General features: G+C 60.0%; 101 protein-coding genes and 1 tRNA gene (1 of these 102 cut by a window edge). 61 read left to right on the top strand and 41 right to left on the bottom strand.

Annotated features, from left to right (window positions below):
- The coding region (locus tag NF685_RS10005; protein ID WP_252849523.1) for a hypothetical protein at positions 1 to 971 on the bottom strand (971 nt) is incomplete at its 3' end.
- An 884-nt stretch (positions 972 to 1,855) separates the two neighbouring features.
- Between NF685_RS10005 and NF685_RS10010 the strand changes: the two genes are divergently transcribed.
- The 3 genes from NF685_RS10010 to NF685_RS10020 all read left to right on the top strand — a co-directional run bounded on the left by NF685_RS10010 (position 1,856) and on the right by NF685_RS10020 (position 5,954).
- On the top strand, positions 1,856 to 3,382 hold the full coding sequence (locus NF685_RS10010) for a glycoside hydrolase family 32 protein (RefSeq protein WP_264813687.1): 1,527 nt from the start codon (positions 1,856 to 1,858) through the stop codon (positions 3,380 to 3,382).
- A gap of 350 nt (positions 3,383 to 3,732) precedes the next feature.
- Entirely contained in the window at positions 3,733 to 4,047 is a 315-nt protein-coding gene (locus NF685_RS10015; protein ID WP_252849525.1) for a DMT family transporter, read from the top strand.
- Positions 4,048 to 5,564: 1,517 nt separating this feature from the next.
- Complete coding sequence (locus tag NF685_RS10020; RefSeq protein WP_252849526.1) at positions 5,565 to 5,954, top strand: GlcG/HbpS family heme-binding protein; 390 nt, start codon at positions 5,565 to 5,567, stop codon at positions 5,952 to 5,954.
- A gap of 228 nt (positions 5,955 to 6,182) precedes the next feature.
- Here NF685_RS10020 and NF685_RS10025 read toward each other — a convergent pair whose 3' ends face one another.
- From NF685_RS10025 to NF685_RS10035, 3 genes are all read right to left on the bottom strand, one after another.
- On the bottom strand, positions 6,183 to 8,000 hold the full coding sequence (locus tag NF685_RS10025) for a Hint domain-containing protein (protein ID WP_252849527.1): 1,818 nt from the start codon (positions 7,998 to 8,000) through the stop codon (positions 6,183 to 6,185).
- Between the two features lie 607 nt (positions 8,001 to 8,607).
- Positions 8,608 to 8,684: transfer RNA gene (locus NF685_RS10030), tRNA-Arg, on the bottom strand.
- A gap of 152 nt (positions 8,685 to 8,836) precedes the next feature.
- Positions 8,837 to 9,850 carry an alpha/beta fold hydrolase gene (locus NF685_RS10035; RefSeq protein ID WP_252849528.1) on the bottom strand — a complete coding sequence of 338 codons (1,014 nt, stop codon included), beginning with the start codon at positions 9,848 to 9,850 and terminating at the stop codon, positions 8,837 to 8,839.
- A gap of 332 nt (positions 9,851 to 10,182) precedes the next feature.
- Between NF685_RS10035 and polA the strand changes: the two genes are divergently transcribed.
- Genes polA through NF685_RS10050 form a run of 3 tightly spaced genes read left to right on the top strand, consistent with a single transcriptional unit; the run spans position 10,183 to position 15,376 of the window.
- A complete protein-coding gene (polA, locus tag NF685_RS10040; RefSeq protein WP_252849529.1) occupies positions 10,183 to 12,957 on the top strand; it encodes a DNA polymerase I in 2,775 nt (924 codons plus the stop codon).
- A gap of 3 nt (positions 12,958 to 12,960) precedes the next feature.
- On the top strand, positions 12,961 to 13,587 hold the full coding sequence (locus NF685_RS10045) for an SCO family protein (protein WP_252849530.1): 627 nt from the start codon (positions 12,961 to 12,963) through the stop codon (positions 13,585 to 13,587).
- 16 nt (positions 13,588 to 13,603) lie between these two features.
- Positions 13,604 to 15,376: an ABC transporter substrate-binding protein gene (locus NF685_RS10050; protein WP_252849531.1), complete on the top strand. Its 1,773-nt coding sequence runs from the start codon at positions 13,604 to 13,606 to the stop codon at positions 15,374 to 15,376.
- Between the two features lie 82 nt (positions 15,377 to 15,458).
- Here the strand turns inward: NF685_RS10050 and NF685_RS10055 are convergent, their stop codons facing one another.
- Positions 15,459 to 16,685, bottom strand: a complete 1,227-nt coding sequence (locus NF685_RS10055) for an acyltransferase family protein (RefSeq protein ID WP_252849532.1) — start codon at positions 16,683 to 16,685, stop codon at positions 15,459 to 15,461.
- A 109-nt stretch (positions 16,686 to 16,794) separates the two neighbouring features.
- On the bottom strand, positions 16,795 to 17,250 hold the full coding sequence (locus NF685_RS10060; RefSeq protein WP_252849533.1) for a superinfection immunity protein: 456 nt from the start codon (positions 17,248 to 17,250) through the stop codon (positions 16,795 to 16,797).
- Positions 17,251 to 17,404: 154 nt separating this feature from the next.
- On the opposite strand from NF685_RS10060, the gene NF685_RS10065 reads away from it, so the two are divergent.
- Together NF685_RS10065 and NF685_RS10070 are read left to right on the top strand one after the other, a co-directional pair.
- Positions 17,405 to 17,548, top strand: a complete 144-nt coding sequence (locus NF685_RS10065) for a hypothetical protein (RefSeq protein ID WP_252849534.1) — start codon at positions 17,405 to 17,407, stop codon at positions 17,546 to 17,548.
- Between the two features lie 305 nt (positions 17,549 to 17,853).
- Complete coding sequence (locus NF685_RS10070; protein WP_252849535.1) at positions 17,854 to 18,375, top strand: ClbS/DfsB family four-helix bundle protein; 522 nt, start codon at positions 17,854 to 17,856, stop codon at positions 18,373 to 18,375.
- Positions 18,376 to 18,693: 318 nt separating this feature from the next.
- On the opposite strand, the gene purD is transcribed toward NF685_RS10070, so the two are convergent.
- Positions 18,694 to 19,950, bottom strand: a complete 1,257-nt coding sequence (gene purD, locus NF685_RS10075; RefSeq protein WP_252849536.1) for a phosphoribosylamine--glycine ligase — start codon at positions 19,948 to 19,950, stop codon at positions 18,694 to 18,696.
- Positions 19,951 to 20,008: 58 nt separating this feature from the next.
- On the opposite strand from purD, the gene xseA reads away from it, so the two are divergent.
- Both xseA and NF685_RS10085 read left to right on the top strand, forming a co-directional pair.
- Positions 20,009 to 21,460 carry an exodeoxyribonuclease VII large subunit gene (gene xseA, locus NF685_RS10080; protein WP_252849537.1) on the top strand — a complete coding sequence of 484 codons (1,452 nt, stop codon included), beginning with the start codon at positions 20,009 to 20,011 and terminating at the stop codon, positions 21,458 to 21,460.
- Complete coding sequence (locus NF685_RS10085) at positions 21,457 to 21,828, top strand: hypothetical protein (protein WP_252849538.1); 372 nt, start codon at positions 21,457 to 21,459, stop codon at positions 21,826 to 21,828. Before xseA ends, NF685_RS10085 begins: the two co-directional genes overlap by 4 nt.
- Positions 21,829 to 21,894: 66 nt before the next feature.
- Here the strand turns inward: NF685_RS10085 and NF685_RS10090 are convergent, their stop codons facing one another.
- Positions 21,895 to 22,887, bottom strand: a complete 993-nt coding sequence (locus NF685_RS10090; protein ID WP_252849539.1) for an alpha/beta hydrolase family protein — start codon at positions 22,885 to 22,887, stop codon at positions 21,895 to 21,897.
- Positions 22,888 to 23,054: 167 nt separating this feature from the next.
- On the opposite strand from NF685_RS10090, the gene NF685_RS10095 reads away from it, so the two are divergent.
- The gene (locus NF685_RS10095; protein WP_252849540.1) at positions 23,055 to 23,972 is read left to right on the top strand and encodes a LytTR family DNA-binding domain-containing protein; all 918 of its coding nucleotides are present in this window, start codon (positions 23,055 to 23,057) and stop codon (positions 23,970 to 23,972) included.
- A 167-nt stretch (positions 23,973 to 24,139) separates the two neighbouring features.
- On the opposite strand, the gene NF685_RS10100 is transcribed toward NF685_RS10095, so the two are convergent.
- Positions 24,140 to 27,034 carry an Rne/Rng family ribonuclease gene (locus tag NF685_RS10100; protein WP_252849541.1) on the bottom strand — a complete coding sequence of 965 codons (2,895 nt, stop codon included), beginning with the start codon at positions 27,032 to 27,034 and terminating at the stop codon, positions 24,140 to 24,142.
- A gap of 508 nt (positions 27,035 to 27,542) precedes the next feature.
- Here NF685_RS10100 and NF685_RS10105 point away from each other — a divergent pair.
- Together NF685_RS10105 and NF685_RS10110 are read left to right on the top strand one after the other, a co-directional pair.
- A complete protein-coding gene (locus tag NF685_RS10105) occupies positions 27,543 to 28,451 on the top strand; it encodes an N-acetylmuramoyl-L-alanine amidase family protein (protein WP_222546933.1) in 909 nt (302 codons plus the stop codon).
- Positions 28,452 to 28,690: 239 nt separating this feature from the next.
- The gene (locus NF685_RS10110) at positions 28,691 to 30,262 is read left to right on the top strand and encodes a 2-isopropylmalate synthase (RefSeq protein ID WP_222546934.1); all 1,572 of its coding nucleotides are present in this window, start codon (positions 28,691 to 28,693) and stop codon (positions 30,260 to 30,262) included.
- Positions 30,263 to 30,502: 240 nt separating this feature from the next.
- On the opposite strand, the gene NF685_RS10115 is transcribed toward NF685_RS10110, so the two are convergent.
- A complete protein-coding gene (locus NF685_RS10115) occupies positions 30,503 to 30,979 on the bottom strand; it encodes a hypothetical protein (protein WP_252849542.1) in 477 nt (158 codons plus the stop codon).
- Between the two features lie 33 nt (positions 30,980 to 31,012).
- A complete protein-coding gene (locus tag NF685_RS10120) occupies positions 31,013 to 31,282 on the bottom strand; it encodes a hypothetical protein (protein ID WP_252849543.1) in 270 nt (89 codons plus the stop codon).
- A gap of 395 nt (positions 31,283 to 31,677) precedes the next feature.
- Between NF685_RS10120 and NF685_RS10125 the strand changes: the two genes are divergently transcribed.
- The 6 genes from NF685_RS10125 (at position 31,678) to NF685_RS10150 (ending at position 37,893) form a co-directional block, all read left to right on the top strand.
- The gene (locus NF685_RS10125; protein ID WP_127100289.1) at positions 31,678 to 32,724 is read left to right on the top strand and encodes a rod shape-determining protein; all 1,047 of its coding nucleotides are present in this window, start codon (positions 31,678 to 31,680) and stop codon (positions 32,722 to 32,724) included.
- A gap of 21 nt (positions 32,725 to 32,745) precedes the next feature.
- A complete protein-coding gene (gene mreC / locus NF685_RS10130; protein WP_222546935.1) occupies positions 32,746 to 33,690 on the top strand; it encodes a rod shape-determining protein MreC in 945 nt (314 codons plus the stop codon).
- Between the two features lie 2 nt (positions 33,691 to 33,692).
- A complete protein-coding gene (locus tag NF685_RS10135) occupies positions 33,693 to 34,259 on the top strand; it encodes a PGPGW domain-containing protein (protein ID WP_222546936.1) in 567 nt (188 codons plus the stop codon).
- Positions 34,260 to 34,382: 123 nt separating this feature from the next.
- Positions 34,383 to 36,287 (top strand): penicillin-binding protein 2, encoded by a 1,905-nt coding sequence (mrdA, locus tag NF685_RS10140; protein ID WP_222546937.1) that lies wholly within the window; start codon positions 34,383 to 34,385, stop codon positions 36,285 to 36,287.
- Complete coding sequence (rodA, locus tag NF685_RS10145; RefSeq protein WP_252849544.1) at positions 36,287 to 37,441, top strand: rod shape-determining protein RodA; 1,155 nt, start codon at positions 36,287 to 36,289, stop codon at positions 37,439 to 37,441. The genes mrdA and rodA overlap by 1 nt, the downstream gene beginning before the upstream one ends.
- Before the next feature lie 29 nt (positions 37,442 to 37,470).
- Complete coding sequence (locus NF685_RS10150; protein ID WP_222546939.1) at positions 37,471 to 37,893, top strand: DUF3293 domain-containing protein; 423 nt, start codon at positions 37,471 to 37,473, stop codon at positions 37,891 to 37,893.
- Here the strand turns inward: NF685_RS10150 and NF685_RS10155 are convergent.
- The 3 genes from NF685_RS10155 to NF685_RS10165 are packed head-to-tail and all read right to left on the bottom strand — an operon-like array spanning position 37,877 to position 40,517.
- A complete protein-coding gene (locus NF685_RS10155; RefSeq protein WP_222546940.1) occupies positions 37,877 to 38,743 on the bottom strand; it encodes a LysR substrate-binding domain-containing protein in 867 nt (288 codons plus the stop codon). The two genes, NF685_RS10150 and NF685_RS10155, sit on opposite strands and share 17 nt — an antisense overlap.
- Positions 38,740 to 39,114 (bottom strand): YidH family protein, encoded by a 375-nt coding sequence (locus NF685_RS10160; RefSeq protein WP_222546941.1) that lies wholly within the window; start codon positions 39,112 to 39,114, stop codon positions 38,740 to 38,742. The genes NF685_RS10155 and NF685_RS10160 overlap by 4 nt, the downstream gene beginning before the upstream one ends.
- Before the next feature lie 11 nt (positions 39,115 to 39,125).
- A complete protein-coding gene (locus tag NF685_RS10165) occupies positions 39,126 to 40,517 on the bottom strand; it encodes an FAD/NAD(P)-binding protein (RefSeq protein WP_252849545.1) in 1,392 nt (463 codons plus the stop codon).
- Between the two features lie 344 nt (positions 40,518 to 40,861).
- Between NF685_RS10165 and NF685_RS10170 the strand changes: the two genes are divergently transcribed.
- The gene (locus tag NF685_RS10170) at positions 40,862 to 41,242 is read left to right on the top strand and encodes a hypothetical protein (protein ID WP_222546943.1); all 381 of its coding nucleotides are present in this window, start codon (positions 40,862 to 40,864) and stop codon (positions 41,240 to 41,242) included.
- A 16-nt stretch (positions 41,243 to 41,258) separates the two neighbouring features.
- Here the strand turns inward: NF685_RS10170 and glyS are convergent, their stop codons facing one another.
- The 5 genes from glyS to NF685_RS10195 all read right to left on the bottom strand — a co-directional run bounded on the left by glyS (position 41,259) and on the right by NF685_RS10195 (position 46,220).
- The gene (gene glyS, locus NF685_RS10175; protein ID WP_222546944.1) at positions 41,259 to 43,328 is read right to left on the bottom strand and encodes a glycine--tRNA ligase subunit beta; all 2,070 of its coding nucleotides are present in this window, start codon (positions 43,326 to 43,328) and stop codon (positions 41,259 to 41,261) included.
- The gene (locus NF685_RS10180) at positions 43,328 to 44,215 is read right to left on the bottom strand and encodes a glycine--tRNA ligase subunit alpha (protein ID WP_222546945.1); all 888 of its coding nucleotides are present in this window, start codon (positions 44,213 to 44,215) and stop codon (positions 43,328 to 43,330) included. Before NF685_RS10180 ends, glyS begins: the two co-directional genes overlap by 1 nt.
- A gap of 439 nt (positions 44,216 to 44,654) precedes the next feature.
- Positions 44,655 to 45,140, bottom strand: a complete 486-nt coding sequence (locus NF685_RS10185) for a pesticin C-terminus-like muramidase (protein ID WP_222546946.1) — start codon at positions 45,138 to 45,140, stop codon at positions 44,655 to 44,657.
- A 234-nt stretch (positions 45,141 to 45,374) separates the two neighbouring features.
- Positions 45,375 to 45,968, bottom strand: coding sequence for a LysR substrate-binding domain-containing protein (locus NF685_RS10190; protein ID WP_261390460.1), 594 nt, complete (start codon positions 45,966 to 45,968; stop codon positions 45,375 to 45,377).
- A 12-nt stretch (positions 45,969 to 45,980) separates the two neighbouring features.
- On the bottom strand, positions 45,981 to 46,220 hold the full coding sequence (locus NF685_RS10195) for a LysR family transcriptional regulator (RefSeq protein WP_252849547.1): 240 nt from the start codon (positions 46,218 to 46,220) through the stop codon (positions 45,981 to 45,983).
- Between the two features lie 194 nt (positions 46,221 to 46,414).
- On the opposite strand from NF685_RS10195, the gene NF685_RS10200 reads away from it, so the two are divergent.
- The 6 genes from NF685_RS10200 to NF685_RS10225 all read left to right on the top strand — a co-directional run bounded on the left by NF685_RS10200 (position 46,415) and on the right by NF685_RS10225 (position 52,830).
- A complete protein-coding gene (locus tag NF685_RS10200; protein WP_222546947.1) occupies positions 46,415 to 47,200 on the top strand; it encodes a DUF2076 domain-containing protein in 786 nt (261 codons plus the stop codon).
- Positions 47,201 to 47,268: 68 nt separating this feature from the next.
- A complete protein-coding gene (locus NF685_RS10205) occupies positions 47,269 to 47,484 on the top strand; it encodes a hypothetical protein (protein ID WP_222546948.1) in 216 nt (71 codons plus the stop codon).
- Positions 47,451 to 48,236: a 5'/3'-nucleotidase SurE gene (gene surE, locus NF685_RS10210; protein WP_222546949.1), complete on the top strand. Its 786-nt coding sequence runs from the start codon at positions 47,451 to 47,453 to the stop codon at positions 48,234 to 48,236. The genes NF685_RS10205 and surE overlap by 34 nt, the downstream gene beginning before the upstream one ends.
- Before the next feature lie 220 nt (positions 48,237 to 48,456).
- Complete coding sequence (locus NF685_RS10215) at positions 48,457 to 49,974, top strand: FAD-dependent oxidoreductase (RefSeq protein WP_222546950.1); 1,518 nt, start codon at positions 48,457 to 48,459, stop codon at positions 49,972 to 49,974.
- 86 nt (positions 49,975 to 50,060) lie between these two features.
- Positions 50,061 to 51,890: an aspartate--tRNA ligase gene (gene aspS / locus NF685_RS10220; RefSeq protein WP_222546951.1), complete on the top strand. Its 1,830-nt coding sequence runs from the start codon at positions 50,061 to 50,063 to the stop codon at positions 51,888 to 51,890.
- Between the two features lie 46 nt (positions 51,891 to 51,936).
- Positions 51,937 to 52,830 carry an EipB family protein gene (locus NF685_RS10225; protein ID WP_222546952.1) on the top strand — a complete coding sequence of 298 codons (894 nt, stop codon included), beginning with the start codon at positions 51,937 to 51,939 and terminating at the stop codon, positions 52,828 to 52,830.
- 104 nt (positions 52,831 to 52,934) lie between these two features.
- Here NF685_RS10225 and xth read toward each other — a convergent pair whose 3' ends face one another.
- Both xth and erpA read right to left on the bottom strand, forming a co-directional pair.
- Positions 52,935 to 53,702, bottom strand: a complete 768-nt coding sequence (gene xth, locus NF685_RS10230; RefSeq protein ID WP_222546953.1) for an exodeoxyribonuclease III — start codon at positions 53,700 to 53,702, stop codon at positions 52,935 to 52,937.
- The gene (gene erpA / locus NF685_RS10235; protein WP_222546954.1) at positions 53,699 to 54,070 is read right to left on the bottom strand and encodes an iron-sulfur cluster insertion protein ErpA; all 372 of its coding nucleotides are present in this window, start codon (positions 54,068 to 54,070) and stop codon (positions 53,699 to 53,701) included. Before erpA ends, xth begins: the two co-directional genes overlap by 4 nt.
- A gap of 58 nt (positions 54,071 to 54,128) precedes the next feature.
- Between erpA and NF685_RS10240 the strand changes: the two genes are divergently transcribed.
- The 9 genes from NF685_RS10240 (at position 54,129) to dld (ending at position 64,501) form a co-directional block, all read left to right on the top strand.
- On the top strand, positions 54,129 to 55,298 hold the full coding sequence (locus NF685_RS10240; RefSeq protein WP_252849548.1) for a deoxyguanosinetriphosphate triphosphohydrolase: 1,170 nt from the start codon (positions 54,129 to 54,131) through the stop codon (positions 55,296 to 55,298).
- Positions 55,299 to 55,337: 39 nt separating this feature from the next.
- A complete protein-coding gene (gene argS, locus NF685_RS10245) occupies positions 55,338 to 57,143 on the top strand; it encodes an arginine--tRNA ligase (protein WP_222546956.1) in 1,806 nt (601 codons plus the stop codon).
- A complete protein-coding gene (locus tag NF685_RS10250; RefSeq protein ID WP_252849549.1) occupies positions 57,140 to 58,348 on the top strand; it encodes an SPOR domain-containing protein in 1,209 nt (402 codons plus the stop codon). Before argS ends, NF685_RS10250 begins: the two co-directional genes overlap by 4 nt.
- Positions 58,349 to 58,353: 5 nt before the next feature.
- Positions 58,354 to 59,181, top strand: a complete 828-nt coding sequence (locus NF685_RS10255; protein WP_222546958.1) for a segregation and condensation protein A — start codon at positions 58,354 to 58,356, stop codon at positions 59,179 to 59,181.
- 101 nt (positions 59,182 to 59,282) lie between these two features.
- Positions 59,283 to 59,876, top strand: a complete 594-nt coding sequence (gene scpB / locus NF685_RS10260) for an SMC-Scp complex subunit ScpB (RefSeq protein ID WP_222548725.1) — start codon at positions 59,283 to 59,285, stop codon at positions 59,874 to 59,876.
- Positions 59,877 to 59,922: 46 nt separating this feature from the next.
- Positions 59,923 to 60,609 carry a Sec-independent protein translocase protein TatB gene (tatB, locus tag NF685_RS10265; RefSeq protein WP_306414241.1) on the top strand — a complete coding sequence of 229 codons (687 nt, stop codon included), beginning with the start codon at positions 59,923 to 59,925 and terminating at the stop codon, positions 60,607 to 60,609.
- A complete protein-coding gene (gene tatC, locus NF685_RS10270) occupies positions 60,606 to 61,385 on the top strand; it encodes a twin-arginine translocase subunit TatC (protein ID WP_406586336.1) in 780 nt (259 codons plus the stop codon). Before tatB ends, tatC begins: the two co-directional genes overlap by 4 nt.
- Before the next feature lie 21 nt (positions 61,386 to 61,406).
- Positions 61,407 to 62,669, top strand: a complete 1,263-nt coding sequence (serS, locus tag NF685_RS10275) for a serine--tRNA ligase (protein WP_222546961.1) — start codon at positions 61,407 to 61,409, stop codon at positions 62,667 to 62,669.
- A 110-nt stretch (positions 62,670 to 62,779) separates the two neighbouring features.
- Entirely contained in the window at positions 62,780 to 64,501 is a 1,722-nt protein-coding gene (gene dld, locus NF685_RS10280; protein WP_222546962.1) for a D-lactate dehydrogenase, read from the top strand.
- Positions 64,502 to 64,763: 262 nt separating this feature from the next.
- Here the strand turns inward: dld and NF685_RS10285 are convergent, their stop codons facing one another.
- Both NF685_RS10285 and NF685_RS10290 read right to left on the bottom strand, forming a co-directional pair.
- Positions 64,764 to 65,093: a hypothetical protein gene (locus tag NF685_RS10285; RefSeq protein ID WP_222546963.1), complete on the bottom strand. Its 330-nt coding sequence runs from the start codon at positions 65,091 to 65,093 to the stop codon at positions 64,764 to 64,766.
- Positions 65,094 to 65,171: 78 nt separating this feature from the next.
- Positions 65,172 to 67,679 carry a helicase-related protein gene (locus tag NF685_RS10290; protein WP_252849550.1) on the bottom strand — a complete coding sequence of 836 codons (2,508 nt, stop codon included), beginning with the start codon at positions 67,677 to 67,679 and terminating at the stop codon, positions 65,172 to 65,174.
- 232 nt (positions 67,680 to 67,911) lie between these two features.
- Here NF685_RS10290 and NF685_RS10295 point away from each other — a divergent pair, with 232 nt between their 5' ends.
- The 3 genes from NF685_RS10295 to gorA all read left to right on the top strand — a co-directional run bounded on the left by NF685_RS10295 (position 67,912) and on the right by gorA (position 71,992).
- The gene (locus NF685_RS10295) at positions 67,912 to 69,486 is read left to right on the top strand and encodes a S10 family peptidase (protein ID WP_222548726.1); all 1,575 of its coding nucleotides are present in this window, start codon (positions 67,912 to 67,914) and stop codon (positions 69,484 to 69,486) included.
- A gap of 116 nt (positions 69,487 to 69,602) precedes the next feature.
- On the top strand, positions 69,603 to 70,487 hold the full coding sequence (locus tag NF685_RS10300) for a ferredoxin--NADP reductase (RefSeq protein ID WP_222546965.1): 885 nt from the start codon (positions 69,603 to 69,605) through the stop codon (positions 70,485 to 70,487).
- Between the two features lie 116 nt (positions 70,488 to 70,603).
- The gene (gorA, locus tag NF685_RS10305) at positions 70,604 to 71,992 is read left to right on the top strand and encodes a glutathione-disulfide reductase (RefSeq protein ID WP_222546966.1); all 1,389 of its coding nucleotides are present in this window, start codon (positions 70,604 to 70,606) and stop codon (positions 71,990 to 71,992) included.
- Positions 71,993 to 72,034: 42 nt separating this feature from the next.
- Here gorA and NF685_RS10310 read toward each other — a convergent pair whose 3' ends face one another.
- Together NF685_RS10310 and NF685_RS10315 are read right to left on the bottom strand one after the other, a co-directional pair.
- A complete protein-coding gene (locus NF685_RS10310; protein ID WP_222548727.1) occupies positions 72,035 to 72,865 on the bottom strand; it encodes an alpha/beta fold hydrolase in 831 nt (276 codons plus the stop codon).
- A gap of 385 nt (positions 72,866 to 73,250) precedes the next feature.
- Positions 73,251 to 73,640 carry a hypothetical protein gene (locus NF685_RS10315; protein ID WP_252849551.1) on the bottom strand — a complete coding sequence of 130 codons (390 nt, stop codon included), beginning with the start codon at positions 73,638 to 73,640 and terminating at the stop codon, positions 73,251 to 73,253.
- A gap of 152 nt (positions 73,641 to 73,792) precedes the next feature.
- Here NF685_RS10315 and alkB point away from each other — a divergent pair, with 152 nt between their 5' ends.
- The 8 genes from alkB (at position 73,793) to NF685_RS10355 (ending at position 83,573) form a co-directional block, all read left to right on the top strand.
- The gene (gene alkB / locus NF685_RS10320) at positions 73,793 to 74,437 is read left to right on the top strand and encodes a DNA oxidative demethylase AlkB (protein ID WP_252849576.1); all 645 of its coding nucleotides are present in this window, start codon (positions 73,793 to 73,795) and stop codon (positions 74,435 to 74,437) included.
- Between the two features lie 69 nt (positions 74,438 to 74,506).
- Positions 74,507 to 75,901 (top strand): class II 3-deoxy-7-phosphoheptulonate synthase, encoded by a 1,395-nt coding sequence (locus tag NF685_RS10325; RefSeq protein ID WP_222546967.1) that lies wholly within the window; start codon positions 74,507 to 74,509, stop codon positions 75,899 to 75,901.
- Positions 75,898 to 77,103, top strand: a complete 1,206-nt coding sequence (locus NF685_RS10330; RefSeq protein WP_252849552.1) for a nicotinate phosphoribosyltransferase — start codon at positions 75,898 to 75,900, stop codon at positions 77,101 to 77,103. The genes NF685_RS10325 and NF685_RS10330 overlap by 4 nt, the downstream gene beginning before the upstream one ends.
- Entirely contained in the window at positions 77,100 to 77,474 is a 375-nt protein-coding gene (locus NF685_RS10335) for a hypothetical protein (RefSeq protein ID WP_222546968.1), read from the top strand. The genes NF685_RS10330 and NF685_RS10335 overlap by 4 nt, the downstream gene beginning before the upstream one ends.
- Positions 77,474 to 78,253, top strand: coding sequence for a transcriptional initiation protein Tat (locus NF685_RS10340; protein ID WP_222546969.1), 780 nt, complete (start codon positions 77,474 to 77,476; stop codon positions 78,251 to 78,253). The genes NF685_RS10335 and NF685_RS10340 overlap by 1 nt, the downstream gene beginning before the upstream one ends.
- Before the next feature lie 71 nt (positions 78,254 to 78,324).
- Positions 78,325 to 79,674 carry a glutamate--tRNA ligase gene (gene gltX / locus NF685_RS10345; RefSeq protein WP_222546970.1) on the top strand — a complete coding sequence of 450 codons (1,350 nt, stop codon included), beginning with the start codon at positions 78,325 to 78,327 and terminating at the stop codon, positions 79,672 to 79,674.
- Between the two features lie 17 nt (positions 79,675 to 79,691).
- Entirely contained in the window at positions 79,692 to 80,654 is a 963-nt protein-coding gene (locus tag NF685_RS10350; protein WP_222546971.1) for an ion channel, read from the top strand.
- 369 nt (positions 80,655 to 81,023) lie between these two features.
- A complete protein-coding gene (locus NF685_RS10355) occupies positions 81,024 to 83,573 on the top strand; it encodes a TonB-dependent receptor (protein ID WP_222546972.1) in 2,550 nt (849 codons plus the stop codon).
- Between the two features lie 60 nt (positions 83,574 to 83,633).
- Here the strand turns inward: NF685_RS10355 and NF685_RS10360 are convergent, their stop codons facing one another.
- The 3 genes from NF685_RS10360 to NF685_RS10370 all read right to left on the bottom strand — a co-directional run bounded on the left by NF685_RS10360 (position 83,634) and on the right by NF685_RS10370 (position 86,152).
- The gene (locus NF685_RS10360) at positions 83,634 to 84,533 is read right to left on the bottom strand and encodes a CDP-alcohol phosphatidyltransferase family protein (RefSeq protein ID WP_222546973.1); all 900 of its coding nucleotides are present in this window, start codon (positions 84,531 to 84,533) and stop codon (positions 83,634 to 83,636) included.
- A 94-nt stretch (positions 84,534 to 84,627) separates the two neighbouring features.
- The gene (locus NF685_RS10365; protein WP_261390274.1) at positions 84,628 to 85,374 is read right to left on the bottom strand and encodes a phosphatidylserine decarboxylase; all 747 of its coding nucleotides are present in this window, start codon (positions 85,372 to 85,374) and stop codon (positions 84,628 to 84,630) included.
- Positions 85,337 to 86,152 (bottom strand): class I SAM-dependent methyltransferase, encoded by an 816-nt coding sequence (locus NF685_RS10370; RefSeq protein WP_222546975.1) that lies wholly within the window; start codon positions 86,150 to 86,152, stop codon positions 85,337 to 85,339. The genes NF685_RS10365 and NF685_RS10370 overlap by 38 nt, the downstream gene beginning before the upstream one ends.
- Positions 86,153 to 86,379: 227 nt before the next feature.
- Between NF685_RS10370 and gloB the strand changes: the two genes are divergently transcribed.
- Both gloB and NF685_RS10380 read left to right on the top strand, forming a co-directional pair.
- Positions 86,380 to 87,099: a hydroxyacylglutathione hydrolase gene (gloB, locus tag NF685_RS10375; RefSeq protein WP_252849553.1), complete on the top strand. Its 720-nt coding sequence runs from the start codon at positions 86,380 to 86,382 to the stop codon at positions 87,097 to 87,099.
- A gap of 13 nt (positions 87,100 to 87,112) precedes the next feature.
- Positions 87,113 to 87,727 carry an HAD family hydrolase gene (locus tag NF685_RS10380; protein ID WP_222546977.1) on the top strand — a complete coding sequence of 205 codons (615 nt, stop codon included), beginning with the start codon at positions 87,113 to 87,115 and terminating at the stop codon, positions 87,725 to 87,727.
- On the opposite strand, the gene NF685_RS10385 is transcribed toward NF685_RS10380, so the two are convergent.
- From NF685_RS10385 to NF685_RS10425, 9 genes are all read right to left on the bottom strand, one after another.
- The gene (locus NF685_RS10385) at positions 87,708 to 87,839 is read right to left on the bottom strand and encodes a DUF2474 family protein (protein ID WP_222546978.1); all 132 of its coding nucleotides are present in this window, start codon (positions 87,837 to 87,839) and stop codon (positions 87,708 to 87,710) included. The two genes, NF685_RS10380 and NF685_RS10385, sit on opposite strands and share 20 nt — an antisense overlap.
- A gap of 11 nt (positions 87,840 to 87,850) precedes the next feature.
- On the bottom strand, positions 87,851 to 88,873 hold the full coding sequence (cydB, locus tag NF685_RS10390; protein WP_222546979.1) for a cytochrome d ubiquinol oxidase subunit II: 1,023 nt from the start codon (positions 88,871 to 88,873) through the stop codon (positions 87,851 to 87,853).
- Positions 88,874 to 88,882: 9 nt separating this feature from the next.
- Positions 88,883 to 90,292 (bottom strand): cytochrome ubiquinol oxidase subunit I, encoded by a 1,410-nt coding sequence (locus NF685_RS10395; protein ID WP_222546980.1) that lies wholly within the window; start codon positions 90,290 to 90,292, stop codon positions 88,883 to 88,885.
- Between the two features lie 85 nt (positions 90,293 to 90,377).
- Positions 90,378 to 91,418, bottom strand: a complete 1,041-nt coding sequence (locus NF685_RS10400) for a DUF2125 domain-containing protein (RefSeq protein WP_222546981.1) — start codon at positions 91,416 to 91,418, stop codon at positions 90,378 to 90,380.
- 329 nt (positions 91,419 to 91,747) lie between these two features.
- Positions 91,748 to 92,491, bottom strand: coding sequence for a lysophospholipid acyltransferase family protein (locus NF685_RS10405; protein ID WP_252849554.1), 744 nt, complete (start codon positions 92,489 to 92,491; stop codon positions 91,748 to 91,750).
- A gap of 185 nt (positions 92,492 to 92,676) precedes the next feature.
- Positions 92,677 to 93,267 carry a YdcF family protein gene (locus NF685_RS10410; RefSeq protein ID WP_222546983.1) on the bottom strand — a complete coding sequence of 197 codons (591 nt, stop codon included), beginning with the start codon at positions 93,265 to 93,267 and terminating at the stop codon, positions 92,677 to 92,679.
- Positions 93,264 to 94,172 carry a cell division protein FtsX gene (locus tag NF685_RS10415; RefSeq protein ID WP_222546984.1) on the bottom strand — a complete coding sequence of 303 codons (909 nt, stop codon included), beginning with the start codon at positions 94,170 to 94,172 and terminating at the stop codon, positions 93,264 to 93,266. The genes NF685_RS10410 and NF685_RS10415 overlap by 4 nt, the downstream gene beginning before the upstream one ends.
- Positions 94,169 to 94,930, bottom strand: a complete 762-nt coding sequence (locus tag NF685_RS10420) for a cell division ATP-binding protein FtsE (RefSeq protein ID WP_222546985.1) — start codon at positions 94,928 to 94,930, stop codon at positions 94,169 to 94,171. The genes NF685_RS10415 and NF685_RS10420 overlap by 4 nt, the downstream gene beginning before the upstream one ends.
- Positions 94,931 to 94,949: 19 nt before the next feature.
- Entirely contained in the window at positions 94,950 to 95,360 is a 411-nt protein-coding gene (locus NF685_RS10425; protein WP_252849555.1) for a hypothetical protein, read from the bottom strand.
- 187 nt (positions 95,361 to 95,547) lie between these two features.
- On the opposite strand from NF685_RS10425, the gene NF685_RS10430 reads away from it, so the two are divergent.
- The 5 genes from NF685_RS10430 to NF685_RS10450 are packed head-to-tail and all read left to right on the top strand — an operon-like array spanning position 95,548 to position 101,767.
- On the top strand, positions 95,548 to 97,419 hold the full coding sequence (locus tag NF685_RS10430; protein ID WP_222546986.1) for an ATP-binding protein: 1,872 nt from the start codon (positions 95,548 to 95,550) through the stop codon (positions 97,417 to 97,419).
- Positions 97,416 to 99,356, top strand: a complete 1,941-nt coding sequence (locus tag NF685_RS10435) for a response regulator (protein ID WP_252849556.1) — start codon at positions 97,416 to 97,418, stop codon at positions 99,354 to 99,356. Before NF685_RS10430 ends, NF685_RS10435 begins: the two co-directional genes overlap by 4 nt.
- Before the next feature lie 55 nt (positions 99,357 to 99,411).
- Entirely contained in the window at positions 99,412 to 99,993 is a 582-nt protein-coding gene (hslV, locus tag NF685_RS10440; RefSeq protein WP_222546987.1) for an ATP-dependent protease subunit HslV, read from the top strand.
- A complete protein-coding gene (hslU, locus tag NF685_RS10445; RefSeq protein ID WP_222548732.1) occupies positions 99,993 to 101,309 on the top strand; it encodes an ATP-dependent protease ATPase subunit HslU in 1,317 nt (438 codons plus the stop codon). The genes hslV and hslU overlap by 1 nt, the downstream gene beginning before the upstream one ends.
- On the top strand, positions 101,306 to 101,767 hold the full coding sequence (locus tag NF685_RS10450) for a SufE family protein (protein ID WP_252849557.1): 462 nt from the start codon (positions 101,306 to 101,308) through the stop codon (positions 101,765 to 101,767). The genes hslU and NF685_RS10450 overlap by 4 nt, the downstream gene beginning before the upstream one ends.
- Positions 101,768 to 101,881: 114 nt before the next feature.
- On the opposite strand, the gene NF685_RS10455 is transcribed toward NF685_RS10450, so the two are convergent.
- Both NF685_RS10455 and NF685_RS10460 read right to left on the bottom strand, forming a co-directional pair.
- Positions 101,882 to 102,139, bottom strand: a complete 258-nt coding sequence (locus NF685_RS10455) for a hypothetical protein (protein WP_222548771.1) — start codon at positions 102,137 to 102,139, stop codon at positions 101,882 to 101,884.
- 139 nt (positions 102,140 to 102,278) lie between these two features.
- The gene (locus NF685_RS10460) at positions 102,279 to 104,696 is read right to left on the bottom strand and encodes a glucose/quinate/shikimate family membrane-bound PQQ-dependent dehydrogenase (protein WP_222546988.1); all 2,418 of its coding nucleotides are present in this window, start codon (positions 104,694 to 104,696) and stop codon (positions 102,279 to 102,281) included.
- A 287-nt stretch (positions 104,697 to 104,983) separates the two neighbouring features.
- Between NF685_RS10460 and rpmI the strand changes: the two genes are divergently transcribed.
- The 5 genes from rpmI to lpxB all read left to right on the top strand — a co-directional run bounded on the left by rpmI (position 104,984) and on the right by lpxB (position 110,471).
- On the top strand, positions 104,984 to 105,187 hold the full coding sequence (gene rpmI, locus NF685_RS10465; protein WP_222546989.1) for a 50S ribosomal protein L35: 204 nt from the start codon (positions 104,984 to 104,986) through the stop codon (positions 105,185 to 105,187).
- A 12-nt stretch (positions 105,188 to 105,199) separates the two neighbouring features.
- Positions 105,200 to 105,586, top strand: coding sequence for a 50S ribosomal protein L20 (gene rplT / locus NF685_RS10470; RefSeq protein WP_147094196.1), 387 nt, complete (start codon positions 105,200 to 105,202; stop codon positions 105,584 to 105,586).
- 117 nt (positions 105,587 to 105,703) lie between these two features.
- Complete coding sequence (gene pheS / locus NF685_RS10475) at positions 105,704 to 106,774, top strand: phenylalanine--tRNA ligase subunit alpha (protein ID WP_222548734.1); 1,071 nt, start codon at positions 105,704 to 105,706, stop codon at positions 106,772 to 106,774.
- Between the two features lie 4 nt (positions 106,775 to 106,778).
- Positions 106,779 to 109,241: a phenylalanine--tRNA ligase subunit beta gene (pheT, locus tag NF685_RS10480; RefSeq protein WP_222546990.1), complete on the top strand. Its 2,463-nt coding sequence runs from the start codon at positions 106,779 to 106,781 to the stop codon at positions 109,239 to 109,241.
- A 6-nt stretch (positions 109,242 to 109,247) separates the two neighbouring features.
- On the top strand, positions 109,248 to 110,471 hold the full coding sequence (gene lpxB, locus NF685_RS10485; protein ID WP_252849558.1) for a lipid-A-disaccharide synthase: 1,224 nt from the start codon (positions 109,248 to 109,250) through the stop codon (positions 110,469 to 110,471).
- A gap of 80 nt (positions 110,472 to 110,551) precedes the next feature.
- Here lpxB and hisI read toward each other — a convergent pair whose 3' ends face one another.
- Both hisI and ygfZ read right to left on the bottom strand, forming a co-directional pair.
- The gene (gene hisI / locus NF685_RS10490) at positions 110,552 to 110,971 is read right to left on the bottom strand and encodes a phosphoribosyl-AMP cyclohydrolase (RefSeq protein WP_252849559.1); all 420 of its coding nucleotides are present in this window, start codon (positions 110,969 to 110,971) and stop codon (positions 110,552 to 110,554) included.
- Positions 110,968 to 111,816: a CAF17-like 4Fe-4S cluster assembly/insertion protein YgfZ gene (gene ygfZ / locus NF685_RS10495; protein WP_252849561.1), complete on the bottom strand. Its 849-nt coding sequence runs from the start codon at positions 111,814 to 111,816 to the stop codon at positions 110,968 to 110,970. Before ygfZ ends, hisI begins: the two co-directional genes overlap by 4 nt.
- A gap of 151 nt (positions 111,817 to 111,967) precedes the next feature.
- On the opposite strand from ygfZ, the gene NF685_RS10500 reads away from it, so the two are divergent.
- The 3 genes in view from NF685_RS10500 to NF685_RS10510 are tightly spaced (each overlapping or abutting the next) and all read left to right on the top strand, a layout consistent with a single transcriptional unit that may run on beyond the window.
- Positions 111,968 to 114,274 (top strand): cache domain-containing protein, encoded by a 2,307-nt coding sequence (locus NF685_RS10500; protein WP_252849562.1) that lies wholly within the window; start codon positions 111,968 to 111,970, stop codon positions 114,272 to 114,274.
- On the top strand, positions 114,271 to 115,077 hold the full coding sequence (locus tag NF685_RS10505) for an MlaE family ABC transporter permease (RefSeq protein ID WP_252849563.1): 807 nt from the start codon (positions 114,271 to 114,273) through the stop codon (positions 115,075 to 115,077). Before NF685_RS10500 ends, NF685_RS10505 begins: the two co-directional genes overlap by 4 nt.
- Positions 115,074 to 115,102, top strand: partial view of a P-loop NTPase family protein gene (locus tag NF685_RS10510; RefSeq protein ID WP_222546994.1) — the 5' portion only. It continues 673 nt past the right edge of the window; only the first 29 of its 702 coding nucleotides appear in the window; it begins with the start codon at positions 115,074 to 115,076; its stop codon lies beyond the right edge, outside the window. The genes NF685_RS10505 and NF685_RS10510 overlap by 4 nt, the downstream gene beginning before the upstream one ends.

The raw sequence follows: 115,102 nt of genomic DNA on the forward strand, positions 1-115,102 counted from the left end.
GCCAGCGTGATCTCCTCGACCGCCACGGGGCCGCGCGCGGTTTCGATCAGCGTGCCAGTCAGGTAACAGGGCGGAGCGCCCAGATAGGTGATCCCAGCATCGCCAGAAGCGCCGTTGAAAAACTGCTGCACCGAAAAACCATTGGGATCGTAGCCAAGGCCAATATCGATGGACAGCGTATGAACATTGCCTGATGAGTCGTAAGTTGAGATGGTTATCTGTCCAGTCTGCGCATTATAGCTGCACCAGTCCGGATAGCCATAAGAACCCAGATCAAGTTTATCGCCGCCACCGAAACCGCGGATTTTCAGACCTGACACGTTGGAAGCCATGCCGTAGTTGATAGCGATGTAGTTATTGCCACCGCTGCAATTGATCGTGACGTTCGATATCGACCCGTTGCCGTTTTTGTCACCGAAGGTGACCTGGGAGTTGGTCATATTGATCGTCTGACCGGAGATATTCATGAACGACGTGCTCCAGTAGCAATACTGGTGCCCTCCCCAGTCGGTGGGTATTGTCACGTTGTTCATTGTAATGACACCGTTTCCTGAGATGGTGCTGGTGCCCTTGTAGTTAAATAAAGAGCAATTCTCTATGATTATTTGGCCGTAATTTGTTGTTTGTCCGGCGATATTGAAGAAATTACTGTTAACCGCGGTCGCAAGTGTCGGGTCAGCAAAGCCCTGCGTACCATTGCCCTTGAGCACGAGTGTACCGGTGGTGCCAATATTGGCGCCGGTATAGTTGGCGCTCCCATAGCTTCCTACAGAAGCGCTCCATCCCCCGGTCGCATTGGATGCATCGACAATAAGGGTTCCTTGGATACTAAATCCGGTGTTGGGGAAAAGGCCACCAGCATTGATCTGTCCGCCGAGGAAATTCGACCCGACAGTAATGGTGTAGGTCGCGCCCCACGGCGTGGATCCATTGGCCGACTGGTTCCAAAAGTTGAGAGTAGCGTCACCCATTATCCTCTTCCTTCAATATTGGAAACAAGATCCGCAATTAGATATGGTTGGCTTGCTGCATGGATTTGCAGTTATTTGCCGAACTTGTTTGTTATTGGAGAACTGCTTTTTCCGGTCGGCTCTTATAGACACGGAGGCTCGCGGCTGTGTGTCATTCAGGCGACACATTAAGAAATAAATTGATAGCGCATGGAGCGAATCGTATTCACCTATGTTCTGGAAATCCGGTGATTACAGGATCATGACTTATCTGTTACATCACTATTATTGTGGAACATGGAGATGAAGGTAGTCGGTATCGGGTATATGTAAGGTATTTAACCGGATCGGTCTGGCAATGTTTGTATGTTGCTTGTCATGCTCTTTTCGTGAGGAGAGGGACGAGCCGTGAGGACCTGCCTTGTCCGACGATCTGACGCCGATCGGCAAGAAAGAGATTGGCGGTAATGGACGTCGGAAATCGGAAAATGCCGCGACTTGCTATTCATTGGGTAGAACCGGTCGCGTGTTTGTCTGGGTTTGTGCAAAGAGACTTGAATGAAAATGGACTGACGGGCGATCCATGGCCTGGTCTGTGTTGCGGGGAGGGCTCGATGCTGTTGAAGAGCCTTGGCGGGTACGGATAGTGAAATCGTGCGGTGTTGACGACGCTCTTTCATGCGTCCTCGGCATCTGACGGCCCGTTGCCGTTACCGGTTTGAGGCAGATAATCGTGCTGCCTGTACCAGTTATGTGCGCATTGTCTGGCACGGAAACTCGTCATGCAATGCATGTAGTCTTAACGAATGATTGACAAATTGGCATTTTGCCACTAAATAAATTAAGCGATCTGCACCTAAGCGGACGATTTTTTCAAAAACAATTTCAATTTTTCCGGGAAAAATATGACTGACAGGAAAAAAGAATGTGCACTTTCCAAGAAGAGTGTGCTGTATCGGCCCTCAGTTCATTTCACCCCACCGACAGGGTTCATGAACGATCCCAACGGGCTCGTTTTCGATGGGACGCAATATCATCTTTATTATCAGCATAACCCCGATGCCGCATATTCGGCCAATATCTGTTGGGGGCACGCGACCAGTACCGATCTGCTGAGCTGGAAAGATCAGCCGATTGCCGTGCCCAATACGATCGACGGGCAGGCTTTTTCAGGCTGTGCTGTGCTCGACCGCAATAACAGCTCGGGGCTGTTTCCCAATGGTTGCGGCACGAATATCGCCGCCTTGTACACCCGCTCGCTACCCACGCGACAAAGCCAGTATCTGGCGATCAGCACCAATAACGGACAGAGCTTCGAGGAATATGCGCGCAATCCTGTGCTCGATATCGGTGAGGTGAATTTTCGCGATCCGCAGGTCGTCTATCATGCGCCGACGCGCAAATGGGTCATGGCCGTTGCCGAGGTGGATCATCATCGCATCGGGTTTTATGGCTCGACCGATCTGAAGCATTGGACCCATCTCAGTCACTTCGGCCCGGCAGGTCTGCCGACAGTCAATTACGAGTGTCCGAACCTGATTCAGATCAGGGATGAATCAGGCGCGCTGCGCTGGGTGCTGTTCGTTTCGATCAATCCCGGTAGCCCGATGGGCGGGAGTGTCACACAGTATTTCATCGGCGATTTCGACGGTACGGCATTCACGCCCTGCGACGGTATTCTGCGCATGACCGATTTCGCGAAGGATGCCTATGCGCTCCAGGTCTGGAGCAATATGCCGGACGACGAGGCCGTGAATATCGCCTGGATGGGAAACTGGCAGTATTGTCAGGAGCTGCCCTCTGGAGAATGGCGCGGTGCCATGTCTCTGCCGCGCAGCATGTCCATCCGTCAGGATCCGAACGGCTATCCCCGTCTGGTTCAGATCCCGCGTGGGGTCGAGGCCCTGCGCCATCCGGTTCTGTGCGAAACAGCCTGTCATCTGGCCGCTGCATCGCGACGGGAAATTGCTTTGCCCATCGGCAAGGCCGTGGAAGTCGTGATTCGTCTGACCGTCGATGAAGACCGACAGACCGATCCGTCGCATTCCGGTCCGGTCATCAATCGCTTCGAACTGGCCTTTGCCAATGAGGAAGGCGAGAAGCTTTCCGTAGGGTACGATGCGCCCTCAACCCAGATCTGGCTCGACCGCAGCAAGTTGCATGGTTTCGATCATCCGTTCTTCACCGGCCGTTTTGCTGCACCGATCAACACGGCGTTCTATCCGAATGCCCGGACGCTCGACCTGCGTCTGTTCCTCGACGGATGCGCGTTCGAGCTCTACGCCAACGAGCATCTCGAAACTGCTACGGCGCTCGTCTATCCGGAAAAGCCGCTCGACAGGCTGCGCCTGACGGCTGATGGAACGGGTTTCACCATCGATAGCCTCGAAATCTACACGCTCGACAAAACCATGTGCCGCCAGACGCTCTGAAGGCGGCTCGCCCTGAACGCTCCGCACCCTGAGCGAAGGGTTGAGACAGATCGACCTGTGTCGAATACGTCGGCTTGTCATGCGGGGTTTTGACAGGAGAACGATGAAAGCGGTCTGCTCCAAGGGGCAGGCCGTTTTTATCGATTGAGGCTGTGTGGTGACGTTCGCTGTCAGAATCTTCCTGTCGGAACCATTCTGTCAGGATCGCTCTGACAGGGGGAAGCAGTTCTCCATCCATTGCGACTGTGGTCGCGATCGGCTAGCATGCCACATGCAGAGACGACGTTCCTGCCTCCATGCGAGCTTCAAGACCGGGACGGCCCGGCGGAACCCGCTTCTGGAGGTGCGTCATGGCATGGATTGCCCTGTTTCTTGCTGGACTGTGTGAAATAATCTGGGCGGCTGCCATGAAGCAGTCAGCAGGTTTTACCAGATTCTGGCCAAGCCTTGTGACGCTTGTCGGTATGGTTGTGAGCGTCGGCCTTTTGGGGTGGGCCATGAAAGTCCTGCCTCTTGGTACTGCCTATATGATCTGGACAGGAATTGGCGCGATCGGCGCATTTGTTGCCGGTATTATCCTGTTCGGAGAGGTGCTTAGCCTGACACGCTGTGCGGCAGCTGCGTTGATTCTGTCGGGTCTGATGCTGATGAAATGGTCAAGCTGAACGCTGCAAGATGTCAGCGGTTTTTCTGCTCGATGACCGTCAACGCGTTTCAACGGGCGTTTTTAAGGCACCGCCCAGTGAGAGTCACAAGCGTGCTCATGAGCCATCCCCCCAAGGCGCCGATAAGAACGGCGAGATAGGGCTGGAAACTGAGGAAATATCCCGGTGCGGTGAAGGGTTCGATAATTCTGTAAGAAGAAATGCCTAAAAGGGCGATGACACACGGATGCAGCGATGTTGTGTTCATTTCCGTCCCACTCCATTCATCCCGGATGATCCGATGAAGGTGCTCAGCATGCCGTATTGGCTTGTCGGTGCAATTAAAAAACGCAACATCGTGTCACGTCCTCCCATCCTGCATCCGGAGCTGCGACAATGCAGCACAGGAACAACGCTGGAATGACAGTCAAAAGGCGTTCGTGATGTTCATGTCATGCTCTTTCGGCGTCCGGCTTGTCAGAGCTCTTGGTTGAATCCGGTAGATGGCTGTTACAGTCTCTTTCCATTCGTTCCTCGTCCAGCGCGAAAAGGACTGTCAGAAGGTATTGCCATAAAAGAACCTGCTGGATGACCTGAGTACATGCGACGCCGATTTTTGAGTTCTGCCTTGTTCTCGGTATTGTTTTTCTGGCCGCTTGCCGTGGCGCGTGCCCAGAGCAACGCAGGAAGCAGCGCAGGCTACGGTAGCACGGTCTATAATGGACAGGTTTATACGGCCTCGCCCGGTTACGGCGGAAGTGAGGCCGTAACCGCCCGGGGCAGAGAGAATGAGCATCGTTGCAGACGCCCGCCTCCACCGCCGGATGGAGATGACGGGCGCGGCCCTCCCGGCAGAGGAGCGCCTCCTCCGCCACCAGAGGGTGACGATAAACGTGGCCCCCCTCCGGGAAACGAGGGCAGGGCAGATCATCGCCCACCGCGTGGGTGCCCCCCACCTCCGCCACCGCCTGATGGTGGAAGATGGGAGCGGTGAGGGCAGCGCACCGAAACGTAGAAGATGCGCCTCCGGGCCGTCATGAACGCTTTGCTGAGAGTGGGGTCGAGAGGGTGCTTTGCCCGAACCGCCAGGTTGTGCCGTGCCTCTCGAAACATCGTACATGGCTGGCTATGGTCTGTATGATGCTCATCGTATCGGGGTGCGCACAACGCCCAAAGCCCGATATCGACGACGGCGCCGCCAGTGGCACTGCCTCTACGGACGACTCTACGGCAAGTCGAGCTGCGTCCCCATCTCATGGGAGCGGCCGACCGGGTGGAGGATTATGGACCGAGTTGGCACGAACGGCATTGCAGACGGGTATGGGATTTATTCACCACTAAACGTGACAAGGCGTTAATCCACCGGGCCATATCGACAAACAGCCCGCTCCCGGTTCGCGCAGGACAGGAAACGTTTACGATGATGGGAAAGGTCGAAGTACGGGAAAGCGTCGTCACAATCATCTCGATGGCGTGACCGGACAAGGCTGTTTTTATCCCTATAGTCCGGGCTGTCACGATGGAAAGAAAGACGCCCGATGCAGCTTGCCGTAGCTCTAGATTATATCGATCGCGCTCTGATGCTTGCAAAACAGCGCGGTGAAAAAGTGGCTGTTGCCGTAGTCGATGCCGGCGGTCATCTCGTAGCGTTCAAGAAAGATGACGGAACCCAGCTTGGAAGCATCGATCTGGCAATATTGAAGGCGCGCACGGCTGTCCTGTTTCAACGGCCAACCGAGGACATGGAAAATGCTCTTCATGCTGGCAAGACCATGATCGCAAGCCTGCCTAACGTTCTTCCCGCAGGAGGTGGCGTTCCGCTCATCGTGAACGGTATGGCAATCGGGGCAATCGGGCTGAGTGGCGGCGAGGGAGAGACGGATGCCCGTCTGGCCGAGAGCGCCGTGAGCAAGGCGACCTCCCGCTGATCTTTTTTTCAGGCGACGGAGCAGCAGTCCGGGCCAGGGCGCGGTCCGAACCAGATCGCCCACGCTATCGCACATGATGCGGTTTGTACGTGCGCGGCCGTGGAGGGGGCGCGCTGCATCATGTGATGTCCATGCCCGCGTCCCGGCGTAATCGATCTCAGCATGGTCGATCGAAGACAGAATGATTGACGGCATCGCAGGCGATGCCGTCGGGTTTCGAATGGGCGATCAGGCTGCAGCGTCCGAAATACCGGAATCCGCATTGTTATCCTGTTGCGCCGGTTCGTTCAGAACCTCAATGCTCAGGGTCGAGACGCCGTCAGCGATGGTGGGCAGGGACAGAGTGCCCTGACCGTTGGTCCAGCGGCATGCTTCCCCACGATCGGCATACCAGCCCTGAAGGGGGCGTTCCTGCAGATGGCTTTCGACAGGAACGGACTGCGTGTTGCTTTCCAGTGCAATGTGCCCGACCAGCACACCGAGTGCACGCCGGTCATCAACGAAGGGACCGTAGAGATCGCATGGGCGAACCGCCTCGCTCATGAGCGTAACGCGTCGGGTATCGGCGGGCAGGCGGAAAACATAGCGCCCTTTATTGCGGCTCTCTGCCTGAAGGACCGTGCCATCGGCGAGGCGCAGGCAAAGACCCGACTGACCGAGCTGGGCGAGGGGTGACGGCACAATGCCCGCGCGCTCTGCAATGCGATGAAAAATCGGCTCCACAAATTGGCGTGCCGTGTTGATCGGAGCCGCAGGAACGATCAGGCGCTGGGCGTGACGGAGTGCATCCGTGGTATCGATTGTCATATCTTGCAGTCTTGGCAAATAGCTCTCGGTTTCGACGCCATCTGCAATAATGATTTCATGGTTCTCAAGGTATACATGGTAGTAGTCATACCTGTGTTTTGTTCTATCGTAATAAATGCTTTTACCATTGATGAGTATGCGTGCGGGAATCAAGTTCCCATCAAGGTGTAGGCAGTGCTCGCTTGTAATAAACATGTCTTTATTGGGTCGGTTTTTACCTAGCGCGCCTTTTTTGATGCAAACGGCGTAGCCAGCTTCATCATCGGGGAGTTCTGACCTTACTTCTTGGAAACCACCAACAATTTTCTGTACGGAGGCAGTATGGTGACGGCCATTTCTGACGACACAGACTAGGTCGCCAGTGTTCAGATGCTGAACCGCACATGTACCGGCAGGCGTCTCAATCAATGTATCAGCCAGAAAACAAGGAGCCGCATATTTGTAGGAAATACCGGTGCTGGTTGCTCCGAAAGGACCTGAGATTGTTGTGAAACCTGCCTGATCATATCCCAGACCAATATCGATATAAACAATCTTAGTCATGTTCGTGTCACTAATTCGAAGTATTCCTGTTTCAGGATCGTAGGAATACCCTTCGAGGCTGATGTCCTGGATGTCAATTTGGGAATTTGCGCCGAGTCCGCGTATTTTCATGTTAACGGCGCTAGTTGTTTTTGGTATTCCAATATAATTTCTGCCTGTTGAGCTGAGATTTATTGTAACATTACTATATGTTCCATAGATATTTATATCAGAGTTATTCAGATTTATCGTTTGGTTCGATATATTCCCGAATGTCCAGTATCCTTTGATATTATTGACGATACGGACATTCGTGAGATTGAGTGTGCCTCCGCCGGTCAGGTCGTTGGTCGCGGCTGCGAAAAGCCCGATATCCTGAAAGCTGAGTACGCCCTGATTGTTGATATCATTGGGAATTCTCATGTAATCCGCAACGGCGTAGGAACCTGTCCCTTTGATGGAGACAACGCCGGACGGATAGATTGTCGGCATGCACAGATTGCCGTTTGCGCCATTGCCGAAATACGACAGCCCAGTTCCGACAGTCACATTGAGTGTTCCGCGCACGTAAAGCGGATCATTAGCCGCAGCAGGATAGGTATCCGCGCAGATCACACCATTGGCTTTGTCATTGATGGTGACATTTTTGACTTCGCCAACAGCCGTGGTGCAATCGACCCAGCGTTTCGTCGAGGTGATGGTGTAATCGGTCGCCATATCTACGAATCCTTGTTTGCCTTTTGCAGACAATAAGTCACCAAACAGGAAACTCAGGCAATGAATTTATGATAACAATATTGAAAGTTATATTTCTGATATAGAAATACACATTTCTATATAAATACGTCGTTATAGGACCAAAATGCTCCCTATGGATTTTTAACGATAATTGTATGACATGAAATGTTATATTGTCATAGATCCGGAAATAATCTGTCACTATGGTGTGTTGTATTTCGGATTCGAACCGATATTGTGGCGCAATTATGAACCATAAAAGGCGAGCGTGAGGCAGTTCGCTGCTGCGAAGAGGCCGGTCAGGAATATATCGAAGGGTGTGTTGCGGCTATTCCGGCCTATACGGATCGCCCCTGAGATGGGCCGATAACCAGACCGACTGTATGCACCATGGACATCGATGGACGTGCAGCTTGCGGCATTCATGCCGCTATTCAGGTCAGCAGGCCGGCACAATCCGACAGGGGATTACCTACGGATAAGACGCTTTTCATTGGTTGACGGTGTCGTGTTGCACGATTGACCGAGCGTATTCTATCGGTGCGGAAGCACACGCAGGCAAAGGCGGTTTTCAAAGGGGAGTAAATGGCGGACCCGAAAGGATTCGAACCTTCGACCTTCGCCTTCGGAGGGCGACGCTCTATCCAGCTGAGCTACGGGTCCCGCTGGATCGCTTCATAGCCAGATTTGCAAAAGCGCGCCAGTCCCAATTTACGGGCCGATCCTTCTCCTGTGGCGCGATGACAGCGGCTGACAGGCTATAGGAGGCGAGGTAGCCCTGTTGAGCTGGAGGTGTGCTTCCGACCGGGGCGTGATCAGGGGGTGTCATGGCCCGGATCGCCAGCCATCCAGACGGCTGCTGCCACGTCGCCCCCGGATGGCAGAAGGCTGTCAGGATGCAGGATCCATGAGGCAATGTCGTCCGTTGCATTGCGTCCGTTGCGGTCACGCAGCAGTAGATGATGCCCGCCGGTAATCAGGTCCTTGCGTACGCTGGACGGCAGTCGATGCCAGAACAGCGCCATGGGGGCCGCGGGGATCATCTGATCCCGATCGCCGTACAGAACAAGCATCGGCTTGTGCACGCGCGCCGCTGCGGCGGACGCTGCAGCCATGAGATCGACCAGCCCGCGTAATGTATCCAGTCGATAGCCGTGCAGGGTGAGGGGGTCGAAATAAAGGCGTCTCAGCGCGGCAAGATTGTTCGTCGCTATGTGCTCACCCGGGACATGCGCACCAGTGAACAACCAATCGGGTGCGAGTGTGTCGAGCCCGTTCAGTATGAGGCGTGAGAGCGGGTCGAAACGCCATATGGCCGGTGAGACGAGAATGACGCCGCGTATGGGGTCGTCCTGCGGGTCAGACGCCAAAAGCGTGGCGACAGCCCCGCCCATGCTCTCTCCCATGACATAAAGAGGAAGATCCGGATGGTGCGCATGAACGAACTGCGCCTCCTCGCGGGCATCACGCACCAGACGGTCGGTGCTGCTCCATTGTCCGCGGCTCGCTGTCTCACCGAAACCTCTTGCATCGGGCGCGATGACTTCAATCCCGGCGTCACGCAGTTGCGGCGCCGGAAACTCCCACGCATCGCGGCTGTCTCCAAAGCCATGCAGTGCCAGAACGATGGCACGCGTCTGCCCTTTCGCAGGCCATCGTCGCATGGGAGCGATCGCACCGTCGGAGAGTGTCATGTGAAGCGTTGCGGGTATGAGGGCCGCTTCCTGCCCGCGTGGCTGCGGCGCACGGCGTGCAGGAGGCGTGGCGCAGGCCACGAGGTTCAGCGCGAAAAGGACCAGACCAGCAAGACGCATTGCGCCCATCGTCATGCCATCGCGCTTTCGCGCCGTGTTGAAAGGCGGTGTTTTCGGAAAGACCCCTTCAAGGTAAAACAGGCGGCTGCGTATCCCCGGTCCGGAATGAGGGTTTGCCCGGCTGCGGTTTTTCCGGTCACCTTCCCGCGGGCGAGCGTTTTGCAGGCGATCGTTTGCCGGGTGACAGTTTGAATGCAGGCGGAACTCTCGTATCATTGCGGGAGTATTGCGTCCCTGGGGCGCGCTGGCCAGTAGGGGCGCATATATGCCCCGCCGGGACGGTCCATAGCGGGTCGCCCGAAATAGGAGATGCGCAGCTTGAAGTTCTCATTCCCCAGGGTTGCAGCATGAGCACCAAGACCCATCTCGTTCTCGTCGATGGCTCGGGCTTCATTTTCCGCGCCTTTCATGCCTTGCCCCCCATGAGCAGCCCCGAAGGCGTGCCGGTCAACGCGGTGTTCGGCTTTACCAATATGCTGCAACGCCTGTTGCGCGATCACGTTGGCACCCATCTGGCCGTTGTGTTCGATGCCGGGCGCCAGACTTTTCGCAACGAAATCTATCCGCAGTACAAGGCACACCGCCCCGAGGCGCCCGAGGATCTGCGACCACAGTTTCCGCTCATTCGCGATGCGACGCGGGCATTCAACGTTCCCATGATCGAGCTGGCGGGTTTTGAGGCCGATGACATCATCGCCTCCTATGCCGAGATCATCGAGAAGGAAGGGGGCAAGTGCACGATCGTCTCATCGGACAAGGATCTGATGCAGCTTGTGAGCGATCGCGTGGCGCTTCTCGACCCGATCAAGCAGAAACCGATCAAGCTGGCAGAGGTCGAAGCCAAGTTCGGCGTGCCGCCCGATCGCGTGATCGACGTGCAGGCGCTGATGGGAGACCCGACCGATAACGTGCCGGGCGTGCCGGGCATCGGCCCGAAAGGCGCGGCCCAGCTCGTGCAGGAATTCGGTACGCTGGAAGCCATTCTGGCGGCAGCGCCTGACATGAAGAAATCCAAGCGCCAGCAATCGCTGATCGATCATGCCGAGGCAGCGCGTATCTCGCTCAAGCTGGTGACACTTGCCCGCGATGTGCCGCTGCCCGAACCTGTCGAAGCTCTGGGATGCCGGGAGCCCGATGCGCCGGTGCTGCGTGATTTTCTGGAGAAAATGGGGTTTCACTCGGTCATCCAGCGCATGGGGCTGGGCGCGTTGGCAGGCAAGCGCAACGCCGGCGAGCTCAGGACGGGTGCTGAGAAAACGGGCACTGAAGAAACCGGCGATATCGAGAGCGGAAGCGACAGGCCCTATGGGCCATATGAGACAATCCAGTCTCTCGAAACGCTGAATGAGTGGATCGAACGGGCGCGCAAGGCCGGCTGTTTTGCCTTCGATACAGAAACGGACTCGCTCAATGCCCGTCAGGCAACGCTGATCGGTCTGTCACTGGCGGTAGCGCCCGGCCAGGCGGCCTATGTGCCCCTGCGCCATGAGGGCACGCTGGAGCACCCGGCAGGAGGGCAACTTGAGGTTGCCGTCGTGCTTGAGGCACTGCGCCCCATTCTTGCCGATGACTCGGTTCTCAAGATTTTCCAGAACGCCAAATACGATCTTCTGGTGCTGTCTCATGCGGGCATCGACCGGATTGCACCCATCGACGACACCATGCTGATTTCGTATGCGCAATCGGCCGGCGAGCACGGTCAGGGCATGGATGAGCTGTCCCGCCTGCATCTGGGCCATGAGCCGATTTCCTATGACTCCGTGACAGGCACGGGGCGCAATCGCGTTCCATTCGCTCAGGTGCCCATCGCGCGTGCCACCGAATACGCAGCCGAAGATGCCGACGTCACTTTGCGCCTGTGGCACATTCTCAAACCCTCTCTGCGTACGCGTCACGCACTTGCGCTGTATGAAGAGATGGAGCGACCGCTGGTCGCCATTCTCAAGGATATGGAACAGGCAGGGGTCAAGCTCGACGCGGCCGAACTGCGTCGCATGTCTGCCGATTTCGGCTCGCGCATGGCCGAGATGGAGATCGAGATTCATGCTTTGGCCGGGCGTGGTTTCAATCTGGGCTCGCCAAAGCAGCTCGGCGAAATCCTGTTCGATGAGATGAACCTGCCCGGCGGCAAACGTACGAAGGCTGGCGCATGGGGAACAGATTCATCGGTGCTTCAGGAGCTCGCCGATGCCGGACATGAACTGCCGGCGCGCATTCTGGCCTGGCGTCAGCTGGCCAAGCTGAAATCGACCTACGCCGATGCGCTGGTGCAGCAGATGGATCCGAAAACCCATCGTGTGCATACCTCGTTCCAGATGGCCATCACCACGACGGGGCGTCTGTCCTCCAACGATCCCAACCTGCAGAACATTCCGATCCGCACCGAAGAGGGCGGTCGTATCCGTCGCGCCTTTATTGCCGAAGAAGGCTATATGCTGGTCTCGGCCGATTACTCCCAGATCGAACTGCGTCTTCTGGCAGAAGTGGCCGATATCGGGCCGCTGAAGGAGGCATTCAGGCTGGGGCAGGATATTCACGCACGCACGGCGGCAGAAGTGTTCAATCTGCCGCTCGAAGGTATGGATCCGCTGACCCGTCGTCGCGCCAAGGCGATCAATTTCGGTATCATCTATGGCATTTCGGCTTTCGGGCTGGCGCGCCAGCTTGGCATCCCAGCCGGTGAGGCACGGCGCTATATCGATGCCTATTTCGCCCGTTATCCCGGTATTCGCGATTACATGGATCGCACAAAGGATGACGCCAAGCGCGATGGCTATGTCACGACCCCGCTCGGACGTCGCTGCTATGTGCCGGGTATCAACGAAAAGAACGGAGCGCGACGCGGCTATGCCGAACGTCAGGCAATCAATGCACCGTTGCAGGGTGGCGCTGCCGATATCATCAAGCGTGCCATGGTTCGTCTGGGGCGGCGCTTGCCACAGAGCGGGCTGGACGCCAGAATGCTGTTGCAGGTGCATGACGAATTGCTGTTCGAGGTCAGAGCCGATCAGGCCGAGGCTCTGGCGGCGTTCGTGCGCACCGAAATGGAACAGGCCGCCACGCTCAGTGTGCCACTGGTGGTCGAAACAGGCATTGGCATGAATTGGGCGGAAGCACATTAAGCAATGAACAAGAACCGTACCCCCCGCAAAACCTGGACAGCCCCGCGTATCGCGATCGTCGTGCTTGTCCTTGCCCTGGCACTCAGCTGGAGCGCCTATCGCCTGTCGGAAAAATTCGGCAGCATGGTCTCGACGCAGGGAAATGAAATCGGGGGAAGCTATCGTCTCGTCGCGCTCGGTGAAGGCAATGTCACAGAGGGCGACTTCAAGGGTAACTGGGTGCTGGTCTGGTTTTTCGACACGCATTGCCCCAAGGGACTTTGCGGCCCTGTGCTGAAAACCATGAGCGACACAAAAATCGCTCTGGCGCGTGAAGGGATCAGGGTTGCGCCTCTGGCCATCACGCTGGACCCGCTGCACGATGAATCGGACGATCTCAAGAAATATGCCCTGCCTCTGGGCGATCATGTCGTCCCGCTTACCGGGTCACCCAACATGATCGAACGCGTTGCCAAGGAATTTCATGCCCCCAACGAGCTGGTACATGCAGATGACGGCACGTCCTATCATCTCCCGGCACCGCGCATCGTGATCATGGACCCGCAGGGGCGCTATGCAGGCACGGTCGATGCAACAGCAGGAACCGAGGCGCTGGTGACGCGCATCCATCAGCTCGCCCATCGCGGCTGAACATGGGGGCGGCGGCTTGAACGGACGTCAGCCGCCGCGTATGCGGCTTTTGCCTGTGCCCGCATTTCCAAGCACGCTGCATGGTGCCGCTCTTGCCTTGTATCTGCTGGCTTTCCCCGTTTGCACGCATGCCGCGCCGGAGACGATGCCGGGTGACGGGATCTCGGGTAACAGGGGGCAAAGCCAGATACGGGCGCAGGGCGTGACGCAGGGCAGTCCGCATCGCGGGGGCACGCTACACCTGACGGCTGATGCCCCGGGGGGCACGCTGGACCCTCAGATCAACTACACCAGCGAATATATCCAGCTTTTCGTGAATATGTACGACGGGCTCGTAACCTATCGTCAGGCCGATGGCGCAGCCGGGCTCGAAGTCGTGCCCGATCTTGCGGAAAGCCTGCCGGAGGTGAGCCCTGACGGTCTTGTCTGGGTGTTCCGGCTGCGCGAGGGCGTGCGTTTCTCGAACGGAGCGCCAGTCACGGTCGAGGATGTCGCGGCCTCGCTCAGGCGCATCTATCGCGTGGGCAGTCCCACCGCATTGTCGTTTTACGGCAATATCGTCGGCGCTAAGGCCTGCCTCACCGACCCCACCCATTGCCGTCTGGAAGGCGTAACGACCGACCCGGCGGCAAGGCGCATCACGATCAGACTTGAAGCACCTGATGGTGAATTCCTGCAAAAACTCGCGTTTCCTCATGCCGTGATTCTGCCGAAAGATGCCCCGGTAACGGAATCCGCCCTGACCCCATTGCCCGGTACCGGGCCCTATCGCATTACGCAGTACGACCCGTCTCACCGTATGGAAATCGGTCGTAATCCATGGTTTCGCGTGTGGAATCCGGATGCGCAGAGCGAAGGCTATGTCGATCGTATCATCTACGATTTCGGCCTGTCTGACGAAGCCGAAGTGACTGCGGTCGAGCAGGGGCACTATGACTCCATGCTCGATGCCAAGCCGCAGGACAGGCTGGGCGAGCTTGGCAGCCAATATACCGATCAGGTTCATCTCCAACCGCTGCTCGGGCTCTACTACCTGGCCCTGAATGTGCATGAGCCGCCGTTCGACTCCCTTGAGGTCAGGCAGGCAATCAACCACGCGGTCGATCGGCATGCGATGGCCATTCTCTACGGTGGCTCGGCCATTGCCGAGCCGCTCTGCCAGATCGTCCCGCACGGCATTGAAGGGGCCGATATTCCCTGTCGCTTTGGAAAAACCTCCGACACCGGACAATGGCAGGGGCCCGATCTCGACAGGGCGCGGGCGCTGATACGCCAGAGCGGTCACATGGGGCAGCGTGTCACGCTGGTTGTGCCCAATCAGGCGATAGGCCTCGCCATGGGCGTGTATCTGCGCAACATGCTTCAGTCATTGGGTTTCGAAGCCAGCGTGCGCCCCATGACGCCTGCTACCGCCGAAGGTTATGCCCGCAATTCGGACAACCATGTGCAGATCAGTCTGTCCTACTGGTATGCGGATTATCCATCGCCTTCGACCTTTCTCGACGCGCTTTTGGGATGCGATAACGCCCGACCCCATTCTGACGGATCGACCAATGCAAGCGGGTTCTGTCACCCGGCCCTCCAGACGCTCATGGTTCAGGCAGAGCATTCTCTCGATGCAGGCCGAACGCAGGAACTCTGGAAGCAGGCCGGAATGATGGCCATGGACCAAAGCGCCGTCATTCCGCTTATCCAGATGCGCTATGTCGATTTCGTTTCGAAACGACTGGGCAATTATCACTACTCTCTGCTGAACCACATGCTCCTGTCGCAGGTCTGGGTGCAGTAGGTACGCCCACGGTCTCCGACAGGTCGCGTGGTGCCAGTATCGTGTTGTGTATCGTGTCGGGGTGCCGTGTTGCGGTGTCGCGTCAGGGTGCCGTTTGAGCGGATCGGCTATTCTTCTGTGAACGGCACAGCCATCCGCACAGCCGTTTATCGAGGGGTGCTGAAAAACGCTGCTGGATTGTTCGACCGAGGAAGAAAACGGCCAGAAGAACCGGCGGGTAGACGAGCCATGCCCAGGCGATACGCAGCCCAGTGGTCCGTAGAAGGGCGACGGCTGGCATGACGATGAACATGTGACTGAGATAGATCTCGTAGCTGCCCCGTCCCCACGCGCGCAGCCAGTGCGTATGCCCTGCGGTATATGACGCAGCCCAGCCCTGTGCGAAAGCCCAGACAGAGAGCGCGATCGTGACGTTGAAAAACAGCGGTGTCGCAAGGCCAAAGAGAGACCAGCATAGTCGTCCCTGAAGCAGGTAAAGCGCCATTCCGCCCAGGCCGGTCAGTCCGACAAGGGCAACGAACCTTGAGCCCGGGGCGTGGCGGGCCATCAAAAGGGCCGCAACAACGCCCGTGGCGATGGCGCTCATACCCGGCCCGTAGGCTTTTTCCTGCCATATCTCGGAAGCATTCTGCAGCTGCCATTCAAAAACGGGGGCTGCGAGGGCCAAAAGTCCGGCACAGATTGCCAGGGAGAGTCGCGTGCGCCCCAGACTCAAGCAGATCAGGGGAAAGCCGAGGTAGAAAAGTTCTTCCACCGAGAGAGACCAGAGCACGTCCCAGTAAGCAGGCAGGTAGCCTGTCTGGCCCTCATAGACGTTGAGATGCATGAACAGGGCGGAAAATGCCGCACCAGCCAGACTTTGACCGGGATTTTCGGGTCTGAAGGTCGGGACGTGAAGCAGGCCGAGCGTGCAGGCGATGAGGATCAGGGCCAGAAGACAGGGCAGAATGCGTGCGGCCCGTCGGCCTGAAAAAGCGCGTAGATCGAGAGCTGAAGGTTGCTGGTACCGTCTGATCGTATGATCGGTAATCAGAAAGCCGGAGATGACGAAAAACATCGTGACCCCCTTGATACCGCCCCAGTTGAGCATTTTCAGAACCGGATAGGGGAAGAGACCGACGAGACTGGTTTCTGTCAGAGGAAAACGCAGGGCGAGGTGATGAATAACCACGAGGATGATGGCAGTGCCGCGCAGGCAGTCTATACCTGCATTACGTGAATGGGGAGAACGCCCGGAAGGGACATCCTGATCTGGATCGGTCATGAAATGGTGAGGCTTTGCATCGGACAGGGTTTCGACTGTGCTCATGCATCATGGCGCCATCGTGTCGCTTTTGCGCTTTATTGCGGACGGGAGTGATAAAATGCCTCAGTTTTCCGCCTTCCTCCCGGGCGTGCGCGAAGCAAAGCCGGACATGTCAGAAAGATCGGGGTGTCGGGGCGATAAGCGCATTCATATGGGCGCGCATTTCCTCGCGGGTCATAATACCTTGCTCATGAAGACGCTCGAGCTTATCGACCGCCGCAAGATGCGCCTCGGGGGAGAGCGCATGCGAAGATGGATTTGCGTCCGAAAAGGCTGCCTGTGGCGCGAAGGGTCGGTAAGGCCCAATGGGTGGTGCGTGTTCTTCCGCAGGCCAGATGGCCCAGATGAACAGGGCGAGCCAGCCTATGAATGTCCATCCGGTCAGTACGGTAAGAAGCAGAATGAGCCATCGGTCACGGTGATGGCGACCGAGGGCGACAAGAGCGGGGGCCATGTAAACAAGCAGCCCGAACAAGGCTGCCGCGATCATGATTATGGTCATCATGCTGACGACGACACCCGGTATCACCGTATCTGGCAGAACGTCCGTCATCGTTGGCATGTCCATGAGTTTATCCCGCTTTCAAGGCTCTACGCACAGAGTATCAGGATGTAGGGGATATCGGGAATTTCATACTTTACCCTCTCCCTTACCGTCATTCCCATGAATCGTTCGATCCAAGCGACATGCACGATCCGATGATATGTCCATAGAGCGCTAAATGGATTTCGATGCCGCTCCGTTCGTCTCGTCGGCCATTCGCGGTCCGACCGTTCTTCCACTGCCCATCTGTGCGCTCGGTCACGGGAGACGTTTCGCCACAACGATCATCGCAGCGTTGCATGGGGCAGTTTCGCTGTCATGACGGCATTAATGATTGGGCTTGGTCTGCGCCGCGTCACGTCTGCGGCATTCTTCGCCTTGTTGAATTGAGGAGGAGACGCCCCGCTGATCTATTACGGTATCGAGGTCCAGCGCATATGAAGATCTGCAAACCGAGTGTTCGCACCGCGTATTCAAGGAGCGTTCAGCCGCACGGGCAATTCACCAGTGATCGGTACGGGATTGTTCGCTTCGGGTTGGAAGCGGAAGCGCGCATGTTTTGTGGTGTCATTCCCGAAACCCGCTGTCGCAGGTTGCAGGATTTTCGCGAGAGGGGGGGGGGGGAGTATGGCTGTTCCGACGAACAAGGACGAATTGCTCAAAGCGATAGAGTCTAATTTCGAAAAGCTCTTCGAGGACCTGCGTGAAGTGCCGCTATCGGCGGTCGATGACACCAGTCTGGACGGCCACGCGAAAGGGACGCGGATGAGCGTTGGCAATCTCGTCGCCTATCTGATCGGGTGGAACGAGTTGGTCCTCAAATGGCTGGAACGAGACGCGACCGGCTTGCCGATCGAATTTCCTGAAACAGGCTTCAGGTGGAACGAGTTGGGTCGTCTCGCGCGAAAGTTCTATCGCGATTGCGAGGATATCCCTTATCCCCAGCTCACCGAGCGCCTCGCAGATGCGAAGACGAGAATTGTGTCGTTGATCGAAGAGCGCAGCAACGACGAACTGTATGGCCGCCCCTGGTATGAGAAATGGACGATGGGGCGTATGATTCAGTTCAACACGGCATCGCCTTACGCCAATGCGCGCAGGCGTTTGCGGAAATGGCTGAAAGCGGAGAGCAGGCCGCGGAGACCGTAAAACCCCTATCGCATTCGCAGTGTCTTGTTGTCCAAGTCGCGCCGTGTCGTAAAAAACGGAATTTCTGCGACAGATACAATAGAAGATACAATAATTGCATTAATTGAATTTCTTGCGTTGCAGGCGATTGAAGACGGGTAAAATCCCGGTCTCTTCAGTGCACGGGCCTGTTTTGCTGTGTTCTGTTTCTGCTGAACGGGTGGGGTACTATCGTCGATCGGCGCTGGATGGCGTGTCTTTTTCTCTCCGTCAGCGGAACAGGCTTCATGCCCGCTCCGCCGTCAGAAAGTGCGCAGGCTCTAGCCCCGACAGGTTCAGTCAGACCCCGATATCGCGTCGGTAGATTCCGTCGTCCCAGTCGATGGCTGCGACACCCTGATAGGCGCGTGCACGTGCTTCTTCAGGCGTGGCGCCTGTCGCGCATACGGTCAGCACACGGCCGCCAGATGCAACGAGTTTTCCATCCTGCATGGCGGTGCCAGCCTGAAATACCTGCACACCGGGGACTGCATCTGCCCGCTCGATGCCGCGTATCGCTCCGCCCTTGACCGGCGTGCAGGGATAACCGCGTGCCGCCAGAACGACCGAGATCGACGCATCGTCGGTAAAGCGTATGGCGGCATCGTCGAGGCGGCCTTCAGCAAGCGCCTTGAGTACGGGCAGCAGATCGGAATCCAGACGGATCAGCAGGGCCTGCGCCTCGGGATCGCCGAAGCGCACGTTATATTCGATCAGCTTCGGGCCTTCTGCGGTGAGCATCAGTCCTGCAAAAATAATGCCTCTGAACGGCGTGCCCCGTCGGACCATTTCGGCCAGCATGGGGCGCACCATGATATCGAGCGCTTTCTCCTGCGCTGCCCGGTCGAAGCGAGGGGGAGGGGAGATTGCACCCATACCGCCTGTATTCGGACCCGTATCGCCTTCGCCGATGCGCTTGTGGTCGCGGGCCGCTCCGATCAGTACGGCCTCGTCATCCGAGCAGAATGCGAAAAGCGAGACTTCCTCACCGACGAGGCATTCCTCGATCACGATGCTCGCTCCGGCGGCGCCGAAGCTGCGATCGGTCAGAATGTCGATAATGGCGGCTTCGGCTTCTTCCAGCGTCTGGGCCACGATCACGCCTTTGCCGGCTGCCAGACCGTCAGCTTTGATGACGATCGGTGCGCCGCGTCGACGTACGAAAGCGAGCGCTGGTTCGGCTTCCTCGAAACGTTCCCAGCGTGCGGTGGGAATACCCGCCGCGTCGGCAACATCCTTGGTGAAGCTCTTGCTCCCCTCGAGGGCGCTGGCAGCCTGGCTCGGTCCTGCACAGGCAATGCCGGCCTCGGCGCAGAGATCGGCCAGCCCGGCGACGAGAGGGGCTTCGGGCCCCGGCACGACGAGATCGATTTTCTGCTCTTTTGCAAAGCGCACAAGAGTTGTGACATCGTCAGCAGCGAGCGGCACGAGCGTGCCCAGTTCGGCCATGCCTGGATTGCCGGGGGCGATGAACAGGGCTTCCAGCTCGGGAGAGCGTGAAAGGCAGGCCGCAAGAGCATGTTCGCGTCCGCCTGATCCGACAAGTAACACCCGCATCGTCATTCTTCCTGTTCTGACTGGTCGTAGCCCGCGTTCCGTAGCATAGACTGGGCTCATGAGCGAAAACGATCAGAGCACAGGCGGGAATGTTCCCGAATATTCGGTCAGCGAAATTTCGGGGGCGATCAAGCGTACCCTTGAAGGCAGTTTCAACCGTGTGCGCGTTCGTGGCGAGATTACCGAACTCAAGCGCTATCCATCCGGCCATGTCTATCTGTCGCTGAAAGACCAGGGCGGCAAGATTTCGGGTGTGATCTGGCGCGGATCGGTGTCGCGTCTTGGCATGGTGCCGGAAAACGGGGTTGAAGTTATCGCGACCGGGCGTGTCTCGGCCTATGGCGACCGGTCGAGTTACCAGCTTGTGATCGACCAGATGAGCTTCGCGGGAGAGGGCGCGCTTCTCGCCAAGATCGAGAAGCTGCGTCAGAAACTGCTCGCTGAGGGGCTGTTCGATGGCGAGCGCAAGAAGCCTCTGCCGTTTCTTCCTCGGTTGATCGGACTCGTGACGTCGAGCCGCGGGGCGGTGCTGCACGATATCATCACCACCCTTTCGCGCCGATTTCCGCGCCCCGTCATCGTCTGGCCGGTTGCGGTGCAGGGCGAGGGGGCTGCCGCCCAGATTGCGGCTGCAATCGACGGGTTTTCCAGCCCTGGCCTGCCGGCTGCATTACGGCCCGATCTGCTGATCGTGGCGCGCGGCGGTGGCTCGCTTGAAGATCTGATGGCGTTCAACGACGAATCGGTTCTGCGCGCTGTCGCCGCCTGTCCCATTCCGCTCATTTCTGCGGTCGGACACGAGACCGACACGACCCTGATCGATTTCGTGTCGGACCAGCGTGCGCCCACGCCGACAGCTGCGGCTGAAATGGCCGTGCCCCTGCGTTCGGAGCTGATTGCCGATCTGGCGCATCGAGGTGCACGCCTTGCCGGTGCCCTGTCGCGCCAGTTGCAGCTTGCCGGTGCGAAATTCGACCAGTTGGTGGCGCGTCTTCCCGACCTGCCGGGACTGCTGGAAACTGCGCGTTTCAGGCTCGATGAGCGCGGGCAGCGCCTTGAACTGGCCCTGCCGATGGTCGCTTCCAAGGCGCGGCAGCGTCTTATGACTCTCGAGGGGCGGGTGCCTTCTGCTGCGCATTTCATGGGGCAGAAACAGGCGCGTCTCGATCTGGCCAGCGCGACCTTGGCATCGGGCATAAGGTACAGGATGGAGCGGGAACGTGCCGGATTTGCCCATGCGCGCCTCGGAACCGAGACCTTGACCGCGCGTCTTGGCCTCGATCGCGCCCGTCTTGCCGGTATTGTGGGCAGACTGGAGGCCGTTTCGCCCGAGGCCGTCTTGGCGCGCGGCTATGCTCTGGTGCAGGATGGGCGGGGTAAACCGGTGACGTCAGCCTCCGGGCGACCGCGCGGCGGAGCGATCACGCTTCGCTTTGCAGATGGTACGCGCCATGGACGGCTCGACCCTCTGGGAACGGACAGGAAAGAACAGGGGGATCTCGGAATATGAAGCGTTTTCAGGTCATGACAGCATGGATCGGGCTGCTTGCATTGTCGTCGCTGGCGGCGTGCAGCGAGGCTCCAGCGCCTCGGCCGGGTCAGGCACAGGCCCATGCCCGTATTCCGCCGCAGGATTTCGCTCCGGGCATGACGGGTGAAACGCCGCTTCCTGCAAATGAGGCCCAGCTTACCAACGATCCCTCTGCGCCCGTCAACACACCGCTTTGCGGCGCCGTGCAGCGTGAGACGAACCGCATGGGCGGGCAGGTGTTCAGCGACGGTCTGGCATCCGGCAGCTCATGCCCGCAGAATGCCTGTTTCAATCCCCTGACAGGCACCTATATCGCAGCGACCGGCGCGCCGAGCGTCTGTCGCTGAGAGGCGGTCGCGCAGGTTTGCGCGCTATGCCTCGAACGCAAGGTCGATATTGCCGAGCTCGGTTTATCATCGGCCTGAAGCACCCTGCCTGGGCAAGGTGCGATCGAAAAAGGCCACGAGTGCGGCATTGAAGCCTGTGTGAAAGGCCGTGCGGTCGAAACCGTTATGACTTGTGCAGATCGCCGCCATTGAAGCCTCGGGGCGACACGGCGCCAGAAAGTCGAAATGATCGGCATGCGCGACCATGAAACCCTGCGGCGGCGTAGGCAGGTTGTCGCGCACCGGTTCTACCGAGCCGGGTGAGGGCAAGATCCTGTCGTCACCGGCCTGCCAGATCTGGACGGGCAGCGTCACGTCCTGCAGGGCAGATCGGGTCATTGTAAAGCCGAGTGCCGGCGCAGCGAGGGAGAGAGCAGCGATACGGCTATCCTTTACGGGCGCAGAACCCGAGGGGATCGACGCGTGGGCTTTCGCGATCAATGCGCAGGTGAAGCTTTTGGGGTGCTGGGTACACCAGGGCCCAATCCGGCTGAGATCGGGTTGGGCGCCGGCTGCAAGAAGCACCGTGAGCCCTCCTGCCGAAAACCCGAATGCCCCTATGCGATGCCGATCTATGCGGTCAGCCTGCGGCCATGTGTCGAGCATATAGTCCAGAGCCGCGCTTAAAGCGCGGGTGCGTCCGGTAATGTCGGTCGCATGTGACATATCGCGCCAGTTATCGCCGGGCTCGGTCAGTGACACGACGATATATCCCGCTTGGGCGAGTGCTGCAGCTGTATCGAGATGGCTCGTCCATGATCCTCCCGTCCCATGGGAAATGACAACGAGACCACCATGGCTGTGCACGACCGGGCCGTTTGCCACGCAATCCTGTGCATAGGGCCCCAGATCCTGATGGGTTGCGGCCCCGGTGCTCGGATACCAGATGCCGAGTTCGAGCCCTTGCTGTGTGATGATATGCTGGCATCCGATCCTGGATGTTTCTGCCTGACAAAGGCGAGGAAAAATCAGGACAAGGGCCAGCATTATGGGCAGGGTGATGCGAGACAGACAGGTCATGGTTACTTGAGCTCCTGACGGGGAAGCGTTCAGAAATCCCGCCATAGCCCGTTCCGCCAGCGTATTTTCGTGAATGGGCGAACGGTCGGCACGGTGAGCCTTCAGTGAGCGAATGGGCGAAAGGGCAAGGAGATGCGCAACGATTGTCATGATCGCCGGACGGGATCATGGGAAAGCCGTTCATGAGACTGGATGGAAAAACCGGGAATTTCCGTGGCCAGTCCCGGTTCATCCTGTTGCGTGCCTTCGCTGTCGCATCGGGCATCGGTCTGTTTTTCGGACTTGTTGGGCCCTATGGCAGCTATCTCAACGGAGGCCTGCCGTTTCGTACGCTTTACTGGATCACGTGTAGTCTGGCGGGCTTTGCCCTCTACGCAGGGCCGATCATTTTCATGCGCAGGGCAGGGCTGATCGGGCAAGGTGTCCGGTTCTGGTGCGTCATCGCCGGGATGGCGGCGCTCATTGGAATTCTGCAGAGCTGGGTCGCACGTCAACTGACGGAAATCATGTGGCCCGAAAAGGTGGACAGACTGCCGGGTTGGGGATTGTGGTACGTTCAGGTTCTTCTCATCGCGCTTCCGGCTGTCATGCTGACGGTGTTGTGGCTTCGCCACCGGGAGCGCCAGTCTGCGCCGGCGTTGCTCCCGCTATCACGGGAGACACAAGCCCCCGGTCAGTCGTCGAATGCTCTTGCCGAGGCGTTGTTGTCGCCTCATCCGCGGCCCGACAGTATTCTCGCGCTGCAGATGGAGGACCATTATATACGCTGCCATCGGCAGGGCGGCTCGATCCTCGTTCATGGCACGTTACGCGATGCCATGGCACGGCAGTCGTCATGCGACGGTCTGCAGGTGCATCGTTCATGGCGGGTCGCGCGCCGGGCGCTTAAACGCTGGGAAGGCACGCCGCGTGCGCTGCGTCTGCATCTGACGAATGGGATTGTCGTGCCGGTCGCCCGTGCACAGGTCGCTCGACTGCGCGAAGCAGGATGGCTCGACACGAAGGACGATACGGCATCGGCTACGTCCGGCTGTACGGCCTCAAAAGGAAGAAGCCAGGTCATACCCAGCGTTTTGGCAGACTGATCGATTTTGCGAGACGATGCGGAGCTGTGCGATTGAGCGCATTATCAACGCGCCGCTGCTGAGCTTCGTTGACCACCGTTGTCTGACGGATGATGCGGTATCCCCATAACAAAAACGGGGCGGTATGGACCGCCCCGTTTCCGGTTCCTGTCAAAGGTCAGAAGCGCTTAGCGCTTCCACCAGCCCGTACGCGGCTTGGCTGGGGCAACCTCATCGACATTGATGGGCTGAACCACAGGCGCGGTGTCCTCGGCCTTGGACTTGGCGCGACGGCTCTTGGCCTTTGTCGGTGCCTTGACCTCGGTCGCCACGGGGGCCTCAACCACGTTTTCGGCTACGGCAGCTGCTTTGCGCGGCGTGCGGCCACGACGCGGCTTGGGCGCCTCGACGGGTTCCGACGTCACTTCGGCGGTCAGGGGCGCGCCTTCGTTCACCGATGCAGCAGCCGGTACCTTGCGCGGGCGACCGCGACGACGCGGAGCCGGCTTGTCCTGGTCGGCTTCAGGGACTGCAACAGGCTCCGCTACAGGCGCGGCATCGCCCGGTTCTGCCGCAGTAGGAGCGGACTCGGCCTGCTCTGCCGCGGCAGGGCGACGACGCGGACGACCGCGTCCCCTGCGTGTCGCATTCTCACGCCCGCCCTCAGACTGGATCGCAGTCGTTTCGGTCGGTGCCTCGACAGGAGTTGCAACGGTCTGCGTCTCCTCAGCAGGCTGAGAGCCGGAAGCGAGGCTTGGCTTGGGCTCGTCATTGCGTGACGAGGGGGTTCCAAGACGGGACTCTGCCTGCTCGATCATGTCGAAAATATCGAACGAGGCGCCTCCGAACGGATTGGCCGGTGTCGGGCCGTTCCAGCGGTTGTCCTGCTGGTTGCGACGGCGGTCTTCCGATCCGCGTTCGCTCTGGGTGCGTTCACCCGCCGGGCGATCTTCGTTCTTCCGATTATCGGAAGAACGCGTTTCGCGTGGCGTTTCACCCTGGTTGCGTTCATCGCGCGAAACGCGACGTGTCCGCATGCGGCGGCGACCCGGAACGATCAGGGCTTCGCTTTCGCCGCCTGTCTGCTCCTCATGAGTGGCTGCCTCGGCCGGGGCTTCATGTGCCGCAGAATGTCCTGCGTCCTCGGCTTCTTCGCCGTTGCCTGCCTCGGCAGTCTGCTGCGTGTCACGGTTCTCGTCGAAGCGGCGACCGTTGCGACGGCGACGGCGGCGGCGGCGGCGGCCTCCTTCTTCGCTCCGTCCTTCCTCGCGATTGCCCTCTTCGCGGGTTTCCTCGGCCGTCACCGGCTCAAGGTCGGTCTCTTCCTCAACGACCGAAACCGGGGTGACGGCGTGCCCGGCTTCTCCTTCATGCCGCTCGGTCTGCACAGCACGAGGCTCGGCCGGAACCTGCGGACGTACGCGCTCGATGCGCAGATCGGCGGGGGTCAGGCTGTCATCGGGCTGGAACAAGACGTGCATGCGATGGCGCTGCTCGATCTCACCAAGCCAGTCGCGCTTGTTGTTCAGGATATAAAGCGCGATGCCCGAGGTGATATGAACAGTGATCTCGGCAGCTTTCTGCTTCAGGCCTTCTTCGTCCAGGGCGCGAAGCACATGCAGGGCAGCACTCTCGACACCGCGCACATGGCCTGTTCCCTGACAATGCGGGCAGGGAACGAGAACGGCTTCCGAAATGGAGGGGCGCAGACGCTGGCGCGACATTTCGAGCAGACCGAAATGCGAGATCTGGCCGATCTGGATACGCGCGCGGTCGGAACGCAGCGCATCCTTGAGGCGCTTTTCGACCATCGCATTATGCTTGCGGCTTTCCATGTCGATGAAGTCGATCACGACAAGACCGGCAAGATCGCGCAGACGCAGCTGACGGGCGACTTCTTCGGCGGCTTCGAGGTTCGTGCGTACCGCCGTATCTTCGATGTTGCGCTGGCCCGTCGAACGTCCCGAGTTCACATCGATCGATACGAGCGCCTCGGTCTGGTTGATCACCAGATAACCGCCAGATTTCAGCTGGGCCGTTGGCGAGAAGATCGCATCCAGATGACCTTCGACGTGATAGCGACCGAACAGGCTCTGGCTATGGTCGCGCCACAGCTTCACCTTGTTGGCGTTATGCGGCATCAGAAGGCGCATGAACTCGCGCGCATTCTTCCAGGCCGGTTCGCCATCGATGATGATTTCTTCGATATCCTTGCTGAACAGGTCGCGAATGGCGCGCTTGATCAGATTGGCTTCTTCATAGATCAGCGTCGGCGCAACCGAAGACAGCGTGTGGTTGCGGATATCGTCCCAGAGCTGAAGCAGATATTCGCAGTCGCGCGTGATTTCCGGTCCCGGACGCTGGGCACCGGCTGTGCGTACGATCATGGCCATGCCGCGCGGCAGGTCGAGTTCTGCAATGATGTCGCGCAGGCGCTTGCGATCGCTGTCGGATGTGATCTTGCGCGACACGCCACCACCACGCAGGGCGTTGGGCATCAGTACGCAGTAGCGACCGGCCAGAGAGATATAGGTGGTGAGGGCCGCGCCCTTGTTGCCACGTTCTTCCTTGACCACCTGCACGAGGATGATCTGGCGACGGCGGATCACTTCCTGGATCTTGTAATTGCGCAGGAAGCGCGCGGTGCGGCGGGCCGCAGCGCCCTCATCGCCCGTATCGTGCTCACCGCCGACCGTTTCCGGACGGGCTTCGAACTCGGTCTGTTCGGTGCTCTCGGTGTCTTCGGCAGGCTCGCTGGCTTCGCTCTCGGTCTCGACACGCTCTTCGGCGCGGAGGTCCTCGTCCTGCAGGGCCAGCAGCTTTTCGCGGTCGGCAACCGGAATCTGGAAGTAGTCAGGGTGGATTTCGCTGAACGCGAGGAAGCCGTGGCGATTGCCGCCGTAATCGACGAAGGCGGCCTGAAGGCTCGGCTCGACGCGAATTACCTTGGCAAGATAGATATTGCCCTTGATCTGCTTCTTCGATGATGTTTCGACATCATAATCTTCGAGACGATCACCATCCATAACCACAACGCGGGTTTCTTCCGCGTGGGTGGTGTCGATCAGCATACGCTTGTTCATAAAACGGGAAACTCCGGTCGGCCTTTGTCGCAGCGCGTTCCGGGCCCTGTGCAGTCACAGTGGCCGATTTTGCGCGCGTGGCAGAATGTCGAGGTATAGGGGGAAAACAGGTGCCGTCTTGCCAGTTTTCGTGAAACATCGTCGGATGCAGGTCATTGCCCGATCCGGTAGTTTTCCACAAAACGAGACTGGCAGACTTCATGCGGCCCCTGCGAGTTGTCATCTGCGTCTCAGGCTGAGAACCGGCCTCCCGTTTTCAACTCCGCGGCCTGGGCCGACAGCTGGGGGAGGGTTTCAGATCCTTGGCGACGCATGAAGTTCGGAGAAAGCGGGAGCGGCACATGACAGGGCAAAGCCTTGCGTCCGGCGCCGGATCGACCGTTTTCTGATCCTTCTCCCGCAGGATGACTGAAATTGCGTTCTTATGCAAGACTTGCGCCCCTGCCATGTTGACACCGCAATCGGCTGTCAGATGATACTCTGCCGCGCATACCAGATGAGGCCGCTCATGTTCGCCCCCAAACCGACACGCCGCCAGCTCAACGCCCTGATCGGCGGTACGATCGGTGGTGCGTTTGCGACCGGTGTATTGGGGATAGGCCCGGTCGATGCGTCGGAGCGGAAAACCACGAGCCATGCCAAAGGGCATCATGCCAAGTCACACGGTCTGACGAATAAGGGCAAAGCCCCTGCAATAACGGGCCGGGCTTCGCCCCCCAGACCGGTCATCATGCTCGACCCCGGCCACGGGGGTAAAGATCCCGGTGCGATAGGAATAAGCGGCACTTACGAAAAGCATATTGCCGAGGCCGCTGCCAAAGAGCTGTGCAGACAGATCAGGGCCAAAGGTCAGTACGATGTGGTAATGACGCGCGCAGACGATCATTTCATCCCGCTCGAAGGGCGCGTCGATCTGGCGCATCGTCACAAGGCGCAGCTGTTTATTTCCATGCATGCCGATGCCCTGCACGACCCCGATGTACGCGGCGCAAGTGTCTATACCCTGTCGAACGGCGCTTCTGACGCGCAGACAGCCTCTCTGGCGCAAACGGAGAACAGTGCGGATCGCTTCGCCGGGCCGGCTTTTCATGGCATGTCGTCGGAAGTGCAGGATATTCTTGCAAGTCTCGTCAATGAGGAAACACGGCGCGGTTCGGCACATATGGCAGCCAGCGTGGTTTCGGCCTTTCAGCCCCGTATCGGCCTTCTGCGCCATCCTGCCCGTCACGCGGCTTTTGTCGTGCTGAAATCGGCCGACATACCCTCCGTCCTCGTCGAGATGGGATTCATGTCCAATCGTCATGATGAAGCTGCCCTGCGTCAGGGAGCCTATCGGCAACAGGTCGCAACGGCCATGACGACGGCAATCGATCGCTATTTTGCAGGTCAAAGAACGAATCTTGCGCGTTCAGGCTAGAAAACAGCTGTTCTGCGCTAGGCAAGATCGTGGGTTCTGGGATAGAGAAGGGGCCATGGACATTCAGTCGCCCTTTTCTGGCATAGGATCCCGTGCAGCCGCACGCGCCGATCTGTGCCCGGGCCTCCTCCTTCGTACGCTTCGACTTATCTGCCCCTGAGCGCATATCGCGGCCAGACGAACTGGCGCGTTCAGGGGGTTACGATCTTGTTGTTCAAAGCTACGAAAAAGAGACTGTCATGACCATTATTCATCCTTCCTTCGGCACTGTTGCAGACGATCGCGTCATTATTTTCGACACGACCCTGCGCGACGGCGAGCAATCGCCCGGCTTCTCGATGAATCTGGAAGAGAAGATCCGCATGGCCAAGGCGCTTGAAGAGCTGGGCGTCGACGTAATTGAAGCCGGTTTTCCCGTGGCGTCGCCGGGCGATTTCGAGAGCGTGCAGAAAATAGCCGAAACTGTGCGCGAGGCGGTGGTTTGCGGTCTGGCCCGAAGCGGCGGCAAACGCGATATCGAGGCGGCGGGTGAAGCCATCGCAAAAGCACCGCGCCGACGCATTCACAACTTCATCTCCACCTCGCCGCTGCATATGAAGTACAAGCTGCGCATGGAGCCGGAGACGGTGCTGGAACTGATTGCCGAGGGCAACAGGACCTCACGCCATTTCACCGACGATGTCCAGTGGTCGGCAGAAGACGGTTCGCGCACCGAGCCTGATTTTCTGTGTCGCTGTGTTGAAGTGGCTATCCGCAACGGCGCGACTACGATCAATATTCCCGATACGGTCGGTTTCACGACACCCGACGAATTGCAGGCGATTTTCACCATGCTGCGCGAGCGCGTGCCGGGTGCGGAAAGGGTGATTTTCTCGACGCATAACCATAACGATCTGGGTCTGGGCGTCGCCAATACGCTGGCCGCTATCGCCGGTGGCGCCCGTCAGATCGAATGCACGATCAACGGAATCGGCGAGCGTGCAGGCAATGCCGCGCTTGAGGAAATTGTCATGGCCATTCGCACGCGCCGCGACAAGATCCCGTTCACCAATCGTATCGACACGCCGCGCCTGCTGGGTATCTCGCGCCTGCTGGCCAATATCACGGGTTTCGACGTCCAGCCCAACAAGGCGATCGTCGGGCGCAATGCCTTCGCTCATGAGAGCGGCATCCATCAGGATGGTATCCTGAAAAACGCTGCAACCTATGAAATCATGACGCCCGAGAGCGTGGGGTGGAGCAAGACGTCTCTGGTTCTGGGCAAGCATTCGGGACGCGCAGCGTTCCGCGACAAGCTGAAGGCGTTGGGTTACGAACTGGCCGACGAGAAAATCCAGGATGCGTTCGAGCGTTTCAAGGTTCTGGCCGATCAGAAAAAGACCGTATTCGACGATGACATCCGCGCTCTGGTCGACGACGAAACACGCGATCATGACCGTATCCGCTTTGTCTCGCTCGATATTCGTGCCGGTTCGAAGCGTCCGGCAGAGGCCGAGCTGGAATTGCTGGTCGATGGTGATGTGCGCAGTGCCAAAGTGACGGGTAACGGTCCGGTCGATGCTGCCTTCACGGCGATCGGCGCCATTTTTCCGCATGAGGCCGAGCTGGAGCTGTTCTCTGTCGGTGCGGTCACAGAAGGGACGGATGCCCAGGCAAAAACCACGGTGCGCCTGCAGGAGGGCGGAAAGATGGTCGATGGGCAGGGGGCCGATGCCGATACGGTCGTCTCGGCCGTACGCGCCTATGTGCACGCATTGAACAAGCTCACGGTCAAGCGCGCACGGAGCGAGCCGGAAGCGCTGGTGCTCTGAACACCGGCCTCCTCCCGCGAAGGCCTTTCGGAGAAAGACTTTCGCGGGAAGGGCAAATGGGTAGATGCGGAATTTCCCTCTGCTGCTTTCGTCTGTTGCGAGAGGAGCGAGCGGGGCAAATCAGGAAAATGGTATCAAAAAAGGGCTCCCGTTTTTTCGGGAGGCCTTTTTCGTGTCGGCAGAATAAAGAGGCGCTAGCCGGCGCATGACGCCTGCCTCTTTGCTCCGGGTCAGCGTGGCTCAGTAGCCCTGATTATAGGCGGGGTAGCCCTGCTGGACAGGATAGCCGTTCTGCCCGTTAGCATATTGACCGTTGGGGTACTGTCCGTTCGGATATTGGCCATTCGGGTACTGACCATTGGTGTAGGCGGGTTGCGCATAGCCCTGCTGCGGCGGGGCCTGATTATAATACCCGCCCTGATTGGCATAACCGCTCTGGGCGTAGGTTCCGCCGGGGCGGTTCGGTGTAGTGGCTGCGCCACCCGCAGCGCCGACAAGACCACCGGCAAGCGCACCGATGGCGGCGCCGCGTCCGCCTCCGGCCAGAGCCCCAATCGCCGCACCGGCGCCACCGCCGATAAGCGCGCCCGAACCCGCCCGAGCCCCGGGGTCATAAGGGCTGCCGCAGCCACTCAGCAGAGCGCATAGTCCGGCAAGGCCCAGTGCGGTGGCGGGCCTTCCGAAAGAGCGGGTACGTGGCGTGGTACGAAAGGTCATGACTGGGTCTCGGTCAAAATGGTTGGTGAGGGATCAATAGCCCGAACGCGGGCGGTTCGGCGTGGTTGCGGCACCGCCGGCTGCACCGAGTGCACCGCCTGCGAGTGCACCGATGGCTGCACCGCGTCCGCCGCCGGCAAGGGCGCCGATGGCGGCACCGCCACCTGCGCCGATCAGGGCGCCTGAACCGGCACGTGCGCCGGGATCATAGGGATTACCGCAAGCGCTCAGGCCCAGCATGCCGACGCAGGCCGAAAGTGCAGCGAGATTGCGCGGGCGGAAGAAGGAGTTACGCTTGGTCATGATGTCTGTCATCCTGATGAATTATTTTACACCGTTAGAACGAAGTGGCTTTTTTCCAGTTTCTTAAGACCACTCAGTCGTGATCGGCTTGATCGGGACAGTCGTGCCGGGGCGCGTTCGAAGAATGGCGCATAAATGGCAGGCTGAGGACGCAGTGTAACCAAAAGTAACGCACTTAATACCGAGAACGTGTCAGGGAATTTTGGTCATTAAACCGCAATTTTCCCTGATCGGGTCTTGCTCACCAATCGCTGCACCGGTAAGGCCTGCGCCAGAATATTCCGCGTCTCACCCCAACACTGTTCTCAGCGCGATGACCTCCAGCGAGGCATCTGTTCACAGGGTGAAGGCAGGATGCGGGACGCGCGCACAATCTCTTCGGCCAGGAGGCTTGAATGTTCTCACGTCTGCTGGGTCTCATGTCGGCAGACATGGCTATCGACCTCGGCACCGCCAATACACTTGTTTATGTCAAGGGACGCGGCATCGTCCTCGACGAACCTTCCGTCGTTGCCATCGCCGAAGTGCGTGGCAAGAAGCAGGTTCTTGCGGTGGGTGAAGAAGCCAAGCTGATGGTCGGGCGTACGCCTGGCAACATTACGGCTATTCGTCCGCTGCGCGACGGTGTCATCGCCGATTTCGAAGTCGCGGAAGAGATGATCAAGCATTTCATCCGCAAGGTGCATAACCGCCGCGCCTTCGCCAGCCCGCAGATCATCGTGTGCGTGCCTTCCGGTTCGACGGCGGTCGAACGTCGTGCGATCCAGGAAAGCGCAGAAAGTGCCGGTGCGCGCAAGGTCATGCTGATCGAGGAGCCCATGGCAGCCGCAATCGGGGCGGGTCTTCCGGTGACCGAACCGTCGGGCAGCATGATTGTTGATATCGGCGGCGGTACGACGGAAGTGGCTGTGATCTCTCTTGGCGGTATCGTCTATGCACGTTCGGTGCGTGTCGGTGGCGACAAGATGGATGACGCCATCATTTCCTACATCCGCAAGACCTTCAATCTGCTGATCGGCGAGAGCTCTGCCGAACGTCTGAAGATCGATATCGGCTCGGCCTGCCTGCCGGACGATCCGCGCGATCCTGGGCCGGTCAAGGAAGTCAAGGGACGCGATCTGATCAATGGCGTGCCGCGTGAGGTTCTGGTGAGCCAGGCGCAGGTGGCCGAAAGCCTGGCCGAGCCCGTCATGCAGATCGTGGACGCTGTCACAACCGCGCTCGAAAATACCCCGCCCGAACTCGCTGCCGATATTGTTGACAAGGGGATTGTGCTGACAGGCGGTGGGGCTCTGCTCTATCGTCTGGACGATGTTTTGCGTAACGCAACCGGCCTTCCGGTTACGGTCGGTGAATCGCCGCTGTCCTGCGTTGCGCTCGGCACGGGGCGTGCGCTTGAGGAAATGCGTCGTCTGAGGAATGTCCTCATTTCAATGTACTGATAGTCAGGGGGCATCCCGCCGATGCTGTCGATTCAGGGGCGACACGCACTCGCGAAGCTGATGCTGCCATTTTTTTTCGTGTTGGCGATCGGGCTGATCATGCTCGGTCTCACGCGCAGACCGGCAGTCGACGCCTTGCGCATGAGGCTGGCGGACGGCCTGTCGCCTGCCTACAAATTGCTGGCAGCGCCTGAAAACGGGATCGCCCATATCCGCCAGACCCTTGTAGGACTGACCGATATGGCGGGCGAGAACGCCCGGTTGCGTGCCGAAAACCAGAAACTCCGGCGCTGGTACGATGTGGCTGTGGCAATGGCCAATGAGAACGCCCAGCTCAAGGCCAGCCTGCACTGGATTCCCGATAACGCGCCGAATTTCGTCAGCGGTCATGCCCTGCGTGATGCTGGCGGGTTATACGGTCGCTCGGTTCTTCTTGCCGTTGGAGAAGGGCATAACATTGTGCCGGGCGATGTAGCGCTCGATGCCGCCGGGCTGCTCGGTCGTGTGACGGAAACGGGCGACCGCACGGTGCGCATCCTCATGATCAACGATGAGGCCAGCCGTATTCCGGTCATGCTTACGGCATCGCGTGGCAACGCCATCATGGCGGGAGACGGATCGCCTTACCCAAGACTGATCTATTATGCGCAGGACAATCGCCCGGTCGAGGGCGAGCGTGTCGTCACGGGCGAGCAGCCCGCCCCCGAAGGGCGCGACCATGGTGGTTTTGCCGGTATGCCGGGCGGTCTGATCGTTGGAACCGTGCATTATCTGCGTCCCGGCAGCCCCGTGGTTATTCCCGAGGCTTCGCTGGATCATCCGGATATCATACGCGTCTTCAACTACATGAATGCCGATCACACCGGGCCGGATGCCCCGGGCCGTGTGCGGATCATGCCCTCTATGCCGGTTGCGCCCGAGTTGCCGTTTATCCCGTTCCAGAAACCGATAAGAGGGCAGGGCTGATTATGGCGATCCATCGGCACGCCCCTGATATCCATCCCGGCATTGCACCAAGACAGACCCTGCGTCGACGGATCGATCAGATCATGCGCGCCCTGTTGCCGTCGCTGTTCATCATTCTGTGCGTCGTGCTGCTCTCGGCGGGGCTGGGCATTCCGGGGCAGGGGGAGCTCAGCTTCGGTATTGCGGCGGGAACGGTATTCTTCTGGTCTGCGCACAGACCGCAATCCATGACGCCTTTCATGACGTTTTGTGTAGGGGTGGTATGCGACTTTCTGAACTTCGGCCCCCCAGGCGTCTTTCTTTTCTCGCTTCTCGTCTTTCATGGCGTGGCCCACTTGTGGCGTTACGGATTGAGCCGCATCAGTTTCCTTTTCGCCTGGGCTTTGCTTGGGGGGCTCGCTCTTGTTTTGTCGTTGTTCGGATGGGTCATCGCGTGTATCGGGACGTTAACATTGCTGTCACCGGGACCGAGTCTCTTCCAGACAGCAGTGACAATTGGTATTTACCCAACGTTAAGCGCTCTGTTTACATGGGCGCGTCGCACGGTGGCAGACCCTGAACAAGCCTGAAGGCCCGGTTTTGAACATGATGTTCCGTCGCAACGCAGCGTTACCGACCGGACGTCCGACAGGCGTTTGCACGGCTACGGCCTGTTGCGCACCGATGTCTGACGGCAGGCGCATTGCCACGCGATGAAGTTCAGAAAGACGCCTTCAGCCCGGTCGCGCAGCAAGCGTGAAGAGGTCACACCGTCGCGCGGCGTGTTCACGCGTCGTGCGCTTCTGGTTCTGGCAACCCAGGCCGGCGTGCTGGGCGTGCTGGGCAAGAAGCTTTACGATCTGCAGGTCAACGAAGGCGACCATCTGCGCGATCTGGCGGCACGTAACCGTACCAGCAAGCGCCTTCTCGCCCCGGCGCGCGGGCAGATCGTCGATCGGTTCGGCATTCAGCTTGCGGGCAACAAGGTCAACTGGCGTGCGCTGCTCATGCCCGAAGAGACGACCGATATCCACGCGACGATTGCCCGTTTCGGGCAGATCATCGCGCTCGATGAGCGCGATCAGGCCCGCATCGAGCGCGACCTGCGTCATCTGCGCAAATATGTGCCCGTATCGCTCAAGGATTTCCTGAGCTGGGACGATATGGCGCGTATCGAGCTCAATGCGCCAAGCCTGCCCGGGGTCCTGATCGATGTCGGTACGACACGACTCTATCCCTATGGATCGCAGCTTGCCCATATCGTCGGTTACGTCGCGCCACCCAATGAACGTGACGTTGCATCGACCCCCATGATGGCGCTGCCCGGCATGCGTGCCGGGCGCGCAGGCATCGAGCAGACGCAGGATACCCTGCTGCGCGGCGAACCCGGTTCGGTCGAGATGGAGGTGAACTCCAAGGGCCGCGTCATGGGCGAGATGAACCGTATCGACGGCCAGCAGGGCGACGAGGTTGTGCTCACCATCGATGCCGGATTGCAGCAGATGGTGCTCAACCGCATTGGCGATCAGGCCGCGAGTGTCGTGGTGATGGATTGCCGCAATGGCGAGGTGCTGGCCATGGTCAGCACACCGTCTTTCGATCCGTCGCTGTTCGATTCAGGCGTCAGCCACGCCCAATGGATCGAATGGACCAATAACGTCCGTACGCCGCTCATCAACAAGACCGTAGCCGGCGTCTATCCTCCCGGATCGACATTCAAGCCTGCCGTAGCGCTTGCAGCGTTGCAGTCAGGGCAGATCAGCCCGCAGGACCGGTTCAACTGCCCCGGCTATTACGATATGGGCGGTGTGCGTTTTCATTGCTGGTCGCGCTGGGGGCATGGCAATATCACCATGCAGCAGGCGCTCATGTACAGCTGCGACGTCTATTTCTATCTGGCGGCGCGCAAGATCGGCATGGACCCCATCAAGGCCATGGCCAATGATTTCGGTCTGGGCACGAAGCTCGATATTGAGCTGCCTCATATACGCTCAGGCGTGATTCCGACGCCCGAATGGCGGCAGAAGCACGGCTATCACTGGAACGGGGGCGATACCGTCAATGCCGGTATCGGTCAGGGTTTTGTGCAGGTCACACCGCTCGAACTCGCGACCTATGTGTCGCGCATTGCCTCAGGGCGCAACATAACGCCTCATCTCGTACGCAGGATCGACGAGCACGATTCAGAGCATACGCCGCTCGATGCCGCCCCTGTGCTCGATATTCCCGACGCGCATCTCAACGTCATCCGTGAGGGTATGTTCGATGTCGTCAATGCGCCAAGGGGCACGGCTCCGAAGGCGCGTCTGAGCATCCCCGATGTCGCGATGGCCGGCAAGACAGGTTCGGCGCAGGTGCGTCGCGTATCCCGTGCCCTGCGCGAGAGCGGTCATTTCAATTCGATGAACCTGCCATGGGAGGAACGTCCCCATGCGCTGTTCATCTGCTTTGCGCCGTATGATGCGCCGCGCTACGCCATTTCCGTCGTGATCGAGCATGGCAACGGCGGTGCCGATGCCGCAGCGCCTCTGGCGCGTGACATCATGACCGACACGCTGTTGCGCGATCCGGTCAATCACGATCATGCACCCGGTCAGGCCGTCGCGGACGCCGAATAATGAACTGGCAGAAACGCCTCTGGCGCCCCGAGCCGAGTTTCAGGCTGCTGGGCAAACTGCTTCAGATCAACTGGCTGTATGTGCTGCTGATCTGTGCGTTGGCCGGTGTGGGGTATCTGGCGCTCTATTCCGCAGGCGGTGGTACGGCAAAGCCTTTTGCACGGCCACAGATGGTGCGTTTCGGCTTTGGCCTGGTCATGATGATCGTTGTGGCCCTGACCAGTCCGCGTGTGCTTCGTCTGCTTTCCATCCCGATCTATATCGCTGCCATCACACTTCTGACGCTCGTGCTGCGCATGGGGCATGTCGGTAAAGGCGCCGAACGCTGGATCAATCTGGCCGGTATCCAGTTCCAGCCTTCCGAATTCGCCAAGATCGCTCTCGTCCTGGCCCTGACGAGCTGGTTTCATCGCATCGATATCAAGCGCATGGGCAACCCCCTTCGCCTGATTCCGCCTGCCTTGCTCACCCTGCTGCCGGTTGCTCTTGTGCTCAAGGAGCCCAATCTGGGCACGGCGGTCATTATCGGGCTCATCGGTGCGACCATGTTTTTCGCTGCGGGCATGCGTCTGTGGCAGATTGCGCTGCTCGTGGCGCCGGTACCGTTTCTGGGCAAGTTCGTTTACGCGCATCTGCACGACTACCAGAAAGCCCGTATCGATACCTTTCTTCACCCCGAACACGATCCGCTTGGGGCGGGGTATAATATCATCCAGTCCAAGATTGCCCTGGGTTCGGGTGGTATGTGGGGCGAGGGCTATCTGCGCGGCACACAGGGGCAGCTGAACTTTCTGCCCGAGAAGCAGACCGATTTCATTTTCACCATGATCGGTGAGGAATGGGGTTATGCAGGGGCCGTATCGGTCATCGGTCTGCTCGCTTTGCTGGTCGTCGGGGGCATGCTCATGTCCATGCGCAGCCGCAATCAGTTCGGTCGTCTTCTGGCACTTGGCATTTCGGTCGATTTCTTTCTCTACTGCGCCGTCAACCTGTCCATGGTCATGGGTGTGATCCCGGTCGGTGGTGTGCCTTTGCCGCTCATTTCCTATGGCGGCTCGGCCATGCTGACGATGATGTTCGGCTTCGGGCTGCTGCTTTCTGCCTGGGTGCATCGCAACGAACGCGATGTGGTCGAACGCAAGCCCGATCTTTGAGGCGCATAAGACCGCCGACCGGATCCGGCATGATGGCGTACAGACGCACGGCTTACCGGGTTGCGTCCCATACGCTTCACATAGGACAGCAGCTGAAATCGTGGCCCTTCGCACAGGACGATCTCATTCTGATCGGTGCCTGCAATCCGGGTGGCAAGGCGCAGGATGAAGGCCGCAACCGACGTGCCATGGCCGATTTGCAGCACCGATTGTCCAGCATGACGTCGAAACCGTGCCTTGGAAACGGGGCAGGGCATGCCGTTTTGCAGGGTGTGGGCCGATGGAAGCGCTGGTGCGAGCCGTTTTTCGCGGTTTCCATCCCTGTCGGTAAAGCGCGAGGACTGGGGCGGTTATTCGGTCAGAATGCTCTCGTGCATGTCAGAAGAGGGCAGAAAGCGCGCCTGATCTGGCTATGCGACCCAAAGGCCCTGCCTTTCAGAGAAGGGCGATAAAACCCGCCTCGGCAGGTGAGAGCGTGCGCGTATTGCGTACAAGCGAAAAGCTGCGCTCGGGAAAATCCATGCGAACAGGGTGCAGCAAGCCGTTTTCGATCGGCCCCGCCACCACACTCGCAGAAAGAACGGTTGCAGCGTTCCCCGTGGCAACGGCATTGGCGATAGCTTCGTTCGAAGTCAGTTCCATCATGACGTTCAGACGGTCCGGTGCGATCCCCCAGCTTTCCAGCGTCTGCTCGAAACTTGCCCGCGTACCGGAGCCTCTCTCGCGCAGGATCCACGATCCGGCCGCGATATCGCTGGGCGTCGGTGGGGTATGAATCCAGGGATGATCCGGCGCCACGACAAGCAGAAGACGATCACGGGCGATCTCGCGTAATGCGAGTGTCGTATCGCTCGCCTGTCCCTCGATCAGCCCGAAAGACACCAGGCCTTCGGCAAGCTGGCGACAGATTTCCTCGGTATTGCTGATCGTCACCGTGAGCCTGATGGCCGGATGTACGCGGTGAAAGCGGTTGATACGGGCAGGGAGCCAATAACTGGCGATTGTCTGACTGGCCCAGAGATGCAGCGTGCCTTCGTCAAGTGCGGTCAGGTCCTTCATGCGTTGCCGGGCGGCGTCGGCACGCGCAAGAACGGCACGGGCTTCGAGCAGGAAAATCTTTCCCATAGGCGTGAGGACGATGCGCCGCCCGATACGGTCGAAAAAAGCGAGACCGAATTCCTGTTCCAGCATCATGATGGCATGGCTGACCGCTGACTGCGTCAGACTCAGGGCTTCGGCAGCGCGTGTCATGTGCTCACGTTCGGCCACAGCCGCGAACAGGCGTAGCTGTTCCAGCGTCACGAGGGCAGAGCGCCAAGCAGTGAGAGCAGGATGGCGCCCACCAGCGCGCAAAGAAGCAGACAGAACAGGCCTTCCAGCCCGTTGAGTGTAATATCGCGCGGCTCTTCGGATGAGAGCGCTTCCTTGACCTTGCGAAACCGCCACCAGCTTGCAGGCAGAAGAGCAAGCCCGGCACAGATGGTCGCTACCCCGATCCAAGCCGACGATCCCGGTAGAACAGGCATGGCATCGTGATGTTCGCTGCCGATAAGCCGCAGGAAGATATTGAACTTGGCCAGCATGCACCCGATGGCCACCATGGCCAGAGCCGTGCGGACCCAGGCAAGAAAAGTCCGTTCATTGGCGGCATGATCGGTATAGCGGGCAATCATCGGAGCGTCTTTCAGCAGGAGGGCTGTCTGGTGGGCGGGAGCGTGGCCAGACTGGCGTTAAGACTGGTCGCCAGATCATAGGCCTGCTGGCGTATTTCAGGAATGGCAATCGATTCGAACAACGTCCCCAGACGGGCAGGACCGAGTGTATAGAGCGCGGGCCCGACATTGCCGGACAGGTCTGTCAATCGTCCGTCCTTATGCGTGTTCAGCCCTGCGCCGCCCTCGCCGGGACAGGCAAGGCCCTGCGCCAGCAGATCGTCGAGCAGGTCGGAACCGGCACGCCGATAATCCAGATCGGGCCCTGTACAGTTCAGCACATGATCGGCGCGATAATGCGTTGTCTTGCCCCTGTGAATGGCCGTGACCATCAGTCCATGGGGTTCTGCCTCGATACGCGTCACGCGTCCGGCATCGATGACCAGCGCGCCCGTTCGCAGTTCCCGCTTCAGAAAATCAGCGATCCGGGGGGCGATACGATGACGGGCCACATCCCATCGCCGCCTCAGATGGCGGTTGAACCGTGCGTGGTCCTGTGCGCTCAGGCGGCTCCAAAGATCGTTTGTCACCGGTCGCAGACTGTCTATGGCGTCGCGCCAGGCCACACCGCGTCTCAGCGCCTCGTGGAACTGATGCACATAGTGCCGCAGCCGTGCGTCGCGCTGTTGCGGCACGATGACGGGTGGGAGCGGTGGTGCAGGAGGGAGATGTTTTTCCGGCAGGCTCGCATGACGCGATAAAAGGCGTATCGGCCCTGTATGGCCTTCGAGCCGCGCTTTTATGACCATATCGATAGCGGTCAACCCACTGCCGATCATGAGCAGCGTCGCCTCAGGCGCGAAGGCAGCAATGGCTTTTGCTGCCCCATGGTGCGGTTGCAGGGCGGCATGTTGCCAGACATCATGATGATAACGCGGGTTTTCGAAAACACCGGGGCCAAGGCCGCCAAGTCGGGCAGGGGAGAAATGACCAAGGGCAAGCACCACGGATCGCGCATGGATCGTTTCTCCCGAAGCAAGAGAGAGACGAAACCTGCCTCCCTCTGCTTTGCAGGAAATAACCCTGTCCTGTTTCAGCCTCGCGCCGCTCTCGTGCAGAAGATGATGCAGATATAATCCGTACAGCGCGCGCGGCATGAAAGCATTGGGATCGATGCCCGGATCGATCTGCCTGTGAAGCCATTCGACGAAATGGTCATGGTTCTCCGCCAGACCGCTCATGCCGCTTGCCGGAACATTCAGCAGATGGCCGATGCATCGTGTGCTGTAAGCGATACCCAGAGCAGGTTGGGCTGATGGATCGATCACCAGACAAGTCCGACCGTGTTGCCGCATCAGCGCATGGGCCAGCAAAGTGCCGCTTGCGCCGCCTCCGATGATCGCAATGTCCTCTCGTTCGCTCATTCTATCCTGCTCCGTCCTGTTTCCCGTCTCGGTGGACCAAGTATCGTGGGAGGAGAGGTATCGATCCAATTGATCTTCCTGTTCGGATCGATCGATTTTCTGGATCGGTCATGCAGAGCTTGTTTGCCGTGGGAAGGAGGATCGTGCCGCCAGCGCCTGACAGCTCGATAAGAGATCTTGCTGATTGCAGTACTGCCAATGAGGGGTGCTCCTGTTTCCGACTGGGCTGAGTCAGCCGCGTACTTGATGCGATCCCGGGTGAAATTCACTTGCAGCGCCCATGGCGCCGGGGCGAAGCTCCGGTTTACGGATCGAGATGTGGAAGATGGGGGCAAGGCAGAACGATGCGCTGTGTTGTGCTGAGTGCTGCGATCTGTGGCGTAGCGCTGCTTCTACCGGGGTCGGTCGAGGCGAGGGGCTTTTCCACGATGCTGCCTTTTCATGTCGACGTGCCGTCGGTCGCGTCAAAGGAGCCTGAGGGCAAACACGGCGCCTCACGCTGGGAGCCTGCGCCCGTTCCTCATGCCATGGCCGCGCCGCCCCTGCGTCGCACAACCATCGGAAAACTGGTGGATTTCGGCAAGCAGTTCCTGCCGCTTGGCAATGGTGCGCCGGGCCATGACCCGGTTACGGGCACCCCGATCGGTGCGTTCGGCCCGGCTTATCAGGATGCCAGTCTGGTCGGGCATGGTCGTGCCCCACCGGGTGAAACGGTGGGGCATTGAGCAATCAGGGCGGCGTTCAGCCCTCGATCTGGCCGAACTCGGCGATTTCCGTGAGGGTCTCCCCGATCTTGGCCAGAAGACGCAAACGGTTGAGACGCTGCGCGGGGTCTGGATCGTTGACCGTGACGACTTCGAAAAACCGGTCGAGCACGGGACGAAGGGCGGCTGCCGCAATCATGGCATCGGTAAAACGCTCAGCTTCGAGCGCATCGTGAATGGTGCCATGCGCCCCTTCAAGGGCTTCACCCAGGGCACGTTCCTCATCCTGTGCATAAAGCGATGCATCGGGCTCACCCTTATGGGGGCCGTCCTTGCGGTTCTCGATACGCAGGATATTGGCGGCGCGCTTGCTGGCCGCCAGCAGGTTGCGTCCGTCATCCGTGTCCACCATCTCGGCCAATGCCGAGGTGCGGGTCAGAAGGCGTACGAGGTCGCCATCCAGTCCACCTGCCAGTGTGGCGGCTAGCACATCGTGGCGCTCGCCCTCGGTGCGAAGCTGCACGCGCAGGCGCTCGGCCAGAAAGCCGGGCAGGGCGGCAAGCTCGCCGCCTTCGCGCAAGTCTTCCGGCAGGTTCTGCGCAGCCTGTGCGATCAGGGCTGTCAGATCGAGGCGCAACTGGTTGTCGCGGATGATGCGGATGATCCCTAGCGCCGCACGACGCAGCGCATAGGGATCGCCAGAGCCGCTTGGCGTCTCGCCCATGGCGAAAAAGGCCGTCAGCAGGTCCAGACGGTCTGCCAGAGCCACGGCGACCGAGACAGGCGCGCGCGGCGTGTCGTCATTCAGGCCGCGCGGCATGTAATGCTCTGCCACCGCATCCGCAACCGCATCGCCTTCATGGTCGTGACGGGCGTAATAGCCACCCATGATGCCCTGAAGTTCGGGGAATTCGCCGACCATGCCGGTGGTCAGATCGGCCTTGGCCAGCAGGGCTGCCCGTTCCGCCTGTGTCTGTGCGGCCTCGTCCAGGCCCATGGCCTTTGCGACAATCCCCGCGAGAGACACGATACGCTGCACGCGTGCGCCCTGGCTGCCCAGACGGGCATGGAAAGTCACGGCATCGAGGGCCGCTACACGATCGGCCAGCTTCGTCTTGCGATCGAGATCCCAGAAATGGCGGGCATCGGCAAAACGTGCGCGCAGTACGCGTTCGTTTCCGGCGATGGTAAGGGCACCACCATCGGCGAAATCCATATTGGCGATGAATGCGAAATGCGGCGCCGCCTTGCCGTCTGCCGTGCGCAGGGCGAAATAGCGCTGGTTGATGCGCATCGATACCTGCATCACTTCGGGCGGCAGGTCCATATAGGCGTCATCGATGCGGCCCAGCAGGGCAACGGGCCATTCGGCCAGACCCGAGACTTCCTCGACCAGCTTGTCATCCTGCACCAGCGTCAGACCGGCCCGATCTGCCTGAGACTGAAGTCCTTCGCGGATGTTCGACAGGCGTTGCGCCGGGTCGAGCACAACCTTACGCGCGAACAGCTCATTTTTGAGCTGCTCATAAGAGGTCACCTCGAATTCTCCCGGCGCCATGAAACGGTGGCCTTCGGTCAGCGTGCCGGCGGCCAGACCATGGGCATTATCGGCTTCGGTGGCGAGGCTGAACGGCACCAGCCCACCATCGAGCAGACAGATCACGCGGCGCAGCGGGCGCACCCAGGTGAAATTGCTGCCCTGTCCCCAACGCATGGATTTGGGCCATGGAAAACGCCAGAGCAGACCGGGGATCGTGGCTGCAATCTGCTGGGCAGCGCCGATGGCGGGCAGGGTGCGGTTGAGCACCCAGAAACCGTTTTCGAGTACCAGCGCGTCGCGCTCGGCCCCGTGCTTGCGCAGGAAGCCCGCCAGAGCCTGCTCGGGCGCGCTCTCACGCGGGCCGCGCTCCGACTGCGTCGATTCAGCAATCTGCCCGGCAATCTGCATGGTCACGCCGATACGACGCGCGCCCCAGAAGGCGATGACGTTTTCAGGTGAAAGGGGGGCGAGCGCCTCGCTCACCAGGCGGGCCAGATCCTGCCCCGCCGTTTCCTGCATGCGTGCGGGAATTTCCTCGCAATCGAGAACGAGAAGGAATTCAGCCATTATTTCGACTCCTCGTCGCCAGCAAGCCAGGTTTCGCAGCACAGCTTTGCAAGGTTGCGCACGCGCCCGATATAGGAGGCACGCTCGGACACCGAGATCACACCGCGTGAGTCGAGCAGGTTGAACAGGTGGCTTGCCTTGACGCACTGGTCATAGGCAGGCTGGGCGACACCCGCTTCAGCAAGGCGGACGGACTCTGCCTCGGCATCGCGGAAGTGGCGCATCAGCATATCGGTATCGGCCAGTTCGAAATTATGGCGTGAATAATCCTGCTCGGCGCGCAGGAAGACATCGCCGTATTTCAGGCCGTGACCGTTGAAATCGAGATCGTAGACGTTCTCGACGCCCTGCACATACATGGCCAGACGTTCCAGCCCATAGGTGAGCTCGGTCGAGGGCATGACGGTGGGAATGCCGCCAACCTGCTGAAAATAGGTGAACTGTGTGACTTCCATCCCGTCGCACCAGACCTCCCAGCCCAGCCCCCAGGCCCCGATGGTCGGGTTTTCCCAGTCATCTTCCACAAAGCGGATATCGTGTTTTTCCGGATCGATGCCGATAGCGCGATAGCTGTCCAGCAGCAGGCGCTGGCTGTCTTCCGGCGTCGGTTTGAGCAGCACCTGATACTGGTAATAATGCTGCAACCGGTTCGGGTTCTCGCCATAGCGCCCGTCCGAAGGGCGGCGGCAGGGCTGCACATAGGCGGCCTTCCACGGCTTGCGCCCCAATGCCCGCAGAGTGGTGTGCGGCGAAAGCGTGCCAGCGCCAAGCTCGGTGTCATAGGGCTGGAGCAGGGCGCAACCCTGTGCCGACCAGAACTGATGCAGGCGCAGGATCAGATCCTGAAAGGAAAGGGGGCGTCCGCCGTTTTCGGGCAAGGGGGTCAAGGATCGAAGCTCCGGTCTTGTTCACTTGCCCCGTTCTAACCCGCCAGCGGAAACAAGCCAATCTCAGCGGGGCACAAGACTTCAATGAGACACTTCATCCGATCTTCGCGGCATTCAAATTCAGGCAGGATTGCACCAACCTCGTTGCCAGAAAGTCTCCCGCAGGGAATGCGAAGAGTCATTCTACTGACAATAATTTTACAGCTTGGTCTGTTGTTGTTCATGTCGGATATGAAACGGAGTTTATGCTGCTTTTTTCTTGGCATGAGATAAAGTCATTTGACAAATATCTCTTGAGCATCATCACGATACCGCTCGGGATAAAAGACTCGCTTCTGATCTGTCGGGTCCATATGCAGAATGTAATTTGCGGCCTGATTAAGCGCGTTTTTATGGATCAGGTCAGCTAATTTTCTGCCTTCCGGTGTGCTGAGATAGTCTACACTCGTGCAAATCCAAGGTCGACAAGTACTGTCGCCGCGCCGCGCGACAGGAGTGAGAACGAGCCGGGTCCGTATAGACTGTCATAGGTACTTATGATATGATCGGATTTATATTTATAAACTTTTGCGGACAATAATTCGGCTTCATACAGCGAGAGTTTGAGAGGATGTTTGTCTAGCCACTGCTGCGCTTTCGTGCCCTGCAAACCTTTGGTTCTTGGCGAAGGGGCAAACAGCACATCGGGGATTTTCGCCAGAAGAAAATCTGGAATGCCGATTTTTCTCATTTCCGCTTTGGTGAACTGGCTCAAATCGACGCCATGACCAATGGTGACGCCAGCATGTTGGTTCAGTTCGGTGCCCTGGTGCGTATCGTCAGATGCAGTATCATCCTGAGTTTGTTCAGCTCGAAGCGAGTTCATGTTTGCTAGGATGATTATGGTAATTGGCAGAGCGATTATTTTGAACGTAAATTTCATCATCTTTTATCTTACGTCGCAGAGTGATCGATTAAAACGATTTATATGAAAGTCTTCTAGATAGGATACGCAATAACGCGTGTGAGCTGCATAAAGGTTGGCCGCTTTTGAGCAGGTTTGAGGGCTAGGCAGAACGGAACTGCCTGCCATAGATGCCCGCTAACACCCTTCGAGTTTCTCTTTATCCATCTGGCCCTCACACAATCGGCCTGACACTCTCGGGGCTGCGCTGGGCGGTCATATCCGAACGCCAGATGCGAGGCTGATAAACCCGTCCAGATAGGGCTGCGTTTCGCCTGTGCGATGACCCAGATGGATCGACTTGAGAATACCGTCGCCGATCCGTACTCTCTTAACGCCGCTGGCCTGACGTAGCAGCCAGTCCGGCGTAGCGCTGACGGCGGGGCCAGAGGCCACCAGACGCAGCATGAGATCAGTCGTTTCGACCGTGCGATGTCTGCGTGGCAAGGCATGGGCAGGAATAAGGAATTTTGTGTAGATATCGAGACGCTCACGCGAGACAGGATAGGTGATGAGGGTCTCGGTCTCGAGGTTTTTCGGTACGACATGGTGCTGCTGTGCCAGAGAATGTCCCTCTACCACAGCAAGGACAAGCTCGTAATCGAAGACAGGTGTAAACTCGAGCCCCGGCCGTTCCGTGGGGTCGGGCGTAACAAGGATGTCGATTTCATGCCCCATAAGCGCGCTCAGCCCACCGAACTGGAAGACCGTCGTTACGTCCAGATCCACATCGGGCCATGCAGCAAGGAAGGGGTCGACGACCTGCATCAACCAGTCCTGACAGGGGTGGCACTCTATCCCAATGCGTATCGACCCACGTCGTCAGCGCGCATAATCCTCAAGCACGCCTGCGCCGTGTTCGACCTGCGGCAGAACGCGTTGGGCAAGTCCAAGAAGATACTCTCCTGCCCGCGTGAAACGCAGCTTATGCCCTTCGCGCTCAAGTAGCTTGACGTTGTGACGATCCTCGAAACGGCGAATGGCATGACTGACGGCCGATTGCGTCAGGCTCCCCAGGCGCTGGATCTCCCGCAATATTGCCAGAGGCTGGATGTCGATCACCGTCTATGAACTCCTGTCATGGAGGCAGGGTATAAGCCGGTTTTCGGCGGTGCTCTACAGGGTCTGATAATGGCAGGTCGCAGAAGACATGACTTGTCGAGAAAGTGACGCAGCCAGCGTGCCTCTTGCAACTCTTTCCGCCCCCGACCACATTATAGGACGTTATCATTTTGACCGGATGGAGAGTCATCCCCATGAACCAGCAAGAACGTGATCTTATTTCGCAGTTCATCGCCCGCGTTGGCGGTGCGCCGAATAACGGGTTTGGTGGCTCTCAGGCCCCGGCCAATCTGCCCCCCATCGATCCCGAGGCGGATCGATGGATCGCAGAGAATTTCCAGAAATATCCTGAAGCCCGCTACCGCGTGACGCAGATGGCTGTCGTGCAGGAAGTAGCGCTGGCCGAAGCACAGAACCGTATTCGCCAGCTTGAATTCCAGCTCCAGCAGGCTCAGGCGCAATTGCAGCAGGCGCAGCAGCAGCAACCGCAACGCCCGCAGGGTGGCGGCGGTCTGTTCGGGGGCTTGTTCGGTGGTGGCAACCGTCAGCAGCAGTCAGCACCACCGCCGGGTTGGGGTGGGCAGCCGCAGCAAGGCTATGCGCAGGGTTATGCGCCTCCGCCGCCGCAGGCCACTCTGCCGCCTGGCTATTCCACAAGCATGTTCCCGCAGCGTGGCACGGGCTTTCTGGGTTCTGCCCTGACAACAGCGACGGGCGTTGCAGGCGGTATGCTTGCCGCTAATGCTATCGAGAGCCTCTTCTCGGGTCATCATGGGGCCGATGGCGCTGCTGGCGGTTTCGGCGGTGGCGAGACCATCATCAACAATAATTACGGCGACAACGCCGGCAACGACCCGTTTGCAGGCGGCGGTCAGGATGCCGGTCAGAATTTCGACGCCGGAAACTGGGGTGACAGTGGCGGCGGCGATGGCGGCTGGGGTGGTGATAGCGGCGGCGGATGGGGCGACGATTCCTTCTGATTGCCTTACATCTTCTTGCTCGCTTCAGGCATGCAGGAGGCGACGGGGGACGGTTCGCTGTTTCCCGTTTGCGGGTTCGTCATACCGGCCCGACGCAGCCGACATTCTGGCGCAAACGTGAGACCATCTCGGAAAACCCGGCCATTGCGCCGGGTTTTTTCGTAAGAGCGGCAGGAGGCATCTTGCCCGGTATTGCGCTCCTGCACCGGGGCGGAACGACCCTTTCCTATGATGCGGAGATCGAAACAGAATGGGCACTCGGCTTTTCAGGCGTATTCTTCTGACCAATGACGATGGGTTCGATGCGCCCGGTCTTGCCACGCTTACCGATATCGCAGCCAGCTTGTCGGACGATGTATGGATCGTGGCACCCTCGCGCGATCAGAGCGGCATTTCACATGCATTGAGCCTTCACGATCCACTGCGCATTCATCAGCACGGCCCGAAGAAATTCGCCGTCAACGGCACACCGGGAGACTGCGTGGCAATCGCCGCGCGTCAGATCCTTCGCGATGCACCACCGTCGCTTGTGCTGTCAGGAATCAATCGTGGTGCCAATCTGGGGGTGGAGACTGTATTTTCAGGCACGGTCGGCGCAGCCATGACCGCAATGCTGTTGGGGCTCCCGGCATTCGCACTCAGTCAGGCCTTCAACAAGACGGATCCGGTTCCGTGGGAGACGGCTGCCGCTCTGGCCCCCGATGTGATCAGATCGCTCGCATGTTTCGATCTGCCGCAGGCTGCCTGCCTCAACATCAATTTTCCGGCCTGTCCGATCGAAAGCGCAAAACCGCTTCGTTTCACCAGACAGGGGCGGGGGCTGCTGCGCGACATCTCTGTCGTTACGCGCGAGGATGTGCGTCATCAGCCTTATCACTGGCTGCATTTCCAGCGCGATCACGACAATGACGTGCCGGGCACGGAAACGCATGCCATCTCCGAGAACCATGTCAGCGTGACGCCCCTGTCATTCGGCCGCACGAATGAGATGGTTCTCGACTGGCTTGAGCAGCGCTGTGGCGAGCCCATCGAGTAACGCGCAGGCGCAAGGACCGGAAACTCCCGTTGTTTCGTCTGTCCGGAACGGATGGGCGTGGCCGTTGCGATACCGGAGGGACAATCCGGAGAGTTCAATCCGGGGGATACGATACCGGGTGTGCGTCACTGGGTGAAAGCGCGTTCATCCGCCCAACCCGAACCGTTTCGCAACGTTGCGTCCTGTATCGCTCCGATCTTCTGACCGAACTGGATACGACATGAGCCAAGACATGCTTGACTGGACAGACACGCTCGCTCTGAGCGAACTGCCGGAAGAGGTCATTATTCCGATCACGATCGGTGACAAGCCGCTGGTTCTCTATCGCACGGGCGACGACATCCGGGCATTCGAGGGCAAATGTCCTCACAAGGGTGCACCCATGGAACAGGGCGTGGCCTGCCGTTCGCGTTATGGCGATGTGCAGCTGGTGTGTCCCTGGCACAAGGCGACCTTCTCGGCAGAGAGTGGCAGACTGATCGAGCCACCGGCGCTCGATCCGCTTAAACGCTACCCTGTCGAAGTGCATGACGGTCGTGTTCTGGTGGGCAACCATCCCATGACCGGCATCGCACCCCAGCCCATGCGCGACTATGAGACGGTCGCGATTGTTGGGGCAGGGGCGGCAGCTGTTGCAGCAGCGGTGACACTGCGTGAGGAAGGTTATGCCGGGCGTATCATGCTTATCAGCCCGGAGGATGAAGCACCTTACGATCGCACGGCCCTGAGCAAGATGGTGCTCGGCAGCGGCAAGAAAGATGCGCCGCCGCCGCCGCTACGCCCGGCTGATTGGTACGAAACGCACCGTGTCGAGCGACTGGTCGACCGGGTGGTGAAGCTCGATCTCCAGACACGTCTGATCACTCTGGAAAAGGGAAACCCCTTTACGCCCGATCATATCCTGCTTGCCTCCGGGTCGCGCGCGCGCAGGCTCGATATTCCGGGCGCAGAACTGGACAATGTGCGGGTTCTGCGCAGTGCCAGCGATGCCGAGGCTATCATCGCCTCGGTGGACGACAAGACGAGCGTTGTCGTGATCGGCTCCGGCTTTATCGGCATGGAGGCCGCCTCGGCCCTGCGCAAGCGCGGAGCCGGTGTCACTGTAGTCTCGCAGACGGAACTGCCTTTCCAGAAGCAGCTGGGTGATGTCATTGCCGGCGCGATGCTCGACCTGCATGTGGGAAAGGGGGTCGCCTTCATTCCCCAGCGCAAGGCCAAGGCTATTGAAGGGGAGAAGTCGGTAACAGGCGTGACGCTCGATGACGACAGCACGCTTACGGCCAGTCTGGTACTTGTCGGGATCGGTGCAGAGCCCGTCCTCGATTACCTGCCGGATTACGTGGTGAACAAGCAGGGCGGCCTCGATGTCGATCCCACCATGAAGATCGCCCCCGATATCTATGCCGTGGGCGACATTGCCAGTGTCGAACATAACGGACATCGTTATCGCATCGAGCATTGGCGTACGGCGCAGTGCCAGGCCCGTATTGCCGCGCGCACCATGCTTGGTCTGCCGGGTGGAGAACTCCCGACGCCCTGGTTCTGGACACAGCAATATGACCGCAAGATCGAATATCTCGGCTGGCCCCAGGCTTTCGATCGTGTCGAGATCGAGGGCGATGCCGGGAATTTCGATTTCACGGCCAATTACCTCAAGGGCGATAAAATCGTGGGTATAGCCACGGCAGGACGGCCAAAAGAGATGGGCGAAGCAGTCGTTACCTTTGAGGATGCTTGACAGAGCGGGGGTGGAGCGGCTTCCTGCGCTTCATTCGCGGGGGGAACACCCCCGCACCCCCGTGGTTACGAATCAGGAAGACGCCCATGCACCTTTATCGCACGCATAGCTGTAGCGCCCTGCGCGAAAGCGACGCCGGCCAGACTGTCCGTCTGTCAGGCTGGGTTCACAGCAAGCGCGATCACGGTGGTCTTCTGTTTATCGATCTGCGCGATCAGACCGGCATGACCCAGATCGTCATCCCCTCGGGCACAGAGCTGCTGGAGACGGTCGAGCGTCTGCGCGTCGAGAGCGTGATTACGGTCACGGGCAGAGTTGTGGCGCGTGAGGAAGGCCAGCGTAACCCGCATCTGCCTACCGGTGCCATCGAGGTGCGGGCGCGCGAAATCGACGTGCGGTCCCATGCAGCCGTTCTGCCTTTCCAGGTGGCAGGAACGGAGAACTACCCCGAGGATCTGCGCCTCAAATACCGCTACCTCGATCTGCGTCGCGAAAAAATGGCGGCCAATATCCGCCTGCGTTCTGCGGTCATCGCCTCCATGCGTTCGCGTATGATCGGTCATGGCTTCACCGAGTTCCAGACGCCTATCCTCACGGCATCCTCGCCTGAAGGCGCGCGCGATTTTCTCGTGCCTGCACGTCTTCATCCCGGCAAGTTCTACGCGCTGCCCCAGGCACCGCAGCAGTTCAAGCAGCTGGCCATGGTGGCAGGTTTCGACCGCTACTTCCAGATTGCCCCCTGCTTCCGCGATGAGGCTTCACGCGCCGATCGTAGCCCCGGCGAGTTCTACCAGCTCGATTTCGAAATGGCCTTCGCGACACAGGAAGATGTTTTCGCTGTGCTCGAAGACGTGCTGAGCGGCCTGTTTGCCGAGTTCGGCAAGGGCCGCAAGGTCGACACGGCGCCTTTCCGTCGCATCCCCTATGATGAGGCGATGCGTCTTTACGGCTCCGACAAGCCCGATCTGCGCAACCCGCTGCTGATCAGCACGGTGACAGAAGCCTTTGCCGATTCCGGTTTTGGTCTGTTTGCCCGCATTGCGGCCAATGGCGGCGAAGTGCGCGCCATTCCGGCACCCGGTGCCGGTACGCGTCCGCGTGGTTTCTTCGACAAGCTCAACAGCTGGGCACGTGACGCCGGAGCTGGCGGTCTGGGTTACATCATCTTCGAGGAAGACGGTGGCAAGGGCCCGATTGCCAAGAACCTCGAAGCCGATCGCGTTGAGGCGATCCGTGAGGCTTGCGGCCTGAAGGCAGGCGATGCCGTGTTCTTTGCGGCGGGTGAGGGCGATGCCGTAGCCAAGTTCTCCGGTCAGGTGCGTACGCGCATTGCTCAGGAACTCGACCTGATCGAGCAGGATGCTTTCCGCTTCTGCTGGATCGTCGATTTCCCGATGTTCGAGCGCAATGAGGAAACGGGGCAGATCGACTTCTCGCATAATCCGTTCTCGATGCCTCAGGGCGGGCTCGAAGCACTGAACTCGCAGGATCCGCTGACCATCAAGGCTTATCAGTACGATATTGTCTGTAACGGTATCGAGCTGTCCTCCGGTGCCATTCGTAACCACCTGCCGGAAGTCATGATCCGTGCTTTCGAGATCGCCGGTTATGGTGAAGACGTGGTCGAAGCGCGTTTCGGTGGCATGCTGAACGCTTTCCGCTATGGCGCCCCGCCGCATGGCGGTTCGGCACCGGGTGTGGACCGCATCGTCATGCTGCTGGCCGATGAGCCGAATATCCGTGAGGTCATTCTCTTCCCGCTCAACCAGAGCGGCGAGGATCTGATGATGGAAGCACCGGCTCCGGTCGAGCCGGCCCGTCTGAAAGAACTCTCGCTGGCCATTCTGCCGCCCAAGCCGAAAGCAGCAGTCGTCAAGGATGGCGCACAGCAGGATGAAGCCCAGAAGAACGGCTGAGAAAACGACGATACCCGCAAGAGCTGATACCGGAGGAGCGGGGCGCGTGAAGCGGATAACCGGTACGCGTCTCGTGACGCAGGGCGTCAAGGCGGGTTCTATGACGCAGAGCGTCCGGGCAGTGGGTCTTGCGACTCTGTGTCTGATGGCGTCTCCTGCCCGAGCGGAGCACCGGTCCATTCCGGTGCCAGCGCTGCTGTCGCACAAGGTCAGCTATACGCTGGGTCTTGCGCGTCTCAAGGCAGGATCCTTGGCGGCAGCCAGTGGGCACGCGACCTATCAGCTGCGCGACCTGTGCGATGTCTGGTCGGTCAGTCAGAAGCTGGAGGTGCAGATTACGAGCGGCGACGGCAGCACCTCACTTGTCAGCTATCAATCCGCCACGCTGGAAAACAAGAAGGGGCACTCTTTCCTGTTTCGCACCGTTCAGACACAGGACGGCGAAACGACGAGCGAAACGGCGGGCGAGGCCAGACGACGGCGCGACGGGCGTGTGATCGTTCATTTCACCAAACCCGAGCCCGCGACCCTGACGCTACCCGCGCGGGTGATTTTTCCGATGCAGTTTACCGGCGTGCTGCTCGATGCGGCCCATAGAGGGCTGCTTCATATGCAGAGCGATATTTTCGACGGAGCCTCAACAGACGGGGCAACGCCGAACTACGCCACACTGGGCACCTTGCGTGCCGCAAAGCCGGACATGGACAGCGCTTCTCTTCCCAGTGCCGTCTTTCAGGGACAAAGCGCCGTGCCGGTAACCGTAGCAAGCTTCGGTGGGGGAGAGACATCTCTCTTGCCTGATTCGACCTATAGCGATCGCCTCTGGACCAACGGCGTCGAAGACAGGCTTCTGATCGATTTCGGCGATTATGTTCTGTCGGGTCAGATCGAGACCCTGACTCCTGTTGCGCCGGCGCATTGCGCCTCGGTCTCGCGGTAGTTTTCCGGCGTCTGCTGCGACCCGTGGTAGCGCGTGCTCTCAGTGTCGGCGCAGGACCGGGCGAAGGGGGCGGGCAGCCCCCCACCTGTTGGCCTTGTGTCGGGTCAGGCCAGCGTGACGATCAACGGGATGTGGTCCGAGGGCTGGTCTTTGGCGCGTTCATCCCGGTCGGGGGTTACCGAGATCAGACGCTCAGCCAGTCTGGGCGAGAGCAGGGCGTGGTCGATACGCAGACCGGCATTACGCTGAAACGCGGCATTCTGATAATCGAAAAAAGTATAGTCGCGCCCTGAAGGTCTGAGCGCCCGAAGTGCATCCGTCAGCCCGAGCCAGAGCAGACGACGCCAGCCCGCGCGACTTTCCGGGCGGAGCAGGGCATCGCCCGGACTCAGCGCGCCGGGAGCGAAATCCTCGTCGGTCGGGCAGACATTGAAATCGCCCGTGAACACAAAATCGGCTTCCTCGTCACGCAGGGTTTTTGCACGCTCCGCCAGAGCGGCAAAGAAATCGAGCTTGATGGCGTAGCCTTCCGGCCCGCCGGAATTGCCGTTGGGCAGATAGAGATTGCCAATGGTCATGCCCGCCATGCGGATCTCGACATAGCGCGCGGCTTCATGGGCGAAACCGGGCAGGCGCTCATGAACCACCTCGACAGGCGTGCGTGCCAGCATGGCAACGCCGTTATAGCCTTTCTGCCCCACCACGACGGGATGATATCCGGCCTCGGCAAAGCTCGCCGGAAAGAGATGCGTTTCGCATTTCAGTTCCTGAAGGCAGAGCAGATCGGGTTTGACGCGGTCGAGCCAGTCGAGCACGTGCTTCTCGCGCTGACGTATGGAATTGACGTTCCAGCTTGCGAAAGTGAAGCTCATGCGAGGGAAAAGCTTGTACCGCAGCCGCAGGATGAGGCGGCATTGGGATTGGCGACCGTGAAATGCGCCCCCATCAGCTTGTCCACGAATTGCAGCTGCGCGCCTTCGAGCAGGTCGAGACTGACAGGATCGACCAGAACCGTCGCGCCGTCCTGTTCGATGACGATATCGTCGTCAGCCCGGTCTGTATCGAGCTTGAACTGATACTGAAAGCCATTACAGCCCCCTGCCAGCACAGCCACGCGCAGGGCCAGCCCGTCAGGCTCCTCCTGCTGCGAGATGATCTCGACAATCCGGGCGGCGGCACCGGGCGAGACCGAAAAACGACCCGCGAGGGGCGCATCGGAAGGGGGCGTGGTCTGGCTCATGTTTTCCCATATAATGCGCTACGCCACGCTCTTAAAGCGTGCATTGTGGAGAGTGTGGATGATCAGTCAGGATGTCGCCCCTTATGCCGTGCGTCGCGAAACCGCGCGTGGCCGCCTCCACCCGGAGGAGGATGCACCGACACGCTCGCCCTGGCAGCGCGACCGGGATCGCGTCATCCACTCGGCAGGGTTTCGCACGCTGCAGTACAAGACGCAGGTCTTCATCAATCATGAGGGCGATTTCTTTCGCACGCGCCTGACGCATTCTCTGGAAGTGGCACAGATTGCGCGGTCCATTGCCCGTCAGCTGAGACTGGACGAGGATCTGACGGAGGCGCTCGCTCTGGCGCATGATCTGGGCCATACGCCCTTCGGCCATGCGGGTGAGGATGCGCTGAAAGCCTGCATGCAGGATTATGGCGGGTTCGATCACAATACCCAGTCCCTGCGTCTCGTGACGCTGCTCGAAGGACGCTATCACAATTTCGACGGCCTTAACCTGACGTGGGAGACGCTCGAAGGGCTGGCCAAGCATAATGGTCCGGTCAGGCGGCCCACGCCGTATCTGCTCGAATACGATGCCCAGCATCATCTGGAGTATGAAACCTATGCCTCGGCTGAGGCACAGGTGGCGGCGCTGGCCGACGATATTGCCTATCACGGTCACGATCTGGATGACGGCCTGCGCGCCGGATTGCTGAGCTTTGACGATATTGCCGCTCTGCCTGTCGTCGGACCGGCGCTCGAGCGCGCCATGATTGGAGCGAAGGCGAGCGAACGCTACGATCGTGAGCGACGCATCAGGCATGAGACGATCCGTCAGGTCATCAATGTGCTCGTAACCGATCTGACTGTGCAGACACGGGCCAATATCGAGGCGCTCAAGCCGGAATCGTCCGACGACATCCGTCAGGCCCCGGGGCCGGTCGTGGCATTCAGCGAGCAGGTGGCACTGGAGAACAAGGAAATACGCAAATTCCTGTATGCGCGCATGTATCGTCACTGGAAGGTGAAGCGCATGACACGCAAGGCACGCTTGGCGCTGACCTCTATTTTCGAGATATTGGCCGAAGATCCGAGCCTGCTGCCCGATGGCTGGCGTGAAAAGGCAAAGCAGGGCGATGAGAACGGGCGCAGACGCGTTGTGGCCGATTACATTGCAGGAATGACCGACCGATTTGCGATGGATGAACATCGACGGTTGACGGAACTCTCCATGCTGGGTTGATACAGGCAGCAAGAAACACGTCAGGAACCAAGGCCCTTCATGTCCGATACATCAATGCCCACCACAGACTGCCTTTTTGCCCGCACACAGGCGCAGGTGCGTGAGGCATTGCGCTCGGTCGTGGCCGATCTGCCTGACGAGATTGCGGCTCGCGTCGAGGTCACGCCGGCGCGCGATCCTTCGCATGGGGACATGGCGACGAATGCCGCGCTTCTGGCATCTAAATTCGCCCGTCGTCGCCCCGCCGATATTGCCGCCGATCTCGTTCCCCTGCTTGCGGCGCTGCCCGGCGTGGCCAAAGCTGAATCGGCAGGGCCGGGTTTCGTCAATCTCACCCTCAGCCCCGACGTGCTGCAATCCGTCGCGCGCAGTGTGATCGAGGCCGGACCCCGATTTGGTGAATCGCGTCTGGGTGCGGGCAAGCGCGTGAACGTGGAATATGTTTCGGCCAATCCGACAGGGCCGATGCATGTCGGTCACTGTCGCGGTGCGGTCGTAGGCGATGCTCTGGCCAACCTGCTGGCCAAAACCGGCTATGACGTCACCAAAGAATACTACATCAACGATGCCGGTGCGCAGGTCATTGCGCTCACCTGGGCTGCGTACTGGCGCTATCTTCAGGCAATCGGCACCGAGGTCGATACAGAGGCGTTTGCGGCCCTGACTCCCACAGGTCTGCAATATCAGGGCGATTACCTTATTCCCATCGGTGAGGCGCTTGCCGCAGAGCATGGAAAGGCGCTGGCCAACGAGGCGGGGCAGGCAGCCGATCCGACGGTCTGGTTCGATATCGTACGTGCCGCGACGCTCAAGGCAATGATGCAGGAGATCCGTACCGATCTCGCCGCTCTGGGTATTCATCACGAAGTGTTTTCGTCGGAAGCCGAAACGCTTGCCAGTGGGCGTGTGGATGAAGCGATCAACGCGCTCGATGCCAAGGGCCTGCTTTACGAAGGCGTTCTTGAGCCCCCCAAGGGCAAGACGCCCGAAGACTGGGAGCCGCGCCCTCAGACCCTGTTCCGCTCGACACAATTCGGTGACGATGTGGATCGTGCGCTGCGCAAATCCGATGGCAGCAACACCTATTTCGCCAATGATATCGGTTATCACGCCAAAAAGGCCGAAGCAGCCGACGTGCTGATCGACGTACTGGGCGCCGATCATGGCGGCTATGTCTCGCGTATGCGAGCGGCTGTCAGCGCGCTGACCGATGGCAAGACCGAGTTCGAGGTCGTGATGTGCCAGATCGTGCGCATCATGAAGAGCGGCGAGCCCGTGCGCATGTCCAAACGCGCCGGAACTTTCGTGACCCTGCGCGACCTGCTGGACGAGGTCGGGCGCGATGCTGTGCGCTTTACCATGCTGACCCGCAAGGCCGATGCGCAGATGGATTTCGATCTCGATGCGGTCGTGGCCCAGACGCGCGATAACCCGGTCTTCTATGTGCAGTATGCGCATGCACGCTGCCGTTCTGTCATGCGCAGTGCCGAGACCATGTTCGGCACGGATATCACCAGCGATGCCTCGCTGCTCGGAGCCGATCTGTCTCGCCTTGGCTCGGATGTCGAGCTTGCCGTGCTGCGTCGTCTTTCCACCTTCCCGCGTGTGGTCGAAGGCGCTGCCCAGACGCGCGAGCCGCATCGCATTGCCTATTATTGCGGTGAACTCGCTGCAGATTTCCACGCCTTGTGGAACAAGGGCCGTGAGGATACGACGCTGCGTTTCCTGCACGAGCAGGACCGCCCGGCGAGTCTGGCCAAGCTCGCGCTTGTGGCGTCGGTCGCCAGCGTGCTGCGCTGCGGTCTGGCTATTCTCGGTGTCGAGCCGGTTGAGGAGATGCGATGAACGACGACACGCCAGACTGGCGCGATGATCGGCCCGGGGATGAGGGGAGCTACGAGCGCCCCCGACAGGAAACGGGACGCAGCGCCGATCGACGCGCAAGCGATCCGCGCTTTACCGATACGCGACCGCCTTCCTCTCCCGATGAGAGCTATGGCGCCGCGCATGAAACGGGTGGCTCTGCATCGAGAGCGTCGTCGCCACGCGAGCGCCTGAGCGCCGATTACGACGAGGAACCCGTTTTCCGTCGTCGCAGTGCGGGGGGCGGTCTCTCTGCCCTGCTTGGCTCGGACGTGATGACGCGTCGTCTGGTTTATGGTGCGGCCGGGCTCGGTGCGCTTCTTGTGCTCGGTGTGGGCGGCTGGTCGCTTATGGGCGGGCATACAAGCGGTATCCCGGTTATCGGGCCGCCGCCCGGCCCCGTGCGCGACCGGCCTGCCGATCCGGGTGGCATGCAGATCATGGGCGACGGCACCGATCTCGACGTGACAGGTCAGGGCGAGGCCCATCTGGCACCCGAGCCGGAGCAACCGCGCCCCGAGGCGCTGGCTGCCCGTACTGCGCCCGAGGCACCGCCTGCTGACAAAAATGCTTCTGCGGCTCAGTCCTCGGGTGCGCAGAGCGCGGATTCTGCGTCAACGGCCCAGGTCAACGCGCCTGCCGCGGACGGGGCTGCGGCTTCGGGTCCTGCGGGTCAGAACGCAGCCGGGCAGGATACGTCCACCCAGAATGCTGTCAGCCAGAATGCTCCCATCCAGGGTGCTCCCACTGGCCTGCCAGACACATCGGTGCAGAAACTGCCTGAGAGCGGTGCTGGATCGGCTGACGAAACGCCGCGTAAACCGACCGTGCAGAAATCCTCTGTGACCGACGCCCCCGCAACATCGGCCCCCGTAACGTCCGCTCCGCTTCCGGCTGCACCGGAAAAGCCCGCGGCATCATCTTCGGCCAGACCTGCTTCGGGCGGTCATATGATCCAGCTCGCTGCTCTTGGCAGCGATGCCGATGCGAAGGCGACCTGGAGCAGACTGTCGAAGCAGGCCAGCGACCTGCTGAGCGATCGTACGCCCATGATCGAGCAGAAGACGATCAATGGTCACGTATTCTATCGCCTGCGTGTGGGCGGTTTCGATACGGCGCAGTCTGCGCGTGCATTCTGTGTGCGCCTGCATGCGCGTTCCATTGCCTGCACCCCGGCTGTTTTCTGACCGATATGGGTGAGGGAGGCGCTGTCTTTCTGTCCGATGCGGAGCTGGAGACCGCGCCTCATCTTTCCCTGACCGGGTTCGAGGGGCCGCTCGATCTGCTGCTGGATCTGGCGCGTGCCCAGAAGGTCGATCTGGCGCAGATCTCGATCCTGCAGCTGGTCGAGCAATATCTCGCTTTCGTCGAGGGGGCGCGTCAGATACGGCTCGAACTGGCAGCGGACTGGCTTGTCATGGCAGCGTGGCTGACCTGGCTCAAATCGCGTCTGCTGCTACCCGCTGAAAACGAGCCGGACACCGAGGCGGAAGACGCCGCCGAACTGCTTCAGGGGCGCCTGCAGGAGCTGGAAGCCATCCGGGCGCTTTCCGTCTGGCTGGATCGGCGTCCGCGTCTGGGTGAGGATGTCTTTGCCCGCGGATACGCCGAAGACATGACCAGGATCGACCGTTCCGGTCTGCGTGTGGATATGATGGGGCTGATCGGGGCCTATCTGGCCATGACACGCCGCCGTGGCCGCAAGCGTATCTACGCGCCGCCGCGCCCGCGCTACTGGACGGTGACAGAGGCGGTCTCGGCATTGCAGCGTCTGCTCAATGCCAGCGAGGTTGCCGGCTGGCAGAAGCTGACGGCTTTGTTGCCGGCGCAGTCTTCCACCTCGCCACGAGCACGCGCGGCAGCGATGGCCAGTGCCCTGGTGGCCGGTCTGGAAATGGCCAAGACCGGCGCCGTGGAGCTCAGGCAGGAAACGAGTTTTGCGGAAATCATGCTCAGGGCACCTCAGGATGCCTTTCGGGACACAGCGCAGGACGACAGGCAGGAGGAAGCGGAAAACTGATGTCCGATCATAACGGGCCTGACCCGATATCGCCTGGGCCGAAGTCCGCCGAGACACTGCGGCCAGTTGTGAGTGTGCCTGAGAATTCCGGGCAGCAGACGATGATGCACGATCTGGATGGAGACGGCACCGAGGCCCTGTCCAGGCTGGTCGAAGGTCTGATTTTCGCGAGTGCCGAGCCAGTTCCTGAACATGCACTCAAGCAGTTTCTGGCCTCGCAGGGTGCAGATGAGGCCCGTCTCGGCCCGGTTCTGGCGCGTGTCATCGCGCGTTATGAGGACCACGCGGTGGAACTCGTGGCGGTGGCGCGTGGCTGGCAGTTCCGCACACGTGCGGAAATTGCGCCCGCTCTGACGCGCGTTGTCGAGAAACCACGCCGTCTCAGCCGTTCCGCCATGGAAACATTGGCGATCATCGCCTATCATCAGCCCTGCACGCGTGCCGATATCGAGGGCATACGTGGCGTGTCGCTGAGCCAGACCGTACTCGATGCGCTGATCGAAGATGGACTGATCATGCCCAGAGGGCGCAAGGAAGTACCGGGACGCCCCATTTTATGGGGAACATCGTCACATTTCCTGAGCAGTTTCGGACTGAGCGATCTCAACGCCCTGCCGCGACGCGAGGAGCTTTTGCTCGATCCCGACGCATCGGGACGTAATGAGCGTATCGTCACCCAGAAGGGCATGGGCTAGACCGGAGCGGATCTGTACGATCCGGTTTTTGGAATGAGTGGGGAAGATGTTCGATTTTAGCTGGTCGGAAATTGCGCTGATCGTTGTTGTGGCGCTGGTTTTCATCGGCCCCAAGGACATGCCGACCGCCATTCGCGCCGTCAGCCGGGGTATCAAGGCGGTGCGCCGCATGGCGTCCGAATTTCAGGGCCATGTCGATGACATGATACGCGAAGCCGATCTGGGCGAGGCGCGCGATCATCTGCGCGACCTCAAGCGCTTCGATTTTCGCGACCGTATCGCACGCACGATCGATTCAGATCAGACGATCAGCAAAAGTCTCGATTTCACGCCGCCCCCCTCGCTTTCCTCACCGGCCCACGCAGCGCCTTCCGCCATTCCCGTATCGGGGCCGGGCGTGGCGACGACCGAGCCGCAGACATCTGTGGAGAAACCTGACGAACCGGGTGGTCCCTCCATTCTTCCGCCTTCCACGGCACGCCGTCTGCGCCACGAAGAAACCCTGTGGCACGCGCCTGCAATCATTCCGCCCATGCGCGTGATCCATAGCGGGCGCCGCGTCTCGCTCGATCCGCCCGCCGTGGACGCGCCGCAGACCGTGCCGCCTGTCGCTCAACGCTCTGCCAGTCATTCGGCAGCGCAGCCTGTGACTGAAGCATCGTCCGATCCAGATTCAACCGCCCCGATCCATGCTCATGGGGCGATCCAGCCTGAATGTCCGACAGCGCCATGACGAATAACGATTCTATCGATGACAAGGCCATGCCGCTTCTCGATCACCTGATCGAGCTGCGCAAAAGACTGATCTGGTCTCTGGCGGCGTTCATCGTTGCCTTTCTGGTCTGCTATCATTTTTCGGAACAGATCTATCTGTTTCTCGCCGATCCTCTGGCACGTATCATGCGTCAGCAGGGCGAGGAGCCGCATCTGATCTACACGGCGCTTTCAGAGGCGTTTTTCACCTATGTGCGTGTGGCCTTTTTCGGCGCGGCTTTCCTCTCTTTCCCCATCATCGCCATGCAGGCCTGGATCTTTATCGCTCCCGGTCTGTATCGTAACGAGAAGCGGGCTTTTGCGCCGTTTCTGATCGCAACACCGGTGCTGTTTCTGGTGGGGGCGACGCTCGCCTATTACTTCATCTTTCCCATAGCGTGGCGCTTCTTCCTGTCGTTCCAGACCGCGCCTGCGGGGTCGCATGGCATGCATATCGAATTGCAGGCCAAGGTCTCCGATTATCTGTCTCTGGTGATGAAGCTCATTCTGGCGTTCGGCGTGGCGTTCGAACTGCCCGTCGTTCTGACGCTTCTGGCGCGTGTTGGCATCGTGACTGCAGCGAGCCTGAAGAAATTCAGGCGTTACGCCATTGTCGGTGCATTCGTAATTGCCGCCGTACTCGCCCCGCCCGACGTGATTACCCAGGTGGGTCTCGCCGTGCCCCTGATCTTTCTGTATGAAATCTCGATCGTGACGGCCCGTTTTGCCGAGCCGCGCCCTGCGGCGATCGACTGAACCTGACAGGACACTATTCCAATGCATGACTTGCGCGCCCTTCGCGCCGACCCGGCTGGTTTTGATGCGGCTCTGGCCCGACGTGGCCTGTCGCCAGTGGCCGGCGATCTGGTCAGACGCGATGAGGAACGCCGTGCGGCGCTTCAGGCTCTTCAGGAGCAGCAGGCCCAGCGCAAGGTTCTGGCGAAAGAGATAGGGCAGGGCAAGAAGACCGGGCAGGATACGAGCGCGCTCGAGCAGAAAGCCGTCGAACTCCGCGATCATATCGCAGCTCTCGAGGTCAGCGCCTCGCAGATCGAGGGCGAGATCAGCGCGACACTGGCCAGCCTGCCCAATCGTCTGGATGAGAGCGTGCCCGAAGGGCGCGATGAAGACGCCAATCAGGTCGTTCACCAATGGGGTGATGTACCGGTTTTCGATTTCGAGCCCAGGCAGCATTTCGAACTCGGCGAGCAGCTTGGACTGATGGATTTCCCCACCGCATCCAAGCTGTCCGGTGCGCGCTTCACTGTGCTGCGTGGTGCTCTGGCGCGTCTTGAGCGTGCGCTCGGCCAGTTCATGCTCGACACACATACGCAGGAGTTCGGCTATAGCGAGACCATCGTGCCGCTGCTGGTCAACGATGCAGCCATGTACGGCACGGACAAGCTGCCCAAATTTGCCGAGGATTCGTTTCAGACCACAGATGGACGCTGGTTGATCCCGACAGCTGAAGTGCCTCTGACGGCCAGCGTCGCGGGCGATATTCTCGATGCAAAGACCCTGCCTTTGCGCATGACAGCATTGTCGAGCTGCTTCCGCTCCGAGGCCGGGTCGGCCGGGCGCGATGTGCGTGGCATGTTGCGGCAGCATCAGTTCAGCAAGGTCGAGCTGGTATCGGTCACGACACCGGAGGCCAGTGCAGACGAGCATGAGCGCATGACGCGCTGTGCCGAGACCATTCTCGAACGCCTGAATATTCCGTATCGCCGTATGCTGCTTTGCGCTGGCGATACGGGGTTCGGGGCTGCCAAGACCTTTGATCTGGAAGGCTGGCTGCCCGGACAGAACGCATGGCGCGAAATCTCTTCGTGTTCGAATACACGCGATTTTCAGGCACGCCGCATGAATGCGCGTTACCGCACCGAGAACGGCCCGGCTTTTGTGCATACGCTTAACGGTTCCGGTCTGGCTGTGGGCCGCACCCTGATTGCAGTTATGGAGAACGGACAGACGGCAGACGGGGCGATCGAGATCCCGGCCGTACTGCATCCCTATATGGGCGGTCTGACCCGCATCGGCTGAAAGAAGCGGGCGAAGGTTGCTGGCCTTTGCCCGTTTTTGCGCGCAGGGTCGCCCGATGCCCGGGCCAAAGCGGGTCGACGGGCATGATCGAAGTGACAAGGAAGATCACCATGCCTTTGACGGAACCGACATTACACGCTGATCGGCTGCTCGTATTGCTGCGTCAGATCGTGGGGACGCCCCATGTTCTGGTCGCCCCCCATGCGACTGCACCTTATACGAAGGGGTTTCGCTTCGGATCGGGACCGGTACGCGCTGTCATCCGGCCGCGCACGCTGGTCGAGTTCTGGCGCGCGGCAGAGCTCTGCGTAGCTGCCGGACAGATCATCATCGTTCAGGCGGCCAATACCGGCCTGACCGGCGGTTCGACACCCGATGGTGACGATTACGATCGCCCTGTCATTCTGTTCAACACGCGTCGTCTGCGCGGTATTCATCTTCTGGGTGGCGGAAAGCAGGTTATCTGTCTGCCCGGCACGACCCTGCACAAGCTTGAAACCGTTCTGGCCCGTCATGGACGCGAGCCGCATTCGGTAATCGGATCATCCTGCATAGGGGCATCCGTTCTGGGCGGGATCAGCAACAACTCCGGCGGTGCGCTGGTGCAGCGTGGACCCGCCTATACCGAAATGGCGCTTTACGGACGTGTGACGGCCGAGGGTCGACTCGAGCTGGTCAATCATCTGGGCGTGAAACTCGATAGCGATCCCGTCAAGGCTCTGGGCCGTCTGGAAAGCGGGGCGCTGACAGCGGATGAAATCGAATGGACCGGCGCGAAGGGGCATGACGAGTCGTACAAGACGCATGTACGCGACATCGAGGCCGATACACCTGCGCGCTATAACCAGGATGAGAAACGCTGGTTCGAGGCCTCGGGCAATGCGGGCAAGCTGATCGTTTTCGCCGTTCGCGTGGATACGTTCCCGGCCGAGAAGGATACGCAGGTCTTCTATATCGGGACCAACAGCACTTCCACGCTCGAGAAACTGCGTCGGCATCTCCTGACTGCGCATGAAGAACTGCCGATTGCGGGCGAATACATGCACCGTGAGGCGTTTCAGGTGGCTGAGGCATACGGTCGCGACACGGTGGCCCTGATCCGCTATGCGGGGACAGGCGTCATCCCCCGGTTATTCGCGCTCAAGGCCTGGGCTGACGATTTCTTTTCGAAAAGCCGCTTTCTGCCCTCTCATCTGACCGATCGTATCATGCAGAAACTGGGGCGCCTTCTGCCGCAGCAGATACCCGCCAGAATGCGCGATTTTGAAAAACGCTTCGAGCATCATCTCATGCTGCGCGTTTCCCGTCGTATTGCCGACGATGTGAAGACCCATCTGGCCGGGGCTATCTCGGGCGGAGAGGGAGACTGGTTTGCCTGTACTCCGGATGAAGGCACGCGCGCCTTCCTGCATCGTTTTGCCGCGGCGGGTGCTGCTGTGCGCTATCGCAATGTTCACGGTGACAGGGTGGGGGAGATCGTGGCGCTCGATGTCGCCCTGCGTCGCAATGATGAGAACTGGTTCGAGGTACTGCCAGAGCGCATTGCCTCACGCATAGAAACCACGCTCTATTACGGGCATTTTCTCTGCCACGTCATGCATCAGGATTATGTGCTGAAGCCGGGTGAATCAGCCGAAGCTGTAGAGCATGAAATGCTCGAACTGCTCGATAAGCGGGGCGCCCGTTACCCTGCGGAGCATAATCTCGGTCATCTTTACGAGGCGGGTGAGGCTTTATTGGGCCACTACCGGGATCTGGACCCTTGTAACTGTCTCAATCCCGGTATTGGAAAGTCGACCAAGAAGCGAAACTGGAAAGCAGAGAGTATCTGAGGAGGAGAGACAAAATGGGTGGCCCTGCGCATAGCCTGCGAAAGCGGGTGGCGGAGGGCCCTGGCGCACCTTTACGGTGGGCCGACCCCTGTATATTTGGCATCTGCAGAGAAAACCCGGACCGAGGTCATAGTTTTCGACGAAAATGTGCTTACGGAAAAACCAGACGACATATCTGTATTCCTTCTTCACATGGCGCACGATGCGCACTATTTTGCGTTGGCCGAACTTTACTTCATTCTCCAGAGTAATTTCTGAAGAATTATTTGAAGCGACTTCGGTTGCCGCAAAGAAAAGCTAGCGCGGTTTTTATGACGAATGGAAGAACTTTTTGCGTCGATTCCGGGAAAATCTTCTTCGGGGCCTGCTGGCCACGCCCATGCGAGAAGCCGCTACCGCTCTGCGCCTTGGCGATGAAGACGCGAAAAATCCAGTATTCAAGCCGTTTCCCGGACTTTAGCCGGATTGTCTGAGCCGGGCCTATACCGCCCTTGGCGGTGGTCGTCTTGCCGACGCGACTCCATTTTCTCGGCGTCTGCGGGAAGTGTGCAAGGGAGGCGCGCGCCGCGATCGCAGATAGGGCGGCGCGCAAACAGAAAGGCGCTCCCACCCTACCGGGTTGCAGCGCCTCGGGACTGCGCGTGGCGATACGTCGCAGCGATAGTGGGGATCAGTGCCTGTTGCGGCTGCCCTTTTTAACGCCACCACCGGGTTGGGGGCCGCGTCCGTTCCTCGGGCCTTTCTGCGTCGAAGCCGTACGACCGGTCGGGGCATCGCGATCCGAGCCGCTCGACCTGGTTGGTTCACGCCCAGATGGGCGGCCACCGAAACCGCGTTTGCCCCCGGGACGCTGACCGGGCGCGCCGCGCTTCTGGTGCTCGCGTTCGCGGCTCTGCTGGCGCAATACGGCTTCGATCCAGTCATTCAGTGTCGTGGTGTTGTCCTCGGCAGCCTGTTTGTCCGTATAGGCATCGGCAAAGCGCAGCGAGAGCCAGCGCCACGCCACAAGGCGCTTGTGACGCTTTTCAGCGCGTTCGAGTTCTTCGCGCCCGGCCTGTGAGGGCTGGACCAGTCGGCCCGTGCCGGGGGGCGGTACCCGGCGACCCGCAGCATGGTCGCTGGCCCAGCCGACGAGGCGCGAAATACCGTTATCACGCTCGTCGATAGGGCACATGGCGTAAACCCAGCGCTGGGTGAGCGAGAGCCCCTCGACACCTTCCAGTGCCGAGGCGATTTCGAAAGCCTGATCCATATCAGCCAGACGGTAATTGGGGTCATCGGCACGCAACACGGCGCGCTTGATGCGTACGAGCACGCCATAAAGGCTATCTGTCTCGATTTCTTCGGCCACGGCGCGCACGATATCGGCGTCGGGCTGAACGAGCGGACGCAGCTCGGTAATGGGCTCCGGCGGGGCGGTCAGCATCCTGCGTATGTGCGCCGGTGTGCCGGCCTCGCCCAGCACGGCGACGATACCGTTTTCATGATGCCCGTATCGCCCGGCACGCCCGCCGATCTGCTTGATTTCCTGCGCGGTCAGATCGCGTGTCTGCTTGCCGTCATATTTGCGCAGCGCGCTGAACACCACACGCTTGATGGACAGATTGAGGCCCATGCCGATGGCATCGGTTGCTACAAGGATTTCGGCCTCGCCATTATTGAAGCGTGCAGCTTCGGCACGACGCACTTCGGGGCTGAGGGCACCATAGACCACGGCCACGCGCTTGCCGAGCGTCAGCAGCTCGGCGCGCAGATCCAGCACCTCGCGACGGGAGAAGGCAATGAGCGCATCGCCCGCTTCGAGATCGCGCAGGCGCAAAGGTGCACCCGCCGCGCGAAGCGGCGATTTGCGTTCGAGGCTGATTTCGTCCAGCGGGTCATCGCAGAGTTCGGCAATACGCCTGATGAGCGGAATACAGTCTGGGGCGCCCAGAATGTACAGATGACGCGCTGGCACGCCCATGATTGCGGCAGTCCATGCAGCACCGCGATCGGGGTCCATCAGCATCTGCGCCTCATCGATCAGCGCAACATCGACCGGGTTATGGAAGGGGCACATCTCGACCGTGGCGGCCAGATGGCGCGCACCGGGGAATTCGATGCGTTCCTCGCCCGTGGCCAGAGAGGCCGGTACGCCGCGAGACAGCAGGGATTCGCGGAATTCATGGGCCAGAAGGCGCAAAGGTGCGAGGGCGAGACCGCTCTCGGCGTTGGCCAGAGCATTGAGCGCCGTATAGGATTTGCCCGAATTGGTCGGACCGGTCACCAGTGTGATGCGGCGCTTGAGCGAGCGGGCCGTGCGAAAATGCGCGACATAACGATCGAGCGCTGCCACGCGAGCAATCACGGCATTGCCAACCTTGCGCCCAGCCAGTGCAGGCGTGCCGCGTTCACCCCCGCGCCATTCGGACAGTTGCGAGCGCAGACGACGCAGGATCTCGGGATCGAATTCGAATTTTTCGGTGCCGTCGGGCTGGGGCGTGCGTCGTGTGACCGGCAGGCGGTTTTCTGCAATCCAGCGCAGGGCCTCACGCGGGGTACAGTGCAGGATGGCGGGCACCTGATCGAACCCGACAAGGCTTTCTTCCCACGCCTTGAGGCGCTCGTTCTCGCGCTTGCGTCGTGCCTCGGCACGGGCCTCGATACGCTCTTCCTCTTCGCGTCGCGCTTTTTCGCTGGCGATCAGTTCGGCTTCGAAGCTGGTATCTTCCACGCCGAATGCCGAGGCAATCACCTGAGCCAGACGGTCGATCTGCCCGCCGGACAGGAACGTGCCCGCATCGGTCAGATCGGCCTGAACGGCCTCAAGCACATCGCGCGGCGTGTGGCCCATATCGCGAAAACGCGCGGCCAGCGTGTCATCGAGCGTGGCACGCAGCAATTCCGGCGTGGCGCGCGGGTCATGCACGCGGCTGACCGCATCCAGCATATCCGCCTTGCCGATCCAGAGCTCACCCGCACGTCGGGTCAGATTCATCAGCTGCGCTGCCCACTCCTTGCGTCGCACGTCGCAGATCAGGCGTTCGTATTCCGAGGCGAGAATGGTGTTCGTCCCCGGCACGAGACTTCTTGCGATCAGTTTGAGCAGCCGTGGCTCCTCCTTGGGGGAGGGGGAGAGGCCGGTTTCCTCGATCGCAACGGAGAGCGCGTGATCGGCGGGGGAGAGTGCTGAATCCATAGAAGCGTTTGTGCGTTATGACACGCTTTGCTGCAACGGGAGACTTGCAGCCCGGAACGTTTCGTTTTCCTATACGCGACCGAAACGATACGCCGCGGCGTGTCCTGTGCGACGCGATACTAAGGAGAACCCAGTGCGGTTCAGACAAGCCTCAAGATTTCCTGCTTTCCTCGCCCTCGCTGCCCTGATGGGCGGCACGGCGCTCGCTGCCCCCGATGCACCGCCGCCGCATATGGGGCCACCGCCGCCTCCGCCCGGCCCCAATGGCGGCCCCGATGGCGTCCCCGGTGAGGTGCATGGCCCGGCTTTTCTGATGAAGCCACAGCATGTTCTGAGCGATGGCAGTGTGACCATTCGCGGGCAGGCTGTGCCCTATCAGGCGGAATCCGGCACGCTGATCGTGCATCCCGATGGCTGGGACGACGCCAATCCCGACCCGAAAATGCCTCAGGCCGTCGCCTCCATTTTCTACGTCGCCTATTTCAAGAAGGGCGCGCATCCCGAAAACCGCCCGATCACCTTCGTCTATAATGGCGGGCCCGGTTCTGCGACGGTCTGGCTGCATATGGGTGCGCTCGGCCCCAAGCGTGTCGTGACATCGGACGATGTGCATACCCCCGCAGCCCCATACAGACTGGTCGATAACGATGATTCCCTGCTGGACTCGACCGATCTCGTCTTCATTGATGCACCGGGCACGGGTTTCGGTCGTGTGATCGGCAAGGATCGCGACAAGGCGTTTTACGGTACCGACCCCGATGCAGCCGCCTTCACCGACTTCATCGCGCAGTTTCTTGCCCGTCACGGGCGTTACAATTCGCCCAAATACCTGTTCGGCGAGAGCTATGGCACGACGCGTTCGGCCATTATTGCCAATGCACTGGCCAATGAGAAAGGCATCGACCTCAACGGCGTGATCCTGCTTTCCCAGATCCTGAATTACGGCAATTCCATCGATCGCGCGCAGGGCAACCCGAGTAACGACCAGCCTTATGTGCTTGGCCTGCCGAGCTTTGCCGCGACTGCCTGGTACCACCACAAGCTTCCTGACCAGCCTGCCGATCTCAAGGCCTTCCTGACCGAGGTCGAGCATTTCGCCCTGACCGATTACACCGCCGCCCTGCAGGATGGCACCGGCATCAGCGACGAAAAGCTCAAGGCTACGGCCGAGAAACTGCATCGCTATACCGGGCTGCCTGTCGATTATCTCATCAAGGCCGATCTGCGCGTGAATGGCGGCGAATTTGCCAAGACGCTTCTTGGCGATGAGGGGCAGGATACGGGTCGTCTCGACAGCCGCTTTTCAGGTCCGAGCATCGACCCTCTGGCCCAGCGCCCGGCCTACGATCCGCAATCTGCAGCCATGGAATCGGCCTATGTGGCGGCGTTCAACGATTATGCACGCAAGACGCTGCATTACGGGGCCGATCCGTCCTTCGGCGATGGCTATATGGAATATCGCGTGAGCGCCCATAGCATCGGCAAATGGAGCTTCACCCACAAGCAGCCCGACCAGCGCGGCCCGGCGCGTGGCGAGCCCAACGTGCTGCCCGATCTGGCCATGGCCATGAAAACCAATCCCTCGCTACAGGTCATGCTGAACCAGGGATATTACGATCTCGGCACGCCTTATTTCGAAGGGGTGTATGAAATGCGCCACCTGCCGATCCCGCGTGCGCTCGCGAAAAATATCGAGATCAAGCAATATGCATCGGGTCATATGGTCTATGCGCATCTGCCCGCGCTGAAGGAAATGCACGATAACGTGTCGCAGTTTATTGCAAGGACGCATCCAAAATCGTCGTAATAATTTAAAACAGGCGCAGCTGTGGGGTTTTCAAATGGCGGAAGGATGCTCTAGAAAATTCGCCACTTTGGGCGGTTTCAGACCGCCCACCCCCTGTTCCCTGCGAAAGAGTGCCAATGAACGCGCCTGTCTCTCTGCCGATGCCGACCATTGATGAGCCCCTGTCCGGCCTCTTGCCTGTCGAGGGTCATCCCGGCCAGTACCACCTTGCCCCCCCGAGCAAGGAATACGGGCATCTTCAGGCCTGTGAAGTGCTTAGCGTTCATCACTGGACCGACCGTCTGTTTACATTCACCTGCACGCGCGACCCCGGTCTGCGCTTCGAGAACGGCCAGTTCACGATGATCGGCATCGAGGTCGAGGGCAAGCCGCTTCTGCGCGCCTATTCCATCGCCTCGGCCAATTACGAGGAAGAGCTGGAATTCCTGTCGATTGCGGTGGAAGACGGCCCGCTGACCTCGCGTCTGCGCCATGTGAAGGTGGGTGACACCGTGCTGGTCGGCCGCAAGCCGGTCGGGACTCTGCTGCTCGACAATCTGCGCCCGGGCCGTAACCTCTATTTCCTCTCGACGGGTACGGGTCTTGCGCCCTTCATGAGCCTCATCGAAGATCCGGAATGCTACGAGCGTTACGAGAATGTCGTGCTGAGCCACACCGTGCGTGTGTCGGGCGAGCTGGCCTATATGAACCACATCCGTCACGATCTGCCGAAGCATGAATTCCTTGGCGAATATGTGTCCAAGCAGCTCAAATACTATCCGGCTGTAACGCGTGAAGAATTTGCCGTGACCGATCGTATCACCACGCTGATCGAGAACGGCAAGATCTTCGAGGATCTGGGGCTGCCCAAGCTCGATCCCGAGCATGACCGCGTGATGATCTGCGGTTCGCCCGAGATGCTGGCCGATACAGAAAAGCTCCTGCTCTCCATGGGCTTCGATGAAGGCAACATGAGCAATCAGGGGTCTTATGTCGTCGAGAAGGCTTTTGCGGAACGCTGAGCCCACCCGCCCCGTTCTGAACGGGCGCAAGACAGAGTGCTGACACGCCATGCGCGGCCGGGAGTCTTCCCGGCCGCGTTTTGTTTGATCGGCCATTTTCAACTGGAGAGAGCTTCATGCCCGATTTCGATCTTTTCGTCATAGGTGCCGGGTCTGGCGGTGTGCGCTGCGCACGTATTGCGGCCCAGCACGGGGCGAAGGTGGCTGTTGCCGAAAGCCGCCACTGGGGCGGCACCTGCGTCAATCTCGGCTGTGTGCCAAAAAAGCTGATGGTTTATGCCTCGGAAGGCCCCGAAGCTGCCGAGGATGCACGGGCCTATGGGTGGGATGTCCGGATCGGTGCGCATGACTGGCCGCGTTTCATCGCGGCGAAAGACAGGGAAATCGAGCGTCTCGACGGGATCTACAAGTCCATGCTGGGCAAGGCGGGGGTCGAGCTGTTTGTCGGGCGTGCGAAGCTGATCGACGCCAACACCATCGAGATCGGGCCGGGCCCACTGGACGAACAGGCCGAGCCCCGCCGTGTGACAGCAAAGCGTATCGTCATTGCCACGGGCGGTCGCCCGACACGCCCGCCGATCGAGGGCGCGGAGCATGCAATCATTTCGGATGAGGCATTTCACCTGAAGGAACGCCCGGAGCGTATCTGCATCATCGGGGGCGGGTATATCGGCATCGAATTTGCCGGTATTTTCTCGGGTCTGGGTTCGAAGGTCGATCTGGTTTTTCGTCAGGATCTGCCTTTGCGCGGGTTCGATACGGAATTACGCGAGAAACTGAGTGAGGCTCTGCCGCATCACGGTATTGCGGTTCATGCGGCTCAAAGCCCGGAGCGCATCGAAAAGCTGGGTGAGGGGCATTACCGCGTCATTCTGGGCAATGGTGAGACCATCGAAACCGATTGCGTGTTTTTCGCTACGGGGCGCAAGCCCAATATCGACGGGCTCGGCCTTGAGGCTGCCGGCGTGAAAACAAGGGACGGTGCTGTCTGTGTCGACGGGAACTCAGCCACCAATGTGGCTGGTATCTATGCCATCGGTGACGTGACGGATCGCATCAACCTGACGCCGGTTGCGATTGCAGAGGGTCATACCCTTGCCGAGACGCTTTTTGCCGATCACGCCAGAAGCTGGTCTTACGAAACGACGCCAAAGGCCGTGTTTTTCTCGGAACCCATGGCAAGCGTTGGCCTGACGGAGGAGGAAGCAGCAGCGAAAGCCGATATCGACGTCTTTACGGCCTCATTCCGTCCATTGCGTCAGACCCTGATCGGGCGCGATCGCAAGGCCTTCATGAAGCTCGTTGTCGAGCGCGAAAGCCAGAAGGTTGTGGGCGCCCACATGCTTGGCGATGCCGCTGCCGAGATGATGCAGGGCATTGCGATCGCCGTCACGGCCGGATTGCGCAAGATCGACTTCGACCGCACGATCGGCATTCATCCGACCACTGCAGAAGAATTCGTCACCATGCGCAGCCCGACCCGTCAGGTCGATCGACAGGGCTGAAGCGCTTTACCTCCCCCGGCATCGGCGGGGGAGGCGAGGCGATCAGATGCCGGTGCTGGACAGGAAGGCGAGCAGATCGCGGTTCAGTGCCTGGGCATCGGTGGCAAACAGACCATGGGGCGCGCTGTCATATTCGACATAGCGTGCATGGGGCAGTAATTCGCTGACGCGCTTGCCGGTCAGCTCGTAAGGTACGGTCTTGTCGCCCGTGCCGTGCACGACCAGCGTCGGCAGGGTGAAGGCGGACAGGTCGGGACGGAAATCGGTTCGGCTGAAAGAGTCGATGCAATCGAGTGTGGCGTTCGGGCTCGCCATGATGCCGAGCGTGAAGCTCCAGTCGATCAGTGCCTGACTGACGGGTTTGTGGATCAGGCTGACACCGTAAAAACCCTTCAGGAACTCAGCGAGGAAGTGAAAGCGGTCGCGCCTGATCTGCGCCTTGAACTCGGCAAACACATCGACCGGTACGCCATCGGGATTGCTCTGGTCCTGAAGCAGATAGGGCGCAACAGACGAAATCAGCGCGACGCCTGCAAGGCGTGAGGCGCCGTAACTGCTCAGATAGCGCGCGATCTCACCGCCACCCATGGAAAAGCCCACAAGCGTCAGATCGCTCAGATCGAGATAATCGATCAGCTCTGCCAGATCGGCGGTCAGGGTGTCGTAGTCATAGCCGCCATAAGGATGGCTCGACTGTCCGAAACCGCGGCGGTCATAGGTGATGACACGGTAACCGGCTTCGAGCAGGGCAAGCGTCTGGTATTCCCACATATCGCCTGTCAGGGGCCAGCCATGGATCAGCAGGACGGGGCGGCCCTGTCCCATATCCTTGAAGTGAATGCTGTTGCCATCGCGCAGCTTGAGTGAGGGCATAACGACAATCCTTTCCACAATGCCTTGTTCCGGCGCCTGTTCAGGCGCATCCGGAAATCGGGCGGTGAGCATGAAAGCATCAACCTGAGCGGAAGAAGGGAGTTCCGGCACGCTCGTGCGGCTGTGATGGCAATGCAGGATTACGCCAGGGGAAAGGGCCTGAAAGAGGCGGTCTGCCAGATGCGGGTCGCGTTATGCCGTGAACGCTGGCAAAGACTGGCGCATACCGACCCGGCGGATGCTGCCAGAGAGGCGGGGCGCCATGGAATGCCATGACATCACCGCAAAATCCTGTACGGGCAGGCAGGGAAAGTCAGCTGAAAAAAAACCAGCCGGGCAAGCCGACTGGTTGAGTGACCGGGATCAAAGGGCACCGGGTCAGGGATTACTGGCGCGGCGCGACCCAGCCATTGCCGCTCGCATCGCCAAGCTGGCCGCTCTGTACAGGGCTGGAATTGGAGTAGGCGGAGCCGAATTTGCTGAGATCGGCGCCTGTCACGGCGTCGCGCTGCACGTTATCGGCATGATCCGGATCGGGACCATGCTTGAATTCCGTGCTCGGTGCTTCCTGATAGCCGGGCGGCAGGGAGTGGCGCCCCTTGGCGGTCAGATGTTCGCCCTTGCCGTGATATTCCACGCCCGTATCGTTGCTGTTGTTCTGCGGGGCATGGGCTTCGTTCGGCGCATTCTGCCCCGTAAACTGGGCGAAAGCCGTGCCGGCAGGCAGAACAAACAGAGTGGCGGCCAGAAAGGCGCCGCGACGGAGCTTTGCCATGAAAGCTGTCCCTTGCAGTTTCGTCCCGCTGCGAAAGCCGCACAGGAGCATTGTATGCCATCTCGGAACGAAGCCGATCACTGGCGCTGATAACGGAATCAAGTAATTCGTGCGCATCGAGGCGGCAAGAGCCTATTATACGCTCCATCATGATGGATGACCTGTTTGCCCCCATACGTGCCAATGAAACGCTCGGCCTGGGCGCGGTTTTCTATCCGGGTGCAGCGCTGCATTATCAGCAAACCCTGATGACGCAGCTTCGAACCATCGTTGCAGAAGCGCCCTTACGCAGGCTGATGACCCCGGGCGGCCGGTTTTTCTCGGTCGAGATGACAAATTGTGGCACGCTTGGCTGGCATTCCGATCAGGCGGGCTATCGCTATGAGCCCCGCGATCCGCTCAGTGGGCATCCCTGGCCGGCAATGCCCGATAACTGGGCACGGTTTGCGCGCGATATGGCGGCTCGTGCCGGGTTCGGATCGTTCGACCCGCAGGCCTGTCTGATCAACTGTTATGCACCGGGCGCCCGGATGGGGCTGCATCAGGACAGGGACGAGACCGCACTCGACAGTCCTGTCGTCTCGGTGTCTCTGGGGCTTGAGGCGCGGTTCCTTTTCGGTGGCGCAAACCGTACCGACCCGACGCGCAGGGTCACGGTGCTGAGCGGCGATGTTATCGTCTGGGGTGGGAAATCGCGTCTTGCCTATCATGGCATTGCGCCGCTTCGCCCCGGGTATCACGAGCTGACGGGAGAGAGGCGCTGGAATCTGACCTTTCGCCGCGTGCGTGCGGGCTGACCCCTAGCCGGAACGCTCAATACGTTTCATAGTAAGAGCCCTTTTTTCGGCTCAAGGAAGACTCTACTCATGCACCCGACCCGCGAATCTGCCCTGCACGCCGGCTGGACGCCGTCGAGCTGGCGGTCGCACCCCATACGCCAGGCACCGCATTATCTGGATGCAGCCGCGCTCGACTCTGTCGAAGCCCGTCTGCGGCGATATCCGCCCTTGGTGTTTGCGGGCGAAACGCGGCGCCTGAAGAGCCAGCTTGCCAAGGCGGCACGCGGCGAAGCCTTCGTGCTTCAGGGTGGGGCCTGTGCCGAGAGCTTCAACGAGTTCACGGCCGATATCGTACGCGACACATTCCGCGTGCTGCTTCAGATGGCTGTCGTGCTCACCTTCGGCGCGAAGGTGCCGGTGATCAAGATCGGACGTATGGCGGGGCAGTATGCCAAGCCGCGCTCTTCCGATACCGAAACGCAGAACGGCGTTACGCTGCCCTGCTACCGCGGCGATATCATCAACGGCCCCGAATTCACCGAGGCCGCGCGTATCCCCGATCCGGCACGTATGGAGACGGGTTATTTCCAGTCGGTCGGCGTGATGAACCTGCTGCGTGCTTTCGCATCGGGTGGCTATGCCAATCTGCATGAAGTGCATCGCTGGAATCTCGGCTTCGTCAAACGTTCGCCCCTGGCCGAGCGTTATCAGGATCTGGCCCAGCGCATCGATGAGACCCTGTCTTTCATGGGGGCGTGCGGCTTCAACCAGAGCGCACCGCAGATCAACGAGACCGAGTTCTACACCTCTCATGAGGCGCTGCTTCTGCCCTACGAGCAGGCCCTGACGCGCATCGATAGCCTGAGCGAGAACTGGTACGACTGCTCGGCTCATTTCCTGTGGATCGGCGATCGCACGCGCCAGCCAGACGGTGCGCATGTCGAGTTCCTGCGCGGCGTGGGCAATCCGATCGGCATCAAGGTCGGCCCCACGACCACACTCGAAGATCTCGAGAAGCTGCTCGATATCCTCAACCCGAAAGATGAAGCCGGTCGCATCACGCTGATCTCGCGCATGGGGGCGAACAAGGTGGGTGAATTCCTGCCGCCCCTGCTCGACAAGGTGCGTGCCAGCGGTCGCACCGTGACATGGCTGTGCGACCCGATGCACGGCAACACCATCACCACGGCAGACAAGGTCAAGACCCGCTCTTTCGACTCGATCCTGGGCGAGGTGAAGGGCTTCTTCTCGGTCTTCCAGCAGGCAGGGCTGCGCCCGGGCGGTATTCATATCGAGATGACCGGTCAGGACGTGACCGAGTGTGTGGGCGGCGCCCAGTGCCTGACAGAGGCCGATCTCGCCGGGCGCTACGAGACCTTCTGCGATCCGCGCCTCAATGCCGAGCAGTCGCTCGAAATGGCCTTCCTCCTTGCCGAGGAACTGACGGGGCATTTCCGCGATCATGGGGCGCTCAGGGGATGACCCCGCCCAAGGCGGATGAGGGACGTGCCGCGCTCGACGCCGCGCTCAGCCCCAAACTCGCTCTGACCCAGAGCGAGATCGCGGCACGCACTGACGCGTATTTCAACCGGACGCAGGCCATCGTGTCGCGTTTCGGCGAATGCAAGGTCACCTATGCGCTGTTTATCCGGCGCCCGGTGATTGCCGCTCAAGGGCTGATGGTCAAATGGCTCGAAAACGTTGCGCGCGAGCAGGGTTTCGAGGTTGCCATCGATGTTATCTCGCCTGAGGGGAGCTGGGTTGGTGCCGGTGAGCCGCTGCTCTATCTGACCGGTCCGTTCACCCGTATGGCGCCGCTTGAGACGCTTCTGCTCCAGAAACTCGGTTCGGCCTGCGTGGCAGCGCATAACGCCTATCAGATGGCGCTGGCGCTTCCCGATGCGGCGTTCATGGCCATGGAAGCCCGTCATTGTGCGGGTTTCGAAATGCAGGAAATGATGGGCTACGCCGCCTCGATCGGTTCGCGCGCTGCGCGACGCGAAGGGGCGAAAGGCTTCGTCGGTTGCGCCAATGATGTGACGGCCGGATTCTTCGGGCAGGATCACGGGCTAGGCACCATGCCTCATGCCCTGATCGGTTATGCTGGCTCGACCCTGCGTGCGGCCGAGATGTATCGTGAGGTTTATCCTGACGATCCGCTTGTTGTGCTGGTCGATTATTTCGGTCAGGAGATTACCGATGCGCTGGCGGTCTGCCGGCGCTTTCCGGAGCTGGCCGCGCAGGGCCGTATCAGCGTGAGGCTGGATACGCATGGTGGGCGGTTTATCGAAGGGCTCGATCCACAATCCTCCTATGCCGTGCTGGAGCGTCACACGCCCGGCACGATAAGGCGCTATCGTTCGGATAATGAGCTGAAGGATCTGGTAGGGACCGGCGTTTCGGCGGCCGCCATCTGGTGGATGCGCGAGCAGCTGAACGAGGCCGGCTTTACCGAGGTCAAGATTATCGTCTCGTCCGGCTTCGGGCTTCAGAAATGCATGACAATGCGCGATTCCCATGCCCCGCTCGATGTGGTGGGAACAGGGTCGTTCATTCCGGTCAAATGGAACGAAACCTACGCCACCGCCGATATTGTTGCTTATGACGGTGAAATGCGGGTGAAGGTCGGTCGTGAGTTTCTCCTGCAGAAGATCCGGACCAAGGAAAAGGAGAGCGAAGCATGAGCAGCTCCGAAGCAGAACCCGATCGCGGGTGGTTTGTCCGTATTCTCGATAACTCGGGCGGTGCGGAAGAAGGTGTTGTCGAAGAGGTCAAGGATTTCCAGGACCTTGCCCATGCCAATGCTTATGCGCGTGCCTATGTGCGCGACAGCATAGAGCGTTGTCGCGTGGGTGGGGCTGCAGCGCGCGAAGTGCTGGAAGCCTGGTTTTCGTTCGGTGAAGACGCGATTGTGGTCGAGGCCGGTGACGATGGATGGAAATCGGCATCGGAACTTGAGGATTTCGCTGCAAATCCCGCAACGCCCATGGAGCGTGACTGGCGCACGCTCGATCCGCGTCGTCTCGTCGAGGATGACGAGGAGATCGAGATCTGATGACGATGCTGCGTCGCAAGCTTCTGACTGCCCTCTCGGCAGGCATGACGGTTCCGGCATTGGGCGCATTGACGGGATCGGCCTTCGCCGCGCCCGTATCGCCTGTTCCTGAGCCGCCTTCACCGCAGGAGAGCCTGCCGGCGCTCAGCCGTCAGCTTCAGATGCTTCCGCGTCGTCGCCAGTTCACGACCCTGCCGCGTCTGCTCGATCATCCCGATCTGTGGGATGATGTGGCTTTCGAGGCGCTGCGTGCCTATCGCAGCAATGAGCGCATGATCGGCACGGGCACGTCGCTCTCCGGCAACTGGCCGGTCGAGGCGCAGAACCTGCTGAACAGCGAAATTTTCTCTTTCGGGCATCCCGATGCGCTTCTGGTGATGGCCCTGTGGGGCGAGGCCCAGCTTGCGCTCTACGATGCGACCGCATGGGCGCGTTTCGACCTCGCGCGCCTCGTGACGTCGGGGCAGTCCGTGTTGCCTCTCAAGCAATCTGCAACCGGCAGCTCCCGCCATCACCAGGATGAGCAGGGGGCCTATGGCGCGGCGGGGCGCGGTATTCCGGCCCTTGAGGCGCGTGGCGTGGTGTTTCTCGCCTGCCATAATGCCGTCTGGGCGCATGCCGGACGTTTGCTCGCTCTGGGTGCCGTATCGGGCAATCCGACACAGGAGCAGCTTGCCGCAGAGCTGACGAACCGCCTCGATCCGCGTGCTATCGTGACCCCCAGTGCACTCGGCGCCCTGGCTGAATTGCAGCGTGCCGGGTTCGCGCGAATTTTCTGAACGGCTTAATTTCCGATAACCTTACTGCGCGGGCTATGGAAAATTGCCCGCGCCCTTGGCATAGAAGCAGCATGAAACTGCGCTTCGCCCCCAGCCCGACCGGCTATCTCCATGTTGGCAATGCCCGTCTGGCCATCGCCAACGCCCTGTTTGCCCGCAAGCATGGGGGCAAATTCCTTCTGCGCATCGACGATACCGATCTCGAACGCTCGAAACCGGAATACGAGCAGGGCATCAAGACCGATCTCGAATGGCTCGGTCTCGACTGGGATGAAATGGCCCATCAGTCGGACCGTCTGGACCGTTACGCCAAGGCCATCGAGGCGCTCAAGGCTTCAGGTCGACTCTATCCCTGTTTCGAGAGCGAGCAGGAGCTGGCGGCCAAGCGCGAACTGCGCCTCAAGGCCCGCAAGCCGCCTATCTATGATCGTGCGATGCTGCGCCTGACCCCCGAGCAGCGTGAGCGTGCCGAAGCCAATGGCAAGACACCCTATTGGCGTTTCCGCCTGTCGGACGGGCACAAGAGCTGGCGCGATCTGGTTATGGGCGATCTGTCGGTCAAGCTGACGGCGATTTCCGACCCGGTTCTGGTGCGTGCCGATGGTACGGTGCTCTATACGCTCGCCTCTGTGGTGGACGATATGGAGCTTGATGTGACCCATATCATTCGTGGTGAGGATCATATCACCAATACGGGTGTGCAGCTCGATATCATCGAAGCGCTGGGCGGCAAGCCCTCACGCTTTACCTTCGCACATCTTCCTCTTCTGCTCGACGAGGGCGGCGGCAAGCTGTCCAAGCGTTTCGACGCGCTGTCACTGCGCGCGCTGCGTCACGATGGCATGGAACCGCAATCCGTCGTGTCCTATCTTTCGAAGATCGGCAGCTCGGACGATCCGGTGCCGATGACGCTTGAGGAATCCATTGCGAGCTTCGACCTGTCGCATATCTCGCGCTCGGCTGCGCGTTTCGACATGCAGCATCTTCTGGGGCTCAATCGTCGCCTGCTGCATACGCTTTCTTTCGAGGATGTACGCACCCGCCTGCCGGAAGGGGCCAGCGAGGCGTTCTGGAGCGCCATTCGTGGCAATGTCGATCTGACAGGAGAGATCGCATTCTGGTGGGATGTGGTGCAGGGCGAGATCGCTCCGCCTGCGCTGCATGACGAGGCGAGCTTTCTCGAACAGGCGCAGCAGACTCTTCCCCAGGCGCCCTGGGACGGTGAGACCTGGAAACAGTGGATTGCCGCGCTCAAGGATGTGTCGGGTCGCAAGGGCAAGGCTCTGTTCCATCCGCTCCGTCTTGCTCTGACAGGCGAGGAAGCGGGGCCGGAGCTTCATGCGCTTCTGCCGATGATGGGCCGCGAGCTTGTGCTGCGCCGGCTGCACGAGGCGTCCATAGCGCAGGGTGGCAACGCCTGAAGATCTGACGTCAAGCCATGAGTACGGATCACGCACGGTGGAGACATCTGTTCAGGATACAGGCGGGGCTGCCCGCTCAGCGCACAGGCGCTCACGGGCGACATGATCGTCATGAAGACACCGAGCAGCGAAGACGTGCGGCCGTCATTCGTATCGGGATTGGCAGCAATTTCTGGACCGATCTTTATCATCGTGCCCTGACCACCTCGTGGCCACGCTTTCTGGGATGGTCCACGATTGCCTATGTCGTGGTCAATCTCGGTTTTGCGATGCTGTACCGGCTTTGCAACGCGCATATCAGCAATGCTGCCGATCTGGATCTGCTCTCGCTTTTCTTCTTCAGTGTGCAGACGCTTTCCACCGTGGGATACGGCGTTATGGCGCCGACCGGCCATATGGCCAATGCGCTGGTCTCCATCGAAGCCCTTTTGGGGATGATGATCAACGCGCTCTCGACCGGCGTGGTCTTTGCGCGGTTTTCGCGACCGCGAGCGCGTATCGTCTTCAGTCATCTGGGCGTGATAAGCCAGTGTGCAACACCGCCTGCCTTGTGCATACGCCTGTCCAATCTGCGCGCAAGCGCTGTGCTGGCCATGGAGGTGGAGCTTTCATTGTCGCAGCTGGTAATCGGCGAGGGAGGTTATCCCACACGGATTTTCACCCCTATGAACCTGCTGCAGTCCCATGTGCCTGCGTTACGTTTTACGGAAACGCTGGTTCATCCGATCGATAGCAAGAGTCCGCTGGTTCTGTTGAGTCCTGAGCAGATCGACGCGACTTTGGCCGAAATTCTGGTGACGGTGCGCGGCACGGATGAGGCGACGGGTCAGGCTGTTCTCATACAGCACAGCTATGATCATTCCCGTATGATCCGGGGAATGCGCTTTGTGGATATGATCGAGCAGGATGCTGCGGGAAATTATCGGGTTGATTACAGGCGCATGCACGATATCGAGGCAGAGCCTGAGCCCCATATCTGAGCGGCCCTCACAGGAAAATCCCACTATTTCAGCGCGACCGTCAGCCCGATATGCTTCACTATCGGGCTGCGGATACTATGCATTGATGCATCTAGGTATGTGTTGATAAATAGTAAATCAATTCATGGCATGTAAATGAAACTAATATGAAAAACTGGTGACATAGTCATCATTAATTCATCATCTATACTTGTTTCGCAACACAACTATTTCTTTTTCGAATTAATTGAGACTCGTTGGTTAGGGTTTCAATCGTGAGTCCTGCCTGCATAGGTCCAAATCGTGCAAAGCCGGACAGATCGACGAACGGATACCTGATCTGCTCCCGGGCGGGAGAGCGTTGTGTTGAGAGGTAAAAGACTATGCCTGGTGTTCACGTTTCTTTGCTGCACCGGGTCTTCCTATGCTGCGTCTTCGACTGAGGCGGCGCCTTCTGTTTCTTCAGATGCGACACAGGGTGCGCCCCAGCTGTCTCCGTCTCATTCGAGTGCCTCTCACGACAGGCTCACCCCCCCGTCCAGCGCCGCGCGCAAGATACGCAAGCAGACGACCAGCAGCGCTACTACAGCCAGTGGAACGGGCGAGGCCGCTGCACGACCTCGCTCCGGTTCGTTGCGCAGCGCGGCAAGCGCCTCCAACGCGACGCATCGTGTTGCCCATCGCACCACGCCGGAGAGCATTCGCGTTACCGGGCTCGGACATAGTCGGAATTTCCAGAAAGAACCGGCTTCGGTGTCTGTCATGACGGCCAAACAGCTTGCGAACCGTCATGTGGTTTCGCTGGTCGATCTGGGTGACGGTTCTATCCCATCACTGCGAATAGCCCAGTTTTCGGGCCGTAATTCCGCACTGGTGGTCAACATACGTGGTGTGGGCGTGCTTGGAGACAGCAACCAGCCAGCGCGCGATCAGGGAGTAGGGGTCTATATCGATGGCGTCTATGTGGCGCGACCCCAGGCACTTGGCACGGCCCTGTTCGATGTCGAGAGCATGGAGGTGCTCAAAGGCCCTCAGGGCACGCTTTTCGGACGTAATACCGAGGCAGGGGCGCTGAACATCATCACACGCCGGCCAACCGGAAAGTTCGGGATGCGTCTGCTCGGTGGTTTTGGCAATTACAACAGCAACAAGGGCGAGCTGCATCTCGATCTCCCTGCTTTTCATGATCTGGCAATCAAGATTGACGCCGTGACCGCTCATCGCGCGCCGCTGGTCCAGAATCCGCTTTCCGATACGGGCGGGTTCAACCAGTACGACAAGCATGGTGTGCACGTAGAGGCAATGTATCGCCCGGTCGATAACTTCACCGCCGATTACGCCTATGACAATTCCTATGACAGCACCACCACGCTCTGGCTGCAGATGCTCAAGGGCGGCACCAACAAGCTGGCGCAGCTCGCCACGCTTCAGACGTCGCGGGCAAAAACAGCGACTATAGGCGTTCCGGAAAAACCGAGTATCGGCAAGAACAGCGGTCATCGCATGACGCTCGACTACAAGGCTATTCCGAAATACCTGAATTTCAGATCCATTACAGCCTATCGGGAGCTGAGTCAGAGCCAGTACGATAACGGCATGGTCACGAGCAGCATGTCGAATACGACAGGCAATTTCACCGGGATGAGCTTTGCACGTAATTCGCTGGCCGGTTTCTGGCAGGATCAGATCAGTCAGGAGATACAGGCATTCGGTCACACGAAGCGTCTGAAATATCAGGGCGGGTTTATCTATTACCGCGAGCATGCCTCGGATAATGCGCAGGCTTTTTATACCAATAGATTCACCGATGCCGCAGGCAGCGCCTATACGCTGTTTTCCGGTCCGGCCTATGACAACTGGGCCTTGCAGCCGATCGATCGCGCGAGTCAGGTCACCTCGACCAGCTGGGGCGTTTACGGCAATGCGGTCTACACGCCGCCGGTTCTGCGCGATGCGCTGCATCTGACGGCCGGATTGCGCTGGTCGCATGACGGCAAGAAAGGCACGCTCACCACCGTCAATAACAAGCCGCCGGTCAACACGGCGGGTGTTTCAGGGCCGATCGATTTCGATGCAGGCTGGTCGCGCGTCGATCCGCTGCTCGAGATCAGCGGAGATCTTACGAAGCATGCCATTCTCTATGGAAAATGGAGCACGGGCTACAAGCCGGGTGGCGCAAACTCGCGCGCGCAGGACTACGAGGCTTTCGGCCCGGAATCCGTTTCCATGTTCGAGGTCGGAACCAAGACGGAATTTCTCGACCAGCGTGTGCGCTTCAATGTTGCGGGGTATTGGGGGGACTACAAGGATATCCAGGTCGATTTCAGCAAACCCTATCAGATCGGCAATCAGCTCACCACGCGCACGACCACGTCGACCATCAACGCACCCGGTCGTGGCGATCTGAGCGGGGTTGAGGCCGAGCTGAATATCTCGCCTCTGCGCTATCTCACCGTTGGATTTTCATATGCCTACAACTACGTGCATATCCCGCCCACGGCGAACCCCTATCCCAACTCCGTCGGGATCGTGAGCACCATGCTGGTGCCGATCTATCAGAACTATACCCCGGCGCATTCGGGGAGTTTCCAGGTGGATTACACCCGTCCGTTTCAGGGTTTCACGCTGCTGGCCCATCTCGATGGCAATATCGACAGCGGCTATTACGCCAGTACCACCGATCCCGTTTATCTCGGCGTCGGTAACGTACGAAACGTCTATCAACCCAAGGGCGATAGCGGCCTCATCGTGAACGGTCGTGTGGCGATCGGTAATGTGCGCCTTGGCCATACAGGATCGAAGGCGACTTTCTCGCTCTGGGCACGCAATCTGTTTGCCGAGCAGCATGTCTATTTCAAGACACTGGGGGTCACGACAGGGCTTCAGGGCTATTTCAACGAAGCAAGACAGTTCGGCGGTCAGGTCGAACTCGCCTTCTGAGTCCGAGCCGATGCAGCGGCAGAAGACGGGGGCACTCCGCAGCCTCCGTCTTCCGAGATCTCAGCTTTCGGGAACGTCTTCCGACATTTCTTCCGCCTGCGCCTTGAGGCGGTGGAAACTGCGTCGGCTGAAGGGCAGCATCAGCAGATAGATCAGCCCTGCGGCAGCAAGCGCAAGCCAGGGATCGGCCAGGAGGATCGCGGCATAGAGCAGTGTGCCGAGCATGAGCGGCAGCACGAACGGCGAAGGGATCTTGAAGTTCTTGAACGACCAGACCGGCAAGGTGGAAACAAGGAGTGCGGCTGTCAGCACCAGCGCACAGGCCGCCAGAATGGGGGAACGTGCAAGAGCGTCGAGCACCGGCCAATGCATCTTCTGCGCTTCGAGCCCCAGGAAAATCGGAAACAGCACGACACCGGCCCCGGCAGGCGCCGGAACGCCGGTGAAGAAGCTGTAGGAATATTCCGGCTTTTCCTCGTCATCGAGGCTGGCATTGAACCGTGCCAGACGCAGCGCCATGCAGACGGTGAACAGAATGCAGGGAACGAAGGCGTAGCGCCCCCCATTGGTCTGCAATGTCCACAGATAGAGCAGAAAGGGGGGCGCCACACCGAAGCAGACGAAATCCGACAGGGAGTCGAATTCGGCACCGAAGCGCGACGTTCCGTGCAGCAGGCGCGCGATACGTCCATCCAGCCCATCGATACAGGCCGCGATCACGAGGGCCGCTGCAGCGTAGGAGAATTGCTGCTCCAGCCCGTAGCGCATGCCGCTCAGCCCGGCGCAGAGACCGAGCATGGTCAGCAGGTTCGGGATAAGACGGTTGAAAGATGGCCCGCGCACCCGCACACGCCTCGGGCGTATGCGCCGCAACCGGCGGCGTCTGCGACCGGGGCGTACGGGGCGCTCACCCTGTTCTGTAGGCTGATCTGCCAAAGCAGCGGCAACACCCTCAGGCATGAGGGCCTCCGGATGTCCTGCAGAACGAGCTGTCTTGTCGTCGCTCATCGCGTCCGACCGACCGGGATGCGTATCTGACACGATGGGCTGCGCCTCAGAGATGGGCAATGACGGTTTCGCCACCGACCATGGTCTGGCCGGTGCTGACCAGCGGGGTGACACCCGGCGGCAGGTACAGGTCGGTACGCGAACCGAAGCGGATCAGACCGAAGCGATCGCCCGGCTCGACGGCGCTGCCTTCATCGACATAGCAGACGATACGTCGGGCAATCAGCCCTGCAATCTGCACGATGGCCATATGGCGGCCGTCCTCAAGGGTCAGACGCACCTCGTTGCGCTCGTTCAGATCCGACGCCTTGTCCAGGCTGGCGTTGAGGAACTGACCGGCGTGATAGGCGATTTTCGTCACCGTACCGGCTGCCGGCATACGATTGATATGGACGTTCAGGACCGACAGGAAGGTTGCAACACGCCAGACGGGATCGCTGCCCATGCCCAGTGCGGCAGGCGGAGTGGCGAGTTCGACCGAGACGACACGACCGTCGGCGGGGGCGAGCGCCAGATCGGTGCGCGCAGGCGGAAAGCGCTTCGGGTCGCGGAAGAAATACAGGCAGAACCCGAATCCGCCCAGGGCCACATTGCCGATCAGGCGCGTGGCTCTCCAGGGTGTCGCACGGCCGAGCAGGGTCAGCCCGCCGGTCAGCGCGAGGAAGGGGAAAGCAGCGCGGTGGGGCGGTGCCAGGACGGATTTGATCGATTGAATCAGGGACATGCGCGCAGTCTTACGACACCGTATCGCAGGGTCAAGCTTTCCGGTCTTTGTGTGCCTCGGAGGGACCATCGGGAACGGTGGAATAACTCCCGGTCGATCCGGCCAGCGTGGTGACGCGGCGGGCAAAACCGAGCGTCGCGCGTTCGCTCTCCACAGGCATGCCCGACCAGAGATCCTTGCAGGCCGTGACCAGATGCACACCGCCAAGACGCCGGCCAAGAAGCCCGAAAGCACGATCGCCCATCCTGGCGGCTTTTTCTCCGAGACTCAGCATGGCCAGAGGCGCGCTCAGAGCGGAGGAGGTGGTCTCTGCCCGGAACAACCCGCGATGAAGCGCCCGGTCGAGCTGGCTTGCAGAAAAGGGGCTGCCATGCCCGAAAGGAAGCGTGTCATCTTTTGCGGCGAATCCGGTGCGGTTCGGTACCACCAGAACCAGTCGCCCATGATCGGCCAGAACCTTCCAGATCATGCGAAGCAACGGATGCGGATCGACCAGTTCAAGCCCATGGACGAGCACGACCAGATCGATCCCCAGATCGTCAAAGGGTAGACAGTCCGGTGCCACAAGGCAGGATGGACAGTCGAACGATGCGGGCAGGGGGGTGCCATGACGACGCGTCAACGGCGTGTCGATCTGCGCCGAGCCAACCCAGTGCGCCTCGCTCAGGGCAGCCCATTGCGCGAGCAGAGGCTGCGCATAGCCAAGACCCAGAACACGCAGGCCACGCGGATTGGGCAGCAGCGGCGTAAGGCGCGCCATCAGAAGTGAAGTCACCTGATCGCCACGTCGGCTCGCATAAAATCCGGCGGCATCGGGCGGAATGGATCTGGCTTGATGCTTCGGCATGGCGGCACGCTAGACCGAACGGGAGGCCACGGCCAGAGGCGGGCCGACAGTTGTTTTAGCAAACAGGTCGGGGGGGCTCCCTCATCTGTGAAAGCCGGGTTGCGGCGAAGACCGGGTACGGTGCGACGACGATCTTCAGGGGGAAGGGTGCGTTGAGTTGTCAGGCAACGTAATCTTGCCCCCATAGTCAGCGATCAGCCGATCGCCATTTCAAAGGATTTGCAGCGATGACCCTCGATATCAAAGCTGTTCCGTTTGCCCGGGACAATTATGCCTGGATCCTGACCGATACCCGCACGGGCACCGTTGCCGTGATCGATCCGGGTGAGGCTGCCCCTGTAATGGAAGCCATAGGCGAAGGCAGGCTCGACCTCATTCTGCTGACCCATCATCACAGCGATCATATCGGTGGAGCAGACGCCCTGCGCCAGAAATACGGCGCCCGTATTGCCGGTGCCGAGGCCGATCAGGCACGTCTCCCAGCGCTCGATCTTCTGCTTCACGATGAAGACCGGATTGCAGTGGGGCGCGAGCTGGGCGAGGTGATGGCCACCCCCGGTCATGCACGTGGGCATATCAGCTTCTTCTTCCCGTCAGTGCCTGCCCTGTTCAGCGGCGATACGCTTTTCAGCCTGGGATGCGGGCGACTGCTTGAGGGGACACCTCAGGAAATGGTTGAAAGCCTTGCGCGTTATGCCCCGCTGCCCGACGAAACGCAGCTTTATTGCGGGCACGAATATACCGGGTCGAACGCAGCATTCGCATTGACCCGTATGCCCGAAAACGAGGCCCTGCAGCGTCGCGCCGAGGAGGTGAAGGCCTTGCGTGCCAGAAATCTGCCCACTTTGCCGGTTGCGCTGGGTGTCGAGCGCAAGACCAACCCGTTTCTCATGACGACAGATATCGAGCAGTTTGCCGCTCTGCGCCGGGCCAAGGACAGTTTCTGAGGAGAGAGATACCGTGTCTGATTTTAAACTGAGCGACTACGATTTCGACGCCATTATTTTCGATTGCGATGGCACGATAGCAGATACGCTGCCCGTTCATTTCCAGACATTCAGAGAGGCGCTTGGAGAACAGGGATATGAACTGACACCTGAATGGTATCAGGCGCGAACCGGCCTATCGAGCGGGCGTCTGTTCGAGGCTTATGAAAAAGCATTCGGTGTCACCCTCGATCGCGACGCGCTACTCGCGCGTTGCCGCAGGCTTTACGACAATCATCTGGATGTTCTGCGAGAGCATGGATTTGCTGCCGGTATAGCGCGTGAACAGTTCGGTCATGTGCCTATGGCAGTTGCGTCAGCGGGACTGAAATCGATCGTGATCTCGACGCTTCGAACGCTGGATCTGCTGGAGCTCTTCGAGCATGTGGTCACGGTCGAGGATGTGAAGCATCCCAAGCCTGCGCCGGATCTCTATCTGCTTGCGGCCGGGAAGCTCGGCGTGCCGCCCGAGCGTTGTCTGGTTTTCGAGGATACGGAAGAAGGGCTCGAAGCGGCCCGGAATGCCGGGATGAGGGCGATCGACGTTCGCCCTTATCTCGTTCCTCAGTCTACCACTGATGGAAAATAACGATCTTGATCAGGGTCGCGACGATCGCAAGCGCGAGGACCCCGCCTGCCCATAGTCCGACAAACCAGCCGATACGGGCGAGAAAGGATGACGGGACGGAAGAGGCAGGCATGATGTGAACTCCTAGTGATAATGCTGGTCTGCGGTCACAGGGCCGCGGAACACCCAGTAGGAATAGATCGTGTAGGTGATGATGATCGGCAGCAGGACAGAAGCGCCGACCAGAAGGAAAAGCTGGCTCTCAGGCGGCGATGAAGCTGCCCAGATGGTGATCGTGGGGGGCACGATATAGGGCCAGACATTGATGCCCAGCCCCGAGAAGCACAGGAAGAACCAGCCCAGCGCGCACAGGAACGGCGTGAGATGCGCGCGTTCCTTGCGCAGCGACATGAAGAACAGCGCTGCCAGTGCGATGACGGCCACGGGTACCGGAGCGACCCAGACGATTTCGGGGAAGCTGGTCCAGCGATGCATGTAGTTGGCGTGCAGATAGGGCGTCCAGACCGAAACGACCGCAATGAGGGCCAGCATGGCGATACCGAGCGGTGCAGAAAGACGCTGCATGACGGCCTTCAGATCGGTCTCGGTGCGCCAGACAAGCCAGGTTGCGCCAAGGAGCGTATAGCCCACGGCGACGGCAAAGCCGCAGAACAGCGGGAAGGGCGCGACCCAGTCCCAGGCGCTGCCGACGAAGGCGTTGTTCTCGACCTTTACGCCCAAGATCAGCTCGCCGAGGATGATGCCCTGCATGACAGCGGCCACAAGCGAGCCGAGGCAGAAAGAGCGATCCCAGAACGTCGTGCCGAAAATACCGTTGGCCTTGACGCGGAATTCGAAGGCGACCCCGCGCAGGATCAGGGCAAGCAGCATAAACAGGATGGGCAGATAAAGCGCTGGCAGAATGGTGCCGTAGGCGACAGGGAAAACGCCGTAAAGTGCGGCGCCACCGAAGATCATCCAGGTTTCGTTACCGTCCCAGACCGGCGCAATGGTGTTGACCATGACATCGCGATGTTCCTTGCGGTGCTCACCGAGGAACAGGATGCCAATGCCCAGATCGAACCCGTCGAGGCAGACATAGATGAAAATGGCCAGAGCTGCGAGGGCTGCCCAGATAATGGGCAACCAGTAGGCTAGGGTATTCATGACAGGTGCTTACTCCGCCGGGTGATTGGAGACTTGGGTGATACCAGCAGCACGATGCGGCTCGTTATGCGAGACGCCCGGCTCGTGCGAGCTCGGCTCCTTGGAGAAGTCACGCAGCAGGATGCCGATACCGGCGGTAAAGACGATAAAATATACGATGACGAAGGCGGTCATCGAGATTTCCATGTTCGGCAGTGTGACAGGCGACACACTGTCGACCGTGCGCAGCAGACCGTAAACGGTGAAAGGCTGACGACCGACTTCTGTCGTAACCCAGCCGCAGAGCAGGGCGATGAAGCCGGCAGGCGTCATCAGAAGGGCTGCGCGCAGCAGGATCGGGTTGGTGTAGAATCCTCCCTTCCAGCGCAGGAACAGCGAGAAGAACCCGATCAGGGCCATGAGGCCGCCAAGCGCGATCATCACGCGGAAGGTGTAGAACACCACGTACATGGGGGCACGATCGTTCTTGGGATAATCCTTCAGGCCAGGAACCTTGCCATCGAGACTATGCGTCAGGATAAGCGATCCGACGAGCGGAATGCCGATCTTGTAGCGTGTAACCTCATGCTCCATGTCCGGTATGCCGAACAGAAGTTCCGGCGCGCGGCTTTCGCTCTCCCAGTCGCCTTCCATCGCAGCGATCTTCGCAGGCTGGTATTTGAGGGTGTTCAGCCCGTGTGCATCGCCAGCCAGGATCTGGAGCGGTGCCACAATGGCAGCCATCCACATGGCCATGGAGAACATGACCTTCACGGCATCGGTCGGCTGACGCTTCTGACGCTTTGCCTTGAGCAGATGCCAAGCACCCACACCGCCCACGATGAACGCGACGCACAGGAATGCGGCGAGCGCCATATGCACGAGACGGAAGGGGAAAGAGGGGTTGAAGACGATGGCCCACCAGTCGGCGGGAAGGAAACGGCCGGTTGCCGCATCGATCTTGTAGCCCTGAGGCGTCTGCATCCAGGAGTTGGAAGACAGGATCCAGCTCATGGAGATCAGCGTGCCGATCGAGACCATGCAGGTGGCGGCAAAATGCAGCCTCTTGCCCACACGATTGAGCCCGAACATCATGACGCCAAGGAAGCCAGCCTCAAGGAAGAAGGCTGTCATCACCTCATAGGCGAGCATCGGGCCGAGGATCGGACCCGCTTTTTGAGAGAACTGCGACCAGTTGGTGCCGAACTCGTAGGACATGACCAGTCCTGAGACGACGCCCATGGCGAACACGACCGAAAAGACGCGCAGCCAGTATTTGAAAAGGTCGAGATAGACGGGTTTGTCCGTCTTGAGCCAGAGGCCTTCGAGCACGGCAAGGAATGCAGCCAGGCCGATCGAGAAGGCGGGAAAGACGATATGAAATCCGACGGTAAACGCGAATTGCAATCGTGCGAGGAAGAGAGCACTCATGTCAGGCATTGCAAGGATCCGCGGCCATCAAGGCCAGTCGTGAAGGGGAATGGATGTCTGCCATTGCCTATAAGGCTTCGGCTTCCCCTCCGGTTCAACGAGAGTGCGCTCTTATTATCGCGGAAACGTGATTTTGCAATGAAATGTCATAACCATCGATCGGTAAAGGCAGACTCAGGCGGTCTGGTATCCTTGCCGTTTGTTCATCGATGCTGGCCAGCAGGCGGCTGTAATCGGGGTTTGCCCTGACCGTTTCCGGGATCGCTGCGAGCCAAGCGTGGCTGAAGGCTCGCAATCCTTGCAGCTCGACCCAGATCGAGCCGGAGCCATCGTCGGATATTTTGCCCCGTGCAACACAGGAGAGAGGTCCAAGATGGAAGGAGGCCTCCTGTATTAAATATCGTTCATGACTCTTGTCGAGCGCGTTTTCAGCCTCAACGCGCCTGAGCGCAACGAGAATGAGATGAAAATGTTCCGGTGCAGGGAGTGCCGCGAGCAGCGGAGAAATCTTACCGGTCAGACCGCTCGTATCCCGCTCGGGCGAGAGTTCGGGTAGAAACGACCCGGCAGTCAGATCCACAACCCAGTCAGGGGCATCCGGGGCGGTCTGGGTGTTCAGTACGACACGGGCCGTGACGGCGCGCAGCACAATCGCGTCGATCCCTCCAAGCGGCGGGTTCGAGAATGTGGCGACGTCTGTATGCACGGTTAGCGAGTGGCCTGTCGGCGATACGACACCCCGGCTTTTTCCGGCGGTGAGAAGTGTTCTCTCCCCGGAATGCGTTTCGGCGTGCATTTCGGGGCGTGTTCCGGGGCGCAGGATCTGCGTTCCGTCCGTCACGAAAGAGAACGATCCGGGATGAAGCAGTCGGGCGTGCAGCGTCAAGCGCTCGACAGCCCAGCCCTGTCCGTTCGCATCGGAAAGAACGGGTCGGATGAGGTCGAGCCTCTCGCCCGTCAGACCCCAGTGGCGGGACTTTTCCGCCCAGACGAGCGTCCATCCCTTTGTCTTGAGCGCAGGGGGCAACGCGTCGAGACGCTGATCGAGCCGTGTTACGAGAAACGCGTCATAGACAAGGGTTGCGAGTAACAGGCCTGTAACACCGAGAAGTGGGAAGAACAGTCCTTTTCTCATCAGGGATTTCCCCAGAGATACTTGGGGCAGCAGGCATGGATGTAGCGTGATTTCACAGTCTTCGTGGGAAAGCGCACAATTTATCCCCAGAGCACAAGAGGCGGTTTCTACATGAAAAAAAAGAGTCTTGCCGGGAGGGCTATGAAACCCGCGACGCCTGTGTTAGATGCGCCAGCCGCGAAAAATTTTGAGCTTGTAAGCGCTAAAAACCTAGGTTTTATCGCGATTACCTCTTGACTCGTCTCAGGCTGAGGCTTGTCGGGCTCGTTGCCTGTCCGTTCCGGCACGGGCATGGTTTACCCCCGGGTTTCGCACAGCTTCTCCCCCGATCAGGAATGCGGGTCCACAGAGTTATCCACAGGGTGTGGCAATCCGGCCCCTGCGCATAACTTGTCCCACGAGCGATAGATCGAGTCGATCAGCGAGCTTCTGCCTGCGTTGGCTGGAAGCGCGTCACCGATGGCAATCCTGATTTCTCCCGGCTGCATGAGCCACCCGCGTCTGGGCCAGTGCAGGCCGGAATTCGTCGCCACAGGAATGACCGGAACGGCTGCCTGTTTGGCAAGGGCCACGACACCCGGCTGAAGCGGGGCCCTTTCTCCCGGGTGCGTGCGGGTGCCTTCCGGAAAGATGATGATCTGTCTTCCCTCGTCGAAATGCTCCTGCGTCGCTTTCATGAGGGCTCGTAATGCCTTGGCCCCTGCTGCGCGCTCGACGGGAACCATGCCCGACAGGAGAAGCATCGGGCCGATAAAGGGAATGCGTGTCAGTTCCTGCTTGATGACATAGGCCGGTCTGGGCACGAGCGTCATCCAGATAAAGCCGTCGAAATAGGACTGATGCTGCGAGGCAATCAGGCAGGCAGCTTCAGGCAGGTTTTCCGCCCCGGTTACGACGATACGGATATTGCACAGGACTCTGAGCCCCCAGAGCGTGAGCCTGGACCAGCACTGGGCGTAGCGTAACGCAAGCGTACGGTGTCGCAGAGCGCGTATCGGCATTGCGATGAGCCCCATGATCAGGGTCAGGGTCACGAAATAGGTGACAAAGAGAATAGCGCGTATCCGGTTCATGCAACTCCCCCAGCTGTACAGGCGGACGGTAACCCTGTGTCATGTGGCAGGATCGCCCGGTCAAGGCGTGTTTTGACAGCCGATCCCTAAAGCAACATGCAGGGCGGGGGAATGACATGGCCGCATAAAACCGCATGGAAAACCCGCCCCTCAGACGCTCACCCCGCTTTGGGGTTCTCTTCCGGTTATGGGCGAGGGGCGAGATTCACCCCGCGGGAAAGACCGAGATGTGAGCCGATCCACTTGATATATTCGCGTAGAAGAAGCGAGAAAGTTGCGCGATCCGGGCTGCGGCGCAGGGCAGGAGAGCGAACCGGATAAGGATAAAGGGTGACGCCCGGTGCGGCGCGATGCAGTTCCACCATGGCACGCCTTATGTGATAGCCCGCCGTGACCACAAGCAACGAGTGAATGGCATTTCGTCTGGCCCATTCAGCGGTTTCGGACCCATTACCTATGGTCGAGACGGCGCGTCTGCCCAGCGTGATACGCGCGGCCAGATCGGGGGTCAGGGTCACCGGGGCGTGTTCTGTCAGCTGGCTGAGCGTTGCATGTGGTCCGACCCCTGAAATCAGCAGTTTGTGCCCAACGCCTTTGTCGAGCAACATGAGGGACGTTTCTATACGATCGCGCCCCCCGGTCAGCGCGACAATGCCATCGCACGGTACGGGCTGACTGACCGGATTGAGCGCATCGACGCAGAACCAGGCAAAACCGGCGCACCAGACAGCGCAGAGAACGAGCACCAGAAAGGGCAGGGCCAGCCAGAATTTCATGGCAGCCGCCTGAGCCACAGCCGCACGGTACCTTGCGCCACCGCAAAGCTGAGTGCCGCGACCAGAAGAGGAACGCAGCCGAGCGACTGAAGCAGACCCAGAGGAATCATCGTCCAGACCGAAAGCCAGTCTCCGTAGCTTTCAGGCCAGATCGGCAGGGTCTCTTGCGTATGGTCCATGAAGGGTAGGATCAGTCGATGCAGAACGGCCAGAGTGACGCCACCCAGTATCGTACCGATCAGCCCGCCGCCGAGGCCCAGTGCCGCACTTCGCCATGCGATGCGTCGGGCAATCAGACTGTCGCTGGCACCGAGCCCGTGCAGGATTTCGATCGTGCGACGTCTGGCAAGGAGTGTCATACGTACCGAGAGCGTCGTGACGCCCGCTGTGGCGATCCCGGAGAGGAGGACGGCCAGCCACGCGCAGGCCTGGAGACTCTGGCCCAGCAGGATGAGTCTCTCGCCCCAGCGGGCATTTTCCTCAACAATGGCGGATGGTGCGATGGTATCGAGAATGACAGGAAGATCGGTGACGGGGGCCTGATTGCGACGTGTCAGGGACAGGACGACCGGCAGATCCGACAGTGAGGTCTGCATGGTCCCCAGCCAGGGACGCAGAATGTCGCGTATCTTTTCCTCGGGAAGGATATCCACCGCCTCGATGCCCGGGTCGCTTCTGAGCACTGCGGCAACTCTGTCGGCGGTCGCACGGGCATCTCCGGTCAGATCGGGGATTTCGATGGTGACCTGATGGCTTGCCCCGTTATCCCATTCGCGCGAGAGACTGCGTGCCGCATTCCATCCGCCGAGGGCCAATGTCGCAATGGCGGCCACGGCCGCAATGACAGGAACGAGCCCACGATCCCGCCTGCCGAGATGAAGGCCGTCCGGCAGCGTGCGCTTCATGTCATGTCGCCCCGATTATCGCCGGTCGGGTCGGTGAAAGGGGTTGGGGTGTCGAGGCGCCCGTTTCTGAGGGCGATGCGCGGGAACGGAGCGGCGCGCAGCAGGGATTCGTTATGGGTTGCAACGATGACTGTCGTGCCTGAGCGGCTGAGCGCCTGAAGCGCTTCGACAAGTTGCCAGCTTTGCGATTCTGCCAGGGCGTTGGTCGGCTCGTCTGCCAGCAGAACGGCCGGGCGTGTGACCAGCGCACGCGCAATGGCAACGCGTTGTCGCTCTCCCCCTGAAAGCTCGTCGGGCAGGTTTCGTGCCTTGTCAGCAAGGCCGAGCCAGTCGAGAATTGCCTGCACTTCCGCGCCCGTGCTGCTGTCGCGCGCCCCTGCAAGACGCAGGGGCAGGGCGACGTTATCGAGCACATCGAGCTCTGGCAGGAGGCGAAGATCCTGCGGAATGAAACCGATACGCTGTCTGAGCTGGGCACGCTGTCTTCTCGTGGCACGGGCAACATCCACGCCAAGTATTTCGACGACGCCTGAATCGGGCAAGGTCTCAAGATGGGCAAGGCGAAGGAGGCTGGATTTCCCAGCGCCGGAGGGGCCGGTCAGCCAGTGAAAGCTTCCCTGCGGAAGGGTGAAATCGATCCCATCCAGCACCGGGCGCGGCATGGAGCGACTGCCACCCTTTCTGCCCTTCGCGCCGGGGGGAGGGGCAGCATGGCGGCGAGAGGCATGGCGGTAGGTGACATGGTGAAACCGGATCATGAACGCCCCGGCAGAATGATTACATGTTGCGTGCAGCGACAGCCGAGATCGTCGCACCCAGAGCGGCTACGGCCATAAGCATGAAACCGTCGAAAACCAGCCCGCTCGCCGTCATGACATGGCTGCCGATCGCCAGATGATCGGGAATGCTGCCGACAACGTGGTTCATGACGTCCTGCGCCTGCGGATCGGCGCTTGCGGTATTCGTTGTGATCGAGGCCAGGGCACGTGGCAGGGCCATCCAGCCTATGCCCAGAACGAGGCAGAGCGGGGCGAGTACCTCGGCAACCTGCTGGGCGAAATAGAAGGCAAAGTAGCAGATGGCCCAGAACCCGGTGCGAAGAAGCGCCAGCCCGGTCGCTGGGCGCGGGTCGCGGTCGTCGCTCGGCTGGGCAAGACGTGACAGGGACGGGCGGGGCGAAACTTCCATGGGGCGCTTCCAGCTTGTCGTGACGGGCACGAATGAAGTGGCGTCCAGTCGGGGCTGGCCACGTTGTCTGATGTTGAGGTAGCTGCCAGCGCGTTGAAATGCAATGATTGCTGCACAGGTGCCGCAACGATCCTGCCCGGGGATCTTTATACGGTCAGAGCGAACGTCCGATGGATTTTGAGATTTTATGACCCTGTCAGATACCTCCCGCCCCAATATCCTGCTGGTCGAGGAATCGGACAGTCAGGCGTTGGTGCTCGTCGCGCTGCTCGACGAAGCCGGTTTTGCGGTCCGGCGTGTTTCGAGCGGTGAGGAGGCCCTGACCTGCCTCGATGACGGTTTGCCCGATCTGGTGGTGGCGGATTATCACCTGCCCGGCATGAATGGCGGCCAGATGGCCCGTCAGTTCCGCATGAACGCCCAGACGCGCTCCATTCCGATCCTGATGCTGACCGACGATGTGGGGCCCGCGCTGGAACGCGAGGGGCTGGAAAGCGGCGCCGATGCCTATATCTCCAAATCGGCGCATCCCGATCTGCTCGTTCTGCGCATTCGCGCGCTGTTGCGTGAAGGATCCGATTTCCTCCAGGCCGAGGAAGCCGGTCGTTTCCGCAGGGCGCGTATCGTCATCGTTGTCAGCCCCCGTACCGAGGAAGATGAAGAGGAGCGTGGGGATAATGCCAGCTGGGAGCGCGATGCATCGGGTGCGTCGCTTGGCGAACTGCTCTGGCGTGACGGTCATACGGTCACCACGGTGGCCGCATCGAGCGAACTGATTCATGGCGGATGGCTCGGCGGGGATGAGGGGCCGGACTGCCTTGTGCTCGACCTGACGTCGCGTCTGCTCGATGGCGTCAATTTCTGTCGCAGGCTCGATGCGCGACGGCAGGATGTGCTGGAGGCGGGCGGTACGTCCTTTCGTATTCTGGGCATTGTGGATGCCGAGCGTTTCCGGCGGCATTCTGCCGCCGACCTGTTCGATGCGGGGCTCGACGATCTCGTGCCGAGCGACATTGCTCCCGATGTGCTTGCCTTGCGTATTCGGGTTCTTGTCCGTCGCAAGCTGGCGCAGGATGAAATCCGTCAGCAGGAAATCAAGCGTCAGGTTCGCGAGGTCGCGCTTCAGACCGCGCAGAGCGAGGCGCGCGCGATCGCAGCCAAAGCGGCCATGGCCGAAGCGCTCGCCCATGCGAATGCCGAGCTTGCAGATGCCAATGCCCGCCTGATCGAGACGCAGGCAAAGCTCGTCCAGACAGCGAAAATGGCCTCGCTGGGTGAACTCGTGGCCGGCATCGCCCATGAGATCAACAATCCTCTGGCCTTCACTCTGGCGCATGAAGAAACGATTGCCCGCGCCCTGCAAAGACTGACCGAATCCGAAGGGCCGCTGTTGCCTTCTCAGCTGACCCTGCTCGAGAAATGCTCCAGTCGAATCGGCGCCATGCGGCTTGGCCTGCAACGTATCCAGAATCTGGTGCTGAGCCTGAGGCGGTTTTCGCGTCTGGATGAAAGCGCCTTTCAGGATACGGACGTGGTCGAGGCCATCGATACGGCACTTGCCCTGCTGGCGCATAAATTCGGTCGTGAAATAACGGTAGAACGGCGTCTGACAGCGCCGCGCATGCTCGTTTGTCAGCCCGCCCTTCTGCATCAGGTCGTGATGAATATCGTCAGCAATGCGGCCGATGCCATACGTCTGAACGCCGAGGCGCAAGGATGCGAGCCCGGGTCGTCCTTCGGCAGGATCGTGATCGAGACGAAGCTGGAACAGGACGAGGCGGGCGCACGCTACGTGATCAGCATTGCCGATGACGGTCCGGGCATACCGGACGATTTGCGGGCAAGGGTCTTTGAACCTTTCTTCACGACCAAGCCTGTAGGTATGGGAACGGGGCTCGGCCTTGCGATTGCCTACGGTGTTATCGAGGCACATGGCGGCAGTATCGACATCGAGGATGCCAATCTTCCCGAAGGGCGTGGAATTGGGGCGTGTTTCACGCTCTCGGTGCCGGTACGCCTGACGCCGACAGGACCGGTTACAATAGGACGAGGTGCATGAAGCGGACCGAAATGAGCGTGCCCTATGGCAGAAGCCGTATTCTGCTGGTCGATGACGAGGCGGAAATCCTCGTCGCGCTGACCGATCTGCTGGAGGATGAGTTCGATATCCTTTCCAGCACTGATCCGGTCGAGGCGCTCGAATTTCTGAAAAAATCGCCCGATATCGCCGTGATCGTCTCGGATCAGCGCATGCCCAACATGACGGGCGATGTCTTGCTGAGCAAGGCGCGTGAGGTATCCGATGCGCGCGGTATCCTTCTCACCGGTTATGCCGATCTGGCGGCGGTCGTGGCGGCCCTCAACCAGGGGCGCATCCAGTTTTATGCCCACAAGCCATGGGAGTCGGACTCCCTGCGCGCGATGGTGCGCGAGGTTGCTGCGCATTACCGGCTCGAGCGTGCCCTGAAGATCGAACGCGTGCTGCTGCACGGGGCACTCGAATCGGTCCCGATGGAGGTTGTGTTCAGTCAGGCCGATGGCACGGTGCTGCGTCACAATCTTGAAACCGATGCCGGTCTGGATGCTGAATCCGTTCTCACCGAGGATGGCCTCTATCCTGAGTCCCTGCGTCCTGAAATCGACGCGATGCGCGAGGCGACGCGTCAGGAGGGCGGGGTCAGCCGTCTGGTTGCCGAGACCACGGCTGACGGGGTGAGATGGCACGAATTCACGCGTCAGACGCTTCCCTGGCCACGCAATGCGCTGGGGGCACCGTTTCCGAGCGAGCAGCGCTGGCAGATGAGTCTGGATCGCGACGTGACCGAGCGTCTCGCCATGGAGGAGCGTCTTCGTCAGGACGACAAGATGCATGCGCTCGGGACCCTGGCGGGGGGCATCGCGCATGACTTCAACAACCTGCTTACAGCGATGCTCGGTTCGCTCGAGCTGTTGCAGGACATGACGCCAGCGACGAACCCGACCGTCACCAGGCTGTTCGATAATGCACTGGAGTCGGCGCGTCGCGGTACGGTTCTGACGCGACGTCTGCTCGAATTCGGACGCCCCAAGCCAATGGCCCTGAAACCGGTCGATCTGGTGGCATTGATCTGGAGCATGAACGACCTGATCGTTCAGAGCCTGAGCCGCGCGAGCGATCTGCGTGGCGAGACGGGGCGTTGCGTTCTCGATCTTTCCGCAGTGCCGCCGGATCTGCTCATTCCTCCCGTTCTGAGCGATTCGGGACAGCTTGAGATGGCGCTGCTCAATCTCTGCATCAATGCGCGCGATGCGATGCCCGAGGGTGGGACGATTTCGATTTCCACGGGGCGCGAGGTCGCGTCGGACGGGGTGGAAAGAATGACGCTGACCGTGACGGATCAGGGTTGCGGCATGCCGCCCGAAGTGGTGCGACGTATTTTCGAGCCTTTCTTTACGACGAAAGGTCTTGGGAGCGGGACAGGGCTGGGCCTGTCGACCATCTACGGTTTCCTGCATCGCAGCGGTGGCGACATTCGGGTGGAGAGCACGCCCGGCGAGGGGACGAGCATGACCATGGTTCTGCCCATCTGTCAGGAGAGCGGAAACCGCGACTGCGAGCCTGAAGAGGTGGTGACCGAGACATGCGGACCGCTTCATATTCTGCTTGCCGATGACGAGCCCGGCGTGCGTCTCGTGACAGCGCAGTTCCTTTCGCAGGATGGGCATGACGTGGCGAGCGTTGGCGACGGTGCCGATGTGATCGCCTGTCTGGATGCGGGGGCTTCGTTCGATCTGGTCGTGCTCGATCTGCTCATGCCAGGCATGGGGGGGCGTGAGTGTGGAACGATCCTCGCCGAGCGCTATCCCGATCTGCCCGTGCTTTATGTGAGCGGCTATGCCGATCCGGAAAATCTGCCGGCCAACGCGTTTGTGCTCGGCAAGCCGTTCACGCCGCAGGAACTGCGACAGGCCATCGTCACGACACTGCGCAAGAAGCGTCAGGCGGCGCGTCCATAACGCTGGCATGAGAGGCGGACTTGTCTGCCCGCGCGCAGGGATTATGTGAAGGAGTATGCAGACACATTCTTCCTCCCCACACGATCCCGTCGGCTGGCATGGCACCACCATTCTCTGCGTTCGTCGCGATGGACAGGTGGCCATGGCGGGCGACGGTCAGGTTACGCTCGGCCAGACGGTCATCAAGGGCAATGCCCGCAAGGTGAGACGTATCGGCCCCAAGGGCACGATTCTTGCCGGATTTGCCGGTGCGACCGCCGACGCCTTTACGCTTCTGGAGCGGCTGGAAGCCAAACTCGAACGCTATCCCGACCAGCTCGAACGGGCCTGTGTCGATCTGGCCAAGGACTGGCGTACGGACCGCTATCTGCGCCGTCTGGAAGCCATGATGGCTGTGGCAGATGCCCATCGCTCCTTCACGCTCACAGGCAATGGTGATGTGCTCGAACCCGAAGATGGCATCATCGCGATCGGCTCGGGTGGGAATTACGCGCTTTCAGCCGCGCGTGCGCTGATCGATATCGATGGGCTCAGTGCCGAAGACGTGGCACGACGCGCAATGAAGATTGCCGGTGATATCTGCGTATACACCAACCACTCGGTCCGGGTGGAACTGCTCGACGGAGAGACGCTGTGATGGAAATTCCGAATTACTCGCCACGCGAGATCGTCTCCGAACTCGACCGTTTCATCATCGGGCAGAATGAGGCCAAACGCGCCGTGGCCATTGCCATGCGTAACCGATGGCGTCGTGCCCAGCTGCCCGAAGGGCTGCGCGAAGAGGTCGTGCCCAAGAATATCCTGATGATCGGCCCGACCGGCTGCGGCAAGACCGAAATCGCGCGCCGTCTTGCCCGTCTGGCCCAGTCGCCCTTCCTGAAGGTCGAGGCCACCAAGTTTACCGAAGTCGGCTATGTCGGACGCGATGTGGAATCCATCGTTCGCGATCTCGTCGAGGTCTCGCTCACCATGCTGCGTGAGTCGCGGCGCAAGGACGTGAATGCCAAGGCCGAATTGGCGGCAGAAGCGCGTCTTGTCGATGCGCTGACCGGTGAGGCAGCCTCGGCCGACACCAAGACCAAGTTCCGCCAGATGCTGCGCAAGGGCGATCTTGAGGACAAGGAAATCGAGATTCAGGTCGGCCGTGAGAGCGGCCCAGGCGAAATGCCGGACATGGCCAACGGCACTGTCATGAATGCGGCTGCATTCGGCGATCTGATGAAGAATCTGATGAACCGCTCGCCGCAGAAGCGTCGCCTCACCATCGCTGCAGCCCGTCAGCTTCTGATACGTGAAGAAGCCGATCGTCTGGTCGATAACGATGCCCTGACACAGGACGCGATACGTCATACGCAGGACCACGGCATCGTGTTCCTCGACGAGATCGACAAGGTCTGTGCCCGTTCCGGTGAAGGCGGCGGGCGTAGTGGCGATATCTCCCGCGAGGGCGTGCAGCGCGATCTGCTGCCGCTTATCGAGGGAACGACCGTGACCACCAAATACGGCCCGGTCAAAACCGATCATATCCTGTTCATCGCATCGGGCGCTTTCCATCTGGCCAAGCCCTCCGATCTGCTTCCCGAGCTGCAGGGGCGTCTGCCGATCCGTGTAGAACTGGCGGGGCTGACGCGTGACGATCTCAAACGCATATTGCTCGAGCCGGAACATTCGCTGCTCAAGCAATATGTGTCGCTTCTGGGGACAGAGAACGTCACGCTCGTTTTCGAAGATGGCGCGGTGGATGCGCTGGCCGAACTGGCTGCCGACATCAACGAGCGCGTCGAGAATATCGGGGCGCGTCGTCTTGCGACGGTTATGGAACGTCTGCTTGAGGATATCTCTTTCAGGGCCTCCGACCGCAGTGGTGAAACGATAACGGTCTCGGCGCGCGATGTGCAGGAGCGCGTCGCGCCTCTGGCGAACAAGGGCGATCTCAGCAGGTTCATCCTGTGAGCGGCGCCCAAAATAACGCCGAGGTTGGCGAAGTCTTCGTTCGGCCTGTCGACGGCACGGCAGCCGAGGCGATTGCGGCGATTGCCGAAGAACTCGCGATGTTCGATGACTGGATGGATCGTTACGAGTACATCATCGAGATGGGTCGCAGTCTCCCGTCCTTTCCTGCCGCGTGGCAGAACGATGCCCATCGCGTGCCGGGATGTCAGAGTCAGGTCTGGCTGGAAGCCAGCGAGGACGGGGACAAACTGCTCTTTGCCGGTGCGTCGGACGCGGCCATCGTCAGTGGGTTGGTTGCCCTTCTGCTGCGTGTGTATTCGGGTCGAAGCAGGGCAGAGATCGAGGATACCGACCCGAAATTCCTGCATGAGCTTGGGCTGGTCAAGGCCTTGTCAACCAATCGCGGGAACGGTGTTGAAGCCATGGCCCAGGCTATACGGGCCCGTGCACGCGCCTGACTGACCGGGCGATAGGGCAACCGGAAAGAGACTCGTATTGATGTGAAAATGGCCCGGTCGCCCGGGCCATTTTCGTATGTAAGCGCCTGAGGCCGAGCTTGGCCTGACAAACGATCAGTTCTTGCCGGGTGCGCCTTCGGCGGGCGTGGCAGGAGCCGAAGTCTCGGGAGCAGAAACCTTGCTCTCATCCTTGGTGGCCATGCCGGGCTTGCACTTCATGAACTTGCCTTTGGCATCGCGACATTTTTCGGCCTTGGGCTTTTCACATTTGGTGAATTTGCCTGAGGTGGCATCGCGACAGGGCTTGGCATAGGCGGCGGGCGCTGCGGCGGTGCCGAGCAGCACGGTCAGGGCGAGAAATCCACGTAGCATTGGAATGATCCTTGGCTGAGGTTTCTGCAACAGTCTGACATTATCGAAGCCTGTGCAAGCTGTCCTTTGTCGGCACGCGGACAGGTCACAAAAAAACCCGCCGTGAGGCGGGTTTTTCCGTAGCGCGACTGATCGGAGATCAGTTCGGCAGGGCGTAGGCAACCAGATAGTCGCCCATCTTGGTCCCGAAGGATCCATGACCGCCTGCATAGGTCACGATGTACTGCTTGCCATTGGCAGAGTAGCTCATCGGGGTGGACTGGCCACCGGCAGGCAGACGATCCTGCCACAGTGTTTCACCCGTCGTGACATCGTAGGCGCGGATGTAGAAATCCAGCGTCGATGTCAGGAAGGCAACGTTGCCAGCCGTGGTCAGAGGACCACCGAGGCTCGGTACACCGATCTTGAGTGGCGGCAGCTGGATGGGGAGTGCGCTGCTGTAAAGGCTGTCGCGCAGCGTGCCGTTACGATGCTTCCACACCACCTTGTTGGTGCGCAGATCGATGCCGGCCATGTAGCCCCACGGCGGACGCTTGCAGGGGATGGGGAAACCGACCTTGGTCAGGATGGGGTTCAGGAACGGGCTGAGCATGATGGCGTAAGGCGCGCCATAGTTGTGCTGCAGACCGGTTTCGCCACCGGCACCCTTGGCGTCCTTTTCGGGCCAGAGCGGGTTACCCGGACCACGCGGCACGAGCTGCGAGACGAAGGGCAGGCCGATCGGGTTGGCGATAGCGATCTGGCGCTGCGGATCGACAGCCAGGCCGCCCCATTCGAAGACACCCAGATTGCCCGGGAAGATCAGAGAGCCACGCTCGGAGGGAGCCGTGAAGGTGCCCTTGTAGTCGAGCTGATGGAAAGCGATACGGCAGATCAGCTGATCGAAAACCGTGCCGCCCCACATATCCTTGCCCGTCAGGAGAGCCTTCGGGCGAAGGGTCAGGTCGGAGAAAGGCTGGGTGGGGGAGACGTGATCGCCCTTCGTCACTTCCTGCGGAACCGGCAGTTCCGGCGCCGGGACGATCAGTTTGCCATCGCGACGGTCGAGAACGAACAGATTGCCCGTCTTGGCCGGTGCATAGATGGCAGGAATGACCGTGCCGTCCTTCTGGGTGATGTCCACAAGGCTCATCTGCGACGGCAGATCCATGTCCCACAGATCGTGGTGAACGGTCTGATAGCTCCAGGCCAGCTTGCCGGTATCGGCATGCAGGGCGAGAACTGCCGAAGCGTAACGTTCTGCATCCGGCGTGCGGTTGCCGCCCCACTGGTCAGGGGTCTGAACGCCGGTCGGGATGTAGATCAGGCCCAGATTCGCGTCATAGGACGAGGTGATCCAGGAGTTGGGGGAGTTGGCGACGTATTTGTGGCCATCGACCGGCATCTGGTTCGGGTCGGGGTTCGACGGATCGAAAACCCAGGCGAGCTTGCCAGTGTACAGATCGAAAGCACGCGTCACGCCCGACGGTTCCTTGACGGATCCGTTATCGGTCACAGCGCCCGAGACGATGACGAACTTGTCGGTCACGACCGGCGGGGAGGTGGGTTCGTAATCGCCAACCTTCGTGAAGGGCATGCCCGGCGTACGCAGGTCGATCTCGCCGTTATTGCCGAAGCTTGTGCAGGCCTTGCCGGTTTCCGCGTCCACAGCGAACATGCGGCCGTCATTGACGGGCAGGAACAGGCGTGCGGAGCATTCGCTCGGTGCAGGCGTACCGTCAGAGGTGACAGCGTTGGCTTCCGACTTGTGATAGGTCACGCCACGGCATGTCAGATGCTGGAACCCCGGATTGACATAGAGATGGGGGTCGAACACCCATTTCGTCTTGCCGGTTGCGCCATCGACTGCAAACAGCTTCTGGTGAAGCGAGCAGAAATACAGCGTGCCATTGACGGCGAGCGGTGTGGCTTCGTTGGTGGCTTCACCCGGATCGTTCGGGCCCTTGAGGTCCCCCGTACGCATCGTCCAGGCAACCTTCAGCTTGCTGACGTTGTCGGAATTGATCTGTGTCAGCGGCGAGAAGCGGTCGCCGTACTGGGTGCGGCCATAGGCATGCCAGTCCCCATCGGGAACCTGCGGTGCATCGCTGCCTGCTGCTGCAATCTTGTCCGTCGGCAGGTTGCCCTGCTCATCGCTCGGATCCTGCACGAACGCCACGACCACCACGATGAGGGCAAGAAGCACGCTCGCGGCCAGAGGCAGGGTTGCTGTGCGGCTCGGGCTGATTTGGCGGCTGACGAAAGGCAGCAGAAGCCAGATGCCGAGAACGACAACGATGTCGCCGCGCGGGACCAGTGACCAGAAATCGATGCCGATTTCGCTGATCGCCCAGATGAGCGATCCGAGGATCACGATGGTATAGAGCCAGAAAGCCGCCGGGCGGCCTTTCCAGGCAAGAAAGGCGGTGGCCAGAAGGGCGATACCGCAGACTGCATAATAAGGGGTGTCGCCATAGCTCAGGAGCCAGACACCGCCGATTGTCAGATATAAGCCACAAATGGCGAATATCACGGCGGTGAGGGCAGCCCAGAACCGCGGCCGGGGAACCGTGTTCATGCGTCGTCCTATGAGTGGTTTCGTGGTCGGAAACGTTGTGAAAAGAGACCGCGTGGAAAAAGGCCCAAATGTTGATCTACGTCAAGAACGTCCCACATTATGGTTAACGTCTCATCTAACCCAAAGTAAATGTTTATGCGCGTTAAAACGGGTTGTATCGGACAGGGATATCCGGTAGGTGCCCCCTTTCGAACGCGCGTCCAGGCGATGGCAGGGCATGCCTGGCCGCTTGGTGATGTCTGCGAGCAATCGCGGAAGGTCGCCTTATATGTCGAGAGGAGAATGAAATGCCCAAGATGAAGACCAAGTCGTCGGTCAAGAAGCGGTTCAAGATCACCGCAACCGGCAAGGTGATGTGCGGTCCCGGCAACAAGCGCCATGGCCTCATCAACCGTCCGCAGAAAATGAAGCGCACCAATCGCGGCCCGCAGACCATGACGGAAATGGATGCGAAGACCGTGAAGCAGTGGGCCCCCTACGGACTGGCTTGAGGAGCAATATAAATGGCACGTGTTAAGCGCGGCGTAACGACGCACGCCCGTCACAAGAAGGTTCTGGATCTCGCCAAGGGTTACCGCGGCCGGTCTTCTACCAACTATCGTATTGCTCTTGAGCGCGTCGAGAAGGCACTTCGCTATGCCTATCGTGACCGTCGCAACAAGAAGCGCGATTTCCGCGCTCTGTGGATCCAGCGTATCAACGCTGCCGTTCGCGAGCAGGGCCTGACCTACAGCAAGTTCATCAATGGTCTTGCCAAGGCTGGTATCGAAATCGACCGTAAGGTACTGGCCGCCATCGCATTCGATGACGCAGCAACCTTCGCCGAAATCGTGAAGCTGGCGCAGATGGCTCTCGAGCAGCCTGCCCAAGAGCAGACGGCTCAGGCCTGATCTGCCGCTTTTCGGTTTGGCCGATTTGCAGATTTGATAGAAAACGGGTCGTCCTGTATCAGGACGGCCCGTTTTCTTTTTTGACGATACCAGTTGACCGGATGGAACAGGCGAATGATGGGCGATGATCTGGAAGCGCTGAGAAGCGAAACTCTCGAAGCCTTGGCGCAGGCGCAGGATCACGCCGGCTGGGATGCTATTCGTGTCGGTGTGCTCGGTAAATCGGGCCGTCTGACCCGCCTGCTCAAGGAGCTGGGCAAGATGAGCCCCGAGGAGCGCAAGGAACGCGGACAGGCACTGAACCGCCTGCGCGATGCGCTCAATACTGCAGTCGAGCAGCGCGGACAGGAAATTGCGGAGGCGGCACTTGAGGCCCGCCTGAAGTCGGAGCAGGTCGATGTAACCATGCCCGCGATTGCGACTCCTCCGGGCCAGTTGCACCCGATCGGCCGGACCATCGAGGAAATGACCGCGATTTTCGGCGCTATGGGATTCTCCGTGGCCGAGGGACCGGATATCGAATCCCAGTGGCATAATTTTTCGGCACTCAACACGCCTGAACACCATCCCGCCCGTACCGAGCACGATACGTTCTATCTGCCTGCCACGCATGAGGACTCGCCGCCGCGCGTATTGCGTACCCAGACCTCCGGTGTCCAGATTCGCACCATGCTGACCCAGGCGCCGCCGATCCGTGTCATAGCGCCGGGACGCACATATCGCGCCGATCACGATGCCACTCACTCACCGATGTTTCATCAATGTGAAGGACTTGTCATCGACAAGAATATTACGCTGGGTCATCTCAAGGGCTGTCTGATCGAATTTCTCCGAGTCTTCTTCGATAAGCCGGACCTTCCCGTGCGTTTTCGTGCTTCCTATTTCCCTTTCACCGAGCCCTCCATGGAGGTCGATATCGGCTGGTCGCGCCAGACCGGCGAGATTGGCGGGGGAACGGACTGGCTTGAAGTGCTCGGCTCGGGCATGGTCCACCCACGCGTGCTCGCCAATTGCGGGCTCGACCCGGCCGTCTGGCAGGGCTTCGCCTTCGGTATGGGCATCGAGCGCCTCACCATGCTCAAGAACGGTATCCCCGATCTGCGCTCTTTCTATGAGAGCGATCTGAGATGGCTGCGCCATTACGGCTTCTCTGCCCTGTCTTCCGTCAGCCTCGCAGAAGGAGTCTGAAATTATGAAATTCACCCTGTCCTGGCTGCGCGAACATCTCGATTTCACAGCCTCTCTCGATGAGATCGTAGGCAAACTCAATGCGATCGGGCTCGAAGTCGAAAGCGTCGAGAATCCCGCTGACAGTCTGTGTGGTTTTCGCGTGGCCAAAATTCTGGAAGCGCATCGTCACCCCGATGCCGACCGGCTTCAGGTCTGCACGGTGGCAGCCGGCGGCGGCTATGAAAAGGTCCAGGTTGTCTGCGGCGCGCCCAATGCACGTACAGGGCTGCATGTGATCTTCGCGCCGCCGGGCACATATATTCCTGGCAGCGACATCACCATCAAGGCTGGCAAGATACGCGGTCAGGAAAGTGGCGGCATGCTCTGCTCGCTGCGCGAACTGGGCCTCGGTGCGGAAAGCGACGGCATTGCCGAACTGCCGGAGACGGTGGTTCTGGGTCAGTCCTATGCCGATTACGCTCATCTCGACGATCCTGTGATCGATATTTCGATCACGCCCAATCGTGGCGATGCGCTCAGCGTGCGCGGTATCGCACGCGACCTGGCTGCTGCCGGTCTCGGTCATCTCAAGCCGTGGCTCGTCGAGACGGTCGAGGGCAGGTTTGCCTCGCCGATCACCTGGGACATCCAGTACGACTCGGCCTGTCCGTTCATTGCCGGTCGCTTCGTGCGCGGTGTGAAAAACGGTCCGAGCCCCGACTGGCTGCGTCAGCGTCTGGAGTCGATCGGCCTCAAGCCGATCAGCGCGCTGGTCGATATCACCAATTTCCTGACCTTCGATCTCGGGCGTCCCCTTCATGTGTTCGACGCGGACAGGATTGGAGGCACGACCCTCTCGCTCACCCGTGCGGCACGCGAAACCTTCCGCGCGCTCGACGGGCGCGATCTGGTTCTGGGTACAGACGACCTGGTGATTGCCGATAGTGCCGGTGTGCAGTCTCTTGCCGGTCTGATCGGGGGCGAGGCGACAGGTGTCTCCGATGAGACGACCGACGTGTTTATCGAGGCCGCTCTGTTCGACCCTGTGCGTATTGCCCTGACGGGACGTCGACTCGGTATTCATACCGATGCGCGTCAGCGTTTCGAGCGCGGGATCGACCCGGCTCTGGTGCTTTCGGGACTTGAGGCTGCAACACAGCTCATTCTCTCGATTTGCGGTGGCGAGGCGAGCGAGACGACAAGCGCCGGCACCATTCCGCCCTGGCAGCGTGAAGCCTGGCTGCGTTTCGAACGTCTGGAAACGCTCGGTGGGGCCAGTATCGCACCGCAGGAAGCGACACGTATTCTCGAGCATCTCGGTTTCGAGGTGCGCGAGCAGGAAGAGGGGCGTGCCTGTTTTGCCGTTCCATCATGGCGTAATGACGTGGCAACGGGTGTCATGCTCGATCAGGCCCCTCATCTCGATCCGCAACAGGCAGAAACAGCTGCGGCTTCGGTGCAGGCGATCGAGGCTGAAAACGACCTGATCGAGGAAGTGCTGCGTATCCACGGGCTCGACTCCATTCCGGCGCAGCCTTTGCCCATGTCCACGGCAATCGCGGCACCGGCGGTAACTCCGGCGCAGAAGCGCCTTGGTGAGCTGCGTCGTCTGTGCGCGCTGCGTGGACTGATCGAGACGGTCGGTTTTTCTTTCGTATCTCATGAAGATGCACTGCTCTTCGGCGGCGCACCGGAAGGGCTGCGCCTGCTCAATCCGATCGCGTCCGATCTCAACCAGATGCGTCCGACCCCGCTCATCAACCTGGTGCGTGCCTGGCAACGCAATGCCGCGCGCGGCCTCAGTGATGCAGCGCTTTTCGAGCTCGGTCCGTCGTTTCATGCCGATGGGCAGAAGCTCGTTCTGGCCGGGCTCAGAGGGGGCGAAACGCCGCGTCTGCCCGGCGCACGGGCGCACGGTATGACGCTATGGGACGCGAAAGCCGATCTGATGGCTGCCCTCGACGCGCTGAAGCTACCGGCCGAGGCGCTGAGCGTTACAGCGGATGCGCCCGGCTATTATCATCCCGGCCGCTCCGGCACGGTACGCCAGGGGCCGAAAACGGTTCTCGGTTATTTTGGCGAGATCCATCCGCGCGTGACGCGTGCCATGGGTATCGACTCCACGCTCGTGGCGTTCGAAATCACGCTGGATGCAGTGCCGCTTCCCAAGGTCAGGCGTCGTCAGCCGCCCGTGCTTTCGGCGTTTCAGCCGGTCAGTCGCGACTTCGCCTTCATCGTCGCACCCGGGGTCGAGGCACAGGCTGTGCTCAGGGCAGCACGTGGAGCGGAACGCAGCCTGATCAGCGATGTTCGTCTGTTCGACGTCTATGAGGGCGGTTCGCTCGAGCCCGGGCAGCGTTCTCTTGGAATCGAGGTGACGCTTCAGCCGGTCAAGGCAAGCCTGACCGATGACGAGATCGATGCCGTATCGGAAAAAATCATCGCCGCAGTTGCCAAGGCAACCGGCGCGACGCTGAGGCGCTGAGACACCATGCCCCATCCAACCATCACCCCTCGTGTCATCTGGCTTCTCGCAGGTGAGGCCAGTGGTGATGTGCTTGGGGCCCATCTCATGCAGGCACTTCATGCACGCGACCCACACCTGATTTTCGTCGGGATCGGGGGGCCGCGTATGGAAGCGCTCGGCATGAGCAGCCTTTTTCCCATGCGCGATCTGGCTGTGATGGGGCTGGTCGAGGTATTGCCTCGTATACGCCAGCTCTCTCAGCGCCTGAACGAGGCCGTCAATGACGTGGTTCTGCGTCAGCCAGACATGATCGTTACGATCGATTCACCGGGCTTTGCGCTGCGGTTTCTCAAGCGCCTGCGCCATGTAACGGTGCCGAAAATCCATTATGTCGGCCCGCAGGTCTGGGCCTGGCACGAAAAGCGCGTGCACAGCTTTCCCGAACTCTGGGACCGTCTGCTCTGTCTGCTGCCATTCGAAGTGGAGTGGTTCGGTCAGCGCGGCGTGGCGGTCGATTTTGTCGGTCATCCGGTTCTGCAATCCGGGTCCGATCACGGTGACGCCAAACGCTTCAGGCTGCGTCATGGAATAAGCGAAACGGCTCCTGTGCTTGTTCTGATGCCGGGGAGCCGGCGTTCGGAAGTGCCGCGACTGCTGCCTGTTTATGGCAAGATGCTCGCGCTTCTAAAGGAAAAGCTGCCCGACATCGTGCCGGTCCTGCCGCTCTCGCCTCTGGTCGCCCAGACAGTCCGTGTGGCCGTGGCTCGTTGGCCGGTAAAACCCATTATCGTGACCGAGCTTCATGACAAGCACGATGCCTTTGCCGCAGCAGGTGCCGCGCTGACCAAGTCCGGCACCTCGACGCTCGAACTGGCTCTGGCGCATGTGCCTATGGCTGTGGCTTATCGCGTCAATCCGGTAACGGCGTTCATGGCGCGACGCATGATCAAGGTCAAATACGTGGCCATGGTCAATCTTCTGGCCGGGCATGAGGTCGTGCCGGAGCTTCTGCAGGAGCGCTGCACCCCCGAGCAACTGGCCCGGGAATCTTATGAGCTGCTCACCGATCCTGCTTTGGGCAACGCGCAAAAACAGGCCTTTGACGACGTGCTGGCTCAGCTTCGCCCTGAGCCATCGGACGCGCATGACGGAACACCCTCCGATGCTGCGGCCGAGGCGGTCATGCGCATGCTCAATGAAAAACCTGTTGCGAAAGACGCCCTTCCCGTTGACCGGGCTGGTCTCTGAGCACGCATCCTGTTTCTGGTCTGCCCGGTCTGTTTGCGCTGGACTAGCCTGCGGGTGTCGGCCCCTTGGGGCCTGACCTGTCAGGCTTTGCCGTAAAGCTGCTCCGGCGAGATTTCCGGCTTGGTGGTGTCACGCAACCCCTGCGGGACAACCTCGTGATAGAAACAGCTGCGTCGCCCCGTATGGCAGGCCACACCTGTCTGGTTGACGAGCAGCAATACAGCGTCACGGTCGCAATCGAGACGGGCTGAAACGAGTGTCTGTCTTTGGCCCGAACTTTCTCCCTTGCGCCACAACGCGTTGCGGCTGCGCGAATAATAGCAGACCTGACCCGTCTCGAGTGTTTCTGCCAGAGCCGCGCGGTTCATCCAGGCCAGCATCAGCACGTCATGAGGCGCATCGGCGGACTGGGCGAGGGCGGTAATCAGCCCATCGTCATTGAAATGCACGGTATCGAGAATGGCGTCGATCGTTGCGCGATCCGGGGGAAGGTAGCTCATGATGTTTCGTCTCGGAACCAGTCGGGAATGAGAGGGGTCAGGGTCGCGCCCTCATGATGGAGGGGCGTAGTCCAGACCTCGCGCCGCAAAAAGGCAAGTCCCATCGTGCCGATACTGCTGCCCATCTGCCCGACCTCACGCCCATCGGCCATCAGCGGCGTTCCTGCGGGGGGAAGGGGAGCACTGCTGCGAACGGGTAAAAGCCGTTTCTTGACCAGCCCGCGATAATGGGTGCGCGCAGTCAGTTCCTGACCCATATAGCAGCCCTTGGTGAAGGAAATTCCGTTCAGCCAGTCGAAATTCGCTTCTATCAGCAATGTCTTTTCGCTTTCGCAATCGGACGCATCCGGCATGCCCAGCGCAATACGATGGGCGTGATACGCAGAAAGTGAGCGTGCGTTAAGTGAGCGTGCGTTCTGCCCGTCCTCCTGTTCCGGGGGCGGCTCATGACCGGCAGGGGCAACCCCCAGTCGTCGTGTACCGGCTTGCGGAAGTCTCGGGTCGGGAAGCGCATCCGTTGCGGTGTCATCTCCCCAGAGTGCCTCGACGCCCAGATCTGTCATGGTAATCTGCACATCCGCACGCAACCGGAAACGGGTGAGTTTCGCCTTCAGGGTTTCTGCATGGGCGGCCGGTACATCCAGCAGCAGCCTGTCAGGTTCGTGCCAGATGAAGAAATCCGAAAGGTAGCGCCCCTGAGGGGTCAGATAGCCTGCCCAGACGATTTGATCGTCCTTTGCGGCGACCACATCATTGGACACCAGACCCTGAAGAAAGCTCACGCGGTCCTGACCGGTGACGGCGAGAATTTTTCTGTCTGTGAGCCATGCTCTTGCCATCATCATTCTCCAGTTCCGGCAGTATTGAGTTCAGATGCGGGTTGCAGCCGTCAGAAACAAGAGAGAAACTGCGATGGCGACGAGTGGGTTTTTCATGCGTTGCATCGTGAGCGCAAGTCATTCCCCGCAGGAGGGGATATCCTGGGAGGCGTGATTTTTGCCAGTTACCGAGATCATCGACCCGGCTGATCCTGAAGCCGAAACGAGAAGGCGCCGTTTGATCGAGCTTGTCGGCCCCATTCTTGGTGTCGTGCTGGTCATCATCGTGATCGTTGCTGTCACGCTTCATTCGTATCATCAGACCCGTAAAGGCGTAATTTCGCTTTCTCAGGATCTGCTGAAGGAACAGCAGAAAAACCTGACGCAACAGGTTTCGGATTATCTCGCTCCCGCACCCGCAACAGCCATTGTGGCGCGCGACCTGCTGACCGACCCCGTGACGGATGAACCGCCTGTGGTCTTCCTGGCCTACGGCGCCTCCATGCTGCGCAATGTCCAGCAGGTCGAGAGCTTCTATCTTGCCGATGACCGGGGCTCGTTCTGGTTTATCGATCGTTCCCCCACAGACATTGCCGATGGGATGGAGTGGGTTCATCTGATACCGGCGCAAAACGTTTTCCGGCACTGGTATTACGACAAGAACGGTATTCTCGTTCGCACGGCGGACACCCCCGCCAAGCACTACGATCCCAGACAGAGACCCTGGTACAAGGGAGCGTTCGAGCATCCGGACCTGAACTGGTCCGATCCTTATCCCACTGTCGCAACGGAACAGCTGATCGTCACGGCAGCGAGCATGCTGCATACGTCAGACGGGCATAAGGCTGTCTTTGCAATCAATATTTCCCTGAATCGCCTGACCGATTTTCTTGCGGCCATCAAGATCGGCAAAAGCGGCAAGGCCGTGGTGGTGGACAAGGAAGGACACCTCATCGCAGGCAGCCATCTGATCGATGTAGCGCGAAAAGCGAACTGGCAATTCGACAAGATGCAGCTCGACCCGGTGACGCAGCCTGTGTTCACCCGGGCGCTTGCGCTCTATCACATCTATGGCGCGGGTATTCACCTGATCAAGGCGCGCGACGCGCAATACGTCACCATCATGGCTTCCCTGCACAAGATCCGCCCCGGCTGGATCCTGATGCTGAATGCACCTGAAGACGATTTCGCGGCATTTGCTGCCGCAGCCGGGCGTCAGGGGATGCTTTTCTCTCTGGTGATCGTTGTGCTTGCGGCCCTGCTTGCCGGGTTCCTCGTGCGTCAGAACCGACGTACAGAGCGCCTTCAGCGCCAGATACGTTACGAGCGCGCCCAGGTTTCAGCCGAGAGTCAGGCGCTGAATGCCATGGCCGGTACGCCGAACCTGCTCGATCCCAGTCATGATGCGCCGCTGCTGACGCAACGTCTGGCCGAACTGGCCAAGGCGCGTCGTGTCAGTCTCTGGCGCTCTGTGGGCGAGGACGAACGCCTGCTTTGCGAGGATTCCTATGACAGTGGCAGTGATGCGCATAGTGCTGGCATGGAGCTGTCACATAGCGATCTGAAGGCGTTTTTCAATCTGCTCATGGCAGGAGATGTCATCGAGAGTTCCAATGCTGCGACACAGGAGGGGCTGAGAACCTTCCAGCGTATCTTCATGACGCAGATCGGTTCAAAATCCGTCTATATCCAGCCGATCCTCGCCAGAGGTTCGGTGATCGGCATGTGCGTTCTCGAAGATGCGCTCCGTGCGCATGCCGTATCCCATATCATCGCCATCGTGGCCGAGATCGCCGCAGTGCGTTTTGCCAGTATGCGCGCCGATGAGGCGATGTCGGAAAAACCCGCAGAAAAACAGCATGTGGATTACGGATCCATCGCCACGCGTCTGGATGAAGGGTTTATCGCTGCCCCGCAGCAGGACGGACGTTCGGAACTGCCAGCGGGTCAGTATTCCATGGTGCCGATCGCAACGATCCTGTTCCAGGATTCCACAACCGAGGCAACGGTCGATCTGATCCCCGTCGTGCAGCATCTCGTCGAGAAATTTCAGGAGATCGTGCAGAAAGAGCATCTGTTCTCTGCACAGCTTCTTGCCAACAGGCTGGTGCTGATCGGGGGGTGCTCGCAGGAGCCCGATCCGGATGCGGCACGACGCGTGGCCGATGCCCTGCTGGCTCTGCGCGAGCTGGTTCTGGTTACGTTGTCCGATGCCGATCTGACGCCGAGTTTCCGCATCGGCCTCGATGTCGGGCGGGTCTACGGGGCTATGCTCGGTGCCGATCCAAGTGTTTTCAATGTGTGGGGCGAAGCGGCCCAGACATCCGAACTGCTTGCGATCAGCGCGCCGGATTCCGGGACCATTCAGGTGTCCGAAGCCGCACATGCCCTGCTGCGTGACTACTATCTCTTCCGGCCGCGCGGCATGTTCTATCTGCCGGGGCTTGGCATCACCAGCACCTATGTTCTGGCGGCAAGACGTTGAGCGACGATTTTCCTCTCTATCGTCGTCTGCTGGCCGGACTGGGGGCACTGACACGCAAACAGCTCAGGTTTTCGCTCATGCTTGTGGGAGCGAGTTGGGGAGTCGTGCGCGAGGCCTGCCGACCGACCTCATGGCGTCGTACGGTTCTGTACGAATTCAAGAGCACATTGCGTCAGGCAGCCGGGGGCGGGCTTTTCAGCACGCTGTTCACGGCTGCCCTGACAGGGTTCGGCATCGTGGCGCAGGCAATCTACTGGCTTGGCATCGCAGGCATGGCGGACTCGACCGATTCACTGCTTGCAACCGTGCTTGTGCGCGAGATTGCCCCTGTGCTCGTCGGGATCATCCTGCTCGGACGCAGCGGAATGCTCAGCCTTACCCAGCTGGGTCAGCTTACGCTGGGGGGTGAATTACGTGCCCTTCAGGGGCAGGGTATCGATCCGTTCCTGACACTGGTCATGCCAAGGGCACTGGCTATGATGCTGAGTTCGTTCACACTCGGTGTGGTTTTCAGTCTGATATCGCTCTCGGTGGGTTATGGCGTCTGTCGCGTGCATTCGGTCATCACCATGCCGATCTGGACGTTTCTCTATGATATTGTGGGGGCGATGAAGCCGATCGATTATATCGGTATTCCCCTCAAACTCATCATCGGTGGCTTTCTTCTCAGTCTGGCCACGCAGCTGACCGGATTGGACGCTACGCGCTCCGACACGCTGGCAACGCTGCTCCCGCGCGGTTTTGCACGTGGCATCATGGTGATCATGGTCGTCAATGTCGTGCTCGGGGTGACCGTGGCATGAGCGATACCCTTTCCGCTGCGCTGGA

Source organism: Asaia lannensis NBRC 102526 (genome assembly GCF_024054035.1).
GTDB lineage: Bacteria > Pseudomonadota > Alphaproteobacteria > Acetobacterales > Acetobacteraceae > Asaia > Asaia lannensis.

What these genes read in the sequence shown, in the direction of transcription:
- NF685_RS10060 (WP_252849533.1), bottom strand. Translation starts at nt 17,250, where the DNA reads ATGGACATGCCAACGATGACGGACGTTCTGCCAGATACGGTGATACCG.
- rodA (WP_252849544.1), top strand. Translation starts at nt 36,287, where the DNA reads ATGAACTGGCAGAAACGCCTCTGGCGCCCCGAGCCGAGTTTCAGGCTG.
- polA (WP_252849529.1), top strand. Translation starts at nt 10,183, where the DNA reads ATGAGCACCAAGACCCATCTCGTTCTCGTCGATGGCTCGGGCTTCATT.
- NF685_RS10340 (WP_222546969.1), top strand. Translation starts at nt 77,474, where the DNA reads ATGACGATGCTGCGTCGCAAGCTTCTGACTGCCCTCTCGGCAGGCATG.
- NF685_RS10455 (WP_222548771.1), bottom strand. Translation starts at nt 102,139, where the DNA reads ATGCTACGTGGATTTCTCGCCCTGACCGTGCTGCTCGGCACCGCCGCA.
- scpB (WP_222548725.1), top strand. Translation starts at nt 59,283, where the DNA reads ATGATGCACGATCTGGATGGAGACGGCACCGAGGCCCTGTCCAGGCTG.
- NF685_RS10400 (WP_222546981.1), bottom strand. Translation starts at nt 91,418, where the DNA reads ATGAGAAAAGGACTGTTCTTCCCACTTCTCGGTGTTACAGGCCTGTTA.
- purD (WP_252849536.1), bottom strand. Translation starts at nt 19,950, where the DNA reads ATGCGGGTGTTACTTGTCGGATCAGGCGGACGCGAACATGCTCTTGCG.
- gloB (WP_252849553.1), top strand. Translation starts at nt 86,380, where the DNA reads ATGACCCTCGATATCAAAGCTGTTCCGTTTGCCCGGGACAATTATGCC.
- hslV (WP_222546987.1), top strand. Translation starts at nt 99,412, where the DNA reads ATGCAGACACATTCTTCCTCCCCACACGATCCCGTCGGCTGGCATGGC.
- NF685_RS10065 (WP_252849534.1), top strand. Translation starts at nt 17,405, where the DNA reads ATGGATTTCGATGCCGCTCCGTTCGTCTCGTCGGCCATTCGCGGTCCG.
- NF685_RS10300 (WP_222546965.1), top strand. Translation starts at nt 69,603, where the DNA reads ATGAACGCGCCTGTCTCTCTGCCGATGCCGACCATTGATGAGCCCCTG.
- NF685_RS10125 (WP_127100289.1), top strand. Translation starts at nt 31,678, where the DNA reads ATGTTCTCACGTCTGCTGGGTCTCATGTCGGCAGACATGGCTATCGAC.
- NF685_RS10335 (WP_222546968.1), top strand. Translation starts at nt 77,100, where the DNA reads ATGAGCAGCTCCGAAGCAGAACCCGATCGCGGGTGGTTTGTCCGTATT.
- NF685_RS10010 (WP_264813687.1), top strand. Translation starts at nt 1,856, where the DNA reads ATGACTGACAGGAAAAAAGAATGTGCACTTTCCAAGAAGAGTGTGCTG.
- NF685_RS10115 (WP_252849542.1), bottom strand. Translation starts at nt 30,979, where the DNA reads ATGACCTTTCGTACCACGCCACGTACCCGCTCTTTCGGAAGGCCCGCC.
- xth (WP_222546953.1), bottom strand. Translation starts at nt 53,702, where the DNA reads ATGAGCTTCACTTTCGCAAGCTGGAACGTCAATTCCATACGTCAGCGC.
- NF685_RS10330 (WP_252849552.1), top strand. Translation starts at nt 75,898, where the DNA reads ATGACCCCGCCCAAGGCGGATGAGGGACGTGCCGCGCTCGACGCCGCG.
- NF685_RS10045 (WP_252849530.1), top strand. Translation starts at nt 12,961, where the DNA reads ATGAACAAGAACCGTACCCCCCGCAAAACCTGGACAGCCCCGCGTATC.
- tatC (WP_406586336.1), top strand. Translation starts at nt 60,606, where the DNA reads ATGACGAATAACGATTCTATCGATGACAAGGCCATGCCGCTTCTCGAT.
- NF685_RS10295 (WP_222548726.1), top strand. Translation starts at nt 67,912, where the DNA reads ATGGGGCCACCGCCGCCTCCGCCCGGCCCCAATGGCGGCCCCGATGGC.
- NF685_RS10135 (WP_222546936.1), top strand. Translation starts at nt 33,693, where the DNA reads ATGGCGATCCATCGGCACGCCCCTGATATCCATCCCGGCATTGCACCA.
- NF685_RS10410 (WP_222546983.1), bottom strand. Translation starts at nt 93,267, where the DNA reads ATGAAATTCTGGCTGGCCCTGCCCTTTCTGGTGCTCGTTCTCTGCGCT.
- NF685_RS10200 (WP_222546947.1), top strand. Translation starts at nt 46,415, where the DNA reads ATGAACCAGCAAGAACGTGATCTTATTTCGCAGTTCATCGCCCGCGTT.
- aspS (WP_222546951.1), top strand. Translation starts at nt 50,061, where the DNA reads ATGCACCTTTATCGCACGCATAGCTGTAGCGCCCTGCGCGAAAGCGAC.
- NF685_RS10160 (WP_222546941.1), bottom strand. Translation starts at nt 39,114, where the DNA reads ATGATTGCCCGCTATACCGATCATGCCGCCAATGAACGGACTTTTCTT.
- NF685_RS10460 (WP_222546988.1), bottom strand. Translation starts at nt 104,696, where the DNA reads ATGAACACGGTTCCCCGGCCGCGGTTCTGGGCTGCCCTCACCGCCGTG.
- xseA (WP_252849537.1), top strand. Translation starts at nt 20,009, where the DNA reads ATGAGCGAAAACGATCAGAGCACAGGCGGGAATGTTCCCGAATATTCG.
- NF685_RS10370 (WP_222546975.1), bottom strand. Translation starts at nt 86,152, where the DNA reads ATGCCGAAGCATCAAGCCAGATCCATTCCGCCCGATGCCGCCGGATTT.
- dld (WP_222546962.1), top strand. Translation starts at nt 62,780, where the DNA reads ATGCCTTTGACGGAACCGACATTACACGCTGATCGGCTGCTCGTATTG.
- NF685_RS10035 (WP_252849528.1), bottom strand. Translation starts at nt 9,850, where the DNA reads ATGACGATGGGCGCAATGCGTCTTGCTGGTCTGGTCCTTTTCGCGCTG.
- NF685_RS10095 (WP_252849540.1), top strand. Translation starts at nt 23,055, where the DNA reads ATGGGAAAGCCGTTCATGAGACTGGATGGAAAAACCGGGAATTTCCGT.
- NF685_RS10315 (WP_252849551.1), bottom strand. Translation starts at nt 73,640, where the DNA reads ATGGCAAAGCTCCGTCGCGGCGCCTTTCTGGCCGCCACTCTGTTTGTT.
- argS (WP_222546956.1), top strand. Translation starts at nt 55,338, where the DNA reads ATGTCCGATACATCAATGCCCACCACAGACTGCCTTTTTGCCCGCACA.
- NF685_RS10170 (WP_222546943.1), top strand. Translation starts at nt 40,862, where the DNA reads ATGCGCTGTGTTGTGCTGAGTGCTGCGATCTGTGGCGTAGCGCTGCTT.
- NF685_RS10290 (WP_252849550.1), bottom strand. Translation starts at nt 67,679, where the DNA reads ATGGATTCAGCACTCTCCCCCGCCGATCACGCGCTCTCCGTTGCGATC.
- NF685_RS10310 (WP_222548727.1), bottom strand. Translation starts at nt 72,865, where the DNA reads ATGCCCTCACTCAAGCTGCGCGATGGCAACAGCATTCACTTCAAGGAT.
- NF685_RS10405 (WP_252849554.1), bottom strand. Translation starts at nt 92,491, where the DNA reads ATGAACCGGATACGCGCTATTCTCTTTGTCACCTATTTCGTGACCCTG.
- NF685_RS10360 (WP_222546973.1), bottom strand. Translation starts at nt 84,533, where the DNA reads ATGCCTGAGGGTGTTGCCGCTGCTTTGGCAGATCAGCCTACAGAACAG.
- glyS (WP_222546944.1), bottom strand. Translation starts at nt 43,328, where the DNA reads ATGGCTGAATTCCTTCTCGTTCTCGATTGCGAGGAAATTCCCGCACGC.
- NF685_RS10015 (WP_252849525.1), top strand. Translation starts at nt 3,733, where the DNA reads ATGGCATGGATTGCCCTGTTTCTTGCTGGACTGTGTGAAATAATCTGG.
- NF685_RS10090 (WP_252849539.1), bottom strand. Translation starts at nt 22,887, where the DNA reads ATGACCTGTCTGTCTCGCATCACCCTGCCCATAATGCTGGCCCTTGTC.
- hslU (WP_222548732.1), top strand. Translation starts at nt 99,993, where the DNA reads ATGGAAATTCCGAATTACTCGCCACGCGAGATCGTCTCCGAACTCGAC.
- tatB (WP_306414241.1), top strand. Translation starts at nt 59,923, where the DNA reads ATGTTCGATTTTAGCTGGTCGGAAATTGCGCTGATCGTTGTTGTGGCG.
- NF685_RS10100 (WP_252849541.1), bottom strand. Translation starts at nt 27,034, where the DNA reads ATGAACAAGCGTATGCTGATCGACACCACCCACGCGGAAGAAACCCGC.
- NF685_RS10185 (WP_222546946.1), bottom strand. Translation starts at nt 45,140, where the DNA reads ATGATGAAATTTACGTTCAAAATAATCGCTCTGCCAATTACCATAATC.
- NF685_RS10165 (WP_252849545.1), bottom strand. Translation starts at nt 40,517, where the DNA reads ATGAGCGAACGAGAGGACATTGCGATCATCGGAGGCGGCGCAAGCGGC.
- NF685_RS10255 (WP_222546958.1), top strand. Translation starts at nt 58,354, where the DNA reads ATGGGTGAGGGAGGCGCTGTCTTTCTGTCCGATGCGGAGCTGGAGACC.
- NF685_RS10055 (WP_252849532.1), bottom strand. Translation starts at nt 16,685, where the DNA reads ATGAGCACAGTCGAAACCCTGTCCGATGCAAAGCCTCACCATTTCATG.
- hisI (WP_252849559.1), bottom strand. Translation starts at nt 110,971, where the DNA reads ATGAGCTACCTTCCCCCGGATCGCGCAACGATCGACGCCATTCTCGAT.
- NF685_RS10025 (WP_252849527.1), bottom strand. Translation starts at nt 8,000, where the DNA reads ATGGCGACCGATTACACCATCACCTCGACGAAACGCTGGGTCGATTGC.
- mreC (WP_222546935.1), top strand. Translation starts at nt 32,746, where the DNA reads ATGCTGTCGATTCAGGGGCGACACGCACTCGCGAAGCTGATGCTGCCA.
- surE (WP_222546949.1), top strand. Translation starts at nt 47,451, where the DNA reads ATGGGCACTCGGCTTTTCAGGCGTATTCTTCTGACCAATGACGATGGG.
- rplT (WP_147094196.1), top strand. Translation starts at nt 105,200, where the DNA reads ATGGCACGTGTTAAGCGCGGCGTAACGACGCACGCCCGTCACAAGAAG.
- pheS (WP_222548734.1), top strand. Translation starts at nt 105,704, where the DNA reads ATGGGCGATGATCTGGAAGCGCTGAGAAGCGAAACTCTCGAAGCCTTG.
- NF685_RS10020 (WP_252849526.1), top strand. Translation starts at nt 5,565, where the DNA reads ATGCAGCTTGCCGTAGCTCTAGATTATATCGATCGCGCTCTGATGCTT.
- NF685_RS10435 (WP_252849556.1), top strand. Translation starts at nt 97,416, where the DNA reads ATGAAGCGGACCGAAATGAGCGTGCCCTATGGCAGAAGCCGTATTCTG.
- NF685_RS10325 (WP_222546967.1), top strand. Translation starts at nt 74,507, where the DNA reads ATGCACCCGACCCGCGAATCTGCCCTGCACGCCGGCTGGACGCCGTCG.
- NF685_RS10425 (WP_252849555.1), bottom strand. Translation starts at nt 95,360, where the DNA reads ATGGAAGTTTCGCCCCGCCCGTCCCTGTCACGTCTTGCCCAGCCGAGC.
- NF685_RS10085 (WP_252849538.1), top strand. Translation starts at nt 21,457, where the DNA reads ATGAAGCGTTTTCAGGTCATGACAGCATGGATCGGGCTGCTTGCATTG.
- NF685_RS10395 (WP_222546980.1), bottom strand. Translation starts at nt 90,292, where the DNA reads ATGCCTGACATGAGTGCTCTCTTCCTCGCACGATTGCAATTCGCGTTT.
- NF685_RS10385 (WP_222546978.1), bottom strand. Translation starts at nt 87,839, where the DNA reads ATGCCTGCCTCTTCCGTCCCGTCATCCTTTCTCGCCCGTATCGGCTGG.
- ygfZ (WP_252849561.1), bottom strand. Translation starts at nt 111,816, where the DNA reads ATGATGATGGCAAGAGCATGGCTCACAGACAGAAAAATTCTCGCCGTC.
- serS (WP_222546961.1), top strand. Translation starts at nt 61,407, where the DNA reads ATGCATGACTTGCGCGCCCTTCGCGCCGACCCGGCTGGTTTTGATGCG.
- NF685_RS10070 (WP_252849535.1), top strand. Translation starts at nt 17,854, where the DNA reads ATGGCTGTTCCGACGAACAAGGACGAATTGCTCAAAGCGATAGAGTCT.
- NF685_RS10105 (WP_222546933.1), top strand. Translation starts at nt 27,543, where the DNA reads ATGTTCGCCCCCAAACCGACACGCCGCCAGCTCAACGCCCTGATCGGC.
- alkB (WP_252849576.1), top strand. Translation starts at nt 73,793, where the DNA reads ATGGATGACCTGTTTGCCCCCATACGTGCCAATGAAACGCTCGGCCTG.
- pheT (WP_222546990.1), top strand. Translation starts at nt 106,779, where the DNA reads ATGAAATTCACCCTGTCCTGGCTGCGCGAACATCTCGATTTCACAGCC.
- rpmI (WP_222546989.1), top strand. Translation starts at nt 104,984, where the DNA reads ATGCCCAAGATGAAGACCAAGTCGTCGGTCAAGAAGCGGTTCAAGATC.
- NF685_RS10415 (WP_222546984.1), bottom strand. Translation starts at nt 94,172, where the DNA reads ATGAAGCGCACGCTGCCGGACGGCCTTCATCTCGGCAGGCGGGATCGT.
- gorA (WP_222546966.1), top strand. Translation starts at nt 70,604, where the DNA reads ATGCCCGATTTCGATCTTTTCGTCATAGGTGCCGGGTCTGGCGGTGTG.
- erpA (WP_222546954.1), bottom strand. Translation starts at nt 54,070, where the DNA reads ATGAGCCAGACCACGCCCCCTTCCGATGCGCCCCTCGCGGGTCGTTTT.
- NF685_RS10215 (WP_222546950.1), top strand. Translation starts at nt 48,457, where the DNA reads ATGAGCCAAGACATGCTTGACTGGACAGACACGCTCGCTCTGAGCGAA.
- mrdA (WP_222546937.1), top strand. Translation starts at nt 34,383, where the DNA reads ATGAAGTTCAGAAAGACGCCTTCAGCCCGGTCGCGCAGCAAGCGTGAA.
- NF685_RS10420 (WP_222546985.1), bottom strand. Translation starts at nt 94,930, where the DNA reads ATGATCCGGTTTCACCATGTCACCTACCGCCATGCCTCTCGCCGCCAT.
- NF685_RS10150 (WP_222546939.1), top strand. Translation starts at nt 37,471, where the DNA reads ATGATGGCGTACAGACGCACGGCTTACCGGGTTGCGTCCCATACGCTT.
- NF685_RS10350 (WP_222546971.1), top strand. Translation starts at nt 79,692, where the DNA reads ATGAGTACGGATCACGCACGGTGGAGACATCTGTTCAGGATACAGGCG.
- cydB (WP_222546979.1), bottom strand. Translation starts at nt 88,873, where the DNA reads ATGAATACCCTAGCCTACTGGTTGCCCATTATCTGGGCAGCCCTCGCA.
- NF685_RS10110 (WP_222546934.1), top strand. Translation starts at nt 28,691, where the DNA reads ATGACCATTATTCATCCTTCCTTCGGCACTGTTGCAGACGATCGCGTC.
- NF685_RS10250 (WP_252849549.1), top strand. Translation starts at nt 57,140, where the DNA reads ATGAACGACGACACGCCAGACTGGCGCGATGATCGGCCCGGGGATGAG.
- gltX (WP_222546970.1), top strand. Translation starts at nt 78,325, where the DNA reads ATGAAACTGCGCTTCGCCCCCAGCCCGACCGGCTATCTCCATGTTGGC.
- NF685_RS10365 (WP_261390274.1), bottom strand. Translation starts at nt 85,374, where the DNA reads ATGGTCCCTCCGAGGCACACAAAGACCGGAAAGCTTGACCCTGCGATA.
- lpxB (WP_252849558.1), top strand. Translation starts at nt 109,248, where the DNA reads ATGCCCCATCCAACCATCACCCCTCGTGTCATCTGGCTTCTCGCAGGT.
- NF685_RS10240 (WP_252849548.1), top strand. Translation starts at nt 54,129, where the DNA reads ATGATCAGTCAGGATGTCGCCCCTTATGCCGTGCGTCGCGAAACCGCG.
- NF685_RS10120 (WP_252849543.1), bottom strand. Translation starts at nt 31,282, where the DNA reads ATGACCAAGCGTAACTCCTTCTTCCGCCCGCGCAATCTCGCTGCACTT.
- NF685_RS10430 (WP_222546986.1), top strand. Translation starts at nt 95,548, where the DNA reads ATGACCCTGTCAGATACCTCCCGCCCCAATATCCTGCTGGTCGAGGAA.